This is a genomic window from Citrobacter sp. CK195 (assembly GCF_030333365.1).
GTDB lineage: Bacteria > Pseudomonadota > Gammaproteobacteria > Enterobacterales > Enterobacteriaceae > Citrobacter_B > Citrobacter_B koseri.
The window spans coordinates 1-115,343 of record NZ_JAOWGB010000024.1; the positions used below are offsets into that span (position 1 = coordinate 1).

The 115,343-nt window shown below is 55.5% G+C and carries 98 protein-coding genes, 2 rRNA genes and 2 pseudogenes (1 of these 102 running past the window's edge); 53 read left to right on the forward strand and 49 right to left on the reverse strand.

All coding sequences use genetic code 11. The annotated features are described in order from the left end of the window. Together OGX93_RS11240 and rrf are read left to right on the forward strand one after the other, a co-directional pair. Positions 1 to 1,311, forward strand: a 23S ribosomal RNA gene (locus OGX93_RS11240); the annotation flags it as partial. Between the two features lie 94 nt (positions 1,312 to 1,405). Then, positions 1,406 to 1,521 (forward strand): 5S ribosomal RNA (gene rrf / locus OGX93_RS11245). A 90-nt stretch (positions 1,522 to 1,611) separates the two neighbouring features. Here the strand turns inward: rrf and OGX93_RS11250 are convergent. After that, positions 1,612 to 2,049, reverse strand: coding sequence for an acetyltransferase (locus OGX93_RS11250; RefSeq protein ID WP_058668401.1), 438 nt, complete (start codon positions 2,047 to 2,049; stop codon positions 1,612 to 1,614). A 156-nt stretch (positions 2,050 to 2,205) separates the two neighbouring features. Here OGX93_RS11250 and metA point away from each other — a divergent pair, with 156 nt between their 5' ends. The 4 genes from metA to aceK all read left to right on the forward strand — a co-directional run bounded on the left by metA (position 2,206) and on the right by aceK (position 8,166). Further along, positions 2,206 to 3,135: a homoserine O-acetyltransferase MetA gene (gene metA, locus OGX93_RS11255; protein WP_012134677.1), complete on the forward strand. Its 930-nt coding sequence runs from the start codon at positions 2,206 to 2,208 to the stop codon at positions 3,133 to 3,135. A gap of 268 nt (positions 3,136 to 3,403) precedes the next feature. After that, entirely contained in the window at positions 3,404 to 5,005 is a 1,602-nt protein-coding gene (gene aceB / locus OGX93_RS11260; RefSeq protein WP_115182237.1) for a malate synthase A, read from the forward strand. Between the two features lie 31 nt (positions 5,006 to 5,036). Next, positions 5,037 to 6,341, forward strand: a complete 1,305-nt coding sequence (gene aceA, locus OGX93_RS11265; protein ID WP_024130843.1) for an isocitrate lyase — start codon at positions 5,037 to 5,039, stop codon at positions 6,339 to 6,341. Between the two features lie 97 nt (positions 6,342 to 6,438). Beyond that, the gene (aceK, locus tag OGX93_RS11270; RefSeq protein ID WP_286449947.1) at positions 6,439 to 8,166 is read left to right on the forward strand and encodes a bifunctional isocitrate dehydrogenase kinase/phosphatase; all 1,728 of its coding nucleotides are present in this window, start codon (positions 6,439 to 6,441) and stop codon (positions 8,164 to 8,166) included. An 82-nt stretch (positions 8,167 to 8,248) separates the two neighbouring features. On the opposite strand, the gene iclR is transcribed toward aceK, so the two are convergent. Next, positions 8,249 to 9,073, reverse strand: a complete 825-nt coding sequence (gene iclR / locus OGX93_RS11275) for a glyoxylate bypass operon transcriptional repressor IclR (RefSeq protein WP_047459716.1) — start codon at positions 9,071 to 9,073, stop codon at positions 8,249 to 8,251. Between the two features lie 197 nt (positions 9,074 to 9,270). On the opposite strand from iclR, the gene metH reads away from it, so the two are divergent. Beyond that, positions 9,271 to 12,954: a methionine synthase gene (gene metH, locus OGX93_RS11280; RefSeq protein ID WP_112001367.1), complete on the forward strand. Its 3,684-nt coding sequence runs from the start codon at positions 9,271 to 9,273 to the stop codon at positions 12,952 to 12,954. 227 nt (positions 12,955 to 13,181) lie between these two features. Then, positions 13,182 to 14,813, forward strand: coding sequence for a Na/Pi cotransporter family protein (locus tag OGX93_RS11285; RefSeq protein WP_286487804.1), 1,632 nt, complete (start codon positions 13,182 to 13,184; stop codon positions 14,811 to 14,813). Between the two features lie 116 nt (positions 14,814 to 14,929). On the opposite strand, the gene pepE is transcribed toward OGX93_RS11285, so the two are convergent. Beyond that, the gene (gene pepE / locus OGX93_RS11290; RefSeq protein ID WP_012134669.1) at positions 14,930 to 15,619 is read right to left on the reverse strand and encodes a dipeptidase PepE; all 690 of its coding nucleotides are present in this window, start codon (positions 15,617 to 15,619) and stop codon (positions 14,930 to 14,932) included. Positions 15,620 to 15,846: 227 nt separating this feature from the next. On the opposite strand from pepE, the gene rluF reads away from it, so the two are divergent. Further along, entirely contained in the window at positions 15,847 to 16,722 is an 876-nt protein-coding gene (rluF, locus tag OGX93_RS11295) for a 23S rRNA pseudouridine(2604) synthase RluF (RefSeq protein WP_058668405.1), read from the forward strand. Here the strand turns inward: rluF and OGX93_RS11300 are convergent. The 3 genes from OGX93_RS11300 to lysC form a co-directional block, all read right to left on the reverse strand. Then, positions 16,719 to 16,991, reverse strand: a complete 273-nt coding sequence (locus OGX93_RS11300; protein WP_012134667.1) for a YjbD family protein — start codon at positions 16,989 to 16,991, stop codon at positions 16,719 to 16,721. The genes rluF and OGX93_RS11300 overlap by 4 nt on opposite strands. A gap of 130 nt (positions 16,992 to 17,121) precedes the next feature. Beyond that, positions 17,122 to 18,060: a ketopantoate/pantoate/pantothenate transporter PanS gene (gene panS / locus OGX93_RS11305; RefSeq protein ID WP_047459702.1), complete on the reverse strand. Its 939-nt coding sequence runs from the start codon at positions 18,058 to 18,060 to the stop codon at positions 17,122 to 17,124. A 92-nt stretch (positions 18,061 to 18,152) separates the two neighbouring features. After that, the gene (lysC, locus tag OGX93_RS11310) at positions 18,153 to 19,514 is read right to left on the reverse strand and encodes a lysine-sensitive aspartokinase 3 (RefSeq protein ID WP_012134664.1); all 1,362 of its coding nucleotides are present in this window, start codon (positions 19,512 to 19,514) and stop codon (positions 18,153 to 18,155) included. Between the two features lie 305 nt (positions 19,515 to 19,819). Between lysC and pgi the strand changes: the two genes are divergently transcribed. The 6 genes and pseudogenes from pgi to OGX93_RS22355 all read left to right on the forward strand — a co-directional run. Continuing rightward, positions 19,820 to 21,469, forward strand: coding sequence for a glucose-6-phosphate isomerase (gene pgi / locus OGX93_RS11315; protein ID WP_012134663.1), 1,650 nt, complete (start codon positions 19,820 to 19,822; stop codon positions 21,467 to 21,469). 459 nt (positions 21,470 to 21,928) lie between these two features. After that, complete coding sequence (gene yjbE, locus OGX93_RS11320) at positions 21,929 to 22,171, forward strand: exopolysaccharide production protein YjbE (protein WP_012134661.1); 243 nt, start codon at positions 21,929 to 21,931, stop codon at positions 22,169 to 22,171. A gap of 107 nt (positions 22,172 to 22,278) precedes the next feature. Then, positions 22,279 to 22,917 (forward strand): YjbF family lipoprotein, encoded by a 639-nt coding sequence (locus tag OGX93_RS11325; RefSeq protein WP_049012005.1) that lies wholly within the window; start codon positions 22,279 to 22,281, stop codon positions 22,915 to 22,917. Beyond that, positions 22,914 to 23,651: a capsule biosynthesis GfcC family protein gene (locus OGX93_RS11330; RefSeq protein WP_286449946.1), complete on the forward strand. Its 738-nt coding sequence runs from the start codon at positions 22,914 to 22,916 to the stop codon at positions 23,649 to 23,651. The genes OGX93_RS11325 and OGX93_RS11330 overlap by 4 nt, the downstream gene beginning before the upstream one ends. Beyond that, positions 23,651 to 25,747, forward strand: coding sequence for a YjbH domain-containing protein (locus tag OGX93_RS11335; RefSeq protein ID WP_101744388.1), 2,097 nt, complete (start codon positions 23,651 to 23,653; stop codon positions 25,745 to 25,747). Before OGX93_RS11330 ends, OGX93_RS11335 begins: the two co-directional genes overlap by 1 nt. Positions 25,748 to 25,763: 16 nt before the next feature. Beyond that, positions 25,764 to 25,862 (forward strand): annotated as a pseudogene (locus OGX93_RS22355) (hypothetical protein); the annotation flags it as partial. Here the strand turns inward: OGX93_RS22355 and OGX93_RS11340 are convergent. Then, entirely contained in the window at positions 25,845 to 26,297 is a 453-nt protein-coding gene (locus OGX93_RS11340; protein ID WP_024130839.1) for an acyltransferase, read from the reverse strand. The pseudogene OGX93_RS22355 and the gene OGX93_RS11340 sit on opposite strands and share 18 nt — an antisense overlap. A gap of 141 nt (positions 26,298 to 26,438) precedes the next feature. Here OGX93_RS11340 and psiE point away from each other — a divergent pair, with 141 nt between their 5' ends. Further along, complete coding sequence (gene psiE / locus OGX93_RS11345) at positions 26,439 to 26,849, forward strand: phosphate-starvation-inducible protein PsiE (protein ID WP_012907714.1); 411 nt, start codon at positions 26,439 to 26,441, stop codon at positions 26,847 to 26,849. Positions 26,850 to 26,954: 105 nt separating this feature from the next. Here the strand turns inward: psiE and malG are convergent, their stop codons facing one another. The 3 genes from malG to malE form a co-directional block, all read right to left on the reverse strand. Continuing rightward, complete coding sequence (malG, locus tag OGX93_RS11350; RefSeq protein WP_047459689.1) at positions 26,955 to 27,845, reverse strand: maltose ABC transporter permease MalG; 891 nt, start codon at positions 27,843 to 27,845, stop codon at positions 26,955 to 26,957. Between the two features lie 14 nt (positions 27,846 to 27,859). Beyond that, positions 27,860 to 29,404 (reverse strand): maltose ABC transporter permease MalF, encoded by a 1,545-nt coding sequence (gene malF / locus OGX93_RS11355; RefSeq protein ID WP_286449945.1) that lies wholly within the window; start codon positions 29,402 to 29,404, stop codon positions 27,860 to 27,862. A gap of 128 nt (positions 29,405 to 29,532) precedes the next feature. Next, entirely contained in the window at positions 29,533 to 30,723 is a 1,191-nt protein-coding gene (gene malE / locus OGX93_RS11360; protein ID WP_024130838.1) for a maltose/maltodextrin ABC transporter substrate-binding protein MalE, read from the reverse strand. A gap of 371 nt (positions 30,724 to 31,094) precedes the next feature. Here malE and malK point away from each other — a divergent pair, with 371 nt between their 5' ends. The 5 genes from malK to ubiA all read left to right on the forward strand — a co-directional run bounded on the left by malK (position 31,095) and on the right by ubiA (position 36,347). Then, the gene (malK, locus tag OGX93_RS11365; protein ID WP_012134650.1) at positions 31,095 to 32,204 is read left to right on the forward strand and encodes a maltose/maltodextrin ABC transporter ATP-binding protein MalK; all 1,110 of its coding nucleotides are present in this window, start codon (positions 31,095 to 31,097) and stop codon (positions 32,202 to 32,204) included. 133 nt (positions 32,205 to 32,337) lie between these two features. Beyond that, positions 32,338 to 33,690, forward strand: coding sequence for a maltoporin (locus OGX93_RS11370; protein ID WP_024130837.1), 1,353 nt, complete (start codon positions 32,338 to 32,340; stop codon positions 33,688 to 33,690). A 154-nt stretch (positions 33,691 to 33,844) separates the two neighbouring features. Beyond that, the gene (gene malM, locus OGX93_RS11375; RefSeq protein ID WP_286449944.1) at positions 33,845 to 34,786 is read left to right on the forward strand and encodes a maltose operon protein MalM; all 942 of its coding nucleotides are present in this window, start codon (positions 33,845 to 33,847) and stop codon (positions 34,784 to 34,786) included. A 181-nt stretch (positions 34,787 to 34,967) separates the two neighbouring features. Then, on the forward strand, positions 34,968 to 35,465 hold the full coding sequence (gene ubiC, locus OGX93_RS11380) for a chorismate lyase (protein ID WP_012134646.1): 498 nt from the start codon (positions 34,968 to 34,970) through the stop codon (positions 35,463 to 35,465). Between the two features lie 12 nt (positions 35,466 to 35,477). Continuing rightward, entirely contained in the window at positions 35,478 to 36,347 is an 870-nt protein-coding gene (gene ubiA, locus OGX93_RS11385; RefSeq protein WP_049011994.1) for a 4-hydroxybenzoate octaprenyltransferase, read from the forward strand. Positions 36,348 to 36,439: 92 nt separating this feature from the next. Here the strand turns inward: ubiA and plsB are convergent, their stop codons facing one another. Beyond that, entirely contained in the window at positions 36,440 to 38,860 is a 2,421-nt protein-coding gene (plsB, locus tag OGX93_RS11390) for a glycerol-3-phosphate 1-O-acyltransferase PlsB (protein WP_049011993.1), read from the reverse strand. A 170-nt stretch (positions 38,861 to 39,030) separates the two neighbouring features. Between plsB and OGX93_RS11395 the strand changes: the two genes are divergently transcribed. The 4 genes from OGX93_RS11395 (at position 39,031) to OGX93_RS11410 (ending at position 42,040) form a co-directional block, all read left to right on the forward strand. Beyond that, positions 39,031 to 39,399: a diacylglycerol kinase gene (locus OGX93_RS11395; protein WP_012134643.1), complete on the forward strand. Its 369-nt coding sequence runs from the start codon at positions 39,031 to 39,033 to the stop codon at positions 39,397 to 39,399. 123 nt (positions 39,400 to 39,522) lie between these two features. Then, a complete protein-coding gene (gene lexA, locus OGX93_RS11400) occupies positions 39,523 to 40,131 on the forward strand; it encodes a transcriptional repressor LexA (protein ID WP_012134642.1) in 609 nt (202 codons plus the stop codon). A gap of 242 nt (positions 40,132 to 40,373) precedes the next feature. Then, a complete protein-coding gene (dinF, locus tag OGX93_RS11405) occupies positions 40,374 to 41,693 on the forward strand; it encodes an MATE family efflux transporter DinF (protein ID WP_071257668.1) in 1,320 nt (439 codons plus the stop codon). A 137-nt stretch (positions 41,694 to 41,830) separates the two neighbouring features. Continuing rightward, positions 41,831 to 42,040, forward strand: coding sequence for a CsbD family protein (locus OGX93_RS11410; protein ID WP_024130835.1), 210 nt, complete (start codon positions 41,831 to 41,833; stop codon positions 42,038 to 42,040). Between the two features lie 93 nt (positions 42,041 to 42,133). Here the strand turns inward: OGX93_RS11410 and zur are convergent, their stop codons facing one another. Further along, positions 42,134 to 42,649 carry a zinc uptake transcriptional repressor Zur gene (zur, locus tag OGX93_RS11415; protein ID WP_012134638.1) on the reverse strand — a complete coding sequence of 172 codons (516 nt, stop codon included), beginning with the start codon at positions 42,647 to 42,649 and terminating at the stop codon, positions 42,134 to 42,136. 155 nt (positions 42,650 to 42,804) lie between these two features. Here zur and dusA point away from each other — a divergent pair, with 155 nt between their 5' ends. Then, positions 42,805 to 43,800: a tRNA dihydrouridine(20/20a) synthase DusA gene (gene dusA / locus OGX93_RS11420; protein WP_286449943.1), complete on the forward strand. Its 996-nt coding sequence runs from the start codon at positions 42,805 to 42,807 to the stop codon at positions 43,798 to 43,800. Positions 43,801 to 43,963: 163 nt separating this feature from the next. Beyond that, the gene (gene pspG / locus OGX93_RS11425; RefSeq protein ID WP_286449942.1) at positions 43,964 to 44,206 is read left to right on the forward strand and encodes an envelope stress response protein PspG; all 243 of its coding nucleotides are present in this window, start codon (positions 43,964 to 43,966) and stop codon (positions 44,204 to 44,206) included. Positions 44,207 to 44,382: 176 nt separating this feature from the next. Here pspG and OGX93_RS11430 read toward each other — a convergent pair whose 3' ends face one another. Further along, positions 44,383 to 45,366, reverse strand: a complete 984-nt coding sequence (locus OGX93_RS11430) for a quinone oxidoreductase (RefSeq protein WP_012134630.1) — start codon at positions 45,364 to 45,366, stop codon at positions 44,383 to 44,385. An 81-nt stretch (positions 45,367 to 45,447) separates the two neighbouring features. Here OGX93_RS11430 and dnaB point away from each other — a divergent pair, with 81 nt between their 5' ends. The 5 genes from dnaB (at position 45,448) to OGX93_RS11455 (ending at position 51,056) form a co-directional block, all read left to right on the forward strand. Next, positions 45,448 to 46,863, forward strand: coding sequence for a replicative DNA helicase (gene dnaB, locus OGX93_RS11435; protein WP_012134629.1), 1,416 nt, complete (start codon positions 45,448 to 45,450; stop codon positions 46,861 to 46,863). Positions 46,864 to 47,007: 144 nt separating this feature from the next. After that, positions 47,008 to 48,087: an alanine racemase gene (alr, locus tag OGX93_RS11440; protein ID WP_049011986.1), complete on the forward strand. Its 1,080-nt coding sequence runs from the start codon at positions 47,008 to 47,010 to the stop codon at positions 48,085 to 48,087. Between the two features lie 148 nt (positions 48,088 to 48,235). Continuing rightward, on the forward strand, positions 48,236 to 49,429 hold the full coding sequence (gene tyrB / locus OGX93_RS11445; protein WP_286449941.1) for an aromatic amino acid transaminase: 1,194 nt from the start codon (positions 48,236 to 48,238) through the stop codon (positions 49,427 to 49,429). A 307-nt stretch (positions 49,430 to 49,736) separates the two neighbouring features. Then, positions 49,737 to 50,450 (forward strand): acid phosphatase AphA, encoded by a 714-nt coding sequence (aphA, locus tag OGX93_RS11450; protein WP_012134616.1) that lies wholly within the window; start codon positions 49,737 to 49,739, stop codon positions 50,448 to 50,450. A 249-nt stretch (positions 50,451 to 50,699) separates the two neighbouring features. Then, entirely contained in the window at positions 50,700 to 51,056 is a 357-nt protein-coding gene (locus tag OGX93_RS11455; RefSeq protein WP_012134615.1) for an MmcQ/YjbR family DNA-binding protein, read from the forward strand. A 95-nt stretch (positions 51,057 to 51,151) separates the two neighbouring features. On the opposite strand, the gene uvrA is transcribed toward OGX93_RS11455, so the two are convergent. Further along, a complete protein-coding gene (gene uvrA / locus OGX93_RS11460; RefSeq protein WP_286449940.1) occupies positions 51,152 to 53,974 on the reverse strand; it encodes an excinuclease ABC subunit UvrA in 2,823 nt (940 codons plus the stop codon). 250 nt (positions 53,975 to 54,224) lie between these two features. Between uvrA and ssb1 the strand changes: the two genes are divergently transcribed. Beyond that, positions 54,225 to 54,761 (forward strand): single-stranded DNA-binding protein SSB1, encoded by a 537-nt coding sequence (ssb1, locus tag OGX93_RS11465; protein WP_047459655.1) that lies wholly within the window; start codon positions 54,225 to 54,227, stop codon positions 54,759 to 54,761. Positions 54,762 to 55,021: 260 nt separating this feature from the next. Next, on the forward strand, positions 55,022 to 55,453 hold the full coding sequence (locus OGX93_RS11470; RefSeq protein WP_012134612.1) for a universal stress protein: 432 nt from the start codon (positions 55,022 to 55,024) through the stop codon (positions 55,451 to 55,453). A gap of 193 nt (positions 55,454 to 55,646) precedes the next feature. On the opposite strand, the gene OGX93_RS11475 is transcribed toward OGX93_RS11470, so the two are convergent. From OGX93_RS11475 to OGX93_RS11515, 9 genes are all read right to left on the reverse strand, one after another. Beyond that, on the reverse strand, positions 55,647 to 58,364 hold the full coding sequence (locus tag OGX93_RS11475; RefSeq protein WP_407204375.1) for a cation-transporting P-type ATPase: 2,718 nt from the start codon (positions 58,362 to 58,364) through the stop codon (positions 55,647 to 55,649). A gap of 455 nt (positions 58,365 to 58,819) precedes the next feature. Further along, positions 58,820 to 59,587: a Fe(3+) dicitrate ABC transporter ATP-binding protein FecE gene (gene fecE, locus OGX93_RS11480; RefSeq protein ID WP_049011979.1), complete on the reverse strand. Its 768-nt coding sequence runs from the start codon at positions 59,585 to 59,587 to the stop codon at positions 58,820 to 58,822. Then, positions 59,588 to 60,544, reverse strand: a complete 957-nt coding sequence (gene fecD / locus OGX93_RS11485) for a Fe(3+) dicitrate ABC transporter permease subunit FecD (protein ID WP_286449939.1) — start codon at positions 60,542 to 60,544, stop codon at positions 59,588 to 59,590. It abuts the gene before it with no gap. Then, positions 60,541 to 61,527: an iron-dicitrate ABC transporter permease FecC gene (fecC, locus tag OGX93_RS11490; RefSeq protein ID WP_286449938.1), complete on the reverse strand. Its 987-nt coding sequence runs from the start codon at positions 61,525 to 61,527 to the stop codon at positions 60,541 to 60,543. The genes fecD and fecC overlap by 4 nt, the downstream gene beginning before the upstream one ends. Beyond that, complete coding sequence (locus tag OGX93_RS11495) at positions 61,524 to 62,426, reverse strand: Fe(3+) dicitrate ABC transporter substrate-binding protein FecB (RefSeq protein ID WP_200097148.1); 903 nt, start codon at positions 62,424 to 62,426, stop codon at positions 61,524 to 61,526. Before OGX93_RS11495 ends, fecC begins: the two co-directional genes overlap by 4 nt. A gap of 100 nt (positions 62,427 to 62,526) precedes the next feature. Next, positions 62,527 to 64,842 carry a TonB-dependent Fe(3+) dicitrate receptor FecA gene (gene fecA, locus OGX93_RS11500; protein ID WP_275147849.1) on the reverse strand — a complete coding sequence of 772 codons (2,316 nt, stop codon included), beginning with the start codon at positions 64,840 to 64,842 and terminating at the stop codon, positions 62,527 to 62,529. Positions 64,843 to 64,939: 97 nt separating this feature from the next. Beyond that, a complete protein-coding gene (gene fecR / locus OGX93_RS11505; RefSeq protein WP_012134603.1) occupies positions 64,940 to 65,896 on the reverse strand; it encodes a ferric citrate uptake sigma factor regulator FecR in 957 nt (318 codons plus the stop codon). Beyond that, positions 65,893 to 66,411: a ferric citrate uptake sigma factor FecI gene (gene fecI, locus OGX93_RS11510; RefSeq protein WP_134769878.1), complete on the reverse strand. Its 519-nt coding sequence runs from the start codon at positions 66,409 to 66,411 to the stop codon at positions 65,893 to 65,895. The genes fecR and fecI overlap by 4 nt, the downstream gene beginning before the upstream one ends. A gap of 156 nt (positions 66,412 to 66,567) precedes the next feature. Continuing rightward, positions 66,568 to 66,849, reverse strand: coding sequence for a YjcB family protein (locus OGX93_RS11515; protein WP_012134601.1), 282 nt, complete (start codon positions 66,847 to 66,849; stop codon positions 66,568 to 66,570). A gap of 576 nt (positions 66,850 to 67,425) precedes the next feature. On the opposite strand from OGX93_RS11515, the gene pdeC reads away from it, so the two are divergent. Further along, positions 67,426 to 69,012 carry a cyclic di-3',5'-guanosine monophosphate phosphodiesterase PdeC gene (gene pdeC, locus OGX93_RS11520; RefSeq protein WP_012134600.1) on the forward strand — a complete coding sequence of 529 codons (1,587 nt, stop codon included), beginning with the start codon at positions 67,426 to 67,428 and terminating at the stop codon, positions 69,010 to 69,012. A 2-nt stretch (positions 69,013 to 69,014) separates the two neighbouring features. On the opposite strand, the gene soxS is transcribed toward pdeC, so the two are convergent. Next, positions 69,015 to 69,338, reverse strand: a complete 324-nt coding sequence (gene soxS / locus OGX93_RS11525; protein ID WP_012134599.1) for a superoxide response transcriptional regulator SoxS — start codon at positions 69,336 to 69,338, stop codon at positions 69,015 to 69,017. Between the two features lie 86 nt (positions 69,339 to 69,424). On the opposite strand from soxS, the gene soxR reads away from it, so the two are divergent. The 4 genes from soxR to OGX93_RS11545 all read left to right on the forward strand — a co-directional run bounded on the left by soxR (position 69,425) and on the right by OGX93_RS11545 (position 74,343). Next, positions 69,425 to 69,883: a redox-sensitive transcriptional activator SoxR gene (gene soxR, locus OGX93_RS11530; protein WP_049011570.1), complete on the forward strand. Its 459-nt coding sequence runs from the start codon at positions 69,425 to 69,427 to the stop codon at positions 69,881 to 69,883. Between the two features lie 318 nt (positions 69,884 to 70,201). Continuing rightward, the gene (locus OGX93_RS11535) at positions 70,202 to 70,870 is read left to right on the forward strand and encodes a glutathione S-transferase family protein (RefSeq protein ID WP_012134597.1); all 669 of its coding nucleotides are present in this window, start codon (positions 70,202 to 70,204) and stop codon (positions 70,868 to 70,870) included. A 324-nt stretch (positions 70,871 to 71,194) separates the two neighbouring features. After that, positions 71,195 to 72,544: a guanine/hypoxanthine transporter GhxP gene (gene ghxP, locus OGX93_RS11540; protein WP_024130830.1), complete on the forward strand. Its 1,350-nt coding sequence runs from the start codon at positions 71,195 to 71,197 to the stop codon at positions 72,542 to 72,544. 152 nt (positions 72,545 to 72,696) lie between these two features. Then, positions 72,697 to 74,343 (forward strand): Na+/H+ antiporter, encoded by a 1,647-nt coding sequence (locus OGX93_RS11545; RefSeq protein WP_049011571.1) that lies wholly within the window; start codon positions 72,697 to 72,699, stop codon positions 74,341 to 74,343. A 130-nt stretch (positions 74,344 to 74,473) separates the two neighbouring features. Here OGX93_RS11545 and OGX93_RS11550 read toward each other — a convergent pair whose 3' ends face one another. Further along, positions 74,474 to 75,361, reverse strand: a complete 888-nt coding sequence (locus OGX93_RS11550; protein WP_012134592.1) for a LysR family transcriptional regulator — start codon at positions 75,359 to 75,361, stop codon at positions 74,474 to 74,476. A 103-nt stretch (positions 75,362 to 75,464) separates the two neighbouring features. Here OGX93_RS11550 and OGX93_RS11555 point away from each other — a divergent pair, with 103 nt between their 5' ends. After that, the gene (locus OGX93_RS11555; RefSeq protein ID WP_058668419.1) at positions 75,465 to 75,875 is read left to right on the forward strand and encodes a CidA/LrgA family protein; all 411 of its coding nucleotides are present in this window, start codon (positions 75,465 to 75,467) and stop codon (positions 75,873 to 75,875) included. Beyond that, on the forward strand, positions 75,868 to 76,557 hold the full coding sequence (locus tag OGX93_RS11560; RefSeq protein ID WP_012134590.1) for an LrgB family protein: 690 nt from the start codon (positions 75,868 to 75,870) through the stop codon (positions 76,555 to 76,557). Before OGX93_RS11555 ends, OGX93_RS11560 begins: the two co-directional genes overlap by 8 nt. A gap of 39 nt (positions 76,558 to 76,596) precedes the next feature. On the opposite strand, the gene actP is transcribed toward OGX93_RS11560, so the two are convergent. The 3 genes from actP to acs form a co-directional block, all read right to left on the reverse strand. Next, the gene (gene actP, locus OGX93_RS11565) at positions 76,597 to 78,246 is read right to left on the reverse strand and encodes a cation/acetate symporter ActP (RefSeq protein ID WP_012134589.1); all 1,650 of its coding nucleotides are present in this window, start codon (positions 78,244 to 78,246) and stop codon (positions 76,597 to 76,599) included. Continuing rightward, complete coding sequence (locus tag OGX93_RS11570; protein WP_024130828.1) at positions 78,243 to 78,557, reverse strand: DUF485 domain-containing protein; 315 nt, start codon at positions 78,555 to 78,557, stop codon at positions 78,243 to 78,245. The genes actP and OGX93_RS11570 overlap by 4 nt, the downstream gene beginning before the upstream one ends. Positions 78,558 to 78,693: 136 nt before the next feature. Continuing rightward, entirely contained in the window at positions 78,694 to 80,652 is a 1,959-nt protein-coding gene (gene acs, locus OGX93_RS11575) for an acetate--CoA ligase (RefSeq protein WP_012134587.1), read from the reverse strand. 435 nt (positions 80,653 to 81,087) lie between these two features. On the opposite strand from acs, the gene nrfA reads away from it, so the two are divergent. From nrfA to gltP, 7 genes and pseudogenes are all read left to right on the forward strand, one after another. After that, positions 81,088 to 82,524, forward strand: coding sequence for an ammonia-forming nitrite reductase cytochrome c552 subunit (gene nrfA / locus OGX93_RS11580; protein WP_012134584.1), 1,437 nt, complete (start codon positions 81,088 to 81,090; stop codon positions 82,522 to 82,524). Between the two features lie 112 nt (positions 82,525 to 82,636). Continuing rightward, positions 82,637 to 83,203: a cytochrome c nitrite reductase pentaheme subunit gene (gene nrfB, locus OGX93_RS11585; RefSeq protein WP_024130827.1), complete on the forward strand. Its 567-nt coding sequence runs from the start codon at positions 82,637 to 82,639 to the stop codon at positions 83,201 to 83,203. Beyond that, a complete protein-coding gene (gene nrfC / locus OGX93_RS11590) occupies positions 83,200 to 83,871 on the forward strand; it encodes a cytochrome c nitrite reductase Fe-S protein (protein WP_012134582.1) in 672 nt (223 codons plus the stop codon). The genes nrfB and nrfC overlap by 4 nt, the downstream gene beginning before the upstream one ends. Then, entirely contained in the window at positions 83,868 to 84,824 is a 957-nt protein-coding gene (gene nrfD, locus OGX93_RS11595; protein ID WP_012134581.1) for a cytochrome c nitrite reductase subunit NrfD, read from the forward strand. The genes nrfC and nrfD overlap by 4 nt, the downstream gene beginning before the upstream one ends. Before the next feature lie 18 nt (positions 84,825 to 84,842). Then, positions 84,843 to 87,054 (forward strand): annotated as a pseudogene (gene nrfF, locus OGX93_RS11600) (heme lyase NrfEFG subunit NrfF). Next, entirely contained in the window at positions 87,055 to 87,786 is a 732-nt protein-coding gene (nrfG, locus tag OGX93_RS11605) for a heme lyase NrfEFG subunit NrfG (protein ID WP_286449937.1), read from the forward strand. Positions 87,787 to 88,132: 346 nt separating this feature from the next. Beyond that, positions 88,133 to 89,446 (forward strand): glutamate/aspartate:proton symporter GltP, encoded by a 1,314-nt coding sequence (gene gltP / locus OGX93_RS11610; RefSeq protein WP_024130825.1) that lies wholly within the window; start codon positions 88,133 to 88,135, stop codon positions 89,444 to 89,446. A 103-nt stretch (positions 89,447 to 89,549) separates the two neighbouring features. Here gltP and yjcO read toward each other — a convergent pair whose 3' ends face one another. Beyond that, the gene (gene yjcO, locus OGX93_RS11615; protein WP_286449936.1) at positions 89,550 to 90,239 is read right to left on the reverse strand and encodes a Sel1 family TPR-like repeat protein YjcO; all 690 of its coding nucleotides are present in this window, start codon (positions 90,237 to 90,239) and stop codon (positions 89,550 to 89,552) included. A 182-nt stretch (positions 90,240 to 90,421) separates the two neighbouring features. Continuing rightward, positions 90,422 to 92,569: a formate dehydrogenase subunit alpha gene (gene fdhF, locus OGX93_RS11620; protein ID WP_286449935.1), complete on the reverse strand. Its 2,148-nt coding sequence runs from the start codon at positions 92,567 to 92,569 to the stop codon at positions 90,422 to 90,424. Positions 92,570 to 92,858: 289 nt separating this feature from the next. On the opposite strand from fdhF, the gene OGX93_RS11625 reads away from it, so the two are divergent. Continuing rightward, complete coding sequence (locus OGX93_RS11625) at positions 92,859 to 93,590, forward strand: response regulator transcription factor (RefSeq protein ID WP_012134571.1); 732 nt, start codon at positions 92,859 to 92,861, stop codon at positions 93,588 to 93,590. A gap of 68 nt (positions 93,591 to 93,658) precedes the next feature. On the opposite strand, the gene OGX93_RS11630 is transcribed toward OGX93_RS11625, so the two are convergent. The 6 genes from OGX93_RS11630 to OGX93_RS11655 form a co-directional block, all read right to left on the reverse strand. Then, the gene (locus tag OGX93_RS11630; RefSeq protein ID WP_096753815.1) at positions 93,659 to 94,654 is read right to left on the reverse strand and encodes a carbohydrate kinase family protein; all 996 of its coding nucleotides are present in this window, start codon (positions 94,652 to 94,654) and stop codon (positions 93,659 to 93,661) included. Further along, positions 94,651 to 95,511, reverse strand: coding sequence for a ketose 1,6-bisphosphate aldolase (locus OGX93_RS11635; protein ID WP_115609748.1), 861 nt, complete (start codon positions 95,509 to 95,511; stop codon positions 94,651 to 94,653). Before OGX93_RS11635 ends, OGX93_RS11630 begins: the two co-directional genes overlap by 4 nt. 14 nt (positions 95,512 to 95,525) lie before the next feature. After that, entirely contained in the window at positions 95,526 to 96,206 is a 681-nt protein-coding gene (locus tag OGX93_RS11640; RefSeq protein ID WP_024130824.1) for a D-lyxose/D-mannose isomerase, read from the reverse strand. Positions 96,207 to 96,331: 125 nt separating this feature from the next. Beyond that, positions 96,332 to 97,273: an ABC transporter substrate-binding protein gene (locus OGX93_RS11645; RefSeq protein ID WP_012134567.1), complete on the reverse strand. Its 942-nt coding sequence runs from the start codon at positions 97,271 to 97,273 to the stop codon at positions 96,332 to 96,334. Between the two features lie 101 nt (positions 97,274 to 97,374). Next, complete coding sequence (locus tag OGX93_RS11650; protein WP_047459617.1) at positions 97,375 to 98,370, reverse strand: ABC transporter permease subunit; 996 nt, start codon at positions 98,368 to 98,370, stop codon at positions 97,375 to 97,377. Continuing rightward, the gene (locus OGX93_RS11655; protein WP_012134564.1) at positions 98,367 to 99,887 is read right to left on the reverse strand and encodes a sugar ABC transporter ATP-binding protein; all 1,521 of its coding nucleotides are present in this window, start codon (positions 99,885 to 99,887) and stop codon (positions 98,367 to 98,369) included. Before OGX93_RS11655 ends, OGX93_RS11650 begins: the two co-directional genes overlap by 4 nt. Positions 99,888 to 100,001: 114 nt before the next feature. Between OGX93_RS11655 and OGX93_RS11660 the strand changes: the two genes are divergently transcribed. Continuing rightward, entirely contained in the window at positions 100,002 to 102,272 is a 2,271-nt protein-coding gene (locus OGX93_RS11660; protein ID WP_047459614.1) for a hybrid sensor histidine kinase/response regulator, read from the forward strand. Positions 102,273 to 102,286: 14 nt separating this feature from the next. Here OGX93_RS11660 and alsK read toward each other — a convergent pair whose 3' ends face one another. The 6 genes from alsK to OGX93_RS11690 all read right to left on the reverse strand — a co-directional run bounded on the left by alsK (position 102,287) and on the right by OGX93_RS11690 (position 108,511). Then, positions 102,287 to 103,201 carry an allose kinase gene (gene alsK / locus OGX93_RS11665; protein ID WP_047459611.1) on the reverse strand — a complete coding sequence of 305 codons (915 nt, stop codon included), beginning with the start codon at positions 103,199 to 103,201 and terminating at the stop codon, positions 102,287 to 102,289. Beyond that, complete coding sequence (alsE, locus tag OGX93_RS11670) at positions 103,185 to 103,880, reverse strand: D-allulose-6-phosphate 3-epimerase (RefSeq protein WP_047459608.1); 696 nt, start codon at positions 103,878 to 103,880, stop codon at positions 103,185 to 103,187. Before alsE ends, alsK begins: the two co-directional genes overlap by 17 nt. Positions 103,881 to 103,889: 9 nt before the next feature. Then, positions 103,890 to 104,870 (reverse strand): D-allose ABC transporter permease, encoded by a 981-nt coding sequence (alsC, locus tag OGX93_RS11675; protein WP_286449934.1) that lies wholly within the window; start codon positions 104,868 to 104,870, stop codon positions 103,890 to 103,892. Further along, positions 104,849 to 106,381 carry a D-allose ABC transporter ATP-binding protein AlsA gene (gene alsA / locus OGX93_RS11680; protein ID WP_112001345.1) on the reverse strand — a complete coding sequence of 511 codons (1,533 nt, stop codon included), beginning with the start codon at positions 106,379 to 106,381 and terminating at the stop codon, positions 104,849 to 104,851. The genes alsC and alsA overlap by 22 nt, the downstream gene beginning before the upstream one ends. Positions 106,382 to 106,631: 250 nt before the next feature. Then, positions 106,632 to 107,567: a D-allose transporter substrate-binding protein gene (gene alsB / locus OGX93_RS11685; RefSeq protein WP_012134557.1), complete on the reverse strand. Its 936-nt coding sequence runs from the start codon at positions 107,565 to 107,567 to the stop codon at positions 106,632 to 106,634. A gap of 53 nt (positions 107,568 to 107,620) precedes the next feature. Continuing rightward, positions 107,621 to 108,511: a MurR/RpiR family transcriptional regulator gene (locus OGX93_RS11690; RefSeq protein WP_153258027.1), complete on the reverse strand. Its 891-nt coding sequence runs from the start codon at positions 108,509 to 108,511 to the stop codon at positions 107,621 to 107,623. Between the two features lie 359 nt (positions 108,512 to 108,870). On the opposite strand from OGX93_RS11690, the gene rpiB reads away from it, so the two are divergent. The 3 genes from rpiB (at position 108,871) to yjdP (ending at position 110,530) form a co-directional block, all read left to right on the forward strand. Then, positions 108,871 to 109,320, forward strand: a complete 450-nt coding sequence (gene rpiB / locus OGX93_RS11695; RefSeq protein WP_024130821.1) for a bifunctional allose-6-phosphate isomerase/ribose-5-phosphate isomerase RpiB — start codon at positions 108,871 to 108,873, stop codon at positions 109,318 to 109,320. A 175-nt stretch (positions 109,321 to 109,495) separates the two neighbouring features. After that, complete coding sequence (locus tag OGX93_RS11700; RefSeq protein ID WP_048902409.1) at positions 109,496 to 110,128, forward strand: N-acetyltransferase; 633 nt, start codon at positions 109,496 to 109,498, stop codon at positions 110,126 to 110,128. 69 nt (positions 110,129 to 110,197) lie between these two features. Further along, on the forward strand, positions 110,198 to 110,530 hold the full coding sequence (gene yjdP / locus OGX93_RS11705; protein ID WP_012134552.1) for a DDRRRQL repeat protein YjdP: 333 nt from the start codon (positions 110,198 to 110,200) through the stop codon (positions 110,528 to 110,530). A gap of 55 nt (positions 110,531 to 110,585) precedes the next feature. On the opposite strand, the gene phnP is transcribed toward yjdP, so the two are convergent. From phnP to phnJ, 7 genes are all read right to left on the reverse strand, one after another. Then, on the reverse strand, positions 110,586 to 111,344 hold the full coding sequence (phnP, locus tag OGX93_RS11710) for a phosphonate metabolism protein PhnP (RefSeq protein ID WP_115626248.1): 759 nt from the start codon (positions 111,342 to 111,344) through the stop codon (positions 110,586 to 110,588). Between the two features lie 8 nt (positions 111,345 to 111,352). Beyond that, entirely contained in the window at positions 111,353 to 111,787 is a 435-nt protein-coding gene (phnO, locus tag OGX93_RS11715) for an aminoalkylphosphonate N-acetyltransferase (RefSeq protein WP_012134549.1), read from the reverse strand. Continuing rightward, positions 111,774 to 112,328 carry a ribose 1,5-bisphosphokinase gene (gene phnN, locus OGX93_RS11720; RefSeq protein WP_012134548.1) on the reverse strand — a complete coding sequence of 185 codons (555 nt, stop codon included), beginning with the start codon at positions 112,326 to 112,328 and terminating at the stop codon, positions 111,774 to 111,776. Before phnN ends, phnO begins: the two co-directional genes overlap by 14 nt. Positions 112,329 to 112,330: 2 nt before the next feature. Beyond that, complete coding sequence (gene phnM / locus OGX93_RS11725; RefSeq protein WP_200074104.1) at positions 112,331 to 113,467, reverse strand: alpha-D-ribose 1-methylphosphonate 5-triphosphate diphosphatase; 1,137 nt, start codon at positions 113,465 to 113,467, stop codon at positions 112,331 to 112,333. Further along, positions 113,464 to 114,144 carry a phosphonate C-P lyase system protein PhnL gene (gene phnL / locus OGX93_RS11730; protein WP_047459594.1) on the reverse strand — a complete coding sequence of 227 codons (681 nt, stop codon included), beginning with the start codon at positions 114,142 to 114,144 and terminating at the stop codon, positions 113,464 to 113,466. The genes phnM and phnL overlap by 4 nt, the downstream gene beginning before the upstream one ends. A gap of 123 nt (positions 114,145 to 114,267) precedes the next feature. After that, positions 114,268 to 115,026: a phosphonate C-P lyase system protein PhnK gene (phnK, locus tag OGX93_RS11735; RefSeq protein ID WP_047459591.1), complete on the reverse strand. Its 759-nt coding sequence runs from the start codon at positions 115,024 to 115,026 to the stop codon at positions 114,268 to 114,270. Then, on the reverse strand, positions 115,023 to 115,343 hold the end of the coding sequence (phnJ, locus tag OGX93_RS11740) for an alpha-D-ribose 1-methylphosphonate 5-phosphate C-P-lyase PhnJ (protein WP_174234025.1). Its footprint extends 471 nt past the window's final position; the window shows 321 of its 792 coding nt (coding positions 472–792); its start codon lies off the right edge, out of view — the gene reads right to left on this strand; its stop codon occupies positions 115,023 to 115,025. Before phnJ ends, phnK begins: the two co-directional genes overlap by 4 nt.

A 115,343-nucleotide genomic window follows, 5' to 3' on the forward strand; every position in this document is an offset into this window, starting at 1 on the left:
AAATCGTACCCCAAACCGACACAGGTGGTCAGGTAGAGAATACCAAGGCGCTTGAGAGAACTCGGGTGAAGGAACTAGGCAAAATGGTGCCGTAACTTCGGGAGAAGGCACGCTGATATGTAGGTGAAGTGGTTTACCCATGGAGCTGAAATCAGTCGAAGATACCAGCTGGCTGCAACTGTTTATTAAAAACACAGCACTGTGCAAACACGAAAGTGGACGTATACGGTGTGACGCCTGCCCGGTGCCGGAAGGTTAATTGATGGGGTTATCCCTCGGGAGAAGCTCTTGATCGAAGCCCCGGTAAACGGCGGCCGTAACTATAACGGTCCTAAGGTAGCGAAATTCCTTGTCGGGTAAGTTCCGACCTGCACGAATGGCGTAATGATGGCCAGGCTGTCTCCACCCGAGACTCAGTGAAATTGAACTCGCTGTGAAGATGCAGTGTACCCGCGGCAAGACGGAAAGACCCCGTGAACCTTTACTATAGCTTGACACTGAACACTGGTCCTTGATGTGTAGGATAGGTGGGAGGCTTTGAAGTGTGGACGCCAGTCTGCATGGAGCCGCCCTTGAAATACCACCCTTTAATGGCTGGTGTTCTAACGTGGGCCCGTAATCCGGGTTGCGGACAGTGTCTGGTGGGTAGTTTGACTGGGGCGGTCTCCTCCTAAAGAGTAACGGAGGAGCACGAAGGTCAGCTAATCCTGGTCGGACATCAGGAGGTTAGTGCAATGGCATAAGCTGGCTTGACTGCGAGCGTGACGGCGCGAGCAGGTGCGAAAGCAGGTCATAGTGATCCGGTGGTTCTGAATGGAAGGGCCATCGCTCAACGGATAAAAGGTACTCCGGGGATAACAGGCTGATACCGCCCAAGAGTTCATATCGACGGCGGTGTTTGGCACCTCGATGTCGGCTCATCACATCCTGGGGCTGAAGTAGGTCCCAAGGGTATGGCTGTTCGCCATTTAAAGTGGTACGCGAGCTGGGTTTAGAACGTCGTGAGACAGTTCGGTCCCTATCTGCCGTGGGCGCTGGAGAACTGAGGGGGGCTGCTCCTAGTACGAGAGGACCGGAGTGGACGCATCACTGGTGTTCGGGTTGTCATGCCAATGGCACTGCCCGGTAGCTAAATGCGGAAGAGATAAGTGCTGAAAGCATCTAAGCACGAAACTTGCCCCGAGATGAGTTCTCCCTGACTCCTTGAGAGTCCTGAAGGAACGTTGAAGACGACGACGTTGATAGGCCGGGTGTGTAAGCGCAGCGATGCGTTGAGCTAACCGGTACTAATGAACCGTGAGGCTTAACCTTACAACGCCGAAGATGTTTTGGCGGACTGAGAGACGATTTTCAGCCTGATACAGATTAGAGTTTAATGCGAGAGGCATTAGACGAACAGAATTTGCCTGGCGGCCGTAGCGCGGTGGTCCCACCTGACCCCATGCCGAACTCAGAAGTGAAACGCCGTAGCGCCGATGGTAGTGTGGGGTCTCCCCATGCGAGAGTAGGGAACTGCCAGGCATTAATTAAAGTGAAGAGGCCATCCTGAGGGATGGCCTTTTTGCGTTCATGCGCCCGGGTGCAGCCGGATGACGCTGCGCCTTATCCGGCCTACGTATGAACCAGATTCAATAACGGATACGGTCTGCCAAGATCGTCTACCTCTGAACGTCCTGTCACTTTAAATCCCATCTTTTTGTAGAACCCAACCGCTTGTTCATTCTGTTCGTTAACGTTGGTTGTTAACTCGGGGGCCAGCGTAAACGCATGCTCAACCAGCAATTTCCCTACGCCGCAGCCACGAACGTCGGGATCGACAAACAGGGCATCCATGTGCTGCCCGGTCAGCAGCATAAACGCGACGGGCTCATCCTGCTCTGTCACTGCCACCCATAACGGCGCTTCTGGTAAAAAAGAACGCACCAGCTCTTCCAGCTCGCTCCGATAGGATGCAGACAGAAAATGGTGCGTAGCATCAACAGAACGACACCAGATAGCAATCAGTTTTTCCCCTTCATCCTGCCGCGATCGGCGAATGCTAATAACCATATTATCTCCTTTTCTTTGTGCTTATATTCTATCGTAAACACCGCCGTGAAACTTTCTCACCTTCAACATGCAGGCTCGACATTAGAAGAATTTCTGGGTATCTTCAGCTATCTGGATGTCTAAACGTTTAAACGTATGTAGTGAGGTTATCAGGTTATGCCAATTCGCGTGCTGGACGAGCTACCCGCCGTCAATTTCTTACGTGAGGAAAACGTCTTTGTTATGACGACATCCCGCGCTTCTGGCCAGGAAATTCGTCCGCTGAAGGTGCTTATCCTCAACCTGATGCCGAAGAAGATTGAAACGGAAAACCAGTTCCTGCGCCTGCTGTCAAACTCACCGCTTCAGGTCGATGTTCAACTCTTGCGGATTGATGCCCGTGAATCGCGTAATACACCGGCAGAGCATCTGAACAACTTCTACTGTAACTTCGAGGATATCTGCGATCAGAATTTCGATGGGCTGATTGTCACCGGCGCGCCTCTGGGTCTGGTGGAGTTTAATGATGTTGCGTATTGGCCGCAGATTAAGCAGGTGCTGGAGTGGGCAAAAGATCACGTCACCTCAACGCTGTTTGTCTGTTGGGCGGTACAGGCCGCGCTTAATATTCTCTATGGCATTCCGAAGCAAACCCGCACAGATAAACTTTCCGGCGTCTACGAACATCACATCCTTCATCCTCATGCTTTACTGACTCGTGGTTTTGATGATTCATTCCTTGCTCCGCACTCACGCTATGCCGACTTCCCGGCGGCGCTGATTCGGGACTATACCGACCTTGAGATCCTCGCAGAAACTGAAGATGGAGATGCCTACCTGTTCGCCAGCAAAGATAAACGTATCGCGTTTGTAACCGGTCACCCGGAGTACGATGCCCATACGCTGGCCAGTGAATATTTCCGGGATGTTGAAGCAGGTTTAAGTCCGAATGTACCGTACAACTATTTCCCTAAAAACGATCCGCAAAACAAACCTCGCGCGACCTGGCGCAGCCACGGTAATTTGCTGTTTACCAACTGGCTCAACTATTACGTCTACCAGATCACGCCATATGATCTGCGTCACATGAATCCAACGCTGGATTAATCTTCTGTAGCGCACGATCCTAAAGCGTTTCAGCATGTTGAAACAGGCACCTTCGGGTGCCTTTTTTATTTCTGAAACGCCGCTCATCTTGTAATTAAACTTTATTTTTATTGTTATCAATAAGTTAATTGATAATTAAATTTAAAATGGAAATTGTTTTTGATTTTGGAATTTAATTGAGTAGTCTTAGTTGTGCTGAACGAAAACCACACAACGATCCTTCGTTCGCATTGGGGATGTATTCGGATCAATGACGAGGAGCTGCATAATGAATCAACAGGCAACGACAACCGATGAACTGACCTTTACCAGGCCTTATGGTGAGCAGGAGAAGCAAATTCTGGCCGCAGAAGCGGTAGAGTTTCTGACCGAACTGGTGACGCGTTTTACGCCAAAGCGTAACAAACTCCTCGCTGCTCGTATTCAGCAACAGCAGGATATTGATGACGGTAAGTTGCCTGATTTTATTTCGGAAACCGCTTCCATTCGTGAAGGTGACTGGAAAATTCGCGGTATTCCTGACGATTTACAGGATCGTCGCGTGGAAATCACCGGCCCGGTAGAACGTAAAATGGTGATTAACGCGCTGAATGCTAACGTGAAAGTATTCATGGCCGACTTTGAGGATTCACTGGCGCCGGAGTGGAGCAAAGTGATTGATGGCCAGATCAACCTGCGTGATGCGGTGAACGGCACCATCAGCTACACCAACGAAGCCGGGAAAATCTATCAACTCAAGCCGGACCCGGCGTTACTGATTTGTCGCGTACGCGGTTTACACCTGCCGGAAAAACATGTGACCTGGCGTGGTGAAGCCATTCCTGGCAGCCTGTTTGATTTCGCTCTCTACTTTTTCCACAACTATAAAGCGTTGCTGGCAAAAGGCAGCGGCCCGTATTTCTACCTGCCGAAAACTCAGGCCTGGCAGGAGGCAGCCTGGTGGAGCGAAGTCTTCAGCTATGCCGAAGACCGTTTTAATCTGCCGCGCGGCACCATCAAAGCCACCTTGCTGATTGAAACGCTGCCTGCCGTCTTCCAGATGGATGAGATCCTGCACGCGCTGCGTGACCATATTGTTGGTCTTAACTGCGGCCGCTGGGATTACATTTTCAGCTATATCAAAACACTGAAAAATCACCCGGATCGCGTCCTGCCGGACCGTCAGGTGGTGACGATGGATAAACCGTTCCTCAGCGCCTATTCACGGCTGTTGATCAAAACCTGCCATAAGCGCGGCGCATTTGCGATGGGCGGCATGGCGGCGTTTATCCCGAGCAAAGACGCCGAGCGCAACAATCAAGTGCTCAACAAAGTGAAAGCGGACAAAGCGCTGGAAGCCAATAACGGTCATGACGGCACCTGGATCGCGCATCCGGGGCTGGCGGACACCGCGATGACGGTCTTTAACGAGGCGCTGGGCGAAAACCAGAACCAGCTGTTTGTTACCCGTGATGAAGATGCGCCCATTACTGCCGAACAGCTGCTGGCGCCCTGCGAGGGCGATCGTACCGAAGAGGGGATGCGCGCCAATATTCGCGTGGCGGTGCAGTACATCGAAGCATGGATCTCCGGCAATGGCTGCGTACCGATTTATGGCCTGATGGAAGATGCGGCAACGGCTGAAATCTCCCGCACCTCTATCTGGCAATGGATTCATCACGAGAAAACCCTGAGCAACGGCAAACCCGTCACGAAAGCGCTATTCCGCCAGATGCTGGCCGAAGAGATGCTGGTGATCCAGGACGAGCTGGGAGAGCACCGCTTCAGCAGCGGGCGCTTTGATGAAGCCGCGCGCCTGATGGAGCAGATCACTACCTCTGATGAACTGATCGATTTCTTGACCCTGCCAGGCTACCGCCTGCTGGCTTAACTCACCACATAACAATATGGAGCATCTGCACATGAAAACCCGTACCCAACAAATCGAAGAGTTACAGAAAGAATGGACGCAACCGCGCTGGGAAGGCATCCGTCGCCCGTATAGCGCGGAGGAAGTGGTGAAATTACGCGGCTCGGTCAACCCGGAATGTACGCTGGCGCAGCTTGGCGCGGCCAAAATGTGGCGTCTGCTGCATGGCGACGCGAAAAAAGGCTACATCAATAGCCTCGGCGCACTGACCGGCGGCCAGGCGCTGCAACAGGCGAAAGCGGGCATTGAGGCGGTCTATCTGTCCGGCTGGCAGGTGGCGGCGGACGCTAACCTGGCCTCCAGCATGTACCCGGATCAATCGCTGTACCCGGCAAACTCTGTTCCGGCGGTCGTGGATCGGATCAACAACACTTTCCGTCGTGCGGATCAGATCCAGTGGGCATCCGGCATTGAGCCTGGCGATCCGCGCTTTGTCGATTACTTCCTGCCGATCGTTGCCGATGCGGAGGCCGGTTTTGGCGGCGTACTGAACGCGTTTGAACTGATGAAATCGATGATCGAAGCCGGTGCAGCGGCTGTTCACTTCGAAGATCAGCTTGCGTCGGTGAAGAAGTGCGGTCATATGGGCGGCAAAGTTCTGGTGCCGACGCAGGAAGCCATTCAGAAACTGGTGGCTGCGCGTCTGGCGGCTGACGTGATGGGCGTACCGACGTTGCTGATTGCCCGTACCGATGCGGATGCGGCAGATCTGATAACCTCCGACTGCGACGCGTACGACAGTGAATTTATTACCGGCGAACGCACCAGCGAAGGCTTCTTCCGCACGCGTGCCGGTATTGAACAGGCGATCAGCCGTGGGCTGGCGTATGCGCCTTACGCAGACCTGGTGTGGTGCGAAACCTCCACGCCAGACCTTGAACTGGCGAAGCGCTTTGCCGATGCCATCCATGCGAAATACCCGGGTAAACTGCTGGCCTACAACTGCTCGCCGTCGTTCAACTGGCAGAAGAACCTGGACGATAAAACCATCGCCAGCTTCCAGCAGCAGCTGTCGGACATGGGCTACAAGTACCAGTTCATCACCCTGGCGGGCATCCACAGCATGTGGTTCAACATGTTCGACCTGGCACATTCCTATGCGCAGGGTGAAGGCATGCGCCACTATGTTGAGAAGGTTCAGCAGCCAGAATTTGCGGCGGCCAAAGACGGTTACACCTTCGTGTCCCATCAGCAGGAAGTGGGGACAGGCTACTTCGACAAAGTGACCACCATTATTCAGGGCGGTACCTCCTCAGTGACGGCATTAACGGGTTCTACTGAAGAATCGCAGTTCTGATTCATGCCGGATGGCGCTTACGCTTATCCGGCCTACCCTGAACCGTAGGCCGGATAAGGCGCTTGCACCGCCATCCGGCAACCGATGAGGACAAACCATGTCGCGTGGCCTGGAATTACTGATTGCTCAAACCATCCTGCAAGGCTTTGACGCGCAGTATGGTCGATTTCTGGAAGTGACTTCCGGCGCGCAGCAGCGCTTTGAACAGGCCGACTGGCATGCCGTGCAGCAGGCGATGAAAAACCGTATCCACCTCTACGATCATCACGTTGGTCTGGTGGTGGAACAGTTGCGCTGCATTACTGACGGCAAAAGCACCGATGCGGCCTTTTTACTGCGTGTCAAAGAGCATTACACCCGGCTGTTGCCGGATTACCCGCGCTTCGAGATTGCGGAGAGCTTTTTTAACTCCGTCTACTGTCGGTTATTTGACCACCGCTCGCTCACTCCCGAGCGGCTTTTTATCTTTAGCTCCCAGCCTGAACGCCGGTTTCGCACGATCCCGCGCCCGCTGGCGAAAGATTTCTTCCCCGATCACGGCTGGGAACCGCTGTTGACGCGTATTCTCAGCGATCTACCGCTGCGTTTGCCCTGGCAAAACAAAAGCCGTGATATTCATTACATCATTGCTCACCTGACGGAAGCGTTCGGAGCGGAGGCTTTGCACCGCAGCCATTTGCAGGTGGCGAATGAGCTGTTTTATCGCAATAAAGCCGCCTGGCTGGTGGGGAAGTTGCTGACCCCAGCCGGCACGTTGCCGTTTTTGCTGCCGATTCATCGCACCGATGAAGGCGAACTGTTTGTCGATACCTGCCTGACCACCACGGCTGAGGCCAGTATCGTGTTTGGTTTTGCCCGTTCCTACTTCATGGTGTACGCGCCGTTGCCTGCCGCGCTGGTTGAGTGGCTGCGTGAGATCCTGCCAGGTAAAACCACCGCCGAGCTGTACATGGCGATTGGCTGTCAGAAGCATGCGAAAACCGAGAGCTATCGCGAGTATTTACTGTATCTGGCGAACAGCGATGAGCAGTTTATTGAAGCGCCCGGTATTCGCGGCATGGTGATGCTGGTGTTTACGCTGCCGGGCTTTGACCGGGTGTTTAAGATCATCAAGGATACGTTTGCCCCACAAAAGGAGATGTCGGCCGCCCATGTGCGCGCCTGCTATCAACTCGTTAAAGAACACGATCGCGTCGGGCGGATGGCCGATACGCAGGAGTTCGAGAACTTTGTGCTGGAGAAGCGGCGAATCGCGCCAGCGCTGATGACGCTGTTGCGCCAGGAGGCGCCGGAGAAAATCATCGACCTTGGCGATCAGATAGTGATTCGCCATCTCTACATTGAGCGTCGTATGGTGCCGCTGAATATCTGGCTGGAGCAGGTGGAGGGCCAGCAACTGCGTGACGCGATTGAAGAGTACGGCAATGCGATTCGCCAGCTTGCCGCCGCCAACATCTTCCCCGGCGACATGCTGTTTAAAAACTTTGGCGTCACCCGCCACGGGCGCGTGGTGTTCTACGATTACGATGAAATTTGCTACATGACGGAAGTGAATTTCCGCGATATTCCGCAAGCGCGCTACCCGGAAGATGAGCTGGCCAGCGAGCCCTGGTACAGCGTTTCGCCAGGGGATGTTTTCCCGGAAGAGTTTCGCCACTGGCTGTGCGCTGACCCAAGAATTGGGCCGTTATTTGAGGAGATGCACGCCGACCTGTTCCGCGCCGACTACTGGCGGGCGTTACAGACGCGTATCCGCGAAGGACATGTGGAAGATGTTTACGCCTATCGGCGCAAACAGCGGTTTTGCTTCAGATTTGCGGCTTGACGCCCGGTGGCGCTGCGCTTACCGGGCCTACACGTGACTGTAGGCTGGATAAGGCGCTTGCGCCGCCATCCGGCAAGCCTTCTTATCTAAACCCGCCGTATGCCAGCGTGACTTCTTTCGCCGCTTTAATCACCATCGCGCCAAACTCGGTGACGCGATCGTCAGTGATGCGGGAAATCGGCCCGGAAATTGAGATCGCGGCAAACGGCTCGCGGTGCTCGTCGTAAATGCACGACGCAACGCAACGCAGGCCAAGCGCGTGCTCTTCATCATCAAAAGAATAACCGCGCTTGCGCGTCTGGGCGAGGTCGTCTTTCAGATGTACCGGCGACACCAGCGTAGCGTGGGTATAGGCATGCAGCCCTTTACGGTGCAGCAGGCCAGTCACCTGCTCTTCGCTGAGTTGCGCCAGAAACGCTTTCCCGGCGCCGGAAGCGTGCATTGGCAGTTTGCCGCCGATGGGCGCAGACATGCGCATCAGCTGTGTGCACTGTACCTGGTCGATAATAATCGCCTGGTGATCGCTCTGATCCAGTACCGCCAGATTGACCGTCTCACCGGAGTCTTCCATCAGTTTGCGCAGGATAGGGTGGACAATCGCCAGCAGGTTACGGCTCTGCAAAAAACTGCTGCCGACGATAAACGCATGGGCGCCCACGGCCCAGTGGCCCAGCTCTCCCACCTGTCGCACAAAGCCCTGCTGCTGCATGGTGGTCAACAAACGGTGAGTCGTGGAGTTCGGCAGGCCCGCCTGCTGCGCCAGTTCGGTCAGCGCGACGCTGCCGTTGGATTCGGCAATCCACTCCAGCAGCTTCAGGCCACGGGTCAGCGACTGAACCTGCCCGGTTGCGGGCGCAGTGGCAGCGGCGGGTTTTCTACCGCGTTTCGCGGGGACAGGGGCAACCATGGCGGACTCCTTTTCTGTATCGTGGAAATCATTTTCGTTTTATTAAAATATAATGCAAGAATTCCTGCACTGATCGGAGGAGTGAAGCTGAACATGTCTCATGTTACCCGTTGTTCTCTTTTCCGCCTGTCGTGTTTATGCCAGTATGGTTCGTTGGCCTTTTTTCGGTCCAGGTTGAGTGTTGTCGGGAGCAAGTCGTGAGCAGCAAAGTTGAACAACTGCGTGCGCAGTTAGATGAACGTATTCTGGTTCTGGATGGTGGCATGGGGACAATGATCCAGAGCTATCGCCTGAGTGAAGAGGATTTTCGCGGCGAGCGTTTTGCTGACTGGCCCTGCGATTTGAAAGGCAACAACGACCTGCTGGTACTCAGCAAGCCGGAGGTGATTACCGCGATTCATCACGCTTACTTTGAGGCGGGTGCGGATATCATCGAAACCAACACGTTTAACTCCACGACGATTGCGATGGCGGATTACCAGATGGAATCCCTGTCGGCGGAAATCAACTTTACCGCTGCGAAACTGGCCCGCGCCTGCGCCGATGAATGGACGGCGCGCACGCCGGAAAAACCGCGCTACGTTGCGGGCGTGCTTGGCCCAACCAACCGCACCGCGTCCATCTCGCCGGACGTGAATGACCCGGCGTTTCGCAATATCTCCTTCGATCAGCTGGTCGCGGCCTATCGCGAATCCACTAAAGCGCTGGTGGAAGGCGGGTCAGACCTGATTCTGATTGAAACCGTCTTTGACACGCTGAATGCGAAAGCCGCCGTTTTTGCGGTGAAAGAAGAATTTGAAGCGCTGGGCGTCGAGCTGCCGATTATGATCTCCGGCACGATTACCGATGCGTCCGGGCGCACGCTCTCTGGCCAGACTACCGAAGCGTTTTATAACTCGCTGCGTCACGCCGAAGCGCTCACCTTTGGTCTTAACTGCGCGCTGGGGCCGGATGAACTGCGTCAGTATGTGCAGGAACTGGCGCGCATTGCCGAATGCTATGTCACCGCGCACCCGAATGCCGGTCTGCCTAACGCCTTCGGCGAATACGATCTTGATGCTGATACGATGGCGAAGCAGATCCGCGAGTGGGCGGAGTCGGGCTTTCTCAACATTGTCGGCGGCTGCTGTGGGACGACGCCGGAACACATTGCCGCGATGAGCCGCGCGGTTGATGGTTTAGCGCCGCGTAAACTGCCCGATATTCCGGTTGCCTGTCGCCTCTCTGGCCTTGAGCCGTTGAATATTGGCGATGACAGCCTGTTTGTAAACGTGGGGGAGCGTACTAACGTCACTGGTTCCGCTAAATTTAAGCGGCTGATCAAAGAAGATAAATACAGCGAAGCGCTGGATGTCGCCCGCCAGCAGGTGGAGAGCGGCGCGCAGATTATCGATATCAACATGGATGAGGGGATGCTCGACGCCGAAGTCGCGATGGTGCGCTTCCTCAACCTGATTGCCGGTGAGCCGGATATCGCCCGCGTACCGATCATGATCGACTCCTCAAAATGGGAGGTCATCGAAAAAGGGCTGAAATGCATTCAGGGTAAAGGCATCGTTAACTCCATTTCGATGAAAGAGGGCGTGGAAACCTTTATCCACCATGCGAAGCTGCTGCGTCGCTATGGTGCGGCGGTGGTGGTGATGGCCTTTGATGAACAAGGGCAGGCCGATACCCGCGCGCGTAAGATCGAGATTTGCCGCCGGGCGTACAACATTCTCACCAAAGAGGTGGGCTTCCCGCCGGAAGACATTATCTTTGACCCGAACATTTTTGCCGTAGCGACCGGTATCGACGAGCACAACAACTACGCGCAGGACTTTATCGGCGCCTGTGAAGATATCAAACGCGAACTGCCGCACGCGCTGATCTCCGGCGGCGTCTCTAACGTCTCCTTCTCGTTTCGCGGCAACGACCCGGTGCGCGAAGCGATTCATGCGGTGTTCCTCTACTACGCCATCCGTAACGGCATGGACATGGGGATCGTCAACGCCGGGCAACTGGCGATTTATGACGACCTGCCCGCCGAGCTGCGCGACGCGGTGGAAGATGTGATCCTCAATCGCCGCGACGATAGCACCGAGCGTCTGCTGGCGCTGGCGGAAAAATACCGTGGCAGCAAAGCCGATGATTCAGCCAATGCGCAACAGGCGGAATGGCGCAGTTGGGAAGTGAAAAAACGCCTTGAGTATTCGCTGGTAAAAGGCATTACCGAGTTTATCGAACAGGATACCGAAGAAGCCCGTCAGCAGGCGACGCGTCCGATCGAGGTTATCGAAGGGCCGCTGATGGACGGTATGAACGTGGTGGGCGACCTGTTCGGCGAAGGCAAAATGTTCCTGCCGCAGGTGGTGAAATCGGCCCGCGTCATGAAGCAGGCGGTGGCGTATCTGGAACCGTTTATTGAAGCCAGCAAAGAGCAGGGCTCCAGCAACGGTAAAATGGTTATCGCCACCGTGAAGGGCGACGTGCATGACATTGGCAAAAACATTGTTGGCGTCGTTTTACAGTGCAACAACTATGAAATCATCGATCTTGGCGTTATGGTGCCGGCAGAAAAAATCCTCAAAACCGCGAAGGAAGTGAATGCGGATTTGATTGGTCTCTCCGGCCTGATTACCCCGTCGCTGGATGAAATGGTCAACGTGGCGAAGGAGATGGAACGTCAGGGCTTCACCATCCCGCTGCTGATTGGCGGCGCGACCACGTCCAAAGCGCATACGGCGGTGAAGATTGAGCAGAACTACAGCGGCCCGACGGTCTATGTCCAGAACGCCTCGCGTACCGTGGGCGTCGTGGCTGCGTTGCTGTCTGAAACCCAGCACGATGAGTTTGTCGCCCGTACCCGTAAAGAGTATGAAACCGTGCGCATCCAGCATGCGCGTAAGAAACCGCGCACGCCGCCAGTGACGCTGGCCGCCGCGCGTGATAATGACCTGGCATTTGACTGGGAAAGCTATACACCGCCTGTCGCTCATCGTCTGGGCGTGCAGGACGTTGAGGCCAGTATCGAAACGCTGCGCAACTACATCGACTGGACGCCGTTCTTTATGACCTGGTCGCTGGCCGGGAAATATCCGCGCATTCTCGAAGACGAAGTGGTGGGCGAAGAGGCGAAACGCCTGTTTAAAGACGCCAACGACATGCTGGATAAACTGAGTGCCGAGAAGACGCTCAACCCGCGTGGCGTGGTGGGGCTGTTCCCGGCAAACCGTGTGGGTGATGATATCGAAATTTACCGCGATGAGACGCGTACCCATGTGCTGGCGGTCAGCCATCATCTGCGTCAGCAAACGGAGAAGGTGGGTTTCGCCAACTATTGCCTGTCTGACTTTGTTGCGCCGAAACAGAGCGGCAAAGAGGATTACATTGGCGCCTTCGCCGTCACGGGCGGTCTGGAAGAGGATGCGCTGGCAGAGGCATTCGAGGCGCAGCATGATGATTACAACAAGATTATGGTCAAAGCGATCGCCGACCGTCTGGCGGAAGCCTTTGCGGAATACCTGCATGAGCGGGTACGTAAAGTCTACTGGGGCTATGCGGCGAATGAGAACCTCAGCAACGAGGAGCTGATCCGCGAAAACTATCAGGGGATTCGTCCGGCGCCAGGCTATCCGGCCTGCCCGGAGCACACTGAGAAGGGTACCATCTGGCAACTGCTGGACGTGGAAAAACACACCGGCATGAAGCTGACCGAATCCTACGCCATGTGGCCGGGCGCTTCCGTTTCCGGTTGGTACTTCAGCCATCCTGACAGCAAGTACTACACCGTCGCGCAAATACAGCGCGATCAGGTGGAGGATTATGCGCAGCGTAAAGGGATGACGGTCGCGGAGGTGGAGCGCTGGTTGGCTTCCAACCTGGGCTATGATGCCGACTAGTTCATAAAACTGTCATTTTTCCTTACAACAAACAGGGTGCTCATCGGGCACCCTGTCTCTTTATTGTTTTGAAACCCTTATACTGGAAGAAGGTTCACGGGGCAGCTTGCCGGATGGCGGCGTAAACGCCTATCCGGCCTACAAATATCCCCGTAAGCCGGATAAGCGCAGCGCCATCCGGTAAAAAAGGCTGAACATCATAATAATGATAAGGAGTACCTGATTCTGTGTTAACTCTGCTACACCTGCTTTCTGCTGTTGCCCTGCTGGTGTGGGGCACCCATATTGTGCGTACCGGCGTGATGCGCGTTTTCGGCGCCCGTCTGCGTACCGTTCTCAGCCGCAGTGTTGAAAAGAAACCGCTCGCCTTCTGCGCGGGTATCGGCGTTACTGCGCTGGTGCAAAGCAGTAACGCCACGACTATGCTGGTGACGTCATTTGTCGCCCAGGATCTGGTCGCCCTGACGCCTGCACTGGTGATTGTGTTGGGGGCCGACGTGGGGACCGCGCTGATGGCGCGTATCCTTACCTTTGATTTGTCATGGTTATCGCCGCTGCTGATTTTCATCGGCGTTATCTTCTTTTTGGGGCGTAAGCAGTCACGCGCCGGACAACTGGGGCGAGTGGGGATCGGTCTTGGCCTGATACTGCTGGCGCTGGAGCTGATTGTGCAGGCGGTGACGCCGATTACTCAGGCGAATGGCGTACAGGTCATCTTCGCCTCGCTGACCGGCGACATCATGCTGGATGCGCTGATTGGCGCCATGTTTGCCATCATCAGCTATTCCAGCCTGGCAGCCGTCCTGCTGACGGCCACGCTGACGGCGGCGGGCATCATATCGTTCCCGGTCGCGTTGTGCCTGGTCATCGGCGCCAACCTTGGTTCCGGCCTGCTGGCGATGCTCAACAACAGCGCAGCCAATGCCGCCGCTCGCCGCGTGGCGCTGGGCAGTCTGCTGTTTAAGCTGGTGGGCAGCCTGATTATCCTGCCGTTTGTCCATGTGCTGGCCGATACGATGGATGCGTTACCGCTGCCAAAATCCGAACTGGTTATCTACTTCCACGTTTTTTACAACCTGGCGCGGTGTCTGGTGATGATTCCGTTCGCCGAACCGATGGCACGTTTCTGTAAACGTATTATCCGCGATGAACCGGAACTGGATGCCCATCTGAAGCCTAAACATCTGGATGTCAGCGCGCTGGACACGCCAACGCTCGCGCTGGCCAATGCCGCCCGGGAAGCGCTGCGCATTGGTGATGCGATGGAGCAGATGATGGAAGGTCTGAAAAAGGTGATGCACGGCGAGCCGCGCGAAGAGAAAGAGCTGCGCAAGCTGGCGGATGATATCAACGTGCTTTACACCGCCATCAAACTCTATCTGGCGCGGATGCCGAAAGAGGAACTGGCGGAGGAAGAGTCGCGGCGCTGGGCGGAAATCATCGAGATGTCCCTGAACCTGGAGCAGGCCTCGGATATCGTCGAACGGATGGGCAGCGAGATTGCCGACAAGTCGCTGGCGGCGCGGCGGGCGTTTTCCATTGAAGGGCTGAAAGAGCTGGATGCGCTGTATGATCAGTTACTCAGCAACCTGCAACTGGCGATGTCGGTGTTTTTCTCCGGCGACGTTACCAGCGCCCGACGTTTGCGTCGCAGCAAACATCGTTTCCGTATTCTCAATCGTCGTTATTCACATGCGCATGTGGATTGCCTGCACCAGCAGAACGTACAGAGCATCGAAACCAGCTCATTGCATCTGGGACTGCTGGGCGATATGCAACGCCTGAATTCGCTGTTTTGTTCGGTGGCTTACAGCGTGCTGGAGCAGCCGGATGAAGACGACGAGCGGGATGACTATTGATTGCTGATTGCCGGATGGCGGCGTGAAACGCCTTATCCGGCCTACGTTATAAGCACTATCCTGTAGGCCTGATAAGCGTAGCGCCATCAGGCATTTTACATTCTACATGGCGACGATCAGAAGCGATGACCGGCTTCAAGAGGAACCGCTTCTTCACCCGCGTTGAACACATACGTCGTGTTCGGGCCGCCGAGCGTCGCCTGCCCCTTACTCACCTGAATCCAGTTGCCTTCCGGCAGGCCAATCACCGTTAACTCTGGCGCGACCACCAGCAGCTCGCGAATACGCTGTTCGCGGGTTTCGCCTTTGTGACCTTCCGGCAACGCGTTAGTGAAGTGCGGGTTAATCTGCAACGGGAACAGACCCAGCGCATCAAATCCTTGTGGGTCAACGATTGGCATATCGTTGGTGGTGCGAATGGTCGGACAGGCAAGGTTCGCGCCCGCGCTCCAGCCGATATACAACGCGCCACGCTTAACGGCAGCCACGATGGGCGCCAGCAGCCCACGTTCACGGCTCTCTTTTAGCAACTGGAAAGTGTTCCCACCGCCGACAATCACCACTTCCGCATCGGCAATCGCTGCGACCGGATCGGCGACGCTATGAATACCGGTCACTGAAACGCCGAGCGGCGCAAGGACTGCGGCGGTTTTCGCTGTGTAATCGTCCCAGGTTTGCGTAACGCCAGCAAACGGGAGAAACACCGCTGAACGGCGGCCATGCAGTTGTTCCGCCACCAGCGGCAGCGCGTGTTCCAGCCAGGCTTTTCCCGGCAGAGTGGAGTTACTCAATAACAGCAGTTCCATGACATCTCCAGTAATCAAAAAGTAAAAACATCCGTGATGCTACCACCGCTCATCTTACCGCTTGCTGATGTGGCTCACGATGTGGTTATCGATATTCTGGAACGCGTCTCGCAGGGGGATTTCGTGATGTCATCGACTTTATGAGCAGCGGTGAGCCGCACTCCTGTCATTCGACGCTTTTTCCCTGACCGCAAGGTGCGGTATATTTCGCTTTTACAGGAGAATTTATGCTGCCCGACTCATCTGTCCGATTAAATAAATACATCAGTGAAAGCGGAATTTGCTCGCGTCGCGAGGCGGATCGCTACATTGAACAAGGGAATGTCTTCATTAATGGCAAACGCGCCACCATTGGCGATCAGGTGATGCCTGGCGACGTGGTGAAGGTGAATGGTCGGTTGATTGAGCCGCGCGAAGCGGAAGATCTGGTCTTTATCGCGCTGAACAAGCCGGTAGGGATTGTCAGTACCACGGAAGACAGCGAACGCGATAACATCGTGGATTTCGTGAACCATAGCAAACGTATTTTCCCGATTGGCCGCCTGGATAAAGACTCCCAGGGGCTTATCTTTCTTACCAATCACGGCGATCTGGTCAACAAAATCCTCCGTGCCGGTAACGATCACGAGAAAGAGTATCTGGTCACGGTTGATAAGCCAGTAACGGATGACTTTATTCGCGGTATGGGCTCAGGCGTCCCGATCCTCGGCACGGTGACCAAAAAGTGCAAGGTGAAGAAGGAAGCGCCGTTTGTTTTCCGCATTACCCTGATTCAGGGGCTGAACCGCCAGATCCGCCGCATGTGCGAGCACTTTGGCTATGAAGTGACGAAACTCGAACGCACGCGCATTATGAACGTGAGTTTATCCGGTCTGCCGCCCGGCGAGTGGCGGGATCTGACGGATGACGAACTCATCGCTCTGTTTAAGCTGATCGAAAACTCTTCATCAGAAGCCAAACCGACGTCGAAGGCGAAAGCGAAGCCGAAAACGGCGGGCATTAAGCGTCCGGTGGTGAAAATCGAAAAAACCAATGAGAAAGCGCGCCCGGCGTCAAACGGAAAACGCTTTACCTCGCCGGGGCGGAAGAAGAAAGGGCGTTAACGTCTGCCGCGCGTCGGCGTATTGGCCGACCAGGAAAACGACGCCTCAGTATCTGGTTTATAAGCCTGCTTTTTCTTCAACTGGCGGGCTTTTTTGGCCTCTGCTTCGCGCAGCGCCATTAACTTATCAATGTACTCCTTTTTCACGCTGTTGGTTTCCGCATTCGTGAGCGGACGGCCATGTGCAATGCGCGCGCGGTCGAGCAGCGTTTTCAGTTCACGCTGCTCGCGCTCGGTCATCTCTTTTTGGGTGATGCGTGGGAGTGCCATAAATGTACCCTCGGTCAGTCAGATAACCCAGTGTACGGCAAAGTGCAGAGGCTGTGTAGGCCGGATAAGGCGTTAGCCACCATCCGGCGACGTGCACGGATTGCGCCTGATGGCGCTACGCTTATCAGGTCTACACCTTCACCCTATCACGCGGCTTCTCGGCAATCGGCTTGCCTGACCAGTAACCGGCCAGCAGTGAGCCGGAGAGGTTATGCCAGACCGAGAACAGCGCGCCGGGGAGCGCGGCCAGCGGAGAGAAGTAAATTTTACCGAGCGCCGCCGCAAGGCCGGAGTTCTGCATTCCAACTTCAATCGCCAGCGTGCGGCAGGTGGACTCATCAAAGCCAAACAGGCGACCGCCCCAGTAACCGCCGAGCAGACCAATGGTGTTGTGCAGGATCACCGCCACAATTACCACAAAACCAACGGATGCGATATGCGAGGCGGAACCGGCCACCACTGCGCTGATGATCGCCAGAATACACACCATTGAGAACGCAGGCAGATAAGGCTCCACGGTTTTTACCACGCGAGGAAACAGGTGGTGAATGACCAGCCCAAGCGCGATTGGAACCACGACGATCTGTAAAATGCTGAGCAGCATCCCCATCACATCCACCTGAATATGCGCATCCACATACAGGCGCGTCAGCAGCGGTGTCGCGACCACGCCAACCAGCGTGGAAACCGATGAGATAGTAACCGAAAGCGCCACATCCCCTTTCGCCAGATAGATCATGACGTTAGATGCCGTTCCGCTGGCGACGCTGCCCACCAGTACCATCCCGGCAGAGAGGTCCGGCGGCATGTTAAACAGTATCGCCAGTAGCCAGGCGGCGAGCGGCATCACCAGATAATGCAGGAAAATACCGGCAGCGACAGGCGCCGGGCGGGAAAGCACGCGTTTAAAGTCGTCGAGCTTAAGGTGTACACCCATGCCGAACATAATCAGCATCAGCAGCGTGGTCACCCACGAGCCAATGGGGGTGAAGGTCGATGGCGTGTAATACGCAATAACAGAGAGCAGCAGCGCCCATAACGGGAACAGCCGGGTGATAACGGATAACATAATAAATTCCTTGCAGTATTGTCGTGTTGTTTAGTTATAAAAAAGCCGGGTTCGAGCCCGGCTATAGGTATTATTTATCGCGTGAGGAAATTTTATTCAAACAAATTATGATGAAGCTTCTGCACGACCTGCTCCGCTTCGGTGCCTGGCACCAGGAAACAGAGGTTATGGCTGGATGCGCCATAGCAAATCATGCGGATATTGAACGGCTCCAGTACGCCGAACACTTCTTTACCGACGCCGCAGGCTTTAGACAGATCGTTGCCAATCAGCGCAACCAGCGCGAGATTTTCTTCCACTTCTACCCGGCATAGCGCGGAAAGCTCCATCAGCAAAGACTGCGTCAGCAGCGTGTCGCCCGTTGAAGTGGAACCGGTGGTATCCAGCGTCAGCGCCACGCTCACTTCCGAGGTGGTGATTAAATCTACGGAGATATTGTGCCGCGCCAGAATGCCGAACACTTCCGCCAGGAAACCACGCGAATGCAGCATATTCAGGCTGTGCAGCGTTAACAGCGTCTGTTTGCGACGCAGCGCCAGCGCGCGGAAGAGCGGTGGGTTTTGGGTTTTATTGCATACCAGCGTCCCGCCCGCTTTTGGATCTTTACTGGAGCCGACGAAAACCGGGATATCGCTGCGTACGGCGGGCAGCAGCGTTGCAGGATGCAGCACCTTCGCGCCAAAGGTCGCCATTTCCGCCGCTTCTTCAAAGGCGATTTCATCGATACGCTGCGCGGCAGGCACCACGCGCGGGTCGGTGGTGTAGATGCCCGGCACATCCGTCCAGATATCGACGCGCGCCGCGTGCAGCGCTTCTGCAAGCAGCGCCGCCGTGTAGTCGCTGCCGCCGCGTCCCAGCGTCGTTGTGCGGCCTTTGCTTTCGCTGCCGATAAAGCCCTGGGTGATGACCAGACCCTCTGCCAGGCGTGGGGCAAGCTGTAGCGTAGCCAGCTCCGACAGCGCTGCGATATCCGGTTCCGCGCGGCCAAAACGATCGCTGGTGCGCATCACCTTACGCACGTCAAACCACTGCGCCTGAATATTGCGCTCGCGCAGGATCTCCACAAACAGCAGGGTGGACATCAGCTCGCCGTGGCTCACCAGCTCGTCGGTCAGGGCCATTGACGTCGCCAGTGAAGCCGCTTCGGCAAGCGTGGTAATGTTTTCCAGCAGACGCTCGATCTCTTCGCGGATAACGTTCGGGTAACGCAGACGCTCCAGAATATCGAACTGAATTTTACGGATGGCGTCGAGTTTTTCGAAGCGCTCTGGCGGTTCCAGCCCTTCTGCCAGCGCTACCAGCAGATTGGTGACGCCCGCAGAGGCGGAAAGCACCACTAAGCGTGCGTTAGCATCGGAAAGCACCACGTCGGCGCTACGGTTCATGGCGTCAAAATCGGCGACGCTGGTTCCGCCAAATTTGGCGACGACGAGCGGGGAAACAGCAGTTGTCATATCAACCTCGTGTCAGGGAATGAAAAAAGCGACCATGGCACAAGGGCAGAACAGAAACCGGTGCAGGCGCAAATACCGTATTTATAAATAAAATGTGTGGCTGGGACTGTCAACGCCGGGATTATGCGGATTTTTTATGCTGTCTTAGCCCTCAGTAACAGTGCTTATAACGACTATACTTTTTGCTGCTTTTTATCCGCGTTTGATTCGCGTTCGGGCTAACGGCACTAAAACAATCACACTTTTTTGTGACTGGCGTTACAATCGATCTCAGTCACAATTCTCAAATCAGAAGAGTATTGCTAATGAAAAACATCAATCCGACGCAGACTTCTGCCTGGCAGGCACTACAAAAACACTACGACGACATGAAGGACGTTACTATCGCGGATCTTTTCGCGAAAGATAGCGACCGTTTTACCCGATTTTCCGCGACGTTTGACGATTTGATGCTGGTGGATTTCTCCAAAAACCGCATCACCGAAGAGACGCTGGCGAAATTGCAGGATCTGGCGAAAGAGACCGATCTGGCCGGTGCGATTAAGTCCATGTTCTCTGGCGAAAAAATCAACCGTACCGAAGACCGTGCCGTGCTGCACGTTGCGCTGCGTAACCGTAGCAATACCCCGATTATCGTTGACGGCAAAGATGTAATGCCGGAAGTGAATGCGGTGCTGGAGAAGATGAAAGCCTTCTCTGAAGCGATTATTTCAGGTCAATGGAAAGGTTACACCGGTAAAGCGATCACTGACGTGGTCAACATCGGTATCGGTGGTTCCGACCTGGGGCCGTTCATGGTGACTGAAGCGCTGCGCCCGTACAAAAACCATCTGAATATGCACTTTGTGTCTAACGTCGATGGCACCCACATCGCCGAAGTGCTGAAGAAAGTAAACCCGGAAACCACCCTGTTCCTGGTGGCGTCTAAAACCTTCACAACGCAGGAAACTATGACCAACGCCCACAGCGCGCGCGACTGGTTCCTGAGCACCGCGAATGATGAAAAACACGTCGCGAAACACTTTGCGGCGCTTTCCACTAATGCAAAAGCGGTGGGTGAGTTTGGTATCGACACCGCCAACATGTTCGAGTTCTGGGACTGGGTCGGCGGTCGTTACTCTCTGTGGTCGGCAATTGGCTTGTCTATCATCCTGTCTGTCGGCTTTGACAACTTCGTTGAACTGCTGTCCGGCGCGCATGCGATGGATAAACACTTCTCCACAACACCGGCTGAGAAAAACCTGCCGGTGCTGCTGGCGCTGATCGGTATCTGGTACAACAACTTCTTTGGCGCAGAAACCGAAGCGATTCTGCCGTACGACCAGTATATGCACCGTTTTGCGGCCTACTTCCAGCAGGGCAATATGGAGTCCAACGGCAAGTATGTTGACCGTAACGGCAATGCCGTAGACTACCAGACTGGCCCAATCATCTGGGGTGAACCGGGCACCAACGGCCAGCACGCGTTCTACCAGCTGATTCACCAGGGGACGAAGATGGTACCTTGCGACTTTATCGCCCCGGCGATAACCCATAACCCGTTGTCCGATCACCATCAGAAACTGCTGTCTAACTTCTTCGCTCAGACCGAAGCGCTGGCGTTCGGCAAATCCCGCGAGGTGGTTGAGCAGGAATATCGCGATCAGGGGAAAGATCCGTCTCAGCTTGAGCATGTGGTGCCGTTCAAAGTGTTCGAAGGCAACCGCCCGACGAACTCCATCCTGCTGCGTGAAATTACGCCGTTTAGCCTGGGGGCGTTGATTGCGCTGTATGAGCACAAAATCTTCACTCAGGGCGCGATCCTGAACATCTTCACCTTCGATCAGTGGGGCGTTGAGCTGGGTAAACAGCTGGCTAACCGTATCCTGCCGGAACTGGGTGATGATAAAGCGATTTCCAGCCATGACAGTTCAACTAACGGTCTGATTAACCGTTATAAAGCATGGCGTGCCTGATGGCGTAACGCCCGGTGGCGCCAGGCTTACCGGGCCTACAAACGGCGCGTCCTGTAGGCCGGATAAGGCGTTCCGCCGCCATCCGGCAGAAAAGTGATATATCTGTAATTAGAGCCGATATTATTATCGGCTTTTTTTATAAGATAATTCCGGTTGTCTGTGCTATTCCGCAAAAATTTATATTGAGCTTAATCCTAAAATAATGAATAACCCGTAAGTTACTCGGTGTTATTTTCAGAGTATACGGATAATAAATATTGCATTGTTTTATTTTAATATGATGTTTTTAAAAGATATTTAATTAGCATATAAATGCTATTCCAGCCAAAAGTTTAATTATCCTAAAACCGCCTCGCTATTTAGACCTGTCGCAATCCACATGCTTTAGTTGTGTATACTCGATCCCGCCTGAAACGTTTTTCGGGTAAATCTCCATTCATTCAATGAAGGGATATTGTGATGAAAAAAGCTCTGTATGGCATTTTTGCCATATCTGCGCTTGCGGCGACTTCTGTCTGGGCCGCCCCCGTTCAGGTGGGTGAAGCAGCAGGGTCGGCGGCGACGTCGGTATCAGCGGGAAGTTCCTCCGCGACCAGCGTCAGCACCGTAAGCTCGGCGGTGGGCGTCGCTCTGGCGGCGACCGGCGGTGGCGATGGTTCTAATACCGGAACCACTACCACCACAACCACCAGTACCCAGTAACACCGGTACGTTTAATCATAACCACACTTCGGTGTGGTTATTTTAGCTTGCCTGAGCCTGTGGGACTTCCTGGCCGGGGCCTCCCGGCAATAATGCGGAGAAGAGTCGTGAAGCGACCTGGAATTATCATCATTTGCCTGCTGTTACAGGCTTGCTCAGCCACCACTAAAGGTCTGGGTAATTCGCTGTGGGACAGTCTGTTCGGTACGCCGGGCGTACAACTGACGGACGATGACATTCAAAACATGCCTTATGCCAGCCAGTACATGCAGCTCAATGGCGGGCCGCAGCTGTTTGTGGTGCTCGCTTTCGCAGAGAACGGGCAGCAGAAATGGGTGACGCAGGATCAGGCCACCATCGTGACTCAGCATGGTCGCCTGATTAAAACCCTGCTCGGCGGCGACAATCTGATCGGTGTGAACAATCTGGCGGCTGACCCATTGGCCAGACCGGCACAAATCGTAGATGGCGCAACGTGGACGCGCACGATGGGCTGGACGGAACATAAACAGGTGCGTTACGCCACCGCCCGCTCGGTCTTCAAATGGGATGGCACTGACAGCATTAAGGTCGGTAGCGATGTAACCGCCGTTCGCGTACTGGATGAAGAGGTTACAACCGACCAGGCGCGCTGGCATAACCGCTACTGGATCGACAGCGAAGGGCAAATCCGCCAGTCGGAACAGTATCTGGGGGCGGACTACTTCCCGGTGAAAACCACGCTCATTAAGGCGGCAAAACAATGATGAAACAGACCATTGCAGCGCTGGCCCTGAGTTTGTGCGCTTCCTCATCTTTTGCCGCAGGCACCGTGAAGGTGTTTGCCGCAGACAGCACAGAACCGAAGACGCTCACCGGCGCGGAACATCTGATCGATCTGGTCGGGCAGCCGAAACTGGCGAACAGCTGGTGGCCTGGCGCGGTTATCAGCGAAGAGCGGGCTACCGCCACGGCGCAGCGCCAGCAGCAGGAATTATTGAGCCGCCTGGCTGCGTTTGGCGCAGAGAAAAGCGGCGATGACGCCGCCGCAATCAATACGCTGCGCCAGCAGGTGGAGACGTTGAAAGTGACCGGCAGACAGCTCGTTAACCTTGACCCGGATACCGTGCGCGTCAGCGAACGGGGCAATCCGCCGTTGCAGGGCCATTACACGCTGTGGGTTGGCGGGCAGCCGACAGATATTACGCTGTTTGGATTGGTTAGCCAGCCGGGTAAACGCCCCTTCAGCCCGGGGCGGGACGTGGCCAGTTACCTTGATGAGCAAAGCCTGCTCAGCGGGGCGGATCGCAGCTATGCGTGGGTTGTCTATCCCGACGGACGCACGCAGAAAGCGCCGGTCGCTTACTGGAACAAGCGTCACGTTGAGCCGATGCCTGGCAGCATCATTTTTGTCGGTCTTACGGATTCTCTATGGAGCAACACGCCGGATGCGCTTAACGCCGACATTCTTCGTACTCTGACGCAGCGGATACCCGAATAATGAAAAAAACACATCTGCTCAGCTTACTGGCGCTGGGCATCAGCGCAGCCTGCCATGCCGAAACATATCCGGCCCCCATTGGGCCGTCACAATCTGACTTCGGCGGCGTGGGGCTGCTGCAAACGCCAACGGCGCGAATGGCGCGGGAAGGGGAGATGAGCCTGAACTATCGTGATAACGATCAGTATCGCTACTACTCCGCGTCGATACAGTTGTTCCCGTGGCTGGAAACCACGCTGCGCTATACCGACGTGCGTACCAGACAATACAGCAGCGTGGAGTCGTTTTCCGGCAACCAGACCTACAAAGACAAAGCCTTCGACCTGAAACTGCGGTTATGGGAAGAGAGCTACTGGATGCCGCAGGTGGCGGTCGGCGCAAGGGATATCGGCGGGACGGGGCTGTTCGATGCGGAATACATTGTGGCGAACAAAGCCTGGGGGCCGTTTGATTTCTCGCTCGGTCTTGGCTGGGGTTATCTGGGCACCAGCGGCAACGTGAGCAATCCGTTTTGCTCATACAGCGATAAATTCTGTCACCGCGATAACAGTTATAAACAGGCCGGTTCCGTCAACGGCAGCGATATGTTCCACGGGCCAGCGTCGCTGTTTGGCGGGGTGGAGTATCAAACGCCCTGGCAGCCTCTGCGCCTGAAACTGGAGTATGAAGGCAACAATTATCAGCAGGATTTCGCGGGTAAGCTGGAGCAGAAGAGCAAGTTTAACGTCGGCGCCATTTACCGCGTCACCGATTGGGCCGACGTTAACCTCAGCTATGAACGCGGCAACACCTTCATGTTTGGCGTGACGCTGCGGACAAACTTCAACGATTTGCGCCCATCGTATAACGATAACGCGCGACCGAAATATCAGCCTGAGCCGCAGGACGCCATCCTGCAACACTCGGTCGTCGCTAACCAGTTGACGCTGCTGAAATACAACGCCGGACTGGCGGACCCTAAAATTCAGGTGAAAGGCGATACGCTGTACGTCACCGGCGAGCAGGTGAAATACCGTGACTCGCGGGAAGGGATCGAACGCGCGAATCGGATCGTCATGAACGATCTGCCAGAAGGGGTTCGCACGATCCGCGTGACGGAAAACCGTCTCAATATGCCGCAGGTCACTACGGAAACCGATGTCGCCAGCCTGAAACGCCATCTGGAAGGCGAGCCATTAGGACACGAGACCCCACTGGCACAAAAACGTGTGGAGCCGATCGTGCCGGAAGCAACCGAGCAGGGTTGGTATATCGATAAATCGCGCTTTGATTTCCATATCGATCCGGTGTTGAACCAGTCTGTCGGCGGCCCGGAAAATTTCTATATGTACCAGCTTGGCGTGATGGGGACGGCGGATCTGTGGGTAACGGATCATCTGCTTACCACCGGCAGTCTGTTTGCCAATATCGCCAACAATTACGACAAATTTAACTACACCAACCCACCGAACGATTCGCATCTTCCGCGTGTGCGTACCCATGTGCGCGAATATGTGCAGAACGATATCTATGTGAATAACCTGCAAGCCAACTACTTCCAGTATCTCGGCAACGGTTTCTACGGCCAGGTTTACGGCGGTTATCTGGAGACCATGTACGGCGGCGCAGGGGCGGAGGTGCTGTATCGCCCGGTCGACAGCAACTGGGCGTTTGGTCTTGACGCTAACTACGTGAAACAGCGTGACTGGCGTAGCGCGCAGGATATGATGAAATTCACCGATTACAGCGTGAAAACCGGCCACTTGACCGCCTACTGGACGCCGTCGTTCGCGCAGGATGTGCTGGTGAAAGCGAGCGTCGGTCAATATCTGGCTGGCGACAAGGGCGGTACGCTGGAAATTGCGAAACGCTTTGACAGCGGCGTGGTGGTTGGCGGCTATGCCACGATCACCGATGTGTCGCCGGACGAGTACGGGGAAGGGGATTTCACCAAAGGCGTGTACGTGTCGGTGCCGTTGGATCTCTTCTCGTCCAGCCCAACCCGCAGCCGCGCAGCGATTGGCTGGACGCCGCTGACGCGTGACGGCGGTCAGCAGCTTGGCCGGAAGTTTGGTCTGTACGATATGACCAGCGACCGCAACGTGAATTTCCGCTGATCGAGCCGTTTGCCAGCCGGATGGCGCTACGCTTATCCGGCCTACAAACTGCATCTATTGTAGGCCGGATAAGGCGTTTACGCCGCCATCCGGCAATTTACAGGCGACGCAATAATTTTGCCGGGTTTCCGGCATATACGCCTTTCTCGGTGATCGATTTAGTGACCACGCTTCCCGCGCCGATCACTGTGCCGTCGCAAATGCTGACGGCCAGGATGGTCGCGCCGCTGCCGATGGAAACATTGCTGCCGATCTCAATTCGCCCCCAGTTCTGCCTGTTCGGGTCAGGCTTTCCTTCACGAAACATGTCGTTAGCGAACATTACGCCGTGGCCGATAAAGCAATCGCGTCCAATCGTGACATATTCGCAAACAAACGTATGGGACTGAATTTTTGTGTTTGCGCCAATCTGTGTATTGCCCTGTATTTCGACAAAAGGTCCGATGAAAACATTGTCGCCAAGCTGGCAGTCGTACAGGTTTGCGGGCTCATAAATCACCACATTTTCACCGCAGGTGACGTTGCGGACGGTAGCGTGTTTTAACTGCATTTTCCCTTCTCTTTGAAACATGCCATGACAGAGATCATTCTCCGCTGACCTTTGCTGCACAAAACATAAACAAAAAATATAGATCTCCGTCACATTTTTGCGTTATACAGGAACCTTGCTACTGAGAAAGAGGGTGCTGCTATGACGTCACTATCTCGTCCACGCGTGGAGTTTATCTCCACGATCCTACAGACCGTGCTGAATCTTGGGCTGTTAAGTCTGGGCCTGATCCTGGTCGTTTTCCTCGGTAAAGAGACCTTACATCTGGCGGATGTGCTGTTCGCGCCGGAGCAAACCAGCAAATACGAGCTGGTGGAAGGGCTGGTGGTCTACTTTCTCTACTTTGAGTTTATTGCGTTGATTGTGAAGTATTTCCAGTCAGGTTTTCATTTCCCGCTGCGCTACTTTGTCTATATCGGGATCACCGCGATTGTGCGGCTGATCATCGTCGATCATAAATCGCCGATGGATGTGCTGATCTACTCTGCGGCGATCCTGTTATTGGTGATCACCCTGTGGTTATGTAATTCGAAACGGTTAAAACGGGAATAAAAAAAGGCGCTCCGAGGAGCGCCGAAGAACAGTCACAAGTTGGGATAATATAAGTTGAGGGTTGCAGTGGCATTGCCCGTTTCCGGGCAGGTACATCAATGAAACTTAGCCTTTCACACCGCCTGCCGTCAGGCCGTTGACCAGCCAACGCTGGGCCAGCAGGAACACCAGCGTGATCGGGATGGCGGACAACACGGCTGCGGCGGCAAAATCGCCCCACAGATAGTTTTGCGGGTTGAGGTACTGCTGCATACCTACCGCCAGGGTATAGCTGTTTACATCACGCAGTAACAGCGAGGCGACAGGAACTTCAGTGATGGCGGCAATGAACGACAGAATAAAGACCACCGCCAGAATCGGCACCGAGAGCGGCAGCAGCACCAGGCGGAAAGCCTGCCACGGCGTCGCGCCATCCAGCGCCGCCGCTTCTTCCAGCGAACCGTCGATGGTTTCGAAATAGCCTTTAATCGTCCAGACGTGCAGCGCAATCCCGCCCAGGTAAGCGAAAATCACCCCGCCGTGGGTATTCAGACCGATAAACGGAATGTACTGGCCGAGACGGTCGAACAACGCGTACAACGCCACCAGTGACAGCACCGCCGGGAACATCTGGAAAATCAGCATCCCTTTGAGCAACGTCGCTTTGCCGGGAAAGCGCATACGGGCAAACGCGTAAGCGCAGGTCGTAGAGAGCGCCACGATGCCAATAGCGGTGATCGCCGCGACTTTGATCGAGTTCCATAGCCATAACAGAACCGGGAAGGGGGGCGGCGTGACACGGCCATCAGCGTGTTCCACGCTGAAGCCCAATGCCAGCCGCCAGTGCTCCCAGGAGATGCGTTCCGGGATCAGGCTCCCGGTTGCGAAGTTGCCTTCACGCAGCGAAATGGCGATGACCATCAGCAGCGGGAACATGATTGCCGCGATAAAAATCAGCAGCCCTAAGTGCGTGATGAAGAGACGCAGCTTTTGAGATTTGGGTTGAACCATTGCCATTGTTGTTATCTCCCTTAATCAAACTTCATACGCGTGGCTTTCAGGTTCACGATGGCCAGCGCGCCAACCAGCAGGAAGATCAGCGTGGCGATCGCGGCCGCCAGACCGAAGTCCTGGCCCCCGCCGCCTTCAAAGGCGATGCGGTAGGTGTAGCTCACGAGCAGGTCGGTATAACCGGCTGGCGTAGTGGTGCCGAGGCGGTCCGGGCCGCCGTTGGTCAGAAGCTGAATCAGTACGAAGTTGTTAAAGTTAAAGGCAAAGCTGGCGATCATCAGCGGCGTCAGCGGCTTAATCAGCAGCGGGAATGTAATCTTAAAGAAGTTCTGGAACGGGCCCGCGCCGTCCATTGCCGACGCTTCGTACAGATCGTCTGGAATCGCTTTCAGCAGGCCCATGCAGAGGATCATCATGTACGGATAGCCCAGCCAGGTGTTGACGATAATGACCATCGTGCGGGCGGTGTTCGGGTCGCTGAACCAGGCCGGTTTGAGGCCAAACAGCGCGCTCAGCATCATGTTGATCTCACCAAAGCTCTGGTTGAATAAACCTTTGAAGATCAGAATCGAGATGAACGACGGCACCGCATACGGCAGAATCAGCAGCACGCGGTAAATCGCTTTACCTTTCAGCGCTTCCCACTGTACGAGGCAGGCCAGCACCATCCCAACCGCCACGGTCAGCAGCACGGTGAGAACTGAGAACACCACGGTCCAGACGAAGATCGCGAAGAACGGTTTCTGGATGCCTTCGTCAGTAAAGACGCGGGAGAAATTGTCCCAGCCGATGGTCACGGTGTAGCCTGGGCTCAGTTTTTCGTCGCCCCAGTTGCCGTCCGTGTTGATGGCCTGATAGTAGCCAATATCGTTGTTTGGCCGATACGCCACGCCGCTCTGGTTATTTGTCAGCGTGCCGTCGCTGGCAAGGGTATAGAGCGGCTGGGTGCCGGAAAACTGGCGCAGCGAGCTCATGATGACCTTGCTTTCATCGGGCAAAACGGCGGTAAGCTGGTTCAGCGCCTGACGATTTTGGGTGATGATGCGCAGGTTGGCGCGTTCACCGGTCGGCAGTGCGTCAGCCTCTTTCAGTTGCAGTTTTTGTTCGCCGCCGAATTTAAAGGCGTCGGAGAGATAATTCTTGCCGGTTTCGCCGTCGGTGAGGGCCAGTTGCCACTCGTCACCCGCCGGATACAGGCCAAAGTTATAGGTTTTGCCCGCCTGATAAGAACGATCCATCAGCACCTGCTGGGCGCGTTCAAAGGTGAGCTGGTTGGTGCTGCTGTAGTTGGTAAAGGCGATGGCGATGGTGCAGACCAGCGGGAACAGGACAAACAGCCCCATACCGGCCATGCCCGGATAAACATAGCGCCAGGCATAGGTTTTACGATTCGCGAAAATATACAGGCCAGCAGAGCTTAAAATCAGCGTCATGATGGCAAACAGGTACTCCCCTTGTGCGTACATTAAAACTACAAGGTAACCCACCAGCAGGCCCAGCAGACCAATCGCTGACCACTTCAGCGCGTCGCTTTGCCACCAATGTTTCTTTTTAATGACATCCATGGGGATCTTCCTCTACAACTTTGAAATCCTGTAGGTCAGCGTGCCTGATGGCGCTGCGCTTCTCCGGCCTACTTGTTCTGTAGGCCGGAGAAGGCATTGATGCCACCATCCGGCACACGACCTGAACATTACTTGGTGATACGTCCCTGCGCGTCTTTCAGCGCGGCGTCGACAGTCTGACGACCGCTGGCAGCGTTGATAACTGCCGTACGAACCGCATACCAGAAGGCTGACATCTGCGGAATGTTCGGCATAATTTCGCCTTTCTGGGCGTTATCCATCGTGGCGGCGATACGCGGATCTTTCGCTAACTGATCCTGGAAGGATTTCAGCGCAACCGCGCCCAGCGGTTTGTCCTTGTTCACGTCGTCCAGACCCTGATCGGTCAGCAGGTAGTTTTCGAGGAACTCTTTCGCCAGCTCTTTGTTCGGGCTGGCGGCGTTAATGCCCGCGCTCAGCACGCCAACGAACGGTTTAGACGGTTTGCCTTTGAATGTCGGCAGCAGTGTCACGCCGTAATTGATTTTGCTCTTGTCGATGTTTGACCACGCCCACGGACCGTTGATGGTCATCGCCGTTTCGCCTTTGTTAAAGGCGGCTTCCGCGATGGAGTAATCGGTATCGGCGTTCATGTGTTTGTTTTTGATCATATCGACCAGGAAGCCCAGACCGGCTTTCGCCCCTGCGCTGTCTACGCCGACATCTTTCACGTCATACTTACCGTTCTCAAACTTGAACGCGTAACCGCCATCGGCGGCAATCAGCGGCCAGGTGAAGTACGGTTCTTGCAGGTTGAACATCAGCGCGCTCTTACCTTTCGCTTTCAGCTCTTTATCCAACGCCGGGATCTCTTCCCAGGTTTTCGGCGGGTTCGGAACGAGGTCTTTGTTGTAAATCAGGGACAGCGCTTCAACGGCGATTGGGTAGGCGATCAGCTTGCCATTGTAACGCACCGCATCCCAGGTGAACGGATAGAGCTTGTCCTGGAACGCCTGGTCCGGGGTGATCTCAGCCAGCAGGCCAGACTGTGCGTAGCCGCCAAAACGGTCATGCGCCCAGAAGATGATGTCCGGGCCGTCACCGGTGGCCGCAACCTGAGGGAATTTCTCTTCCAGCTTGTCCGGGTGCTCAACGGTGACTTTAATGCCGGTGTCTTGTTCGAATTTTTTGCCCACTTCAGCGAGGCCGTTGTAGCCTTTGTCGCCGTTAATCCAGATAACCAGCTTACCTTCTTCAATCTTGGCGAGAGCCGAGGCGGAAAACATCATCGTCGTCAGTGCGGACAATGCGAGGATGCGTGCGCCAGTTTTGATTTTCATATCTCCCATCCTTTTTGGTGATGTGCTCGTGGATACACAGAGGTGGCTTAACGGTATCTAGTTTCTTTATACGACAACCTCTTTCCATCCTCCTTACCCCTACGCCCCACCCCTTCTTTATGTGATCTGTGTTGCATAAATGTGAGTAATGCGTGTTGGCGCACATAAAAACACCGCGATTTTTGCAGGTGACATCACGAAATTCCTCGGCGGGGCGCGGCACGGGTCTCAGACGCTGCTCCCTCATCCTCCCGCCTCCTCCCCCATAAAAAAGCCGGGGGGTGGAGGATTTACGCAATCAAGGGATCACGCATAGTCAGGCCATCATGAATGTTGCTGTCGATGACAGGTTGTAACGAAGGGAGAAGGGCATGGCGAGCGTACAGCTACGAAATGTAACGAAAGCCTGGGGTGACGTGGTGGTATCGAAAGATATCAATCTCGACATTCACGAAGGGGAATTCGTGGTGTTTGTCGGACCGTCAGGCTGCGGGAAATCGACCTTGCTGCGTATGATCGCCGGACTTGAAACCATCACCAGCGGAGATCTGTTCATTGGGGAAGCCCGTATGAACGACATCCCGCCCGCCGAACGCGGCGTGGGGATGGTTTTCCAGTCCTATGCGCTCTATCCCCACCTGTCCGTGGCAGAAAACATGTCTTTTGGTTTGAAGCTGGCGGGGGCCAAAAAAGAGGTGATGAATCAGCGTGTGAATCAGGTAGCGGAAGTGCTGCAACTGGCGCACCTGCTGGAGCGCAAGCCGAAAGCGCTCTCCGGCGGCCAGCGCCAGCGCGTGGCGATAGGCCGCACGCTGGTGGCGGAACCGCGCGTGTTCCTGCTTGATGAGCCGCTGTCTAACCTTGATGCCGCCCTGCGCGTGCAGATGCGTATCGAAATCTCCCGCCTGCATAAGCGTCTGGGCCGCACGATGATTTACGTCACCCACGATCAGGTCGAAGCGATGACGCTGGCCGACAAAATCGTGGTGCTGGATGCCGGCCGCGTGGCGCAGGTCGGTAAGCCGCTGGAGCTGTACCACTATCCGGCGGATCGCTTCGTCGCAGGTTTTATCGGTTCCCCGAAAATGAACTTCCTGCCGGTGAAAGTCACCGCGACCGCTATCGAGCAGGTGCAGGTTGAGCTGCCGAACCGCCAGAACGTCTGGCTGCCGGTAGAAAGCAACGGCGTTCAGGTCGGAGCAAATATGTCTTTAGGTATTCGTCCAGAGCATCTGCTGCCCAGCGACATCGCCGATGTCACCCTGGAAGGCGAGGTTCAGGTCGTCGAACAACTTGGTCACGAAACACAAATTCATATCCAGATCCCCGCCATTCGTCAAAACCTGGTTTACCGCCAGAACGACGTGGTGTTGGTAGAAGAGGGTGCCACATTCGCTATCGGTCTGCCGCCAGAGCGTTGCCATCTGTTCCGTGAAGATGGTTCCGCATGCCGTCGGCTGCATAAGGAGCCGGGCGTTTAAGGTCCCCATTAAAAAAACAAAACGCAAAACCATTCGAGGATGCATCAAGGCGGCAAGTGAAAAAACACCGCCAACAAAGAGGCAGTCCGAAGGGGGACGCGTTTAAAGAAAAGCAATGATCTCAGGAGATAGAATAATGATTACTCTGCGCAAACTTCCTCTGGCGGTTGCCGTCGCAGCAGGCGTTATGTCTGCTCAGGCAATGGCAGTGGATTTCCATGGTTATGCTCGTTCCGGTATCGGCTGGACGGGTAGTGGCGGCGAACAACAATGTTTCCAGGCAACTGGCGCTCAAAGTAAATACCGTCTTGGTAACGAATGTGAAACCTATGCGGAATTGAAACTGGGTCAGGAAGTGTGGAAAGAAGGCGACAAGAGCTTTTATTTCGACACTAACGTGGCCTACTCCGTAGCGCAACAGAATGACTGGGAAGCAACCGATCCGGCGTTCCGTGAAGCCAACGTGCAGGGTAAAAACCTGATTGACTGGCTGCCAGGCTCCACCATCTGGGCGGGTAAGCGCTTCTATCAGCGTCATGACGTTCACATGATCGACTTCTACTACTGGGATATTTCTGGTCCTGGTGCGGGTATCGAAAACATCGACCTGGGCTTCGGTAAACTGTCTCTGGCAGCGACCCGCTCTCAGGAAGCCGGTGGTTCCTACACCTTCAGCAGCCAGGATATTTACAACTCTTCTAAAGACACCGCCAACGACGTCTTCGACGTGCGTTTAGCCGGTCTGGAAACGAACCCGGACGGCGTGCTGGAACTGGGTGTCGACTATGGTCGCGCAAACACCACTGACGATTATCGTCTGGCTGACGGCGCATCTAAAGACGGCTGGATGTTCACTGCTGAACATACCCAGAGCATGCTGAAGGGCTACAACAAGTTTGTGGTTCAGTACGCCACTGACGCGATGACCACGCAGGGTAAAGGTATTCCTCAGGGTTCTTACGGCTCGACTTTTGATATCGGCGAAGGCGACGATCAGCTCCACTATGTCGATCGTTACGTCAATAACAACGGTAAGCTGTGGCGTATTCTGGACCACGGGGCGATCTCTCTGGGCGACCGTTGGGACCTGATGTACGTCGGTATGTTCCAGAAACAGGACCTGGATAACGATCTGGGTACTGACTGGTGGACCGTAGGCGTTCGTCCGATGTTCAAATGGACGCCGATCATGAGCACCCTGCTGGAAGTCGGTTACGACAACGTCAAATCTCAGCAGACTGGCGATCGCAACAACCAGTACAAAATCACCCTGGCGCAACAATGGCAGGCTGGCGACAGCATCTGGTCCCGCCCGGCCATCCGTCTCTTCGCAACCTACGCGAAGTGGGATGAGAAATGGGGTTACATCAAAGACGGCGATAACACATTGCGTTATGCCGCATCGAATAACTCCGGCTTCAACACAACCAGCCGTGGCGACAACGATGAGTGGTCCTTCGGCGCCCAGATGGAAATCTGGTGGTAATACGTGACATAACGAGGGGGGCGCAAGTCCCCCGGTAACGAGATGCAGGCCGGATAAGGCGTAGCCGCTATCCGGCATTATCTGCACCGTTTCTCGCGGTTTAGCGCGCTATTGCCTGGCCACCGCTGAACCCGTGCTATCTGAGGTGATAACAATGAAAATGAAGAAAAGTCTCGTCGCCCTTTGTTTATCGGCGGGGTTGCTGGCAAGCGCACCAGGCATCAGCCTGGCGGATGTAAACTATGTTCCGCAAAACACCAGCGCAGCGCCTGCGATTCCGACCGCCGCACTACAACAACTCACCTGGACGCCTGTCGACCAGTCCAGTACGCAGTCCACACAGCTTTCTACCGGTGGTCAGTGGCTTGACGTCGCCGGTATTACAGGCCCGGTTGCCGCGTATAGCGTACCGGCGAACATCGGTGAGCTCACGCTGACATTGAGCAGCGAAGTTAACAAACAAACCAGCGTATTTGCACCGAACGTGCTGATTCTCGACCAGAACCTGACGCCTTCAGCGTTTTTCCCCAGCCGCTACTTTACCTACCAGGCCCCCGGCGTGATGAGCGCGGATCGTCTGGAAGGGGTGATGCGCCTGACGCCTGCGCTGGGCCAGCAGAAGCTGTACGTTCTGGTGTTTACCACCAATAACGATCTCCAGCAGACCACCACGCTGCTTGACCCGGCAAAAGCGTATGCGAAAGGCGTGGGTAATGCCGTCCCGGATATTCCCGATCCGATCGCGCGCCACACGACTGATGGCCTGCTGAAACTGAAAGTGAAAACCAACAGCAGCTCCAGCGTACTGGTTGGCCCGCTGTTTGGTTCTTCCGGTCCGGGACCTGTCACCGTCGGCAACACTGCGGCACCGGCGACCGCCTATACCGCACCAGCCGTTGCCGCGCCAGCGCCTGCCCCGGCGAAGAAAAGCGAGCCAATGCTGAACGACACGGAAAGCTACTTCAACAATGCGATTAAGGACGCGGTAGCGAAAGGTGACGTTGATAAAGCTCTGAAACTGCTTGATGAAGCCGAACGCCTGGGATCGACATCTGCCCGTTCCACGTTTATCAGCAGTGTAAAAGGCAAGGGGTAAGCGTCTCCCCACATTGCTGATTTTGCAACAACTGGTGCGTCTCCTGGCGCACCTTTTTTTTAGCATTCCATGCGAGTTGTTACACTTCTGTTGCGCAACCGATCACTTAATTATGTTTACGCCTCCCGTAATCTCTTTTCTGCGATACAATGCCTTTACGTTATGAAACGGAGAGTACGGCATGTCACACCCTGCGTTAACGCAACTGCGTGCGCTGCGCTATTTTAAAGAGATTCCTGCGCTGGATTCCCGGTTGCTCGACTGGTTACTTCTGGAAGATTCCATGACCAAACGTTTTGAGCAAGAAGGGAAACGGGTAAGCGTGACATTGCTTCGGGAAGCGTTTGTTGGTCCACATGAAGTGGCTGAAGAGGTGGCGCTGCTACCGGTCGAATCCCGCTACTGGTTACGTGAAATTTTGTTATGTGCAGACGGCGAACCCTGGCTTGCCGGGCGTACCGTCGTGCCTGAATCAACGTTGTGCGGCCCTGAGCTGGCCTTACAAAATCTGGGAAAAACGCCGTTAGGGCGTTACCTGTTTACATCATCAACGTTGACCCGAGATTTTATTGAGATTGGTCGTGATGCCGCACTGTGGGGGCGTCGTTCCCGCCTGCGTCTGAGCGGTAAGCCGCTGATGCTTACCGAGCTGTTTTTGCCCGCATCACCGTTGTATTAAGAGGAAAACAAAATGGAGTGGAGTCTGACGCAGAATAAGCTGTTGGCGTTTCACCGCCTGATGCGTACGGATAAGCCAATCGGCGCCTTACTGCTGCTCTGGCCGACATTATGGGCGCTGTGGGTAGCGACGCCGGGAGTACCGCAACTGTGGATTCTGGCGGTGTTTGTCGCCGGGGTCTGGTTAATGCGCGCCGCCGGTTGCGTGGTCAACGATTATGCCGATCGTAAGTTTGATGGACATGTGAAACGCACGGCCAACCGACCGTTGCCCAGCGGGGCGGTCACGGAGAAAGAGGCGCGCACGCTGTTTGTCGTACTGGTAGCGCTCTCCTTCCTGCTGGTATTAACGCTGAATACGATGACCATTCTGCTGTCGATTGCTGCGCTGGCGCTGGCGTGGGTCTATCCCTTCATGAAGCGTTACACCCATTTGCCGCAGGTTGTGCTGGGCGCGGCGTTCGGCTGGTCTATTCCTATGGCGTTTGCGGCGGTGAGTGAGTCCGTGCCGCTGAGCTGCTGGCTGATGTTCCTGGCCAATATCCTCTGGGCGGTGGCCTACGACACGCAGTACGCGATGGTTGACCGGGACGACGATCTGAAAATCGGCATTAAATCGACGGCCATTCTGTTCGGGCGACATGACAAACTTATTATCGGGATTTTGCAGATTGCGGTGCTGGCGCTAATGGCGCTGATTGGCTGGCTGAACGGGCTGGGCTGGGGGTATTACTGGTCGGTGCTGGTGGCCGGCGCGCTGTTTGTGTATCAGCAGAAACTGATTATCGGGCGCGAACGTGAAGCCTGTTTTAAAGCGTTTATGAACAATAACTACGTCGGGCTGGTGCTGTTTTTAGGGCTGGCGATGAGTTACGTTGGTTGAAAAAAAGCCCGGTAGCGCTTACCGGGCCTACATAACATATTGTGCAGAACCGTAGGCCGGGTAGGGCGAAGCCGCCACCCGGCTTTTTATTGTCACTCGCCCTGCGTTGCGCTCTCAATGGTCAGACGCACATCCGACGTGATCAAATCGGCCAACATCTGATACACCTTCATCGTCTGCTCAGGCTCGGCGTCTCCGGTATCGCTGATGTATTTCTCATCACGCAGAGTCAGCACCAGGGAACTGAACACCGCTTTATCGAAGAACTCCGGCGCGTTAATGCCGTGCAGAACGGAAAGACGTTGCGCGACCGTGCGGCTCTCTTTTTCCAGCGTACCGCGGTTGATCGACGGATTCGCGCTCAGCAGCCAGAAGGTGATGGCATAGCGTTGCAGCGTTTCGCGCGCGCCAGCCGCCAGCAGTTGCAGCGTGCGAGAATGTGCCGGATTGATATGCAGCTCATCGTTCTGTACGGCGATCAGCCCCTGACGTTGCATCTCACTGCTCAGCGCGTCAATCACGCTGGCAAGCTCATCGTGTTCCCAACGCAGGAACAGTTCCGCTTTCAGCATCGGATAGAGCACGTCAACATGCTGCATCAGCGCGTCACGCGAGATGTGGCGGTGCTGGGTAATGATGGCCGCCATCAGGGAAGGCAGAACCAGCATATGCGCGATGTTGTTGCGATAGTAGGTCATCAACACGGCCTGCTCGCGCGGCAGAATGATGATATCGCCGATGGTGTCTTTCTCGACCTCAAACTTGTTCATTTGCAAGGCGTGGTCGATCAGTTCACTGGCGCTCTGCGCAGGAACCGTAGAATCTGCCGCGTACGGCACGTTGCGCAGCAGACTCAGATAGCAGTCGAGCTGTTCAGTCAGTTGCTCACGGGTCAGAGAGCGCTGGCGGGAAGCCAGCAGCGCGGTGCAGCACAGGTTCATGGCGTTGGCTGCACCGGCGTTGTTAATGCGCACCATCAGATCGGCGGCAATGTTATTCACCGTCGGCGTCAGCCAGGCCGGGCGGATAGACTCGATAGGATCGATGGATTCACGCCACTCCGGCACATGCTGGTTGAGGTAAGTCATCAATGGCATCGGTTCGCCAAAGTTGACGTAACCCTGGCCCAGATTACGCAGCTTGCTTAAGCCACGCAGCATTTGCGGCAGGCTCTCTTTCTCTTTCGTCGCGCCGCGCAACTCTTTGGCGTAAGTGCCCACTTCCATCACATGCTCATAGCCGATGTAGATCGGCACCAGCGTGATAGGACGCGTGCCGCCGCGCAACATCGCCTGAATGGTCATCGACAGCGTGCCGGTTTTCGGGTCGAGCAGACGACCGGTACGCGAGCGACCGCCTTCGACGAAATACTCAACCGAGTAACCACGGCTGAACAACTCGCCCAGGTATTCACGGAATACGGTGGAGTAGAGCTTGTTGCCCTTGAAGGTACGACGAATAAAGAACGCGCCCAGACGGCGGAAAATCGGACCCGCCGGCCAGAAGTTCAGGTTGATGCCCGCAGCGATATGCGGCGGCACCAGCCCCTGGTGATACAGCACGTAGGAAAGCAGCATATAGTCCATATGGCTGCGGTGGCAGGGCACATAGACAATTTCATGCCCGTCGTGCGCCAACTGGCGAACGCGCTCGGCGTTATGGACGTTAATCCCCTGATAAAGACGGTTCCAGGTAAAGCCCAGAATACGGTCGGTCAGACGGATCATCTCGTAGGAGAAGTTGGCGGCAATCTCTTCCATCAGCGCAATGGCGTTTTGCTGCGCCTTTTCATGGGAGATTTTTTTGCTGCGCGCTTCATCTTCCACGGCGCGAGCGATGGCTTTTGAAGCCAGCAGCTTGTTAAACAGATCCTGACGGGCAGGCAGACGCGGCCCGACCGCCGCCAGACGTTGACGGGCGAAGTGCATACGCGCCACGCGTGCCAGTTTCTGCGCTATCGTCTTGTCAGTGCCGTGTTCGTCAGCCATCCGACGCAAAGACACGGACGGCGAGAAACGAACAAAGCTGTCGCGTCCCAGCCAGGAGACGGCAAAGAATTTCTGCACGCCGTTCAGCATACGTAAAGGCGGGTTCTCTTCTCCTTTTTCGCGCCCCGGAGAGCGGCCAAACATCACCGATACCGGCACCATTTGCACATCCAGATCGGGATTGCTGCGGTGGAGATCGAGATAGTTGTGGAAAAGCTTAATGGACTCTTCTTTTGGCGTGTAATAGGTGAAGACACGCGGCCCGCCGTGAATAAAGACATAACGCGGCAGCAGCGTTCCGTCGATCTCCAGCGGCTCCAGCGGGTCGGGAAGATCGTGCGCCAGACACTGGGCGCGTAGCGTCAGCAGGTCTGCTTTGGAGTTGTACGGCAATACGTACATAATAGGGCGCGATGTATCAAGCCCCAACTCCGGGGCAGGATCTGCCGGAATAGACTTGCTTTTTACCAGCACGCTTAATGGTAAATTCAGTAATTTGTAGTAAATTCGTGGCCAGCCGGACATAAACGATGTAAAGCCTCTGGTTAATAATGCAAATGCGCTGCAAGGATATCAGAAAGTCTGGTGAATTTCTGGTGTATCCCGTCATACTTCGCGCTGCGTTGCCGTCGCCCGAATCATACGGGCCAACGATATAATTTCATTGACGCTAATAATGCAAAAAGGTTCTTTTAATGGCCAATAATACCACTGGATTCACCCGAATCATTAAAGCCGCAGGCTATTCCTGGAAAGGTTTTCGCGCCGCATGGGTCAACGAAGCGGCGTTTCGCCAGGAAAGCATCGCCGTGCTGGCAGGTGTGCTGATTGCCTGCTGGCTGGATGTGGATGCCATTACTCGCGTATTGCTGATTGGTTCCGTGATGCTGGTGATGATTGTTGAAATCCTTAACAGCGCCATTGAAGCTGTTGTTGACCGTATTGGCTCTGAATACCATGAACTCTCCGGCCGCGCGAAGGACATGGGGTCTGCGGCGGTGCTGCTGTCTATTTTCGTCGCGCTGATGACCTGGGGTCTCCTGCTATGGTCACATTTCCGCTAAGGTTTTTTCGATAAAGATTCCATAACGGTATAAAACTCCTGTTTTCTGCGCAGTTTATGGTTCCAAAATCACCTTTAGCTGTATATACTCACAGCATAACTGTATATACACCCAGGGGGCGGAATGAAAGCGTTAACGGCCAGGCAGCAAGAGGTGTTTGATCTCATTCGGGATCACATCAGCCAGACAGGTATGCCACCAACGCGTGCGGAGATCGCGCAGCGTTTGGGGTTCCGTTCCCCAAACGCCGCTGAAGAACACCTGAAAGCGCTGGCGCGTAAAGGGGTGATTGAAATTGTTTCCGGCGCATCGCGCGGTATTCGCCTGCTTCTGGACGAAGAAGAAGGGTTGCCGTTGGTCGGTCGTGTTGCCGCCGGTGAACCGCTGCTGGCGCAGCAGCATATCGAAGGCCATTATCAGGTCGATCCCTCGCTGTTTAAACCCAATGCTGATTTTCTGCTGCGCGTTAGCGGCATGTCGATGAAAGATATCGGAATTATGGACGGCGATCTGCTGGCGGTGCATAAAACTCAGGATGTCCGTAACGGCCAGGTGGTTGTGGCGCGTATTGACGATGAAGTCACGGTAAAACGCCTGAAAAAACAGGGCAATAAAGTTGAACTCTTGCCAGAAAATAGCGAATTTAAACCGATTGTGGTTGACCTGCGTGAGCAGAGCTTCACCATCGAAGGACTGGCGGTAGGCGTTATCCGTAACGGTGAATGGCTGTAATCAGGCGCTGGCACAATGCCTGATGGCGCTGCGCTTATCAGGCCTACAAATATCCCCGTAGGCCGGATAAAGCGTTTACGCCTCCATCCGGCAAATGTGCCCATAGTACCGTAGGCCGGATAAGGCGTTTACGCCGCCATCCGGCAAATGTACTAGTAGTACCGTAGGCCGGATAAGGCATTTATGCCGCCATCCGGCGATTAATCGATTGGTTTATTTGACTTTTTCTCAGGCTCATCTGCATGCCTTTCTTCACATCCTCTGATAAAGCACTCTGGCGCCTCGCCTTACCCATGATTTTTTCCAACATCACTGTCCCCTTACTGGGTCTGGTGGATACGGCTGTTATTGGTCATCTCGATAGCCCCGTCTATCTGGGTGGTGTTGCCATTGGCGCAACCGCAACCAGCTTCCTTTTCATGCTGTTGCTCTTCTTACGCATGAGCACTACCGGGTTAACGGCGCAGGCCTTTGGCGCGAAAAATCCGCAAGCGCTGGCGAGAGCGTTGGTGCAACCACTCATCCTGGCGCTGAGCGCGGGGGCGCTGATTGCGCTGCTGCGCACGCCGATTATCGATCTGGCATTGCATATCGTTGGCGGTAGCGAAGCGGTGCTGGAGCAGGCAAGACGCTTTCTGGCGATCCGCTGGCTGAGCGCCCCGGCATCTCTGGCGAATCTGGTTTTGCTTGGTTGGCTGCTTGGCGTTCAGTACGCCCGTGCACCGGTTATACTGCTGATTGTCGGGAATATCCTGAACATCGTTCTCGACCTGTGGCTGGTTATGGGGCTGCACATGAACGTGCAGGGGGCTGCGCTGGCGACGGTCATCGCTGAATATGCCACGCTGTTAATTGGTCTGCTGATGGTACGCAAAGTCCTTCGTTTGCGCGGTGTCTCTTCCGGTATGTTGAAACAGGCCTGGCGTGGGAACTTCCGTCGTTTGCTGGCGCTTAATCGCGACATCATGCTGCGTTCGCTGCTGCTGCAACTCTGTTTTGGCGCAATCACGGTACTGGGCGCCCGTATGGGAAGCGATATCATTGCGGTGAATGCCGTTCTTATGACGTTGCTGACCTTTACTGCCTATGCGCTGGACGGCTTCGCCTATGCGGTAGAAGCCCATTCGGGTCAGGCTTATGGCGCGCGGGACGGCAGCCAGCTACTGGATGTATGGCGGGCGGCGTGTCGCCAGTCGGGAATTGTGGCGCTGCTGTTTGCGCTGGTTTATGTGCTGGCGGGGGAGTATATCATCGCACTGCTGACTTCGCTGCCGCAGATTCAGCTTCTGGCCGATCGCTATCTTATCTGGCAGGTGATTCTGCCGTTGGTGGGCGTCTGGTGCTATTTGCTGGACGGTATGTTTATCGGGGCGACGCGGGCGGCTGAAATGCGTAACAGCATGGCTGTCGCCGCAGCCGGGTTTGCGCTCACCCTACTGACGATACCGCTGCTGGGGAACCACGGACTGTGGCTTGCGCTAACCGTTTTTCTGGCGCTTCGTGGGCTTTCTCTGGCATTTATCTGGCGGCGACACTGGCGAAAAGGGACCTGGTTTGCCTGAGTCCGGTGGTTAAAAACTCTGAATTAAAAAACGAAGGCCGAATCACTGACTACAATTAATCTCACGTTCAGCAGAAAACGTAATGCGTTTGAGCGACGTTCTCCCGCTATTCACAACCGAACGATGAGGACTTGATGATGAATAAAGACGAAATCGGCGGCAACTGGAAACAGTTTAAAGGTAAAGTGAAAGAGCAATGGGGCAAACTGACCGATGATGATATGACAGTCATCGAAGGTAAGCGTGATCAACTGGTGGGTAAAGTCCAGGAACGCTATGGTTACGCAAAAGATGAGGCGGAAAAAGAAGTGAAAGAATGGGAAAACCGTAACGACTACCGCTGGTAATCAACTTCTCCTGCCCGTGAGTACAAGGACGTACTCCCCTCTGTTCAACATACTTGCTTTGGGCGGCGTCTGCGGATTAGCCGCCCGATTCATTTAACGTGGTTTCTTCTTCACCAGAATAGAATGGTCATGCTGGCACTCGCCGGGGTGGCGACAGGCTTCGACTTCCACACACGCCGGGCATAACCCGTGTGCTTCAATCACGTTATGGCGCAGAGCGAACCCCATTTTTGCCGCCAGCGTATGCATAATGTCTTCCACGCCTTCAGCACACTCCTCTTTTACCACACCACAACGGTCGCAGATAAACATGGCCGAGCTATGGGTCGGCTGATCGAACAGGTGACAGAGCACGTAGCTGTTGGTGGATTCGACCTTGTGAACAAAACCCTGCTCAAGCAGAAAATCGAGCGCACGATACACCGTCGGCGGTTTGGCCTGCGGCTCCGTTTCACGCAGCAGATCCAGCAGGTCATAGGCGCTGATCGCGCCTTCCTGCAGGCTCATTAGACGCAACACTTCGAGGCGCTGGGGTGTCAGCCGCACATTGCGTTGCGCACAGAGCTTTTCAGCTTGCGCTAAAAGCTCTTGCGTGGTGGTCTTTTCCATGTGGCACCTCGGATTGCGTGAAAGGTTAATCTTCTACTTTACCATGTTCTGCGTAAAACGCCGAGAAGCAGCCCTAACGATATATCGTCAGCTAATCTTTCAGTGGGCTGTGCTATAGTAGCGCCCCAAATTCACCAGATGCTTAAAATTTCGCCATGTCTACAGAATCACAGTTCGCTTTTCCTGCTCATCGTTTTTCTATCGCGCCGATGCTCGACTGGACGGACAGACATTGTCGCTACTTCCTGCGTCTGCTGTCTCGCCAGACGTTGCTCTATACCGAGATGGTAACAACCGGGGCGATCATTCATGGTAAAGGCGACTATCTGGCATACAGCGAGGAAGAACATCCGGTGGCGTTGCAGCTTGGCGGCAGCGATCCGTCGGCGCTGGCGCAATGTGCGAAACTGGCGCAGGCGCGAGGATATGACGAAATTAACCTCAACGTAGGCTGCCCGTCTGACCGTGTACAAAACGGCATGTTTGGCGCCTGTCTGATGGGAAATGCGCAACTGGTGGCGGATTGCGTGAAGGCGATGCGGGATGTAGTGTCGATCCCGGTAACGGTCAAAACCCGTATCGGTATTGACGATCAGGATAGCTACGAATTTCTCTGTGACTTCATCAATACGGTCGCCGGTAAAGGCGAATGCGAGATGTTTATTATCCACGCGCGTAAGGCCTGGCTCTCCGGGCTCAGCCCGAAGGAAAACCGCGAGATCCCGCCGCTGGATTACCCGCGCGTTTACCAGTTAAAGCGTGACTTCCCGCATCTGACCATGTCCATCAACGGTGGTATTACGTCGCTGGAAGAGGCGAAAGCGCATCTGGAGCATATGGATGGCGTGATGATCGGGCGCGAAGCCTATCAAAACCCGGGCATTCTGGCCTCCGTTGACCGTGAGATCTTTGGCGCGACCACGGCGGATACCGATCCTGTGGCTGTCGTTCGCGCCATGTATCCGTACATTGAGCGTGAACTGAGCCAGGGGACATACCTCGGGCATGTTACCCGTCATATGCTGGGGCTGTTTCAGGGGATTCCTGGCGCGCGCCAGTGGCGCCGTTATCTGAGCGAAAATGCCCATAAAGCAGGCGCCGACATTGACGTGCTGGAACATGCGCTGAAACGGGTGGCGGATAAGCGTTAAGTTCTCACTAAAAGTTAGTCAATTTCACCACGCCCTGCGCACTGCCGCGGGGCGTTTTGTTTGCAAATCAATAGATTAATTTTGGCATGTTTCTTGTAATGGTCTGAATATGTCGGCCCGCAAAGCGCTACGCCACCGGGCATTCCAATATTCAGGGGGAATCATGCTGGAACTACTTTTTGTGATGGGCTTTTTTATCATGCTGATGGCCACCGGCGTGTCATTGTTGGGAATTCTGGCCGCGCTGATGGTGGCGACCGCCGTGATGTCCCTGGGCGGGATGTTTGCGTTGGTGATCAAACTGCTGCCGTGGTTGCTGTTGGCTGTTGCCGTGGTGTGGGTCATCAAAGCGGTAAAAACGCCAAAAATCCCACAGTATCAGCGCAATAACCGTCGGTTTTACTAAGGTATTGTGCAGAGGATCACAACCTGTAACTTTCTTCTTAGAAGCAAATAGGAATTGATTATCAAATCTGTCACTATTGCGCGGCTAATGAATTCATCGAGCTGTACCCTACATACAGCCGAACTAAAAAAGAAAGGGCTTCCCATGTGGAAGCCCTAATTCTTTTCCCCGTCATACTACGGAATGAGCAGGCTCGATCCCTGCGTTGCCCGGCTTTCCAGCACCTCATGCGCGCGCTGCGCATCTTTCAACGCGTATTTCTGATTCTCCGCGACCTCGACTTTTATCACGCCGCTGGCAATCAGTGAAAACAGCTCGTTGCTGGCTTCGGTCAATTCATCGCGACTGGTGATGTAACCCTGAAGAGAAGGGCGAGTGACGTACAGCGAGCCTTTTTGGTTCAGGATGCCTAAGTTAACGCCGGTCACCGGGCCGGAAGCGTTACCAAAACTCACCATCAGCCCCCGGCGTTGCAGGCAATCCAGCGACGCTTCCCAGGTATCTTTCCCGACTGAATCGTAAACCACCCGTACTTTTTTGCCGCCGGTAATCTCTTTCACCCGTTCAGCGATATTTTCTTCACGATAGTTAATCACTTTCCATGCGCCAGCCTGTAAGGCAATTTGCGCTTTCTGCGCGCTGCCTACCGTGCCGATAAGTTTCGCGCCCAGCGCTTTAGCCCACTGGCAGGCGATAAGGCCCACGCCCCCGGCGGCGGCATGGAACAAAAACGGTTCGTCGGGTTTAACCTCATAGGTTTTGCGCAGCAGATAAAAGACCGTTAATCCTTTCAGAAAAGAGGCGGCAGCCTGCTCGAAAGAGATCGCTTTAGGGAGAATGGCGGCCTTATCGGCGGGAACATTGTGTACCGAACTGTAAGCCCCGAGCGCAGACTGGGCATAAACGACGCGGTCGCCCGCTTTAATATGTTTAACGTTGCTGCCGACTTTACTCACCACGCCCGCCGCTTCGGTGCCCAACCCGCTGGGCAGGGATGGCGGTGGATAGAGCCCGCTGCGAATGTAGGTATCAATGTAGTTGATGCCAATCGCTTTATTTTCGACCTGGATTTCGTTTTCCGCCGGGTCTACAGGGGTAAAGTCCACTGCTTTCAGGACGTCAGGGCCACCGTGCTTGTGAAATTCAATTCGTGTTGCCATGCTTCCTCCAGAACGTATCGTAAGGGTCCACTTATATGGTAAAGTTTCGACCCATTCTTTATCTCGGTAACTCCATTCACTATGGCAGGAAATAAACCCTTCAACAAACAACAGACTGATGCGCGTGACCGTGATTTGCAGGTTGACGGGCTGAAAGTGCCGCCGCACTCGATTGAAGCGGAACAGTCGGTGTTGGGCGGTTTAATGCTGGATAACGAACGCTGGGACGATGTCGCCGAACGCGTAGTGGCGGATGACTTTTATACCCGGCCGCACCGGCATATTTTTACCGAAATGCACCGTTTGCAGGAGATGGGGAAGCCCATTGACCTGATCACGCTGGCGGAGTCGCTGGAAATTCAGGGGCAACTGGACAGCGTTGGCGGTTTTGCTTACCTGGCGGAGTTATCCAAAAATACGCCAAGTGCGGCGAACATCAGCGCTTATGCGGATATTGTCCGCGAACGTGCCGTTGTTCGCGATATGATTTCCGTCGCCCATGAAATTGCCGATGCGGGTTACGATCCGCAGGGGCGCAACAGCGACGAGCTGCTGGATCTCGCGGAATCTCGCGTTTTCCAGATTGCGGAAAACCGCGCCAATAAAGACGAAGGCCCGAAAAGCATCGATCAAATCCTCGATGCGACCGTGGCGCGCATTGAAACCCTTTTCCAGCAGCCGCATGACGGTGTGACAGGGGTCGATACCGGTTATCAGGACTTAAACAAAAAAACCGCCGGTTTGCAGCGCTCGGATCTGATCATCGTAGCGGCGCGTCCGTCGATGGGTAAAACGACATTTGCGATGAACCTCTGCGAAAACGCCGCGATGTTGCAGGAGAAACCGGTACTGATCTTCAGTCTGGAGATGCCCGGCGAACAGATTATGATGCGTATGCTGGCGTCGCTGTCGCGCGTGGATCAGACGCGCATTCGTACGGGTCAACTGGATGACGAAGACTGGGCGCGTATTTCCGGTACGATGGGCATCCTGCTGGAGAAGCGCAATATGTATATTGACGATTCATCCGGCCTGACGCCGACGGAAGTTCGCTCGCGCGCCCGTCGTATCTACCGTGAACATGGCGGGTTAAGCCTGATCATGATCGACTACCTGCAACTGATGCGCGTGCCGTCGCTCTCCGATAACCGTACGCTGGAAATCGCGGAAATCTCTCGCTCGCTGAAAGCGCTGGCAAAAGAGCTACAGGTGCCGGTGGTGGCGCTGTCGCAGCTTAACCGCTCTCTGGAACAACGCGCCGATAAACGTCCGGTCAACTCGGATCTGCGTGAATCCGGCTCCATCGAGCAGGATGCCGACTTGATCATGTTTATCTATCGTGACGAGGTTTATCACGAAAACAGCGACTTAAAAGGCATCGCAGAAATTATTATTGGTAAACAACGTAACGGCCCAATCGGTACGGTACGTCTGACGTTTAACGGGCAATGGTCGCGTTTCGATAACTATGCGGGACCGCAATACGACGACGAGTAAATCTCCTTCATCATTCACGCCGCAGATGCGTTGACTGCGCCCGCTTATCCCTTCGGGAACAGCGCCGGCGCTGTTCAAAAACGCCAGAGCGTTTTTGTCCTGCAACGCGAATGATTTTGGCGATTCTTTTTATAAGGAATTCAAATGCAAGCGGCAACTGTAGTCATTAACCGCCGCGCTCTGCGACACAATCTGCAACGTCTGCGTGAACTGGCGCCTGCCAGCAAGCTGGTTGCGGTCGTGAAAGCGAACGCTTACGGACACGGTCTTCTGGAGACCGCGCGAACGCTCCCTGATGCCGACGCTTTCGGCGTCGCCCGCCTTGAAGAAGCCCTGCGCCTGCGGGCGGGTGGGATCACGCAGCCCATTCTGTTGCTGGAAGGTTTTTTTGAAGCCACCGATCTGCCAGTCATCTCTGCACAGCATCTGCATACCGCCGTGCATAACGAAGAACAGCTTGCCGCGCTGGAAGCCGCCGGGCTGGATGAACCGGTAACGGTGTGGATGAAACTGGATACGGGAATGCATCGTCTGGGCGTGCGTCCTGAAAAAGCCGAAGCGTTTTATCAACGGCTTACGCAGTGTAAAAATGTGCGCCAGCCGGTAAATATCGTCAGCCATTTCGCCCGCGCCGATGAGCCGGAATGCGGTGCGACCGAGCAGCAACTCGATATTTTTAATACCTTCTGCGAAGGTAAACCGGGGCAACGTTCCATCGCCGCTTCCGGCGGCATCCTGTTGTGGCCGCAGTCTCATTTTGACTGGGCGCGACCGGGCATCATCCTCTACGGCGTCTCGCCGCTGGAAAATCAGTCCACTGGCGAAGATTTTGGCTGTCAGCCGGTCATGTCGCTAATCTCCAGCCTCATTGCCGTTCGCGAGCATAAAGCGGGCGAACCGGTGGGTTACGGCGGCACATGGATCAGCGAGCGTGATACGTGTCTGGGCGTGGTTGCTATGGGCTATGGCGATGGTTATCCGCGTGCGGCGCCATCCGGTACGCCGGTGCTGGTTAACGGTCGGGAAGTGACGATTGTCGGTCGCGTGGCGATGGACATGATCTGCGTCGATTTAGGCCCTCAGGCGCAGGACAAAGCAGGCGATCCGGTCATTTTGTGGGGGGAAGGCCTGCCCGTTGAGCGCATTGCGGAAATAACAAAAGTGAGTGCTTACGAACTTATCACGCGCCTGACATCAAGGGTTGCGATGAAGTACATCGATTAAATGCGTGCCGGGTGGCGCATTGATCCCAGGCCGGATAAGGCGGATACCCCGCCATCCGGCGATATTCACATCAACATCCTCTCGATCTTCTCTCGCTTCCGGTTTATTGTGTTTTAACCCCCTGCCTGTAAACCTGGAGAACCACAGCGTGTTTCAAAAAGTTGACGCCTACGCTGGCGACCCGATTCTTTCGCTTATGGAGCGTTTCAAAGAGGATTCGCGTAGCGACAAAGTGAATCTCAGCATCGGTCTGTATTACAACGAAGAGGGCATCATTCCTCAGCTTAAAGCCGTTGCCGAAGCGGAAGCCCGGATTAATGCGCAGCCGCACGGCGCGTCACTGTACCTGCCAATGGAAGGTCTCAATACCTATCGCCATACCATTGCGCCGTTGCTGTTTGGCGCCGATCATCCGGTTCTTCAGCAGCAACGCGTGGCGACAATCCAGACGCTGGGCGGTTCTGGCGCGCTGAAGGTAGGGGCGGATTTCCTGAAGCGTTATTTTCCTGAATCCGCCGTGTGGGTCAGTGACCCGACCTGGGAAAACCACATCGCAATTTTTGAAGGCGCTGGTTTCGAAGTAAGTACTTACCCCTGGTATGACAACGCCACTAACGGCGTGCGTTTCAAAGACTTGCTGACGACCCTCAACACCTTGCCTGCTCGCAGCATTGTGCTGCTGCATCCGTGCTGCCATAACCCGACCGGTGCTGATTTAACCCATTCGCAGTGGGATGCGGTTATTGAGATCCTGAAAGCGCGTGAGTTGATTCCATTCCTCGACATTGCCTATCAGGGATTTGGCGCAGGTATGGAAGATGATGCCTACGCGATTCGCGCCATTGCCAGCGCCGGATTGCCCGCGCTGGTCAGTAACTCTTTCTCGAAGATCTTCTCGCTGTATGGCGAACGTGTGGGCGGGCTTTCGGTGGTCTGTGAAGACGCTGAGGCCGCAGGCCGCGTGTTGGGTCAGCTCAAAGCCACCGTGCGCCGTAACTACTCCAGCCCGCCGAATTTTGGCGCGCAGGTGGTTGCCGCCGTACTGAACGATGAGGCGCTCAAAGCCAGCTGGCTGGCGGAAGTGGAAGCAATGCGCACGCGTATCCTGGCGATGCGTCAGGAACTGGTGAATGTCCTGAACGCCGAGATACCGGGCCGTAACTTTGATTATCTGCTGCAACAGCGCGGCATGTTCAGCTATACCGGCCTGAGCGCTGCACAGGTGGACCGTCTGCGTGATGAGTTCGGCGTCTACCTGATCGCCAGCGGACGCATGTGCGTGGCGGGTCTGAATTCCGGCAATGTCCAGCGCGTGGCGAAGGCGTTTGCTGCGGTGATGTAAGTGATTGTGTTGCCGGATGGCGGCGTTGCCTTATCCGGCCTACAAAGCAGCCCGTAGACCCGGTAAGCGGCAGCGCCACCGGGCGACCTGCCGGATGGCGGCGTTGCCTTATCCGGCCTACAAAGCAACTCGTAGGCCCGGTAAGCGGTAGCGCTGCCCCCTCCATTCATATGTGATCATCCTCTTTTTCTGTAACAAAACCGCAGAAAATTCTTCCTTTCACCTGCCGCTGGGGTTATGGTCAGAGAGTTTTTTGACCAGTCAATATAATTAAAAATCATAACTAACTGACTATTTAGGGAAAAATATGCGCAAGATAACCCTGGCCTTGAGCGCCTTTTGTTTACTTTTCACGTTAAATAATTCAGCAATCGCCCTGGCGTCCTCGCCGTCGCCGCTAAATCCTGGCACCAATGTTGCGAAACTCGCCGAGCAGTCTCCCATCCATTGGGTTTCTGTCGCGCAGATCGAAAATAGCCTGGCGGGTCGTCCTCCCATTGCTGTCGGGTTTGATATTGATGACACCGTGCTGTTTTCCAGCCCTGGCTTCTGGCGCGGCAAAAAAGTCTATTCGCCAGAAAGCGAGGATTATCTGAAAAATCCGGCATTCTGGGAGAAGATGAACAACGGCTGGGATGAGTTCAGCATTCCGAAAGAGGTGGCGCGTCTGCTTATTGATATGCACGTCCGGCGTGGCGACAGCATCTTTTTTGTCACGGGGCGGAGCCAGACGAAAACCGAAACCGTCTCGAAAACGCTGGCTGATGATTTCCACATTCCCGCAGCCAATATGAATCCTGTGATTTTTGCAGGCGACAAGCCGGGCCAGAACACCAAAACGCAGTGGCTACAGGAGAAAAATATCCGCATCTTCTACGGCGACTCCGACAATGACATTACGGCAGCCCGTGACGCGGGCATTCGTGGCATCCGCATCCTGCGCGCCTCCAACTCTACCTATAAACCGTTGCCGCAGGCCGGCGCGTTTGGGGAAGAGGTGATTGTGAACTCGGAATATTAAAACCGGCGGAACCTTTTGCCCCAGGACTGATAAAACGCATTAGCGTCGCCATCAGGCAATAAGCGGCACGGGTGCCGGATGGCGGTGCAGGCACCTTATCCGGCCTACAGTGGCATCATCCGGTAAGATTCTCAATCGCTGTTTTTTTGAACAAAATTGAGCTGCTGGCTTTTACCTTTGGCGGACTTGCTGCAAACTGAGTAAGAGACGTTCTCAGTGGGGCAATATGCTTAAAAGGGGAATAAGAAGATGACCAATTCGGAGTTACTGCAATATTGCATGGCAAAAACAGGCGCGGAACAGAGCGTTCACAGTGACTGGAAAGCCACACAAATCAAGGTTGAAGATGTGCTTTTTGCCATGGTGAAAGAGGTGGAAAATCGCCCGGCGGTATCTTTGAAAACCAGCCCTGAACTGGCGGAGTTGCTGCGCCAGCAACACAGCGATGTGCGACCAAGCCGACATCTTAATAAAGCGCACTGGAGCACCGTCTACCTGGACGGTTCGCTACCTGATTCGCAAATCTATTATCTGGTGGATGCCTCTTATCAACTGGCGGTAAGTACTCTGCCGGAGGACAAGCGTAAGCTGTTGGTGCAGCCGTGAGCCGTTTTGCCGGATGCGGCGCAAGCGCCTTATCGAGCCTACAAACTATTACGCATATTCTGTAGGCCCGATAAGCGCAGCGCCATCGGGCATTATTACAGCATTGGCTTGAGGAAACGGGCAGTATGTGACGCTTCACACTCTGCGACCGTCTCCGGCGTCCCGGAAACAAGAATTTCGCCGCCGCCGCTGCCGCCTTCCGGGCCGAGATCGACAATCCAGTCCGCCGTCTTAATGACGTCCAGGTTGTGCTCAATCACCACAATGGTGTTGCCCTGATCGCGCAACTGGTGCAGCACGTCCAGCAGTTGCTGAATATCGGCAAAATGCAGACCGGTGGTCGGTTCATCCAGAATGTACAGCGTCTGCCCGGTGCCGCGTTTCGACAATTCACGCGCCAGCTTCACGCGCTGTGCTTCACCGCCGGAGAGCGTGGTGGCGGACTGACCGAGACGGATGTAGGTCAGACCCACGTCCATCAACGTTTGCAGCTTACGCGCCAGCGCCGGAACGGCGTCAAAAAATTCGCGCGCTTCTTCGATGGTCATATCCAGCACTTCGTGGATAGTCTTGCCCTTGTACTTAATCTCCAGCGTTTCGCGGTTATAGCGCTTGCCTTTGCACTGGTCGCACGGTACGTAAATATCCGGCAGGAAGTGCATTTCAACCTTGATGACGCCGTCGCCCTGACAGGCTTCGCAGCGCCCGCCGCGCACGTTAAAGCTGAAACGTCCCGGCGTATAGCCGCGTGAGCGTGATTCCGGCACGCCAGCGAACAGCTCACGTACGGGCGTAAACACGCCGGTATACGTTGCCGGGTTAGAGCGCGGCGTACGGCCAATCGGACTCTGGTCGATGTCGATGACTTTGTCGAAATGCTCCAGCCCCTGAATATCACGATACGGCGCAGGTTCCGCAATGGTCGCCCCGTTTAACTGGCGCTGGGCAATCGGGAACAGCGTGTCGTTGATAAGCGTAGACTTACCCGACCCGGATACGCCGGTAATACAGGTAAACAGGCCAACCGGCAGCGTCAGGGTGACGTCTTTCAGGTTGTTGCCGCGCGCGCCGGTCAGCTTCAGCACTTTCTCCGGGTTCGCGGGAACGCGCTGTTTCGGCACTTCAATCTTGCGTTTGCCGCTCATGTACTGGCCGGTGAGGGATTCCGGCACCGCCATAATCGCCTCCAACGGCCCTTCGGCTACGACCTGACCGCCGTGTACGCCAGCGCCGGGGCCGATATCGATCACATGGTCGGCGGCGCGGATGGCGTCTTCGTCATGCTCCACCACAATCACGGTATTGCCGAGGTTACGCAGGTGAATCAGCGTTCCCAGCAAACGTTCGTTATCGCGCTGATGGAGACCGATAGACGGTTCATCCAGCACATACATCACGCCTACCAGCCCCGCGCCAATCTGGCTGGCCAGACGGATACGCTGGGCTTCGCCGCCGGACAAGGTCTCTGCCGAGCGGGACAGCGTCAGGTAGTTGAGGCCGACGTTTACCAGGAACTTGAGGCGGTCGCCAATCTCCTTGAGGATCTTCTCCGCAATCTTTGCTCGCTGGCCTGCGAGCTTGAGATTGTTGAAGAAGTCCATCGCATGGCCGATGCTCATGTCGGAGATCGCAGGCAGCGGAGTATTCTCGACGAAGACATGACGTGCTTCACGGCGCAGACGCGTGCCTTCACAGCTGGCGCACGGACGGTTGCTGATGAATTTAGCTAACTCTTCACGTACCGCGCTGGACTCCGTCTCTTTGTAACGGCGCTCCATGTTGTGCAGCACGCCTTCGAACGGATGGCGACGCACGGAGGTGTCGCCACGATCGTTGATGTATTTGAACCCGATGCTCTCTTTGCCGGAACCGTACAGAACGACTTTATGCACGTTCTGACTCAGACTTCCCCACGGCGCTTCCACGTCGAACTTATAGTGTTCCGCCAGTGATTTCAGCATCTGGAAATAATAGAAGTTACGGCGATCCCAGCCGCGAATCGCGCCGCCAGCCAGAGAAAGCTCCGGGTTCTGGATCACGCGATCGGGATCGAAATATTGCTGTACGCCGAGGCCGTCGCAGGTCGGGCAGGCTCCCGCCGGGTTGTTAAACGAGAACAGACGCGGTTCCAGCTCGCGCATACTGTAGCCGCAAATTGGGCAGGCGAAGTTGGCGGAGAAGAGCAGCTCTTCCGCTTTCGTATCGTCCATATCCGCGACGATCGCGGTGCCGCCGGAGAGTTCCAGCGCGGTTTCAAAAGATTCCGCCAGGCGCTGGGACAGATCGCTACGGACTTTGAAACGATCGATCACGACCTCAATGGTGTGTTTCTTTTGCAGCTCCAGCTTCGGCGGATCGGAGAGATCGCAGACCTCGCCATCAATACGGGCGCGGATGTAGCCCTGGCTGGCCAGGTTTTCCAGCGTTTTAGCGTGCTCGCCTTTGCGCTCTTTAATAATGGGCGCCAGCAGCATCAGGCGTTTGCCTTCCGGCTGAGACAGCACATTATCCACCATCTGGCTGACGGTTTGCGCCGCCAGTGGGACGTCATGATCCGGGCAGCGCGGTTCACCCACGCGGGCGAACAGAAGACGCAGATAGTCATGTATTTCGGTAATTGTACCTACCGTAGAGCGCGGGTTATGGGATGTCGATTTCTGCTCAATTGAGATAGCGGGCGACAGCCCCTCAATATGGTCGACATCTGGTTTTTCCATCAAAGACAGAAACTGACGCGCATACGCGGAAAGGGATTCAACGTAGCGACGCTGCCCTTCGGCATACAAGGTGTCAAAAGCGAGCGAGGATTTGCCAGAACCCGAAAGCCCGGTGACGACAATCAGTTTGTCGCGCGGGATGACGAGGTTGATGTTTTTGAGATTATGGGTGCGGGCGCCCCGAACTTCGATCTTATCCATTCACCTTTCCCGGATTAAAACGCTTTTTCCCGGCCGCATGGCGCTACCGGCGATCACAAACGGTTAATTATGACACAACTCAACCTGAATGGATATACAGTATTGGAATGCAAAACACAGGCTACTGTGTAACAATGTCCGCCCAAGGTTGTTTACTGGAATCAGCCTCGCATCGTAGTAAAAACGCTATTGGTAATGCTACAATCGCGCGTTTACACTTATTCAGAAACGTTTTTCAGGAGACTCGATCATGGCCAGCAGAGGCGTAAACAAGGTGATTCTCGTCGGTAATCTGGGCCAGGACCCGGAAGTACGCTACATGCCAAATGGTGGCGCAGTTGCCAACATTACGCTGGCTACTTCCGAATCCTGGCGTGATAAGCAGACCGGTGAGATGAAAGAGCAGACGGAATGGCACCGCGTTGTGCTGTTCGGCAAACTGGCGGAAGTGGCCAGCGAATATCTGCGTAAAGGTTCTCAGGTTTACATTGAAGGTCAGTTGCGTACCCGTAAATGGACCGATCAGTCCGGTCAGGACAAATACACCACTGAAGTGGTGGTCAACGTTGGCGGCACCATGCAGATGCTGGGTGGCCGTCAGGGCGGTGGCGCTCCGGCTGGCGGCAATATGGGCGGCGGTCAGCAGCAGGGCGGTTGGGGTCAGCCTCAGCAACCGCAGGGCGGCAACCAGTTCAGCGGCGGCGCGCAGTCCCGTCCACAGCAACAATCCGCTCCGGCACCGTCTAACGAACCGCCAATGGATTTCGACGACGACATCCCGTTCTGATGAATTAAAAAGGCTCCCTTCACGGGAGCTTTTTTTTGGCTGAAATAGCGTGCAATTAAATAGCAAGCTTGTCAGTTTTGTCACCGGACGTAAATATATCTACAGACTTTATGGGTTATTTCCTTTCTTGCTTATGATCAAAAAAGACAGGGTATTATTGATTATTATTCCCCCGTTATTTTGGTCAAATGAATGCTGAATCTTGCCAGGTCTTTTCAGGGATATGTGATTGGCCTGTCAGCTAACTTAAGGAAATCATCATGAATAAAGTCATTTTAATGCCCGTTGATATTCTGGCGATGGATCTCTCTGACAAAGCCATTGCCTACGCTGATCATATGGTGGACAAAGAAAACGGCGTGATCCATCTGCTGCATGTGTTCCCTAAACTGGGTACCTCCCCAATGCGTGGTTTTGCCTCGGATATCAGAAAATACGAGGAATACATGACGAATGACGCGCAAGAAAAAATGCTTAACCTTGCGAGAAAATTCAAAACGCCGTTGGAGAATATTCGTTTTGAAGTCCGTCATGGCAATATTCGTGATGAAGTAAATAACGCGGTAGAAGCGCATAACGCCGAGATGATTATCATCGGTTCGCGCAAGCCGGGTATTGCAACGCATTTGCTCGGTTCGGCTGCGGCGAATATTTTGCGATACGCGAAAATTCCGGTGATGGTCATTCGTTAATCTGCCTGCCCGGTGGCGCTTCGCTTACCGGGCCGACAAAACCCCTCTCCCGTAGGCCGGGTAAGGCGCTTGTGCCGCCATCCGTCGCCATGCCCGGTGGCGCTTCGCTTACCGGGCCTACAAAACCCTTCCCCCATCGGCAAAAAAAAAGCCTCCGCTACGGGAGGCTTTTTGCTTCGCGGTGAACCGCCGGCTATTTCCGGCGGAATTTACGGGTGAGCGGTTTCTCTGTCTCCACAATGCAGAACAGCACTGCGCCGATAGCGAAGGTTATGCCCCAGTAACGCAGCGGCAGCGCTTCTGTGCCAAACAGCATCTGCATGAAAGGCATATAGATAATCGCTAGCTGTAACAGCAACAGAATGCCGCTGACCATCCAGATGCCTTTATTCATCAGCAGCCCGCGTCCCAGCGAGAAACCATCCGAAACCCGGCAGTTGAGCATATATACCCACTGTGCGGTGACCAGCGTCTGCAACAGCACGGTACGGATAAACTCCGGGCTGTGGCCGCGAGGCTGCAACCAGGCTTCCAGCGCAAAGGCGCAGGCCGCAATTAACGTTCCGACAAAACCGACGCGCCAGATAGCAAAGGCATCCATGACGTTCTCATTACTCTGGCGTGGCGGGCGTCGCATGATGTTGCGCTCACCGGCTTCAAATGCTAGCCCGAACGACAGCGTGGCGGAGGTCGCCATGTTCATCCACAGAATCAGTACCGGCGTGAGCGGGATCAGGTTCCCAGCCAACAGGGCAATGATGATCAGCAGACCCTGTGCCAGGTTGGTGGGCATGATGAACAGAATCGTTTTCTTCAGGTTGTCGTAAACGCGACGCCCCTCCTGCACGGCGCTGGCGATGGTGGCGAAGTTGTCGTCCGTCAGTACCATGTCAGCGGCTTCTTTTGTCACTTCCGTGCCTTTGATGCCCATCGCGATGCCGACGTCCGCCTGCTTCAGCGCGGGGGCGTCGTTGACTCCGTCGCCGGTCATACCGACAATCTCGCCTTTGTTTTGCAGTGCCTTCACCAGACGCAGTTTATGTTCGGGGCTGGTGCGGGCAAAGATGTCGTAGGTGACAGCGGCTTCGGCTAATGCCGCATCGTCCATCTGCTCCAGTTCGTAGCCCGTTACCGCGTGGGTGCTGTTATGAATCCCCAGCATGCCACCGATACTCATGGCCGTTTGCGGGTGATCGCCGGTGATCATCTTCACGCGAATCCCCGCCTGCTGGCAGGCCTGGATTGCGTCAATGGCCTCTGGACGCGGCGGGTCCATCATGCCTGCGATGCCCAGGAAGATCAGGCCGTCATTCAGGCACTCATGGGTGAGAGAGGCGGCTTCTGCACGCCCTGGCTTCCAGGCTGCCGCAACCATGCGCAGACCTTCTTTCGCATAGCGCGCGATCTCCGCTTCCCAGTGATTTTGCGTAAAGGCTTCAGTACCGGTAGCGGTTTGCTGTAGCTGGCACAGTTTAAACAACACATCTGGCGCGCCGGTCACCAGTACGCGCTCTTCATTTCCAATGCGATGGTGCGTCGCCATGTATTTGTACTGCGAATCGAACGGGATTTTGCTGCGCAGTTCAGTTTCAATGGCGGGAAGGCGCGCTTTTGCCGCCAGCACTTTTAAAGCCCCTTCCGTTGGCCCGCCGGTGATGCCCCAGTGACCGTTTTCGTCCTGAATCAATTGGCTGTCATTACACAGGTCGATAGTGCGAAGGTAGTTCTCCAGCAGGCTGCCGGGCAGGATCTCTACCGCAGCGTCGCTCTCCTCAGTATGGATCTCGCCCATTGGCTCATAGCTGTTGCCCTGAACGCGGTAATTTTTGTCCGCCGTAATAATGGCTTTTACCGTCATCTCATTCATGGTCAGGGTGCCCGTTTTATCGGAACAGATCACGGACATCGCACCCAGCGTCTCGACCGTCGGCAGCTTGCGGATAATGGCGCGTTTGCGGGCCATCGTCTGTACGCCGAGCGACAGAATAATCGAGATGATCGCGGGTAGCCCTTCCGGTACGGCCGCGACGGCAAGGCTAATCAGAGAAAGCAGCAGTTCGCCCATCGGCATATCGCGCAGCAGCAGACTGAACACAAATAGTCCTGCCATCATGGCGACGATAATGGCGAAAATGGCTTTGCCGAGTTTATCCATCTGAACCAGCAGCGGGGTACGGTGCTTCTCAATGCCCGTCATCATCTGGTTGATGTGGCCGAGTTCAGTCTCTTCACCGGTGGCGATAACCACGCCCAGCCCGGCGCCTGCGCTGATGGTGGTGCCGGAGAACAGCAGATTTTTACGATCGCCTAACGGCAGTTCGCCGGTAAGGGTGTCGGCTGTTTTATCGACAACGGTGGACTCGCCCGTCAGGATGGCCTCTTCAACCCGCAGGTTATGGGCTTCCATAACGCGAAGATCTGCCGGGATGCGATCGCCTGCGCGCAGCACGACGATATCGCCCACCACCAGTTCGGTTGTGGGGACGGTTTCATGTTGACCGTTGCGGATAGCGACCGCTGAGTTCGACAGCATATTGCGGATGCTTTTCAGCGACTTTTCCGCGTTATTTTCCTGAATGTGGCCAATCAGCGCGTTGATAACGGCAACACCCAAAATGACGGCCGTATCCACCCAATGACCCATTACCGCAGTCAGCACCGCCGCAGCGATCAGGACATAAATCAGAACATCGTGGAAATGCGCCAGGAAGCGTAACCATGCCGGTTTGCCTGCTTTTTCTGGCAGCGCGTTAGGCCCATGCTGCGCGAGGCGCGCGCTGGCTTCATTTTGCGTCAGCCCGGAAGGCTGACTCTGCTTTTTTTCAAGTACCTCGTTAACAGATTGCTGGTACGGTTTTTTTTCAACGCATGGCGCAGAATGGAGACGATTTTTATTCGGCATTCTGGTCAATTTAAAATTCCTCGAAGTATAAAATGCATAATGTTTTGAATCGCGCTTATACTATTAAAATAAAGAGTCTGAACTATTGACATTAATCAATGGTGTTTCGTTAAAGATTATTTTATCTTGATGGTTAGATAACGCTTGTAGCGTATATTTTCAGTGTTTTGATGGAAGTGTAAATTTAGTAAAGGAGGTAATTATGTTAGGAATATATAGCGGTAGGCGATTGATGTTACTGGTTATTTTTGCAATCATCATCGCGGTAATTAGCGGGATTTCAACCTACGCCTTCGTTAAATATCTGGGTTGAAAAACACTAAATATAGTGTTCCTTACATAACTTTTAAATATTTAAAGTTAATGACAGAGAATAAAAATAAAGGGCATAAGAATATATTTTTGATGAGCAGTCTGACAGGATGAACAGACTGCTCTGGACAGGTAAAAATATGGCTAGCAGACTAACGAATAATACACATTGGTTTTCCTGTCAGCGGTTCAGGGTGAATTTCCGCATCAACCTGAAATACCTTGCGTAATAATTCTGGTTGCATCACATCAACAGGTTGCCCTTGCGCAATCACATTCCCCTGCGCCAGCACGACAAGATGATCGCAATAGCGACTTGCCTGATTCAGATCGTGCAGTACCGTCACGACCGTTTTTCCCGCCTGTTTTAGCATCTGCATGAGCGCCATCAACTCCACCTGATGATTAATGTCGAGCCAGGTGGTGGGTTCGTCCAGTAATACAATGGGCGTATCCTGCGCTAACACCATCGCCAGAAACACGCGCTGCCGCTGACCGCCGGACAGCTCCGTCAGCCGCCTGTCTGCCAGCGCGTCAGTGTGCGTCTGCGCCATTGCCCGGTTGACATGCTGATGGTCGTCGCGAGAAAGCCGCCCCCACAGCGGCAGCCACGGGCTGCGGCCATAGCTGACCAGTTCCCGCACGGTGATCCCTTCCGGCGTCATGTGCTGTTGCGGCAGTAGCGCCAGGTGACGCGAAAGCGCGCGGGGTGAGAAGGCCGACAGCGGCTTACCCGCAATGTGCAAGGTGCCGGATTGCGGTATGAGCAGGCGGGCAAGGCATTTCAGCAGCGTCGATTTGCCGCAGCCATTAGGCCCCAGTAATGCGGTGATCTGCCCGGCGGGTAGCGTAACCGACAGGCCGTCAAGAATGCGTTTATCACCGTATCCGGCAGTCAGGTTTTCACATCTGATATCCATTTAGCGCATCCTCACAAGCAACCAGATAAACCACGGCGCGCCGATAATGGCGGTGAGCATGCCTGCCGGAAGCTCCGTGGGAGGGTTAATGATCCTTGCCAGCAAATCGGCCAGCGTTAAGACAAATGCGCCGATTAGCGCAGCGCCGGGCAGTAGCCAGTGATGGCGCCCTCCCAGCAGGCGTCGGGTCAGGTGGGGCACGACCAGGCTGACGAAAGCTATCGGCCCGCAAACAGCCACACTGGTGGCTGCCAGCGCGACGGCGAGGAGCAATCCCTGGCGCTGCATCCGACTGACCGGGACGCCGAGCGTGCTGGCGCTATCATCGCCCAGCGCCAGCAGATCCAGATCGCGGCAAAACCAGGCGCTGAGTGGAATAAGCGCCAGCATTACCGGCAGCGCCACATACACAAACGACCAGCCGCGTCCCCATAAACTGCCGGTCAGCCACAGCAGCGCGTTGTTAACGTCCTGCGGGCGGGAGAGCATCAGGTAATCCGTCAGGCTGGCCCAGGTTGCCGACAACGCCACGCCGATTAACGCCAGACGCAGGGGGGAGGAGCGACCCGCAATCGCACGCAGCAAGATCAGCGCACAAAGCCCGCCTACAAATGCCAGCAGCGGCAGCCAGACGACCGACAGCGATGGCAGCAGCATGAGTGCGCTTACCGTCGCCAGACTGGCGGCATGGTTCACCCCTAAAATATCCGGCGAGGCCAGCGGATTACGCACGATGCCTTGCACCAGTACGCCGGAAATCGCCAGGGCGGCGCCGACGAATATCGCCAGCAGCAGTCGCGGCAGACGATACTGGGTCAGAACATAGTGGTGCTCGTGATCGGTATGCCAGCCATCGATCAGCGCGGACCAGGGCAGGGGAACCACGCCCAGACGCAATGACAGCAGCGCGGTGATACTCAGCAGGAGCAACGTGATGAGCAGAATAAAGGCTTTCATCCACGCCTCCTTGCCAGCCAGACAAAACACGGCGCGCCAATCAGCGCCAGCACTGCGCCTGCCGGAAGCTCGCCCGGCCAGGCCAGCGCTCGCGCCAGAATATCCGCCAGCAGCATAAACGTTGCGCCCATCAGCAGGCTCATCGGCAGCAACTTACGCTGGTCGTGACCTGACCACGCCCTGGCCAGATGCGGCATTAACAGGCCGATAAACGCCACCGGCCCCGCCACGCTGACGCAGGCGCCGACCAGCACCAGCACGCCGATATTGACGGTAAGCCGCAGCCGAAACAGGTTTACGCCGAGCGTGTGTGCGGCGACATCGCTGACGTTGAGCAGATTAAGGGCGTTCGCCAGCAGCAGCATGACGGGAATAATCACCAGAACAAAAGGAAAGAGCTGCCAGAACTCAGCCCAGCGCACATGGGCAATACCGCCCGCCAGCCATGAAAAAATGCCGTAAGCGTGGTCTTCCGCCAATAACAGCGTGATGCGGGTCAGCGCCATACACAGCGCGGAGAGCGCGATTCCGGCGAGAATCAGTTTGTTGCGGTCTGGCTCCTGTCGCCAGCCGCCGCCAGCCAGCATCACCAGAAGCCAGGCGAGGCCTCCGCCTGCGGCGGCGATAAACGCGATGGAATACCCGCTGAGCAGCATGGGGCTGAATGCGCTGGTTAACGCTATCGCCAGTGCCGCACCGCTGTTAATGCCGGTCAGAGAAGGGGAGGTCAGCGGGTTATGGGTCAGGGTTTGCAGCAATGTTCCCGCCAGGGCAAGGCTGGCGCCAATCAGCAATGCCACCAGGCTGCGCGGCAGACGTAAATTACGCACCAACGCCTCCGAAAGCGGAGGCGTTGAAGAAGGAAACAGGGCATGCAGAGCACTGACGGGTGAAATCGGGATCGCCGAGTAGCAGAACAGGCTCAGCCAGAACGCTGCCAGGAGCGCCAGTACGGGCGCTCCCCAAATGATCAATGTCCTCATTGCGTGGTATCAGGCGTCTGGTGATGAAAGATTTTCACCGTATCGCCGGCAATGCGTTCCGCAGCGAAAATCCCGCGCATCCGCGCCCAGCTATTGCTATCGACAGCGGCAACCTGGTGGTGTTGCGACGCCTGGAGCATGGACCACAACGTATCCTGCTGCCAGCGTTTAACGATGCTCTCCTGGCGGTAGTGCGCGACAATCAGCCACTGCGGATCGAGCGCCAGTAGCCGCTCCAGATTAATCGTGGTCATTGGCGCAGAGCTGATTGCCTCCGGCACGCGCAGACCCAGCGCAGCGAGCACGCCGCCCGTATACGATTCGCGGCTGTGCAGATTAAACTGCTGTTCGCGTGAGGTGCCGAATACCACGCTGGCCCCTTTCGGCAAGTGGGCGGCAAATGCGCGCATACGTTCCCGATGCAACGTCAGTCGTTTTTGCATTTCGGCATCTTTACCTGATACTTTCCCGATGATCGCAGCGGATTGCAGATTTTCGGCGTACGTTTCATTACGGGATTTGAGCAACAACACGGGGGCGATCTCTTGCAGCGCGGCGTAAATCCCTGCGTGGCGGCTGCTGTCAGCGATAATCAGGTCAGGCTTTAGCGCGCCGATCGCCTCAAGGCTCGGCTGAGCGCGGGTGCCGACGGGCTGCCATTGCCCAATAATCTGGCGCACTTCCGGCAGCAGACGCGTGGGATCGTTGTCATCGGCGATCCCCACCGGACTGACGTTCACCGCCGCCAGCGCATCGGCAAACGACAGTTCCAGTACGACAATCCGTTGCGGCGTTTTATTCAGGGTAAAGGCGCCGTGTTCATCCTGCACCGTCACAGCAAAAACCGGCGCAGCCAGGACGATCAGGCTGAAAAAATAAACGCGAATAAAAGCAAACATAGTCAACTCCGGTTGCCGGATGGCGCTGCGCTTACCTGGCCTACGTCACTCTGTAGGCCGGGTAAGGCATTTACGCCGCCACCCGGCAACAAATGAACAATCAGAACTTCAGTGACCCTTGCAGATACAGCGTTCGCGGCTGTCCGGCATAGATGCCTTTGTTGTTGTCATCATACGAGCGGGTGTAATACTCGTGGTCGAAGATATTCTTCACGCCAAACGCGAGGTTCAGGTTGGCCATCTCGGGGCCGAAGTCATACGCCACGCGCGCGCCCCACAGCATGTAACCCGGAATACGCCCGGTGCTGCCGTCCGCGCTCTCTTTCACAGTATTGGCGTTGTCGGCAAACTGGCTGGACTGGAAATCGCTGTTCAGGTTGAACGTCCAGTTGCCGGGTTTGTAATCCACGCCCAGCGTCCCTTTATGCTTCGGTGAGAACGGCACCTGATTGCCGTAAGTGTCGCCTTTTTCGCGAATTTCGGCGTTAACGTACGCGTAGTTAGCGTAAACGGCGACATTTTCCAGCGTGGGCGTCATATCGCCGAGATCGTAACGTACCTGCGTTTCCAGCCCGGTATGACGGGTTTTGCCACGGGCGGTGACCGTATCGTTAGTCTGGTTGGAGTCGTACTGATTATTAAAGTTAATCAGGAACAGCCCCATTTCCGCCGTCAGCGCGCCGTTGTCGAATCGGGTTCCGACTTCCCAGGTTCGCGCTTTTTCCGGTTCCACATTGCCGCTTTGCACAGCCTTGCCAATTTGACTGTACTGTACGGTGCCGAACGAGCCTTCAGTGTTGGCATAAAGATTCCAGCTGTCAGTGAGGTGGTAGAGGACGTTAAGCGCCGGAAGCGGAGCGTTGTAGCTCACCTCTTCGTGCGTACCTTTAACGTTGTTGTCCTGGTAGGATTCAATGTGCTCAAAACGCATACCTGGCGTAATGGTCCAGTTGCCGATATCAATTTTGTCATCGAGATACCAGGCGTGAGCTTCGGTCCCTGAACGCGTATCACGGTCATAAGGGCTGGATGTTGACGGCAACTGACCGCTGGTGGTTGCGGTGTAGTAACGCATTTCATGCGTGGATTCATTGACATAGCGATAGCCTACGCCGACTTCATGCGCAGACGGGCCAATCATAAAACTCTGGCTGTAGCGCGGTTCAATGCCGCGAACCCAGTAGTAGCGCGGTGAGAGCGTAATGCGTTTTCCTTGCTCTAAATAACCGCTGCGCAGGGTGCGGGTGTAGAAACCCTGAACATTGAATTTGTGCTGGCTGTCGGGTTGGTATTGATATCCCAGACTGGCAAGCTGGCGGCGGCCCCAGAAGCTGTCATACGGGCGCGTGGACTGCCAGCGATCTGCGTCGTAGTCGGCGCGGGACAGGCCGCCGGGCATATCGGCGTGACCGTCATAGTATTGCAGCAGGCTATTGAAGGTGTGTACCTCGTCAGGCGCATATTTGCTTTTCAGCATCACGTCGTCGATACGGGTGTTGCTGTGTTCGCGCCAGTCGCTGCCGCGCGTGCCGGAGTAGAGCAGGGCCGTGCCGAAACCGTTATCCGCCGTTCCGCCTACCATCAGGTTGTGCGTCTCTTTTGGATTGTTTTGCGACGAGGTGGGGCTGAGTTGCCCTTCAACGCCGGCTTCAATACCGAAATCCTGCGGAATCGCGCGGGTCACGAAGTTCACCACACCACCCACGCTTTGCGGCCCATAGCGCACCGCGCCGCCGCCGCGCACCACGTCAACGGCATCCATATTGCCCAGAGAGACCGGCGCGAGCGACAGCTGCGGCTGACCGTATGGCGCAAAAGGTACGGGGATGCCGTCCATCAATACCGTCGAGCGGCTGGCCAGGCGTGGGTTAAGGCCGCGAATACCGAAGTTCATCGCCAGGTCATGGCTGCCGGTGCCGTTGTTTTCCGGGGCGTTGACGCCGGGGATACGGTTCAGCGCTTCGCGCATGGTCGTCGCGCCGGTTTTGGTGAAATCATCCCGACGGATAACGTCACGCGCGCCGGCATGTTCGAACACGTCGTTTTCCCGGGCTTCACCCAGCCAGTCGCCGACTACGGTCAACGAGTCCTCGCTGGCAACCGGGGCGGCTTCCAGCGTCCAGGTGTTATCGCCTAACGATTTTTCCTGTAGGCCGCTCCCCTTTAGCAGCGTGCGCAGGCCATCTTCAAGCGCGTAGTCGCCGTGCAGTCCGTCGCTGTGTTTGCCCCGCGTGAGCGAAGCATCCACTGACATAATAATGCCGCTGCGGGCAGCGTATTGATTAAGTGCTTTGTCTAAGTCTCCGGCGGCAATATCGAACTGCGTGGCAAATGCAGGCAGTGAAGCCAGTCCGGCAAGCGGAAGCAGGCTTAAACGAATCGCCATCACCAGAGGTGCTGTGTTATGAAAGGCCATCACGTCTCCATCATCATTTCTTTATTTGTATTCAGTTATGAAGTCGAACGAGCGGGGCAAAAGGGACAATAAAAATGATAATTTTTTTCGTTATCGTTTAAATGGCGGGAGACAGCGTGACCCAGTAGCGCGTAACAAACTGAATTTTCACAGGAAGCGTTTTCGCGATCGCATTCAGTACGGCATCGGTGTTGCCGAGCGGGAACGTCCCTGTCAGGCGTAATCCGGCAACGGCCGGGTCACAACGCAGTATGCCGTGCCGGTAGCGCGAGAGCGTGGCGATGACGTCGCCCAGAGGTTTGTCGCTGAAACTTAACACGCCCTGCGTCCAGCTTGCAGACTCGTCATTCAATGATGCGACGTCGCCAAACTGCGAGGCGCTGAAGCGCACCGTTTCACCTTGCTGAATAACCCGTTTTTGTTGCGGATCTCCGGCGAGAATCGCTTCGACTGCATGTTGGCGGACGCTAAGGACGGTTTCATCGCCGTCCTGGCGCACGGTAAATTCCGTACCCAATGCGGTGAGCTGGCCCTGGCGCGTCTGTACACGAAACGGGCGTTGCAGCGCGTCTTTACCGGTGGTAATGGCGATCTCGCCGTACCAGAGCTGGATCTGGCGCTGGCTACCGTCAAATCGCACGTTAACCGCGCTGTCGGTATTCAGCGAAAGCAACGTGCCATCCTCCAGCGTCTGCTGGCGAGTCTGCCCCCGGGCGGTACGATAATCAGCACGCAGGCCTTCGCCCAACTCCGATCGCCAGAGCTGCCAGCTGCCGCCCGCGCAGACCAGCAACAGCAACCCTTTCAGTACGTGGCGGCGCGTCAGGCGGCTGTCTTTCAGCGTGTGGCTGGCGAGTTTGCCGGGGACGCTGCTCATCTGGCAGCGCAGGTTTTCGACCTGCTGCCAGGCCCATTGATTATCCTGATCTTGTTCATACCACTGCTGCCAGCGCGCTTCCTGCTGGGGGCTTACGCGCTCCCCGCTTAAAACGGCATACCAGTGTGAGGCTGAACGTAGCGCCTGGCGGCGGGCATCGGTGAGGGAGGTTTTCACAGATCATGCTCCAGGCGGAACAGCAGGCAGTGTTCCGTGGCTTTCGCGACGTACTTTTTCACCGAACTGACGGAAACATTCAGACGTTGCGCGATGGCGCTGTAGGTCAGCCCGTCAAGCTGAGAAAGCAGGAAGGCCGTTCTCGCTTTGGCGCTCAACCCGTCCAGCATCCTGTCGACAAGTTGCAGCGTTTCGAGATGCGACTGCTTTTCTTCAGCGGAAGGCGCCAGCGTTTCGGGTAACTGCGCAAGCATCTCCAGATACGCTTTTTCCAGCGCATTGCGGCGGAAAAGGTCGATCATCACCCGTTTGGCGACGGTGCAGAGAAACGACTTTGGGTCGCGAATCGCCGTCAGAGATTCACCGTTAATAATACGCAGGAAGGTGTCCTGGGCGACGTCGTCGGCGTCGAACGCCGACTGTAACTTTCGCGCCAGCCAGTGCGTCAGCCAGCCGTGATGCGCGCGATACAGCGATTCAAACGTTAAAGGAGCGCACTGAACTGGAGTCGGCATAGCGGAAAAGTATCAAAAGTTAATCATCACGGCGGGGATGTTAATATGAGAATAGTTCTCATTACAATAAATGATACGGCGATTTTAGCGGGATAAAGGTTAACTGGCTGTTTTTGAGAGAATAAAAAAGCCTCCGGGCGGAGGCTTATATCAGCATCAGGTCAACACCATCGGCCACTCTGGCGGGGTATGGCTCATAGCTTCTACCATCACGGCTTCGATATTGTTCCAGATTGCGGAGACATCCATCAGAGTGATGCCGAGTAACCCGGTTGCAAACCAGCAGGCCGACACGACGCCAAGGCCGCTACTGATCACCGCGAGTCCGATATAGTCGGATTTACGAAAGCGAATATTGAGCGTGCTGGCTAAAAACATGAGCACAGCGCTCAGCAGTTGCCAGCGGAGAAGAACCACGCCAGTGGTTATGGTAGCCATGAAACATTTCCTCTGAGAATAGCAGGTGCCCTGGACAGCGCGGCGTTGCTCACGGAAGGCGTGGTACACTCTGGCTATCGACGGGCATGACATCGACACTGAATGAAACAACGTTTCTGTTTCATTATTTTTGTGAACTATATCACAATAAATTGTTTGTTAGCCAGTGCAGGGCACCCTTTTTTGTGCGCTTTATAACCACAAATTAAGTGTGGGTATCTGAAGGGGGCTATACCGGAAGATTATGGAGCTGGTTATTGAAGATGTATTTTTATTACCATTTTATTAGCGCCGGAAAATTAACCAGCCTGGAAATTTAACTTAATTTTTCTGCATTAATCGGGAAAAACCCTGGAAAATTCTTACTCCTTTTGGATTAGAATATTCCCTAATAAAAATAAGCATAACTTTAAGTTTGCCTTACGGGAAAATATTATCGTCATCCGTCAATATCAGACTTTTACCAGGAAAAGTCTGTTGCTAATGTCGCTTAATTCATGCAACGTAATCACCTGTTTGTTATAGCATCCGCCTTGATGATGACAGGCACAGACAATTCAGGGATACAGGGCCGAAATGAATCATAGCGCGCAACGAAAGTTGCTGAGATTCCTTGGAACAATCATGGTGGTATTACTCCCCGTGATGCTGGCGCTATGGTTTGCCCACATGCGGGCGGTGTCTGAAACCCGTAATCAACTGCACTCTTTTGCCGAGCTGGCATTAGAAAAAACGGAACTGGTTGTCCAGCAGGTGGAGCTGGCCCGCGACGCGATACAGCAGTATCAGGGAAAAGCCTGTACTCCTGCGCATCAAAAACGAATGCAGGATATTATTCGTGGTCGTCTGTATATCAGCGAGTTAATTTATGCGCAAGACGATCATTTTTTATGCTCTACGGTAATGGCGCCTGCCAGTCCTTATATTATCCCTGCCGCAGATTATAAACGAGAACCAGACGTTTCTATTTATTACTATCGTGATACGCCGTTCTTTGCTGGCTACAAAATGACGTATATGCAAAGAGGACACTATGTCGCGGTAATAAATCCGTTGTCTTACAGCGAGGTGATGTCAGACGATCCCACTCTGGCCTGGGGCGTATATGATACGGTGACGAACTCCTTTTTCTCCGTGAGCGAGCAGGCAAACGTCGAACAATTATTACCGTTGCTGCACCGTGATGAATCTACCTTTCAGCAAAATAATCGCTTCTATACCATTGCCCATTCAGAAAAACGTCCGATCGCGATAATTGTTTCCACTGATAACGCGCGTTTCTATCAGAACCTGTACCATCAGGCGACGTTAACGCTGCCGTTAGGCATTATCTGTAGCATCATTGTGTTATTGATGTGGTCGCGTACGCGCGAGGAATATCATTCACCGCGCCGTTTGTTGCAGCGAGCGATCGATAAACGTCAACTGCGTCTTTATTATCAGCCTATTATTGATATTCAAAATGAAAAATGCGTGGGGGCGGAGGCGCTATTGCGCTGGCCTGGTTTTGAAGGGCAGGTGATGAGCCCGGCAGAGTTTATCCCGCTGGCTGAAAAAGAGGGGATGATTGCGCAGATTACCGATTACGTGGTGGAAGAAGTATTCAACGATCTGGGACATTTTCTCGCCTCGCAACCTCATCTTTATATCTCTATTAATCTCTCCGCTTCTGATTTCCACTCCTCCCGGCTTATCGCGTTAATTGCGGAGAAAGCCCGCCAGCATTCCGTTCTTGCGCAACAAATTAAGGTGGAAGTGACGGAGCGCGGCTTTATTGACGTGCCGAAAACCACGCCGGTTATTCAGGCATTTCGTCAGGCGGGTTTTGAAGTGGCGATTGATGATTTTGGAACAGGGTATTCAAACCTGCACAACCTGTATTCATTGAATGTCGATATTCTGAAGATTGATAAATCCTTTATCGACACGCTGACCACCAATAGCACCAGCCATCTGATCGCGGAACATATCATCGAAATGGCGCAAAGCTTACACCTGAAGGCCATTGCTGAAGGCGTGGAAACGGCAGATCAGGTGAACTGGCTGTTCAAGCGCGGCGTTCAGTATTGTCAGGGATGGTATTTTGCGAAGGCGATGCCGCCGCAGGCGTTTATTCAGTGGTTGCAACAGTCGCCCGCACTCCTGATGCAGCGCGGGCAGTAAGGTTACAGGCGATGACGGTAGTCGCTGGGCGTGCGGTCAAACTCGCGGCGGAAGACGCGCGAAAATGTCTGTTGCGACACATATCCCAGATCCATCGCGATATCAAAAATGGGGCGCTCGGTCGTTCGTAGCTCTACGGCGGCCAGCAGGAGTCGGCGCTGACGAATATAGTCGCCCAGCGTCTGATGCATCACCGTGCGGAACATCCGCTGTAAATACCACTTCGAGTAACCTGATTTTTTTGCGACCACATCAATGTTCAGCGGTTGGTCGATATGTTCATCAATCCATTCAATAAGGGTCTGAATTATCTGCTGATGGGACATATTGCTGCCTCTTTCTCAGTGTTCGATTCGTCGTTTTGTCTGCGGGCGAGTATAATTCCTCAAGTTAACTTGAGGTAAAGCGATTTATGGAAAAGAAATTACCGCGTATAAAGTCCCTGCTTACGCCGGGTGAGGTGGCGAAACGTAGCGGTGTGGCGGTATCGGCGCTGCACTTTTATGAGAGCAAAGGGCTTATCAGCAGTGTCCGTAATGGCGGCAATCAGCGGCGATATAAGCGCGATGTGCTGCGCTATGTGGCGATCATCAAGATTGCTCAACGTATTGGCATTCCTCTGGCGACCATTGGCGAAGCGTTTGGCGTATTGCCTGAGGGGCATACGTTGAGCGCAAAGGAGTGGAAGCAGCTTTCTTCGCAATGGCGCGAGGAGCTGGACAGACGTATTCATACTCTGGTGGCGTTGCGTGATGAGCTGGACGGCTGCATCGGCTGCGGCTGTTTGTCGCGTAGCGATTGCCCGCTGCGCAACCCCGGCGATCAGCTCGGTACGCAGGGAACAGGGGCGCGATTGCTGGAAGATGATTAAATGTCGTTTCGCCGGGACGCGCGTAGGCCGGATAAGCGAGCGCCATATCGCCGCGCATAAAACTAAAGCGCCGCAAGGGCGCTTTAGTTTGTTTCCGGTCTTTGTCTTTCGCTCTATCCCGTTGGTTCACGGGAGGGTTTCCCCCGACATCAACACCCCTCAGTCGAGCACGTGGTGGAGGTTCCGGTTTGTGTTGATACTGTAATTGTATGCCATGCCCGCCCGTTTGCCAGTGCATTGTCTGTTTTTTAGCCGAAATTTTTACGCCATCTCTCGCTCTTTTCTATAGTTAATTTGAATGAAAAACAGGAGACAGCCATGCTGACGGTGCATCATTTGAATCAATCTCGTTCCCAGCGCGTGCTCTGGGCGCTGGAGGAGCTGTCGCTGCCCTACCAGATTGTTCGCTACCAGCGTGAAAAAACCATGCTTGCGCCACCGGCGCTGAAAAAAATCCACCCGCTTGGAAAATCGCCCGTTATTGAAGATAACGGTGAGATCCTCGCCGAATCCGGCGCCATCCTGGAGTATTTGCAGGAAACCTATGACCACGCAGGGCAGTTTAAACCTGCCGATGCCCGGCAAAAACGGCAGTATCGGTTCTGGCTGCATTATGCGGAAGGCTCGTTAATGCCAATGCTGTTAATGAAACTGGTGTTTGTCAGCCTGGGTAAACCGCCGGTGCCATTTGGGTTACGCACGCTGGGCGGCATTCTGGGGCAGGGCGTGCAAAAAGCGTATCTCAACCCGCAACTGGAGACGCATGCGCGCTACATTGATGCGCATCTTGCCGCGCAGCCCTGGTTTGCCGGGGAACATATCAGCATGGCGGATATCCAGATGAGTTTTCCTCTGTTTGCGTTACTGAGCCGAGGCGGAATTAACGACCTGACGCACATTAGTGCCTGGAAGAAGCGCGTAGAGATGCGTCCGGCGTGGCAAAGGGCTATCCAGCAAGGCGGTCCTTTTGAGATCCCTGGCGGATAGACGGATGTGTCAGTCGTCCGCCCGAGAAAAAATGTTATCAGATTGCGCATTGACGATAACGTTTGCGCATCGACTGGCGATTTATTGAGCGTGATGAAAAGAAATAAGCAAAAAGCCGCAAAGTTTAGTTGAAAAGCCCCGTATTATCGCTGGATAATCGTTTGCTTTTTTTACTACCCGTTTTGTATGCGCGGAGTTAAACGTTTGCTTTTTTGCGACACCCCTTATTGTTGCAAACGTAGCACAAGGAGATGACGTTTCGCTGGCAGTGGATTGTCCACCACGCATACTCGACGAAAAATAAACTCTCAGGGGATGTTTTCTATGTCTACGCCTTCAGCGCGTACCGGCGGTTCACTCGACGCCTGGTTTAAAATTTCACACCGTGGAAGCACCGTCCGTCAGGAAGTGGTTGCCGGATTAACGACTTTCCTGGCGATGGTCTACTCCGTTATCGTGGTTCCGGGGATGCTGGGTAAAGCCGGATTCCCGCCTGCCGCCGTATTTGTGGCGACCTGCCTGGTGGCTGGCGTCGGTTCTATTGTTATGGGTCTGTGGGCGAACCTGCCGTTGGCTATCGGTTGCGCCATCTCGTTGACCGCCTTCACCGCGTTTAGCCTGGTGCTAGGGCAGCACATTAGTGTTCCGGTTGCGCTGGGTGCGGTATTCCTGATGGGCGTGCTGTTTACCATCATCTCGGCGACCGGTATCCGTAGCTGGATCCTGCGCAACCTGCCGCATGGCGTGGCGCACGGCACCGGCATCGGTATCGGCCTGTTCCTGTTGCTGATTGCCGCGAATGGCGTGGGTCTGGTGATTAAGAACCCGCTGGACGGTCTGCCGGTCGCGCTGGGTAACTTTGATTCTTTCCCGGTTATCATGTCGCTGATTGGTCTGGCGGTCATTATCGGCCTGGAAAAACTGAAGGTGCCGGGCGGCATTCTGCTGACCATTATTGGTATTTCGGTTGTGGGTTTGATCTTCGATCCATCCGTCCATTTCTCCGGCTTTTTTGCTATGCCGTCTTTAAGTGATGAACACGGCAACTCGCTGATTGGCAGCCTGGATATTATGGGCGCGCTGAACCCGATCGTCCTGCCGAGCGTGCTGGCGCTGGTGATGACCGCTGTTTTCGACGCCACCGGCACGATTCGCGCGGTCGCTGGCCAGGCGAACCTGCTGGATAAAGACGGGCAGATTATCGATGGCGGCAAAGCGCTGACCACCGACTCCCTGAGCAGCGTGTTCTCTGGTCTGGTTGGCGCAGCGCCTGCGGCGGTATACATTGAATCGGCGGCGGGTACGGCGGCAGGCGGTAAAACGGGTCTGACGGCGATCACCGTCGGCGTCCTGTTCCTGCTGATCCTGTTCCTCTCTCCGCTCTCTTATCTGGTTCCGGTCTACGCGACCGCGCCCGCGCTGATGTACGTCGGCCTGCTGATGCTGAGCAACGTGGCGAAAATCGACTTCGCTGACTTTGTGGATGCGATGGCAGGTCTGATCACGGCGGTGTTTATCGTCCTGACCTGCAACATCGTAACCGGCATTATGATTGGTTTTGCTACGCTGGTGATCGGCCGCATTGTGTCGGGCGAATGGCGTAAGCTGAACGTCGGCACCGTGGTGATTGCCGTAGCGCTGGTCGCCTTCTATGCGGGCGGCTGGGCTATCTGATTCCTGGCGTCCTCTAAAAACGGGTGGCTTTTGCCGCCCGTTTTTATTTTCAGGACACATCCCGTTGTCTTTTGCGTTACTCTGAGGAAGATAGAATTGAGGCACGACGCCTCACGTTTTAAAACATAAGAAATATCGCAAACAGGGAACGCATGGAAATCTTCTTCACAATACTCATCATGACCCTTGTGGTCTCGCTGTCGGGGGTATTTACTCGTGTATTGCCCTTCCAGCTTCCTTTACCCCTCATGCAAATCGCCATTGGCGCGCTGCTGGCATGGCCGACGTTTGGTTTGCATGTGGAATTTGACCCTGAACTGTTCCTGGTGCTGTTTATTCCGCCGCTGTTGTTCGCAGATGGCTGGAAAACGCCGACCCGGGAGTTTCTCGAACATGGGCGAGAGATTTTCGGTCTGGCGCTGGCGCTGGTGCTGGTCACGGTGGTCGGAATTGGCTTTATGATTTACTGGCTGGTGCCGGGCATTCCGCTGATACCGGCCTTCGCGCTGGCTGCCGTGCTGTCGCCGACCGATGCGGTTGCGCTTTCCGGCATTGTCGGCGAGGGGCGCATTCCGAAGAAAATTATGGGCATCCTGCAAGGCGAGGCGTTGATGAACGACGCGTCCGGCCTGGTGTCGTTGAAATTTGCCGTCGCAGTGGCGATGGGGACGATGGTGTTTACCGTCGGCGGGGCGACGGTGGAGTTCTTCAAAGTCGCAGTGGGCGGTATTCTGGCGGGCTTTGTCGTCAGTTGGTTATACGGTCGCTCCCTGCGTTTCCTGAGTCGTTGGGGCGGGGATGAGCCAGCGACGCAAATCGTCCTGCTGTTCCTGCTGCCGTTCGCCTCCTACCTGATTGCGGAACATATCGGCGTATCCGGCATTCTTGCCGCTGTGGCGGCCGGGATGACCATCACCCGCTCCGGCGTTATGCGTCGCGCGCCGCTGGCGATGCGTCTGCGCGCCAACAGCACCTGGGCGATGCTGGAGTTTGTCTTTAACGGCATGGTCTTTCTGCTGTTGGGTCTGCAACTGCCAGGGATTCTGGAGTCGTCGCTGGTGGCGGCGGAAGCCGATCCCAACGTTGAAACCTGGATGCTGTTCACCGATATCGTGCTGATTTATGCCGCGCTGATGCTGGTGCGCTTTGGCTGGCTGTGGACGATGAAGAACTTCAGTAATCGCTTCCTGAAGAAAAAGCCGATGGAGTTTGGCGCCTGGACGATGCGTGAAATCCTCATCGCCTCCTTTGCGGGGGTACGCGGGGCGATTACGCTGGCCGGTGTGCTCTCTATCCCGCTATTGTTGCCGGATGGTAACGGCTTCCCGGCGCGCTATGAGCTGGTATTCCTTGCGGCGGGCGTGATTTTGTTCTCGCTGTTTGTGGGGGTCGTGATGCTGCCGATTCTGCTGCAACATCTGGAAGTGGGCGATCACTCACAGCAGCAGAAAGAGGAGCGAATCGCCCGCGCCGCCACGGCGGAAGTGGCGATTGTCGCGATTCAGAAGATGGAAGAGCGTCTGGCGGCGGATACCGAAGAGAACATCGATAACCAGTTGCTCACCGAGGTCAGCTCCCGTGTGATTGGTAATTTGCGTCGCCGTGCCGATGGGCGTAACGATGTGGAAAGCTCAATGCAGGAAGAGAACCTCGAACGGCGCTTCCGCCTGGCGGCGCTACGCTCGGAACGTGCAGAATTGTACCACCTGCGCGCGACGCGTGAGATCAGTAACGAAACCCTGCAAAAACTGCTGCATGACCTGGATTTGCTGGAAGCATTGTTGATCGAAAATCAGTAAGCACCCGTATCGCCCGGTGGCGCTTTGCTTACCGGGCCTACAGGGGTGGAAATTGCCCGGTGGCGGGCCTACAAAATGCACTCCCGTAGGCCGGATAAGGCGCTTGCGCCGCCATCCGGCGAGCGAGGCGTTATTCCTGCGTTAACCAAAACCCTTCGCAACACGTCAACCACGCCCTGGCGCTGTGGGACAAATAAACGCCTTCGCGCCAGATCATGCCCAACTGCCAGCGTAAATCACTCTCCAGCGGGAGCCAACGCAGGGTTTGTTTATCCAGCCGTTGGCAAATCGGCTCCGGCAAAATCGCAATTCCGACGCCGGCCTGCACCATAGCGGCCAGGAAATCCCACTGACCGCTGCGTACCGCAATACGCGGCTTCACATCATGCTGCTTAAAAAGCCGCATCAGTTGGCGATTCAACGCAAAATCTTCGTTGTAGATAAGCAGAGGATGCTCCGCCAGCGCTTCGGGGGAAATCGACTCGCACGCCATCCACTTACCGGAACGCGGCACCAGCACGCATAGCGGGTGGCTGAACAGCGGCAAGGTCGTCAGTCCGCTCTCTTCCTCCACCGGCAGCGCGGTCATCGCCACATCCAGCTCGCCGTTCATTACCGCCTGCTGTACCGTCAAACCGCCAAATTCTGCAATCTTCAGTTCCACACCCGGATAACGCTGGCGAAACAGGCTAATCGGCCCGGCCATCAGCATGCCGACCATCGGCGGGATGCCAAGCCGCAGCAGCCCTTTATTGAGATGGTTAATATCACCCAGCTCTGCTTCCAGCTGGCGAAATTCAGCAAGGATCGCCAGGCCGCGCTCGAACACCACGCGCCCGGTATCCGTCAGCAGCAGACGTCGCCCATCGCGGATCAGCAGCGTGCAATTAAGCTCATCTTCCAGATTCTTCAGCATCTTGCTGATGGTGGGCTGAGTGACAAATAACTTCTCCGCTGCGCGGGTGAAACTCTGCTGGCGCACCACCTCGACAAAATAACGCAGCGTTCTGATATCCATGATTATTCCTTAAGACTATGCCTGCAATGAGTTTAATTCATTTCAGTAGCGGACGGGCGCTCTCTATACTGGCGTTCCGTTTTATTTTTCAGGACATTCCCTCATGGCTGTGGCGATAAGCCGCGTTACGCCTGCTGTTATGCAACGACTCCAGATACCGGTTCAGGTACTGCTGTATGCAGGTTTATTTATTTTTGCTCAATATCTTGTTTCATGGCTGCATCTGCCGCTTCCCGCCAATCTGGTTGGGATGGCGTTGATGCTGGCGCTGATTGTCTGTCGGGTGATCCCGCTTAACTGGGTTCGTGCGGGCGCACGCTGGCTGCTGGCGGAAATGCTGCTGTTCTTTGTCCCCGCCGTGGTGGCGGTCGTTAATTATGCGCAACTGCTGTTGATGGACGGCTGGCGCATCTTCGCCGTGATTGCGATCAGCACGCTGATGGTGCTTGGCGCAACCGCATGGGTGGTGGATAACGTATACCGCTATGAGATGAGCAGGGTAAACCGTGAGTAATTTTCAGCTAAGCGTACTGTGCCTGGTCATCACGCTGGGGATCTATTTCGTCAATAAGCGGCTGTATCGTCGCTTTCGTAAGCTGCCGTTGATGCCGCTGGTGCTCACGCCCGCGCTGTTGGTATTGATACTGGTGTTTGGCCATATCTCCTGGCAGAACTACATTGGCGAATCGCACTGGCTGCTGTGGTTGTTAGGCCCGGCGACCATCGCGTTTGCCGTTCCGGTTTACGATAATCTCGCCATCATTAAACGCCACTGGATGTCGCTGACGGCGGGCGTGGTAACGGCAACCGTGGTGGCGGTCACCAGTTCCGTCTGGCTGGCGCGCCTGTTTACGCTGCCGGATGAGATTCAGCGCAGCCTGGCCGTGCGTTCCGTCACCACGCCATTTGCGCTGGCGGCGGCAGAGCCGCTGGGCGGTCAGCCGGATTTAGTGGCGCTCTTTGTGGTGGTGACCGGCGTGTTCGGGATGGCGGTTGGCGATGCGCTGTTTTTGCGACTGTCTATTCGTGAAGGAATGGCGAAAGGGGCCGGGTTTGGCGCGGCATCACATGGGGCCGGTACGGCGCGTTCGTATGAACTGGGTCAGCAGGAGGGCGTCGTCGCCAGTCTGGTGATGATGCTGTCCGGTGTGATGATGGTGCTGGCGGCGCCGCTGGTCGCAAAAGTGATGTTCTGATGTTGTCCTCCGACCCGTAGGCCGGAGGAGTGCGCTGAATTAATGCGCGCGGCCTTGCTCAACGCCGTACCCGGTCTGGGAACGGATGAACTGGGCGCGGAACTGCTCACGCTCGCGATTACCTTCCGCAGAATTATCGGTAGCGGAGAAGAACCAGATCCCGATAAAGGCAACGCTGATGGAGAACAGCGCCGGATACTCATACGGGAAGATGGCTTTTTCGTGGCCGAGGATTTGCACCCAAATCGTTGGGCCGAGAACCATCAGCACGACAGCCGTCACCAGACCTAACCAGCCGCCCATCATCGCGCCGCGCGTGGTCAGCTTCGACCAGTACATGGAGAGCAGGATGATTGGGAAGTTGCAGCTCGCCGCGATGGCAAACGCCAGGCCGACCATGAAGGCGATATTCTGGTTTTCAAACAGCACGCCCAGAATGATGGCGATCACGCCCAGCACCAGTACGGTAATTTTCGATACCCGCAATTCTTCGCGTTCGGTCGCGCCTTTACGAAACACGTTCGCGTACAGGTCGTGAGATACCGCCGATGCGCCTGCCAGCGTCAGACCGGCCACGACCGCCAGGATCGTTGCGAAGGCCACCGCAGAGATAAAGCCGAGGAACAGGTTGCCGCCTACCGCGTTCGCCAGATGAACCGCCGCCATGTTGTTGCCGCCGATTAACGCGCCTGCGGCATCTTTATACTCCGGGTTAGCGCCGACCAGCATGATCGCGCCGAAGCCGATAATAAAGGTCAGGATGTAGAAATAGCCCATAAAGCCAGTGGCGTAAAACACGCTCTTACGCGCTTCGCGGGCATCGCTGACGGTAAAGAAACGCATCAGAATGTGCGGTAAGCCTGCCGTACCGAACATCAGCCCCAGGCCTAATGACAGCGCGGAGATCGGGTCGTTGACCAGACCGCCAGGGCTCATAATGGCTGAACCTTTCGGGTGTACCGCCATCGCTTCGGTGAACAGGTTGTTGAAGCTGAAGCCGACGTGCTTCATCACCATGAACGCCATAAAGCTGGCGCCGAACAGCAGCAGTACGGCTTTGATAATCTGTACCCATGTCGTTGCCAGCATGCCGCCGAACAGGACGTACATCATCATCAGAACGCCCACCAGCACGACCGCAATGTGGTAGTTCAGACCGAACAACAGTTCGATCAGTTTACCTGCCCCCACCATCTGGGCGATGAGGTAAAGCGCCACGACCACCAGCGAACCACAGGCAGACAGAATGCGGATCGGCCCCTGTTTCAGTCGGTAAGAGGCGACGTCGGCAAAGGTATAGCGACCCAGGTTACGCAAGCGCTCGGCGATCAGGAACAGAATGATAGGCCAGCCCACCAGGAAGCCGAGTGAATAGATCAGCCCGTCGTAGCCGGAGGTGAACACCAGAGCGGAAATCCCGAGGAACGACGCGGCGGACATATAGTCGCCGGCGATCGCCAGCCCATTCTGGAAGCCGGTAATATTCCCGCCTGCCGTGTAATAGTCGCTGCGTGAACGGACGCGTTTAGAGGCCCAGTAGGTGATGCCGAGCGTAAACACCACGAAAATCAGGAACATGACGATTGCCTGCCAGTTGGTTGGCTGGCGTTCTACTGCACCGCTAATGGCATCCGCTGCGTTTGCAGCGAAGGGTAGTGTGGCGGCAAGCGCCGTCAGGACTCTCTTCATGATGCTTTAACCTCGTGCAGTACGGCGTTGTTAAGACGGTCGAATTCACCATTCGCCCGCCAGATGTAAATACCGGTCAGGATGAAGGAGATCAGAATGACGCCCACCCCAATTGGAATACCCCGGGTGACATTGGTGCCGGCGTGTAGCGGGGTGCCCAGCCAGCCCGGCGCGAAGGCGATCAGTAAAATAAAGCTGATATAAACCGCCAGCATGATGACCGACAGGATGGTGGCAAACCGTTGCCGTTTTTCGACTAACTCCCTGAAACGCGCACTGTCTTCTATCCGTTGATAAATATTGTCATTCATCACAGAGTCTCCAGAGATAAGGTAGGGGGATTTTTTTATTTTGCCGGATGGCGGCTGAAGCCTTATCGAGCCTACAAGCGATGTTGAACCTGTAGGCCCGATAAGCAGCGCGCCATCGGGCATTTCACGGTTAGGGTTATGAAGGCATTGCGATGGCCTGCTTCTCTTCGAGCAGTTTCTCGACCACGCCAGGATCGGCGAGAGTTGAGGTATCGCCCAGATTGCTGGTATCGCCCGCTGCGATTTTGCGCAAAATACGGCGCATGATTTTGCCGGAACGCGTTTTCGGCAGTGAGTCTGTCCAGTGCAGCACGTCCGGTGTTGCCAGCGGGCCAATTTCTTTACGTACCCAGTTGCGTACTTCGGTATACAGCTCCGGCGACGGATCTTCGCCGTGATTCAGCGTGACATAGGCGTAGATGGCCTGGCCTTTGATGTTGTGTGGAATACCGACCACCGCGGCTTCGGCAATCTTCGGATGCGACACCAGCGCGGATTCAATCTCCGCCGTGCCCAGACGATGGCCGGAAACGTTCAGTACGTCATCGACGCGCCCGGTGATCCAGTAGTAACCATCTTCGTCACGACGCGCGCCGTCGCCGCTGAAATACATGTTTTTGAAGGTAGAGAAGTAGGTCTGCTCAAAACGCTCGTGATCGCCGAACAGGGTACGCGCCTGACCCGGCCAGGAGTCGGTAATCACCAGATTGCCTTCGGTCGCCCCTTCCTGCGGGTGGCCTTCGTTATCCACCAGCGCGGGCTGTACGCCAAAGAACGGACGCGTGGCGGAACCGGCTTTCAGTTCAGTCGCGCCGGGCAGCGGCGTGATCATGAATCCACCGGTTTCGGTCTGCCACCAGGTGTCCACTACCGGGCATTTTTCGTTACCGATCTTCTTCCAGTACCATTCCCACGCTTCCGGGTTGATTGGTTCGCCGACGGAACCGAGGATGCGCAGCGAAGAGCGATCGGTGCCTTCAATCGCCTTATCGCCTTCCGCCATCAGAGCGCGAATAGCGGTTGGGGCGGTGTAGAGAATAGTAACCTGGTGCTTATCCACCACCTGCGCCATCCGCGCAGGCGTCGGCCAGTTTGGCACGCCTTCAAACATCAGGGTGGTTGCGCCGCAGGCCAGCGGCCCATACAGCAGGTAGCTGTGCCCGGTCACCCAGCCTACGTCTGCGGTGCACCAGTAGATATCGTCCGGGTGATAGTCAAAGACATACTTAAAGGTGGTGGCGGCATAGACCAGATAGCCGCCGGTGGTATGCAGCACGCCTTTTGGCTTGCCGGTTGAACCGGAGGTGTAGAGGATAAACAGCGGGTCTTCCGCATTCATCTCTTCCGGCTGATGGTCAGCGCTGGATTTCTCAATCACGTCGCTCCACCACAGATCGCGGCCTTCATGCCAGTCGACCTTCCCGCCAGTACGTTTTAAAACCACCACATGTTCAACGCTGTTCACATTCGGGTTTTTCAGCGCATCATCGACGTTCTTTTTCAGCGGGATGCCGCGCCCGGCACGCACGCCTTCATCGGCGGTGATCACCAGACGTGAGCTGGAGTCGATGATTCGCCCGGCAACCGCTTCCGGCGAGAAGCCGCCGAAGATCACCGAATGTACCGCGCCAATGCGCGCGCAGGCCAGCATCGCCACCGCCGCTTCCGGCACCATCGGCATATAAATAGCCACGACGTCGCCTTTCTTAATGCCCAGCTCCAGCAGCGTATTGGCGAAACGACAAACATCACGATGCAATTCGCGATATGAAATGTGTTTGCTCTGGGTGGCGTCATCGCCCTCCCAGATGATGGCGGTACGGTCGCCGTTTTCTTGCAGATGGCGGTCAAGGCAGTTTGCCGCCAGGTTCAGCGTGCCATCTTCATACCATTTAATCGACACGTTGCCGGGCGCAAAGGAGGTGTTCTTCACTTTTTTATACGGTGTAATCCAGTCGAGAATCTTTCCCTGTTCACCCCAAAAGGTATCTGGCTCGTTAATAGATTGTTGATATTTCGCCTCATACTGCTCCGGGTTTATCAGGCAACGATCCGCAATGTTTGCGGGAATAGCGTGTTTATGTATTTGGCTCATGGCTTTTGTTCTCCTTGTAAGATGTTAATAATATGTCTCACAAAAGTTAAATGTAGGGGCTTTGGCAGTTTTGTTTAGTATTTGCGCGGCAGATCACGCAATAACGGAACTGTGCAAATAAACGGCAAAGTGATTTTTGAAGGAATCTCGCAAAAATGGATTAATACCCGCGATAACATGCAGTTACAGGCGGGTTGTTGAAAAAGTGATCCGCGTCGAATGCTAACGAAAGGAGTAGGTTTAAGGAGGGAGGTGTAACTCTAAAGTGGTATTTTACATGCACTTACAATTGATTAAAGACAACATTTTTAATGGGGTTTTTTGTTACACATAGAGGGGAGCAATGTCATGACAGTATTCGTGCGGTTGCTGTTGTGGAAAAACAAAATAAAGAACCGCCATTGAAGGCAATGGCGCAATCTGGATGAGACCTCTATGGCAAGGACAATATTACGCGCACGCCGTTTCTTCAGCCTGATATTACCGTTTTTTTTCATTTCCTCTGTATACGCTGAACAAACGTCCGTTCCCGCAAAGACCGTCACCGTTGAAGCGAAGAATGAAACCTTCGCCCCTCAGCATCCCGATCAATATCTCTCATGGAAAGCGACGTCAGAACAGTCAACGCGTGAAGATGCGCTGGCAGAAGACCCGCGTCTGGTGATCCTGTGGGCGGGATACCCCTTCTCGCGTGACTACAATAAGCCGCGCGGGCACGCTTATGCGGTTACCGATGTGCGTGAAACCCTGCGTACCGGCGCACCGAAAAATGCCGAAGATGGCCCATTGCCGATGGCCTGCTGGAGCTGTAAAAGCCCGGATGTGGCGCGTCTGATCCAGAAAGATGGCGAAGACGGCTACTTCCACGGTAAATGGGCGCGCGGTGGCCCGGAAATCGTCAATGCCCTGGGCTGCGCCGACTGCCATAACACCGCCTCAGACGATTTCGCCAAAGGCAAACCGGCGTTAACGCTCTCCCGTCCTTATGCCGAGCGCGCGATGGAAACCATCGGCAAACCGTTTGATAAAGCCAGCCGTTTTGACCAGCAATCTATGGTGTGCGGGCAGTGCCATGTGGAGTACTACTTTGACGGTAAAAACAAAGCCGTCAAATTCCCGTGGGATGAGGGAACAAAAGTCGAGGATATGGAGAAATATTACGACGCCATCGCCTTCTCTGACTGGACAAACCCGCTGTCGAAAACGCCAATGCTGAAAGCGCAGCACCCGGAATATGAAACCTGGAGCGTGGGCATTCACGGCAAGAACAACGTGACCTGTATTGATTGTCACATGCCGAAAGTGCAAAACGCCGAAGGCAAACTCTACACCGACCATAAGATTGGCAACCCGTTTGATAACTTTGCCCAGACCTGCGCCAACTGCCACACCCAGGATAAAGCCTCCCTGCAAAAAGTGGTTGCTGAGCGTAAACAGGCGATTCATGACCTGAAAATCAAGGTTGAAGATCAGTTAGTACACGCGCATTTCGAAGCGAAAGCAGCGTGGGATGCGGGCGCGACAGAAGCGGAAATGAAACCGATTCTGGACGATATTCGTCATGCGCAGTGGCGCTGGGATCTGGCGATTGCCTCGCACGGCATCCATATGCATGCCCCGGATGAAGGTCTGCGTATGCTGGGCGGCGCGATGGATAAAGCGGCGGATGCCCGTACCAAACTGGTGCGTCTGCTGGGGAGTAAAGGCATCACTCATGAAATCCCGCTGCCGGATATCTCCACCAAAGAGAAAGCCCAGAAAGCGATTGGTTTGAACATGCAGCAAATCAACGCCGAGAAGCAGGACTTCATCAAGACGGTGATTCCTCAATGGGAAGATCAGGCGCGTAAAAACGGTCTGTTAAGCCAATAACCTCACATGTGACAAATTTGCCGGATGGCAGCGCAAGCGCTTTATCCGGCCTACGGAAGTCTTGTAGGCCTGATAAGCGTAGCGCCATCAGGCATTATGCAACGGAGTGAATATGAGCGTATTACGTTCGTTATTAACTGCTGGGGTGCTGGCGTCAGGTCTGTTCTGGAGCCTGTGTGGGATAACCGCTACCCCAACGCCGCAGGACTCAGAGCAACGCTGGACGGTCACCCAGCAGCGTAATCCAGATGCTGCTTGTCTGGATTGCCACAAGCCGGATACCGAGGGTATGCACGGTAAGCACGCTTCTGTCGTTAACCCGAACAACAAGCTGCCGGTTACGTGCACCAACTGTCACGGTCAGCCATCGCCTAAACACCGCGAAGGGGTGAAAGATGTGATGCGCTTTAACGACCCGATGTATACGGTAGAGCAGCAGAACAGCGTCTGTATGTCCTGCCACCTGCCTGAGCAGCTGCAAAAAGCGTTCTGGCCGCATGATGTCCATGTGACCAAAGTGGCGTGCGCCAGCTGTCATTCGCTGCATCCACAGCAAGACACGATGCAGACGCTCAATGAGAAAGGACGGATTAAGATTTGCGTCGATTGCCACAGCGATCAGCGCACCAATCCGCACTTTAACCCGGCGTCCGTTCCCTTGCTTAAGGAGCATCCATGAGTTGCTCTCGTCGCCAGTTTATCACCCGCGTCGGCGCGCTGGTGGCGGTCAGCGGAACAGCAGGACGCGTGGTGGCGAAAACGTTGAATATCAACGGCGTGCGTTATGGCATGGTGCATGATGAGTCATTATGCATCGGCTGTACCGCCTGTATGGATGCCTGTCGGGAAGTGAACCAGGTGCCGGAGGGCGTGTCGCGTCTGACGATTATCCGCAGCGAGCCGCAGGGGACGTTTCCTGACGTGAAGTATCAATTCTTCCGTCATTCGTGCCAGCACTGCGACCATGCGCCCTGCGTCGATGTTTGCCCGACCGGGGCCTCATTCCGCGATGCCGCCAGCGGTATCGTTGATGTGAACCCGGATCTGTGCGTCGGCTGCCAATATTGCATTGCGGCGTGTCCTTACCGCGTACGCTTTATCCATCCGGTCAGCAAGACGGCGGATAAGTGCGATTTCTGCCGGAAAACCAACCTGAAAGCGGGTAAGTTGCCCGCCTGCGTCGAGTCCTGCCCGACAAAGGCGCTGACGTTTGGCAACCTGGACGATCCCAACAGCGACATCTCTCGTCTGCTGCGGCAGAAAACCACCTACCGCTACAAGCTGGCGCTGGGTACGAAACCGAAGGTCTACCGCGTTCCCTTTAAATTTGGGGAGGTGAGCCAATGACGCACGCTTCTGCTTTCCATTTTGAATCGCTGGTGTGGGACTGGCCCATCGCCATCTATCTGTTTCTGATTGGTATTTCTGCCGGGTTAGTGACGCTGGCTATTTTGCTGCGCCGCATTCACCCGGAAGCGGGCGGGGCGGACAGCACGCTGCTGCGTACGACGCTGGTGGTGGGGCCGGGGGCAATTATTCTTGGCCTGCTGATCCTGATCTTTCACCTGACGCGCCCGTGGACCTTCTGGAAACTGATGTTCCACTACAGCTTCACGTCGGTGATGTCGATGGGCGTCATGCTGTTCCAGCTCTATATGGTGGTGCTGGTTCTGTGGCTGGCGAAAATCTTTGAAAAAGAGGTGCTTGCCCTGCAACAGCGCTGGTTGCCGCGTCTGGGGATGGTGCAAAAAGCGTTGACGTTGCTGACGCCGTTCCATCGCCTGCTTGAGACGGTAATGCTGGTGCTGGCGGTACTGCTGGGGGCGTATACCGGCTTCCTGCTATCGGCGCTGAAGTCCTATCCGTTCCTTAATAACCCGATCCTGCCGGTGCTGTTCCTGTTCTCGGGGATCTCTTCCGGGGCGGCGGTGGCGCTGATTGCGATGGCCTTGCGTCATCGCAGCAATCCGCACAGCACTGAAGCGCATTTTGTGCATCGCATGGAAACGCCGGTCGTCTGGCTGGAAATCTTCTTGCTGGCGGCGTTCTTCGTTGGGCTGGCGTTGGGCGATGACGGTAAAATGCGCGCGCTGACTGCGGCGCTGGGCGGCGGATTCTGGACATGGTGGTTCTGGCTTGGCGTCGCGGGGCTGGGGCTGATTGTGCCAATGCTGCTGAAGCCCTGGGCGAATCGCGGTTCGACGTTTCACGGCGTGCTGGCGGTATGTGGCGCCAGCCTGACCGGTGTCCTGCTGCTGCGCTTTTTCATTCTTTATGCGGGACAGCTAACGGTCGCGTGAGCTTAGGCAGGGTGATCTCTGGACGTATTCCTTCCTGAAGCCGGTTTTCTGGCATTACTGCTGAGTCTTGGGGTCAACGTGTTGACCCCACTTGCCACGCTGGTGGGGTTGCGCCAGCGCTGGCAGGGCATCAGACGTCTGGCGATAATCGGCGTCCTGGCGCAATTCGCGCTGTTATTACTGGCGTTCGCTATTCTGGTTTTCTGCTTTCTTACCAGCGATTTTTCGGTTGTCTACGTTGCACAGCATAGCTACAGCCTGCTGCCGTGGGGATTAAAACTGGCGGCGGTGTGGGGCGGTCATGAAGGATCGCTGTTGCTGTGGGTGCTGTTCCTTTCCGGCTGGAGCGCGCTGTTCGCCTGGCGGTGCAAAGGCGAGCGCGATGCGCTCTTTCCGCTAACGCTCTGTATTCTGTCGATGATGACCGCCCTGCTGCTGCTGTTTGTCGTGGTCTGGTCGGACCCGTTTGTGCGTATCTTTCCGCCCGCGATTGAGGGGCGCGATCTCAATCCGATGCTGCAACACCTGGGGCTGATTCTCCATCCACCGCTGCTTTATCTGGGCTATGGCGGCCTGATGGTCGCAGCGGGCGTTGCGCTGGCGTCATTGCTGCGTGGCGGCTTTAGCGCGGCCACCGCCTGGGTCTGCTGGCGCTGGGCGCTCCCCGGCTGGTGCGCGCTGACGCTGGGCATCATTCTCGGGTCGTGGTGGGCGTACTGCGAACTGGGCTGGGGCGGCTGGTGGTTCTGGGACCCGGTGGAAAACGCTTCTTTATTACCCTGGCTTTCCGCCAGCGCGCTACTGCACAGCCTGTTCGTTTCCCGCCAGCGCGGCATCTTTCGCCACTGGTCTTTGCTGCTGGCGATTCTGACGCTGATTTTATCCCTGCTGGGCACGCTGATTGTGCGCTCCGGCATTCTGGTCTCTGTCCATGCCTTTGCGCTGGACAACGTGCGTGCGGTGCCGCTGTTCGCGCTGTTTACCGTGTTGAGCCTGGCGTCGCTCGGGTTGTACGCGTGGCGAGGCCAGCAAGTCCGCCAGAATGCGCGTTTTGGCAGTTGGTCGCGTGAGATGATGATTCTGGCCGCGCTGCTGCTTTTTAGCGCCGTGCTGCTGATTGTGCTTATCGGGACGCTCTATCCGATGATTTACGGCCTGTTCGGCTGGGGGCGACTCTCCGTCGGCGCGCCCTATTTTAATCGCGCCACGCTGCCGTTTGGGCTGCTGATGCTGTTAGTTATCGTACTGGCGACAATCAGAAGCCGGAAAGTGTCTGTGCGTTGTCAGCTTCCGGCGCTGCTGGCGCACACTGGCGTACTGATTATCGCCGCCGGGATTATTTTCTCCAGCGGCAGTCGGCACGAAATCAGCCTTAATCTGCGCCCCGGAGAGCAGGTGGAACTGGCAGGCTACACGTTTCGTTTTGAACGTCTCGATCTGGAGGCGAAAGGCAATTACACCACCGAGAAAGCGCAGATCGCCATTGAGCAGGATAAACGGCACATCGGGCGCGTCACGCCAGAGCGGCGTTTTTACGCGGCGCGCCGTCAGCAGATGATGGAGCCGGGGATTCGCTGGAATCTGCTGCATGACTGGTATGCGGTAATGGGCGAAAAAACCGGGCAGGATCGCTATGCCATGCGCCTGTATGTCCAGACCGGCGTGCGCTGGATCTGGGGCGGAGGGCTGTTGATGATTGCAGGCGCGGCGCTCAGCGGCTGGCGTGGGAGGAAGCGTGATGAGTAAATTAATCAACGCGTTGCCGGATGGCGGCGTACGGGGTGCGCAACACATTGTAGGCCGGATAAGCGCAGCGCCATCCGGCAGAATAGGTTTACTCTTGGCTATCATTTTGTTTTTCATCACTTTCGCAACGCATGCCCAGGTTGTGGACACCTGGCGCTTTGAAAACGCGCAACAGCAGGAAAAATCACTATTTATTGCCAGCCAGCTGCGCTGCCCGCAGTGCCAGAATCAAAACTTGCTGGAATCCAACGCGCCGGTAGCGGTCAGTATGCGCCATCAGGTCTATACCATGGTGGCGGAAGGTAAAAGCGAAGAGGAAATCACCGCCTGGATGACCGAACGCTACGGTGAGTTTGTCCTCTACAACCCGGCGCTAACCGGGCAAACGTTGCTGCTGTGGGCGCTGCCTTTCCTGCTGTTGCTGCTGGTGGGCGTGGCGCTGTGGCGAGTGATAGCGCGTCAGCGTAAAGAGGAGGGGGAGTGAATGAGTCTGCATCAGGTGAGCGTACTTCTGCTGCGTCACAGCCAGCGCCAGGCGCAGCAGGCGCTGGCGGGTCAGGACGCGGCGCAGCTACAACAGGAATTGCATCATGATTTGGCGGAGCCTGTGGCTTCGGACGTGCCGTCGCGCCCGCTGCCGGTGAAAGCGCTGCTGGCCGTTGCGATCGTCATGGTGATGGCTTGCGTCGGCGGCTATCTGGCGTCGTCAAAATGGCAGGCCGTTCGCCAGGAACAGCAGCGTCTGGCCGATCCGCTGCGGGCGTTTACCGATGAACCGACGGCGGAAAAGCAGTTGCTGACGTTGCAGGCGGCGATTCGCGCAAACCCGCAGGACAGCGCGCAGTGGGCGACGCTGGGCGAGTACTACCTCTGGCGTAATGCCTATGACAATGCTCTGCTGGCGTATCAGCAGGCGCTGCGCCTGCGGGGAGAGAACGCGGAGCTCTATTCGGCGCTGGCGACGGTGCGCTATTACCAGTCCGGGCAGCATATGACGCCGGAAACGCGTGAAATGATCGATAAAGCGCTGGCGCTTGATGCTTCGGAAGTCACCGCGTTAATGCTGCTGGCCGCTGATGCGTTTATGCAGGCTGATTATGTGCAGGCCATCGCATTCTGGCAAAAATTACTGGATTTAAACTCGCCAAGGGTTAATCGCGTGCAACTCATTGACGCTATTAATATGGCGAAGTTGTTGCAGAATCGTCAGAAATAATTTTGTTTTTTTGTGATTTGTGTCGTTTTTACTGTTTAAAAAGTAAGCGAATGAACGGTGGCGTTAAAATAATTCCAGAAAGGTATTATTCGTTTTTGAGGAAATAAAAATCTTTCCATAACAAATAGTTATTCATGATGATCGCGATAAACTCGCGTTATTATGCAGAAAATCAGTTAGATGCCCTGTTCTGAAAGGGTTGCGCAGTATGCCATGCAAATGGTACTGATTATGCGCGTTAAAAAACTCCACAAACGAACGCAACACAATTCATACCCTTTCAGTATGTACTGTTCTCATCCTTTTTTGAATGCAGAACGGCGCTTCATTGAGGAAGTCTGTTGTTATGAAAAACTTGAAAATCAGCCTGGCCTGGCAGATTTTGCTGGCCATGGTGCTGGGTATTCTTCTGGGCAGTTATCTGCATTATCACAGCGACAGCCGCGAATGGCTGGTTGCCAACCTGCTGTCACCGGCGGGTGATATCTTTATCCATCTGATCAAAATGATCGTCGTTCCGATTGTTATTTCCACCCTGATTGTCGGTATTGCCGGTGTCGGCGATGCGAAACAGCTAGGGCGTATCGGTGCCAAAACCATTATCTATTTCGAAGTGATCACGACCGTCGCCATTATCCTCGGTATTACACTGGCGAACGTGTTTCAACCCGGTTCCGGGATTGATATGTCGCAACTGGCGACCGTGGATATTTCGAAATACCAAAGCACGACGGCGGAAGTACAAAGCCATGCGCACGGTTTGATGGGCACGATTTTGTCACTGGTTCCGACCAACATTGTCGCGTCGATGGCGAAGGGCGACATGCTGCCGATTATCTTCTTCTCGGTGCTGTTTGGCCTGGGCCTGTCTTCCCTGCCTGCGACTCACCGTGAACCGCTGGTCACCGTGTTCCGCTCCATCTCAGAAACCATGTTTAAAGTGACCCACATGGTGATGCGTTACGCGCCGGTTGGGGTGTTTGCGCTGATCGCCGTGACCGTGGCGAACTTTGGTTTTGCGTCGCTGTGGCCGCTGGCGAAACTGGTGCTGCTGGTACACTTCGCGATTCTGTTCTTCGCGCTGGTGGTGTTGGGCATCGTGGCGCGTCTGTGCGGTCTGAGCGTCTGGATTCTGATTCGTATCCTGAAAGATGAACTGATTCTGGCTTACTCCACGGCCAGCTCTGAGAGCGTGCTGCCGCGCATTATCGAGAAGATGGAGGCCTATGGCGCTCCGGCGTCGATCACCAGCTTTGTGGTGCCGACCGGGTATTCCTTCAACCTTGATGGCTCAACGCTGTACCAGAGTATCGCGGCGATCTTTATCGCGCAGTTGTACGGTATCGACCTGTCGCTGTGGCAGGAAATCATACTGGTGCTGACGCTGATGGTCACCTCGAAAGGGATTGCGGGCGTGCCGGGCGTTTCCTTCGTGGTGCTGCTGGCGACGCTGGGTAGCGTGGGCATTCCGCTGGAAGGGCTGGCGTTTATCGCCGGTGTTGACCGTATCCTCGATATGGCGCGTACCGCGCTGAACGTGGTGGGTAATGCGCTGGCGGTGCTGGTTATCGCCAAGTGGGAACACAAGTTTGACCGTAAGAAAGCGCTGGCGTATGAGCGCGAGGTATTGGGCAAATTTGATAAAACCGCGAATCAGTAATTCATGACAGATTGCCGGATGGCGCTACGCTTATCCGGCCTACGGGAAGCTGTGGTCTGTAGGCCGGATAAGGCGCTTGCGCCGCCATCCGGCAATATTACATTCACCCGTTGGTTAATTTATCAAACTCTTCGCAGCCGGTATCAAACCCTTCCGTACAGCTCAGATTCAACCAGTGCAGCGCCTTCTGTTTATTCTTCTCAATAAAGCCCTGTTCGCCGTTTAAGAACAACATTCCGGCCCAGTATTCGGAGTAGCCGGTACGGGAAATGGCGGAACTGCGTTTGAAATACCAGGTCGCCTTATCGTCATCGGCAGGAATGCCCACGCCGTTGGCATAAATCAGCCCGAGCAGCATCTGCGCATCGGCGGCAGAATCGCTCTCCAGGTTTTCTGAGGCGTTTTGCAGCAGTGAAATAGCTTTTGGATAGTCAGGCGTCCCCGCCTGGGTGTTGACCAGAATGCGCGCCAGAGTGATTTCTCCGGCTTTGCTGCCCGCTTGTGCCGCCTTTTCGGCCAGCGTTTTAGCCTGCGGATAATCCAGACTGACGGGGTTGGTGATTTTGATTTGCGCCAGCAATGCGCAGGCATCCGCATCACCGTTGTCTGCGGCTTTTTGCGCCCAGTATTCCGCTTTGCTGAGATCGCCGGAACTGAACCAGGTATCGGCAAGAAAATACTGTGCGCGTCGGTCTCCGCCCTCCGCCGCCTTCAGATACTGGCTGCCAGGCTCAGTATCGGTGGCATGGGCAAAGAATGTCATTAAGAACATCAATGCAAGAAGTGATTTCATTTTGAGTTTTATTTAGGGTACGGAGTAGACAGTATAAAGAGATCGTATGGATAAAAAAACAGCCTCCGGCGGAGGCTGTTGCAAGGAAAATGCCTGATGGCGATGCTCACGCATCTTATCAGGCCGACGGTGGAAACAGGTCGTAGGCCGGATAAGGCATTCTCATGCCGCCATCCGGCAGATTACCCCATTGCGCTTTCGCGCAGACGGGTTTTCAGCTTGCTGTACTCATCAATCACATACTGCTCGGCGGCGCGCTGATCGGCGATCGGCTCGACGCGCACGGCGCAGTACTTGTACTCCGGCGTTTTGGTAATCGGGCTTAAGTTCTCCGTCACCAGCTCGTTACAGGCGCCAATCCACCACTGGTAGGTCATGTAAATCGCCCCTTTGTTCGGACGTTCGCTGACCTGCGCACGGGTGATAATTTTGCCTTTACGTGAATGAACCCAGACCAGCGCTTCATCTTCAATGCCCAGACGCGCGGCGTCGGCCGTGTTGATTTGCGCATAGCCTGGCTCATCCGCCAGCGCTGCCAGCGCGGCACAGTTCCCGGTCATCGAGCGACATGAATAGTGGCCGACTTCACGCACCGTAGACAGCACCATCGGGTACTCTTCGGTGAGTTTGTCGATCGGCGCGACCCAGTCGCAGGTGAAGAACTGCGCCAGACCGTTCGGGGTGTCGAATTTCTCTTTGAAGAGATAAGACGTCCCCTGATCGGCATCCGACGTGTCGCGGCAAGGCCACTGAATGAAGCCCAGCTCGCCCATCTTCTCGTAAGTCGCCCCATAGAAATCCGGGCACAGATGACGCAACTCATCCCAGATCTCCTGGGTGTTGTTGTAGTGCATCGGATAGCCCATGCGGGTGGCGATTTCACTGATGATTTGCCAGTCCGTTTTCAGATCCCACTTCGGTTCAACGGCTTTAAAGAAGCGCTGGAAACCACGGTCAGCAGCGGTAAACACCCCTTCATGCTCGCCCCACGACGTAGACGGTAAAATAACATCCGCCGCCGACGCGGTTTTGGTCATAAAGATGTCCTGTACGATGACCAGTTCCAGGTCTTCAAACCCTTTGCGCACCGCAGAGAGTTCCGCATCGGTTTGCAGCGGATCTTCACCCATAATGTACGCCGCGCGAACTTCGCCATGCGCAGCACGGTGTGGCAGTTCGCTGATGCGATAGCCGGTATGCGCTGGCAGGCTTTCCACGCCCCAGGCTTTGGCGAATTTTTCGCGGTTAGCCGGGTCTTTCACGTACTGATAGCCCGGATAGGTATCCGGCAGCGCGCCCATGTCGCATGCGCCCTGAACGTTGTTCTGGCCGCGAACCGGGTTCACGCCCACGCTTGGCTTACCAAGGTTGCCGGTCAGCATGGCGAGACTGGTCAGTGAACGCACGGTTTCCACGCCCTGATAGAACTGGGTCACGCCCATGCCCCACAGGATTGCGGCGCTTTTCGCTTCGGCGTACATACGCGCCGCTTTGCGAATATCGTGCGCGCTCACGCCGGTGATATCCTCAACGGATTCCGGCGTGTAGCCTTCGACAATCTTACGGTACTCTTCAAAGCCTTCAGTACGGGAGGCGACGAACGCCTGGTCGTACAGATTTTCTTCAATAATGACATGACCCATAGCGTTGAGTAGCGCGATATTCGAGCCGTTTCTCAACGCGATGTGGATGTCGGCAATGCGCGCGGTTTCAATTTTGCGCGGATCGCAGACGATAATTTTCGCGCCGTTGCGTTTAGCGTTAATCACATGATTCGCCACGATAGGGTGGGAATCCGCCGGGTTGTAGCCGAAGATAAACACTAAATCGGTGTTATCAATTTCGTTAATCGCATTACTCATTGCGCCGTTACCGACCGACTGGTGCAGACCTGCAACCGATGGGCCGTGTCAGACGCGAGCGCAGCAGTCAACGTTATTGGTACCAATAACGGCGCGCGCGAATTTTTGCATTACATAGTTGGTTTCGTTACCTGTGCCGCGAGACGAACCGGTCGTCTGGATGGCGTCCGGGCCATACTTCGCTTTGATGGCGCTCAGGCGATCGGCGACGTAGTTCAGCGCTTCATCCCAGGAAACGGATTCCAGTTTGCCGCCACGCTGGCGACGGATCATAGGGGTTTTCAGGCGCGGGGTCAGGATCTGGGTATCGTTAATAAAATCCCAGCCATAGTAGCCCTTCAGACACAGAGTACCCTGATTGGTTTTCCCCTGCGCCGCCTCTGCCCGGACGATTTTTCCGTTATCGACCACCAGGTTGATTTTGCAACCTGATGCGCAATACGGGCAAACCGTGACGACTTTTTTCATCGGTCTCGCTCCAGTTAATCAAATCGCGCATACGCGCTGTCGGCCTCATTATGCATCTTTTATGCCATGTTTTTATTGGGGTCTTTCCCTGATATTACGGGTAAAATTTGGTCAAAACCCTGACGAAAAACAGGCTGTCGTCAGTTTTGACGTGACGAACAGGAAAAGCAGTGACGGCCCGGCAGTGTGACCAGGGTTATGTTTCCTGCATCTCCTGCTGCGCAATATCTGTCACTCCGGGCAGAATCAATCACACTCATCTGTAGGGGATGTGAAATGGGGAAGGGTGATGAAACCAGCCATACTGGTCGTGGATGATGACGCGGCAGTCTGCGCATTGTTGCAGGATGTCCTGAACGAGCACGTTTTTGCGGTGACGGTCTGCCATACCGGGCAGGCTGCGCTGGCGTGCGTCGAAACCCAGCCGGAGATTGCGCTGGTGTTGCTGGATATGATGCTGCCCGACACGAACGGTTTGATGGTGTTGCAGCAGGTACAGAAGATCAGGCCTACGCTGCCGGTGGTGATGCTCACGGGGCTGGGGAGCGAGTCGGATGTGGTGGTCGGGCTGGAGATGGGCGCTGATGACTACATCAGCAAACCGTTTAACCCGCGCGTGGTGGTGGCGCGGATGAAAGCCGTACTCCGTCGGGTTGGCGTGCTGATCGCCGAAGGCGGAAGCGTGCAGACGTCTGGCCTCTCTTTCAATGGCTGGCATCTGGATACCGCGCGCTGTCAGTTGCACAATCCGCAGCAGCAGGCGGTGGATCTCACCCAGGGGGAATACAGTTTGCTGCTGGCGCTGGCGCAAAACGCCCGTCGGGTGCTCAGCCGTGAGCAGTTGCTGGAATTAACGCACAGCGACAGCGTTGAGGTGTTTGATCGCACCATTGATGTGTTGATTATGCGTCTGCGCCGCAAAATTGAAATCAATCCGCATCAGCCGACGTTGATCAAAACCCTGCGCGGCCTCGGGTATGTTTTTGCCGCCGATGTGCAGCACCACGATAAAGCCGCGTAATCAGGCGCAGTTGCCGGATGGCGGCGTATTTGTAGGCCTGATAAGCGCAGCGCCATCAGGCGAACTGGCTACAAAAGCGTTCGCAACTCCTCAAGCGTTTTCGCGCCATCAATCGCATTGGCGCACAGCAGGCTGACCCGCGCGCAGGCGTGCGCCAGCTTAATGCTCTCGGCCAGCGGCCATACTTCGTGGCAGCCATACAAAAAACCGGCGCAGAACGCATCTCCCGCGCCAACGCTACCGACAATCTCCCTCTGCTCCAGCTTTTGCGACGGTATCCAGACGCCAGGCTGATCCGGCGTTTCGCCCCAGGCGCCTTCCGGGCAATGAATCACCACCCGCTGGCGGACGCCTGCATCCAGCAATTCGCGGGCGGCTGCGGCGATGTGCGGAATATGCGGTTCGCCGTTGGGCTGGCGGATCTCCAGGCCGCTGAACTCCCCGGCCTCCAGCTCGTTGATCACCAGATAATCCAGATGGCGTAGCGCGGGCAAAACCAGCGGCTGATAGCGCGGATCGCCTTTGCGGGACACCAGATCCAGCGAAGTCTCAAAGCCCTCCTCATGCATCTGCGCCATCAGCCGTGCGCTGCGGGTGCCGTAGTCATCATCCGGCATATCCAGACTGTCGAGCAGCAGCAGATAGCCCAGGTGGAAAATCTTCATCGAGGCATCAAGCTCATCGAACGCGGGCAGATCCAACAGACGGTTAGCGCCGGGGGAGTGGAAAAAGGTGCGCTGCCCGCTGGGATCGGTCATCACCTGCGACATCGACGTGGGGGCAAACGTGGTGCGCTGGACATGCTGGCGATTGACGTGATACTGCTCCAGCATCGCCATAATGTAGTCTCCGTCGGCATCCTGGCCGATTAATCCCACAGCCTGCAACGGCAGCCCGGTGTGCATCTTTGCCAGCGTCAGCAGGACATTAAGCGGCGCGCCGCCCGTCGAACGTTCGCTATGGGTGATCTCCGCCAGCCAGCCGCGCTCCGGCCACTGTACGATTTGGTGCACATGGTCGACCAGCATATTGCCCGCCGCGATAATGCCTTTGCGTTCCATCAGATCTGCCCCGCGCTGCCAAAAATGCGCATCTGTTCCGATACCGTATCGGTGATCGCCTCTTCAATGCCCAGCAGCAGTTCGGCGAACTCATCATACAGCGGCTGGCGGTTAGCCATCCGTGATTCCACCGCCGCCAGCGCGGCCTGCGACATGCCGGTGTAGAAATTGATTTTGTGAATGCCCAGCGTAATGGCGCGACGAAAATCCTCATTGCTGATGCCGGAACCGCCGTGCAGCACCAGCGGCAGCGCCGTTTGTTGGCGAATGGCGTCCAGACGCGGGAAATCGAGTTTGGGCTCGCCTTTATATTTGCCGTGAGCGTTGCCGATGGCGACGGCCAGGGCATCAATACCGGTGCGGTCAACAAAATCGCGCGCCAGCTGCGGATCGGTAAACAGCGATTCGTCGGCATGACCATACAGCGCGCCGCCCTCATCGCCGCCAACCGCGCCAAGTTCCGCCTCTACCGACACGCCAACGGCGTGGCACATCTTCACCACTTCCCGGGTCTGGCGGATGTTTTCCTCATACTCCAGCGTGGAACCATCAAACATTACCGAGCTGAAGCCCAGACGTAACGCCCGCACCACGGATTCAAAATGCAGCCCGTGGTCGAGGTTAAGCACCACCGGAATATCGTGTCTGGCGGCTTCGAATTTTACCGCTTCGACCAGCGAGTCCAGCGAAACATACTTAAAATGGACTTCGGCAATGTTAATGATAAACGGCGAGCGTTCCTGCCTGGCGGCGGCGAACAGCGCGCGTAAAAAGTGGGAATCCAGAACGTTAAACGCCCCCAGCGCATAGCGATGCTTGCGGGCATGGTCGAGTCCATCGGCAAGAGAAATCAACGGCATAATGTGCTCCTTGTTCAGCAGAACAGGCGGTACTCGTTACACAACACCAGTTGCGCCGGTTCATCTTCTTCAATGTCGTTATAGCGGGCGATCGGCTGGAGAAAATGGTTGTCATGGTCATCGTCATTGACGGAAGAAACTTCGCCGACCAGCACGTCGCCAAACCCTTTTTCCGCCCAGAAGCTGTGATACAGGCCCGGCGTCAGGCAAATGCTTTCTCCTGGCGAAAGGCGCAGCTGGCTGCCTGCCGCATGGGTCTGCCGACAGCCGTCTATCACAATGGTGACGTCGGTATTGTCGGTCTGGTCCCGGGAGTCGGCGTTCCACAGTTCAACGATTAAATTACCGCCGCCGCGATTGATAATGTCTTCACGCTTGCGCCAGTGGAAATGCATCGGCGTAACCTGCGCGTCGCGCACATGCATGATTTTTTCCGCGTAGCATTTCTCATAAGGCATACCTTTGGGCGAGCCGTTGCGCAGGGTAAACAGCGTCAGTCCCTGAGCGGCAAAATCTGTCCCGCCGAACGCGGTAACATCCCAGCCGAGCCTGAGATCGAATACTTCGCTCCAGGCGGCATCAAGCTGACGCCATTGCGATGGGGCAAAGCTGGCGAAAGGCGGCAGGTGGACGTCATGCATGGAAAAGAATTGCCGCGTGTGGCCGAGAATTTCGTTTATTTCGGAGCGTTTCATTGAAAGAATTCTCCTTATTGTGATGTAGCCTTGTAGGCCGGATAAGGCATTTTTGCCGCCATCCGGCATGGGTTTACTGCCTGATGGCGCTGCGCTTATCGGGCCTACGCAGAGGCCGCTTTCCGTTATTTCACCGTCCAGCCCTTGTAGCTGCCGATGTTGTTTTTATCGATCATCGTCACCGGAATCAGCACAGGTTCACCAGGCGCCGGTTTGCCCTGTAGAATGTCATAGCCGATCTCCACCGCTTTTGCCGCCATCACCTGCGGATCTTGTGCGGGGGTCGCCACAAACAGGGAATTTTCACGCTTCAGCGCCTCTTCGCCATCGGGCGAACCATCCACACCGACGATAAAGAACTCATTGCGCTGTGCCTGTTTTGCCGCCAGATCGGCGCCGATCGCCGTCGGATCGTTGATCGCAAATACGCCGTCGATCTTCGGATTCGCAGCCAGCAGGGCGGTCATCACTTCCAGCCCGCCTTCGCGACTGCCTTTGGCGTTCTGGTTCCAGGAGAGCACCTTGATATCCGGGTGGCGTTTGAACTCGGTCTGGCAGCCCTCGACACGGTTCTGCACGGCGGAAACCGGCGGCCCGTTGATGATCACCACATTGCCTTTGCCTTTCAGACGATCGGTAATGTATTTACAGGCCATTTCGCCCGCCTGGGTGTTATCAGAGGTGATGGTGGCGTCTGCGCCTTCGGCAGCCACGTCAACCGCGACCACCACGATCCCGGCGTCTTTCGCCCGTTTCACCGCCGGGCCGATCCCTTTTGAATCTGCGGCGTTAAGGATGATCATATCCACCTTCGCGGCAATAAAGTTGTCGATCTGCGAAACCTGCTGACCCAGATCGTAGCCGCTGGAGACCAGCGTCACTTTTACGCCATCACCGGCCAGTTTGCGCGCTTCCAGCTCCGCCCCTTTTGTTATCTGCACGAAGAACGGGTTGGCAAGGTCGCCCACCGTCACGCCGATGGATTTCAGTTCTTTGGCCTGTACAAACGGCGATGCGGCCAGTAACGCGCCAGCACAGAGCGCGGTCACTAATGGTTTCAAACGCATACTCTTTTCCTCACGTAGGGTATTGTTGTTATAAGCCTGATGGCGCTGCGCTTATCCGGCCTGCGAACGGGTAGGCCTGCGCCGCCATCCGGCAAGTTTGTCTATGCACTTTGATGGTGTCGGGTACGGTATTTGTCGATCAGCACTGCTATGATGATCACCGCCCCTTTGATCACCAGTTGCCAGAAGTAAGAGACGCCCATCAGCGTCATGCCGTTATTCAGGGTGGCGATGATCAGCGCGCCCACCAGCGTGCCGGTGATCGTGCCGATCCCGCCGACAAAACTGGTGCCGCCGAGGATCACCGCCGCGATGGCGTCCAGCTCATACCCCATGCCTAAGTTGCCGTTGGCGCTGTAGAGACGCGAGGCGCTCATCACTCCGCCCAGCCCCGACAGCAGACCGCTCATGCCGTACACAAACAGCAGCACCAGCCACACTTTGATGCCGGTTAAACGCGCCGCCTGCATGTTGCCGCCCACGGCATAAATATGTACGCCCAGCGTGGTGCGCCGCAGAATGAACCAGCACAGTACGATCACCGCGAGGGCGATAACCACCAGCCACGGAATCGGGCCAAGATAGTTATTGCCGATCCACTCGAAGCTGATATTGGAGTTGATCACCGTGGTGCCGTCCGCCAGCAGGTAGGCCGCGCCGCGCAGCGCCGTATAGGTGCCGAGCGTGACAATAAAGGGCGGCAGCCCGGCGAAGGCCACCAGCGCGCCGTTAATCAGCCCCAGCCCCAGGCCGAGCATCAGCGCCGCCGGAATCGACAGCATGGCGAACTCCGGTATCAGAGAGACCACCATCGCCGCCACGGCGGTGGTGCCGAGAATCGACCCCACGGAGAGGTCGATGCCGCCGGTCAGAATGATGAACGTCATCCCCGCCGCCAGCACGATGTTGATCGACGCCTGGCGGGTGATGTTCAGCAGGTTGCTTTCAGTGAAAAAGTTAGGTGCGATAAAGCCAAATACCGCCACGATCAGCACTAAAATCGGTAAAATACCGACCGTTTGCATCAGATCGCTCATCAACATCTTTTTTGCGGAGGCGGACTTCGCCACCTGCTGGGGAGTGGTTGGGTTATTCATGATTTCACCGCCTCAAGGTGGGAGTCGTTTACGCCGGTCGCCAGCCGCATGATGTTTTCCTGTGTAATGTCCTGGCTGTGCAATTCCCCGGCAATGCTGCCTTCATGCATGACGTAGACGCGATCGCTCATGCCGACGATTTCCGGCAATTCGCTGGAGATCATCAGGATCGCCACGCCCTTACGCGCCATTTCGTTCATGATGCGATAGATCTCGCTTTTCGCGCCGACATCCACGCCGCGCGTTGGTTCGTCCAGAATCAGAATGCGCGGGCCGATGGCGACCCAGCGTGAGATCAGAAGCTTTTGCTGATTGCCGCCGGACAAACCTCCGGCGCGGACCTGGGCATGCGGCACGCGAATGTTGAGCAACTGAATGGCGTCATCGGAGATGCTTTGGGCTTTTTTACGGTTCAGCATCCCCCAGTTGGCGTCGCGCTCCAGCGTCGCCATCGTAATGTTCTCCGCCGCCGCCAGTTCTAAAAACAACCCTTGTTCTTTGCGGTTTTCGGTGAGGTAGCCAATACCGTGCTCAATGGCCTCACGCGGGGAGTGGATCACCACCGGCTCGCCATCCACCTCGATCATCCCGCCGGTGGCTTTACGCACGCCGAAAATCAGGTGCGCCAGTTCGGAACGCCCGGCGCCGACCAGCCCGGCCAGGCCGACGATTTCGCCGGAACGTACCAGCAGGCTGCACGGCTGCACTTTACCGCCGTCGGTAAGGTGATGAACGTTCAGGCGCGGTTTACCGAGCGGGATGTCGCGTTCTTTGTTGAACAGGTCGCTTAACGGACGCCCCACCATCATGCGCACCAGTTCGGACGCGTTGAGTTTGTCGCGGGTGAGGCTGCCGACGTACTGTCCGTCGCGCAGGACGCTGACGCGATCGGACAGCTCATACACCTCCGCCATACGGTGGCTGATATAGATAACCGCCATCCCTTCATCGCGAAGGCGCATGATCAGCTCAAACAGACGGTGGGTTTCACGAGATGAGAGGGCGGCGGTAGGTTCATCCATCACCAGGATACGGCTGTTGCGATGCAGGGCGCGGGCGATCTCCACCTGCTGCTGTTCGGCGATGGTCAGCCGCATTACCCGATCGCTGGCTTTAAACTGCGCGCCGAGTCGGTCGATGACCTTTTGCGCCTGCAACACCATCTCTTTACGCTGCACGATGCCGCCACGCGACAGCTCGCTGCCGAGGAAAATATTTTCGGCGACGGTAAGGTTAGGCGCAAGCTGCATCTCCTGATAAATCAGAGTGATGCCTGCGCTCAGGGCATCTTTCGGCCCACGAATATGAAAGGGCTGACCGTCGATCAGAATCTCGCCGCTGGTGGCGGTATATGCACCGGCGAGAATCTTCATCAGGGTGCTTTTACCGGCGCCGTTTTCGCCCATCAGCGCGTGGATTTCACCGGGATATACCGTCAGATCGACCCCTTTCAGCGCGTAAAATTTGCCAAACGCTTTGGCAATATTGCGCATCTCCAGAACCGGTGTCCTGCTCATGGCGGATCTCCTGCGGGGTTAGCGATATCAGCACTCCATCACAGGAAAGTAAATGCAAAATGTCAGAAGCCGTTCATATTTGTCATATTGCGATTTTTCTTCATGGAGCGTGATATGCCGCAGCACAGACGTCACTTTTTCGCCAGTGCGCGCGGGCGACTGCTGTTTTTTAATCTGCTGGTAGTGGCGGTGACGCTGATGGTGAGCGGCGTGGCGGTGCTGGGTTTTCAGCATGCGAGTCAAATACAGGAGCAGGTGCAGCAGCAAACCGTCGATGACATGACCGGCAGTATGAACCTGGCGCGCGATACGGCGAACGTGGCGACGGCGGCGGTGCGGCTGTCGCAGGTGGTCGGCGCGCTGGAGTACAAGGGCGAAGCGGAGCGGTTGCAGGAGACTCAGCGGGCGCTCAGGCATTCACTCGAACAGCTGGCGACCGCCCCGCTGGCACAGCAGGAACCGGGGCTGGTGGCCCGCATTATTCAACGCAGCAACGAGTTGCAGACCAGCGTGGCGGGCATGTTGCAGCGCGGGCAGCGGCGGCATCTGGAACGTAATACGCTGCTGAGTTCGCTGTATCAGAATCAGAGTTACCTGCGGCATCTGCAACAGCTTGATGCGGCGCAGGATGCGGCGTTGTTCAGTCAAATGGATCGCCTGATTCGCGCCGCCATCGAAACGCCGACGCCGCGCGCCGTCATTAAACAGCTGGATGGCGTGATGCGCGCTCTGCCTGAGCAACATGCCGATCCGCTGGTGAACGTGATTCTGTCTGACTTTAACCAGGAGTTACGCAAACTTGAACCGCTCTCGGCGGCGCTGGAGCAAAGCGACCTGGCCATCAGTTGGTACATGTTCCACATCAAAGCGCTGGTGGCGATTTTAAACAGCGACATCAATCAGTATGCGGCGCAGGTGGCGATCATCTCAGAACAGCGGGTGGCGCAAAGCCATCAGGAATTGCGCTCCGGCGCGTTGTTTATCATGACCTTCGCCCTGCTGGCGGTGGTGATTACCGGTTTTGCCGGGTGGTATATCTACCGCAACCTTGGTTCTAACCTGACGGCGATTTCGCGCGCCATGACCCGGCTGGCGCATGGCGAATCGGATGTCAGCGTCCCTGCCTTGCAGCGGCGGGACGAACTGGGGGAACTGGCGCGCGCGTTTAACGTTTTTGCCCGCAATACGGCGTCGCTGGAGCGCACCTCCCGCCTGCTGAAAGAAAAGACCTCCCAGATGGAGATCGACCGAACGGAGCGTCAGGGGCTGGAAGAGGCGCTGCTGCACAGCCAGAAACTGAAAGCGGTAGGGCAACTGACGGGCGGGCTGGCGCATGATTTTAACAACCTGCTGGCGGTGATTATCGGCAGCCTGGAGCTGGTCAGCCCCGACTCGCCGGATGCGCCGCGCATTACCCGCGCGCTGAAGGCCGCCGAGCGCGGGGCGCTGCTGACGCAACGCCTGCTGGCGTTCTCCCGTAAACAGTCGCTGCACCCGCACTCGGTGGAACTGAAAACGCTGCTGGAAAACCTGAGCGAACTGATGCGTCACTCGCTACCGGCCACGCTGACGCTGGAGATAGAAGCCCAGTCGCCCGCCTGGGCCGCGTGGATAGACGTCAGCCAACTGGAGAACGCGATCATCAACCTGGTGATGAACGCCCGCGATGCGATGGAAGGGCAGACAGGGACGATCAAAATCCGCACCTGGAACCAGCGGGTTACGCGCAGTGACGGACGTCGTCAGGATATGGTGGCGCTGGAGGTGATCGATCACGGCTGCGGTATGTCGCAGGAGGTGAAAGCGCAGGTGTTCGAGCCGTTCTTCACCACCAAACAGACCGGCAGCGGCAGCGGGCTTGGGTTATCGATGGTTTACGGCTTTGTGCGCCAGTCGGGCGGCCGTGTCGAAATTGAGAGCGCGCCGGGGCAGGGGACGACGGTCAGATTGCAGCTTCCCCGCGCCATCGCGCCTGCGGTGGCAAACCTGGAGCCGGTTGCGGTGCAAAGTACCGCCAGCGACGAGAAACTGGTGCTGGTACTGGAAGATGAGGCGGATGTTCGTCAGACGTTGTGCGAGCAACTGCATCTGCTGGGGTATCTGACGCTGGAGGCCGCCAACGGCGAGCAGGCGATGCAGATGCTGGCGTCATCCGGCGAGATTGATGTTCTTATCAGCGACTTAATGCTGCCAGGCAGTCTGAGCGGCGTGGAGGTGATCAACCATGCCCGCAAGCATTATCCCCGCCTGACGCTGCTGCTTATCAGCGGGCAGGATTTACGCCCGGCGCATAACCCCGCTCTGCCGGATGTGGCGCTGCTGCGTAAACCGTTTACCCGGGCGCAGCTCGCGCAGGCGCTGCGGGCGGCGCATGTGCAGGCCTGATAAGCGTCGCGATATCACCGCGACGACAGAAAACGGCAGCGCGCCAGCGTTGCCGCGCCCTGCGCGCCGTTAAACGCGGAGGACGAGGCGGCAATAAAACGTACGGCCTGATACGGCAACGGTCGGCGCAGGTATTTTTGGATCAGGGTAATTAATTGTTCGCGCGGGAAAGCCTGCATATCCATCACGCCGCCGCCCAAAATCACCGCATCGGGATCGAACAGATTTATGCTGGTGGCAATCGCGCGGGCGGCGCTTTCCAGCAGCGCCTGGACGAATGGCGCTTCTCCGGCGTGGACAAACAGTGCGTCCAGCGCGAAATCCCGTGGCTGTTGTTCGTACCAGCGTTTCAGCGCCAGCCCGGAACAGACCGTTTCGAGGCAACCTGGATTGCCGCAGGCACAGGTTTGCGTCATGTCGCCCTGGGGAATATGCCCCAGTTCGCCCGCCACGCCATGCGCTCCGGTCCAGGGCGCGCCGTTCATCCACACCGCGAAGCCCATTCCCGTGCCGAGGTAGGCGGCCAGCACCTGCTGCTGTGTGAGATGGTTTTCCACGACGTCATACGACAGCTGTAAGTTCACGTCGCGGGAAAACGCGACCGGGCAGCCCAGCGCATCCTCCAGTTTTCCCGCGAGGTCATGCACTTCTTCAGGTTGCAGCGGCAAATTGGGTGTCGAAATGATGGTGCGGTTGTCTTTGCCGACCAGCGCCGGAAATCCCATCACCAGACCACGGCAACGCGCCCCGTAGCGTGCGATCTGTTCGCTAATCATCTGCGCAATACCGGCCACCACGCCGGGCGCGATCACCTCCGCCGTACGCTGTTTCTCACAGTGCAGAGTCTCACCGCTTGCCGTTTGCAGGCAAAAACGGATATGGGTTGCCCCCATATCCACACCCGCCACAACGCTATGCTGTTTTTGCATGAGGCAGTACCTCGTTTTTCGCCGTCAGGATCTGCGCCGTCATCACTTGCCATGCGTCGTCGATATTCTCCGCGTGGTTAAACAGCCCGGAGGTGCCGACGATAAAGACATCCGCGCCTGCCGCCATCAATTTTTCGTAGGTGGCCTGATTGCAGGAGCCATCCACTTCAATTTCGTAATGCAGCCCTTCACGCTCGCGCCAGGCTTTCAGCTCGGCGATTTTATCCAGCATTTCCGGGATGAACGGCTGCCCGGCAAAGCCGGGATCGACGGTCATCACCGTCACTTTATCAGCCTTATGGATATAGTATTTCATCGCCTCAACCGGTGTTTCCGGGTTGAGAATGAGGCCCACTTTCATACCGTGGCGGCGGATTTCGTCAATCAGACGGAATGCCTGACCGTTGATGGTTTCCGGGTGCAGCGTGATGAAATCCGCACCGGCGCGCGCCAGTTGACCAATATAATCCTGCGGACGCGTCACCATCAGATGACAATCAAGAGGTTTGCTCGCCAGTTTCTTGACCTGGCTGACGAAGAAGGGGGACAGCGTCAGATTCGGCACAAAGTGGCCATCCATAATATCAATATGAAAATAGTCTGCATGGCTGTCGATAAATTCGATCTGTTCTTTAAACTTCAGCAGATCCATACACATTAAAGAGGGAGAGATTTTCATGATCATTCCTTACTTACTGATAAGACGGTCAAGGGCGACAGCCGCGATAATTAATCCGCCCATCACCACCAGTTGGTAATAGGTTTGTACCTGCAAAATATTCAGACCGTTGTTGATGGTGCCGATGATTAAGCCGCCAATTACCACCGAGAAGATGCGCCCCTTGCCGCCGAAGAAGCTGGTGCCGCCAATGATGGCGCTGGCGATGGCGTAGGTTTCAAAACCCATTCCGGCTAAGGGTTCTGCGGCGCCGAGTCGCGCAGTAGAAACCACGCCCGCCAGTCCCGCGCAAATGCCGGAGATGATAAACACCACCAGGATGTGAAACTTCACGTCAATCCCGGAATAGAACGCCGAGTTTTTGTTGCCGCCGAGCGCGTAGATGTTGCGCCCAAGCCGCATGCGGGTAGTGAGGAACCAGAGGATCACCGCGACAATCAGCGAGAAGATGACCGGCACGGGAACACCTAACACGCTGGCGGCGAAGAAGTTCACGAAGTCGAATGAGAAGCCGTATACCGAGTTGGCGTCGGAAATCACCAGCGTGATACCACGGAAAATCGCGTTAGTGCCAAGGGTGATAATGAACGGATGCAGGCCAGTCCAGTTCACCAGGCAGCCGTTAATCGCTCCCAGCGCACCGCCGACCAGCACGCCGCCAATCAGCGCCGCAAATAACGGATCGACGCCTGCCAGCATCAGTTTGGCCGTCACCATCCCGGACAGCGCCAGAATCGCCCCGACGGACAGGTCGATACCGGCGACCAGGATGGCAAAAAATTCACCCATGCCGATCAGCACCGTTACCGAACTCTGGACAAAAATCTGGGTGATGTTGTTGGTGGTCAGAAAATATTCTGACGACAGCGAACCGAAGATGGCGACGATAATCGCCAGGATGAAGAAGGTGCCGTATTTATCCCAGAACAGCGCAAAGTTGAACGGTTTCTTCCCGTTCACGTCACCTTTTACTCTTGTGGTAATGCCCATGCCATAATCTCCTCTTCGCTCATGTCATCGCGATTGGTCAGGATTTGCGTCAGTCGTCCTTCGCAGAACACGGCGATGCGGTCGCAGACGGCGATAATTTCAGGAAGTTCAGATGACACCATCAGGATGACTTTTCCGTCGTCCGCCAACTGGCGCATCACTTTATAAATTTCGGCTTTCGCACCGACGTCGATACCACGGGTCGGCTCGTCGAAAATGATCACCTCCGGGCTACAGCACAACCATTTGGAAATCAGCACTTTCTGCTGGTTTCCGCCGGAGAGTTCGGTGATGTTCTGGTTAACGGAATGACACTTCAGCGCCAGCAGTTCGCGCTGCGCTTCGGCGGTACGCTGCTCGTCGCCTTCGTGGAACAGGCCCATCGCCCCCTTAAAGCCGCCGCTTTTCAGGCTGCGGCCGATCGCCATGTTCTGGGCGATAGAGAAATTGGGGAAGAAGCCGTTATCCCGGCGGCTTTCGGTGATGTAAGCCATCCCTTTTTTCACCGCATCCAGGGGGGAGCGCGGGGAGATGGTTTTCCCGTTCAGACGGATCTCGCCGCTTGCGCGTTTATCGACGCCGAACAGGCAATCCATCAGCTCGGTGCGCCCGGAGCCGACCAGTCCGGCGAAACCTAAAATTTCGCCCCGGCTGACGCTAAAGGAGATATCGCGAACCTTTTTCTTGTCGCGGCTGGTGACGTTTTTCACCTCGAATACCGTATCGCGCTCGATGTTGCCGGTGCTCTCTTTCATGGCGTTAAAGCGGTTTTGCAGTTCGCGGCCAACCATCAGGCGGACGATATCGTCGTTGCTGACGTCGCTCACCATCCCGCTGCAAACGCTGCTGCCGTCTTTCATCACCGTATAGCGGTCGCAGATGCGGCGAATTTCCGCCAGCTTATGCGAGATGTAGACGATGGCGGTGCCCTCTTTGCGTAGCTGGTTCATGATCAGAAACAGGTAGTCCACCTCTTTATTGGTGAGCGAGGAGGTGGGTTCGTCCATGATGATCACTTTGGCGTTGAGCATCAGCGTCTTGGCGATTTCCAGCATTTGCTTATGGCTGATGGATAAATTCGCCACCTTTTCGTCTAAATCGACTTTTAAACCGACGCGCAGCAACATCATGGCGGCCCGTACGCGCATCTCTTTCCAGTCAATAATATTGACGCCACAGACTTTTTTCGTCAGATGACGACCAATATATAAATTCTCCAGCACGGTTAATTCATCAATCACGCTGAGTTCCTGATAAATAATGCCAATGCCGAGTTGTGCCGCTAATTTGTGATCCAGCTTGTCGTAATTAACGTTATTAATCGTAATGGTGCCTTTGGTCGGTTCATGTATTCCCGACAGAACCTTCATCAACGTTGATTTACCGGCGCCATTTTCTCCTAATAATGCGTGTATTTCATAAGGATAAACCGTTAAATCAACCGATTTTAATGCGTGAACCGGACCAAAGGATTTGCCGATCCCCGCCATCGAGATATATGGCGTGACCATAATTAACCTCTTTTACACTTCATCCTTCAAGCTGCCTCTTTGTTGGCTACCTTCGCTCACCCCAGTCACTTACTTATGTAAGCTCCTGGGGATTTACTCAGTTGCCGCCTCGATGCATCTCGAATGATTTTGTGTAAGAAAAATATTGACTAAATCAGTGCCATTGCCTGATGGTGCTACGCTTATCAGGCCTACGTTCGGGTCGGCCGGATAAGAGGTTTTCGCGTCGCCATCCGGCCTATTTACGGACTTACTTTGCGACCAGGATGGAATCGACCAGCTTAAATTCCGGCGCTTTATCCAGCGGGATCACGTTGCCTGATTTCGCGGCATCAACCATCAGCCTGAGCCCTGTCGCGCCGATATCCGCAGGGTTCTGAGCGATTGTCGCCGTCATCTGTCCGGCCTCCACCATTTTGCGGGCTTCCGGGATACCGTCTGTACCCACTACCAGCACTTTTCCGCTTTTCCCGGCGTTAGCCACGGCCTGGGCGACGCCCATCGCCATGGTGTCGTTAGCGCAATAAATCGCTTTGATATTCGGGTTGCGTTGCAGCACGTTGGTGGCAACGTCTAACGCTTTGATTCGGTCCCAGTCTGCGGGTTGGCTGGCGACCAACTTGATTTGGCTTGCCTTTTTGAAAGCCTCGGTTGCGCCATTGCGGCGCGCCTCGCCGGAGGCGTTACCGGCTTTACCTTCAATAATGGCGACTTCACCGCCCTCGGCGCCCAGTTTCTCAATAATGAACTCCGCGCCTTTGGCGCCCACGGCGACGTTATCGGTGGTGACAAACCCTTCGACGTTACCGCCCGCTTTTTTCAGGTTATCCATATCGATTTTTTCATCGAGATTGACCAGATAAATCCCTTTCTTCCACGCGCGGGCGACGGGCATCACCAGGTTTACTGAGGATAATGGCGCAAAGGCGATACCTTTGTAATTTTTATTGCTGAGATCTTCGAATAGCTGCAACTGAGACTGAAAGTCGCCTTCCGAAGGCGAGGCAAAAATATCGACGCTGACACCCAGCGTTTTTGCTTCATCTTCAATACCTTTTTTCATATCCACCCAGAATGGATTGGATAATGTTTTTAATACTACGGCATATTCGGCGGCGGCAAATGCGCTGGTGGACAACATTAAGCCCATAGCCGCACCGCTGAAATATTTCAGATATTTATTCATAGCAGTATTCTCAGTGTAGGGTGTTGCTCCCGAAAATGAGAGCAACGAGCATTTTATTTCAGCGCGCCTGGTGAAAAGAAATCAACAATTGCGCCAGTTTTTTGCATATTAATGGTTGCCTGTTCGATATTCAGTTGGGCGACGGAAACAAAAAATGCATCCAGTAGAGTGAGTTGTAATATGCGTGCGGAAGCATTACGCCCTAATAACGGTGTTTCTGGTGCTGGCGAACAAATAATATAGTCAGCCAATTTGGCGATAGGTGAATGGTAGCTGTGGGTGATACAGATAATTTTGGCACCATTCTTTTTCGCCAGTTCAACCGCGGCTTTTACATCACTGGTGCGCCCGGAATGGGTCACTACCAACACGACATCGCCTTCTTTTAATAGCGATGCGGACATCATCATGATGTGCGCGTCCGGGTAAGTCTGGCAGCGCACGCCGATGCGTAAGAACTTATGCTGTACGTCCGCGCAGATGGCATTCGACCCGCCAGCGCCATACAAATCACGCTGCTTCGCCTGATAAAAGAAGCGTGCGGCGCGATGAATCTCATCCACGTTGATGATTGACTGACCTTCCATAATGGTGCGTAAGGTAATGTTGAATACCTTATTCACCACATCCTGCGGCGCTTCATCAAAGGCCAGTTCGGCAGGCAATACCTGCTCAGACTGAGAAAAATAGTCTTCCAGCGCGCTGCGTAAGTTGCGAAACCCGCTGAATCCCAGCAGTTTCGATACCTTAACAATCATGGCTTCAGATACCGCCAGCGCCTCTGCGACATCTTTAATGGCTGGCGCGCTGCTGAGATTACCCGGCTTGAGTAACCACTCGACGATACGGCTCTCGTTCTCCGTCATGCCTTCCTGCTTCATGCGCAGGTAAGGCGCAAGCCCGATGCCGTTTGGAAGCCCTGAATCAAATTCTGACTGACTCATTACGTTCTCTTGTCCTTGAAATGAAGACGCCACTATATCACCACAGCAGGAACAGAAAAGATGCTGACCACTTCACAAAATAGTTAAATTTATAAAGTTTGTCATTTCGTGAATTTAATAGCGTTGATAAAAATACGGAATGAAAATAAGTCAATATAAAACAATGAATTATAGTTTTCGCTTGTTCAGGTGCAGCCTGTGTAAGCATCAAGGTAGGGTATTTGTCGCTCTTGCTTTGCCGAACGGAGGTGTGTAGAACAGGCCCATACAGCGTCTTTCTGTCGATTTATTGTTCTTTTAAATTCATTTAAATCACAAATATTTTTTATTCGTAAAGTTTGACCGGGGCGAGAATGAGTATGAAAAAGATAGCATTTGGCTGTGATCACGTTGGTTTTATCCTGAAACAGGATATTTTGACGCACTTAACCCAGCGCGGTATTACGGTGATTGATAAGGGAACCTGGTCGCCGGAGCGCACGGATTACCCGCATTATGCCAGCGAGGTGGCACAAGCCGTTGTCTCTGGCGAGGTTGATGGCGGTATTCTGGTGTGTGGCACCGGTGTGGGGATTTCGATAACGGCAAACAAGTTTGCCGGAGTCCGCGCCGTCGTTTGCAGCGAACCCTATTCGGCACAGCTTTCGCGCCAGCATAATGATACCAACGTGCTGGCTTTTGGCTCGCGGGTTGTTGGGCTGGAGCTGGCAAAAATGATCGTGGATGCCTGGCTGGATGCGGGGTTTGAAGGGGGGCGCCATCAAAAGCGCGTGGAGGCGATTATGGCGATAGAACAGCAGGGCAAATGAGATTTTTCATGTTCTCTCATTTGATTTGCGAGCGAGTATCAGAAAATCAACGCCCCTGAAGGGTTTAGGAATTCATCAAGAGCGAAGGCAAAACCGGTGATGCTAATCTGCGCAAATACTGCCTGATTAGGATATAAAGGGAATTATGCCGGTACTGACAAGAGGTGACTCACAGATGATTGTGATGCCGACAACTTACAGCCCAATGACCGTCGCCCGCGCTTTTAATGTCGTGGAAGAATTTGCGCTTTCAGGGCGCGTTTTGCATGTTATTTATGATAGACAGACTCCGCGAGCAGCGATTATTGAAGCGGATGTTGAGATGTTTGAAGGCGTGCCTCGCCATCGCGTTATTGCTGCGCTTGATTTGCAGTATAAATCCGCTTTAGGCAGAGATATCGTTGCCGTAGAACGATGCTGGGAAGATACACATGTTCTTCAGGCTGAAGGGGTATGTGTTGATCCGGCTGAGCGTGATAAGGGATTAGCCACGCGCTTGTACGAAGCGCTGATCCTGAAGTGTGGCATCACCTTGATCAGTGATTTTGAACAGTATGACGGTGGAAAAATGCTCTGGCAGAAGATCGCTCGCGAGTCCGATCAGATCGCGGTTTTCGTATTAGATACGGAACTGGGCGCATTCTGGCCATATGACGGTACAAAGGTAATTTATGATGGCGGTTGTATCCCTGAGGAGCGTATCTGGAGCATCTCGCCGGATCAAAAATGTCATGGCGTTGTTTTGGTTGCAGAGGACAAACAGCGCGCAAACCAGCTAATGGAAACAACCGCGCCTTACCGGGTTTGAGATTCCTCCGCTACACGTCGAACAGGCCATTCGCTACCGTGAGGGGAAGATCTCTGCGAGGCTGGTTTTATGAAACGCTATTCTACGCTCATTGCTCTGGGCCTGTTGTCGCTGACGACGCTTCCTGCGCATGCCGATATTGTTGATGACACCATCGGTAATATTCAGCAGGCGATCAATGACGCGTATAAATCTGACAACGGGCGGGATTATGAGGATGACCGCCGTGATGAAGAGTGGCAGCGCCAGATGAGCGACGATCGCCGCAGACAATATGACGACAGACGCCGTCAGTTTGAAGATCGGCGTCGCCAGTTGGACGATCGCCAACGCCAGCTCGATCAGGAACGTCGTCAGCTGGAAGATGAAGAGCGCAGAATGGAAGACGAGTACGATCGTTAACCGCGCGACAATCGTAGGCCGGATAAGGCGCAATGCGCCGCCATCCGGCGTAAGGCTACTCCAGCACAATCTCCATCCCGTCATATCCGGCTTCAATGCCGCCCGGCAGGGGGTTATCCATCAGCCATACGTCGAACGAGTGGCTGATGTGGGTGAGAATGACCCGTGGGCAGTGAATCACCTCATTGAGCGCGATAACCGTGTTTACATCGCAGTGATTACGCGGCGCTTCCGCGCGTGGCGCGTGACTACAGTCGATGACGATCGTCTGCGGCTGGTTATTCAGCAGAAATTTTACTGTCTTATCCGGCAGCGCTGCGGTGTCCGACAGCCACGCGACGCGGCTGTGCGCAGATTCCAGCAGATAGCCAAACGTCAGTTTTGAATGGTTAAGCGGCAGCGGCGTTACCTGTAATCCCTGGAGCTCGAAGACCACAAACGGTTCGACGGTATGGCTGAAATCAAGGATGCCGGGGTGTTTAAACAGATCGTCGCAGCCCTGTTCATCCGGCGGGCCATAAACCGGAATCGCGGCGCCCACGCCCCAGCGCAGGGGGAACAGCCCCTGAACATGATCCATATGATAATGCGTGAGCAGAAACTGCTGAAAAGATCCGGCGGGCCAGCGATCGGTAAGATCGTGCAGACCCGCATCAAGCAGCGTTACCGCGTCATTGAATTTGACGACGCCGCTACAGGGGCGGCGGCGATACTGCTCCTGTAAGCGTGCCCGACGGCAGGCGAGACAATCGCAGCCGTATGCTGGCACGCCCTGTGCGCCGCCGGTTCCTGTTAGCGTAATCGTCAGGCTCATTAGTCACCTCAAAGCGCTTTGGTAAAACGAAAATGGCTTTGCGCATACCCTTCACGCAGATAAAACCGGTGCGCATCATGGCGTTTCACGCTGGTGGACAGCTCCGTCATCTCCGCGCCGGCCTGGCGGGCTTCTTCTTCCGCCCATGCCAGCAACCGGCTGCCGACTTTCAGACCTCGCGCCTGTGGCATCACCACCAGTTCCTGGATCTCCCCGATCCAGTTAGCGTGATGCAGGTGGTACTGCATATGCAGGCCGATCATCCCGACAACCTGCCCGTCGCGCAGCGCCAGCTGGTAGCGTATCGTGCGATCCTGTAAATTTGAGGCAAACCCGGCGCGAAAGGCCTGGCGATCGAACTCCGCTTGTTTCAGTTCGCAGATCAGTTGATACACCGCGTCGGTATCGTCCGGCGTGGCCCGGCGTAGTTCACAGACAGGCATGGCTTTTCTCCTGGCGGCCCATTAACGTTAATAAGGTATCGACTGACTGTAGCAAACTTCCGTCATTATTGAGGATATGACAGTTAAAAGGGGCGTAACGGGCCGCGCGCGCCAGGCGAGCGGCAATCTCGGTTTCGCTTTCACGCCCGCGCGCCTGTAGGCGCTGGCGCAAAATATCGGGAGAGACCTGCAAACAGATGGGCAGCAGCGCTTTGCCGTAGCGGGCCTGCGCCTGCGGCAGATGGGCGCGTGAGCCGTTAACCACCACGTCAAAACCGGCGTGCAGCCACAGATCGATCTCCACGCCAACGCCGTAGTACAGGCCATTAGCGTGCCAGCTCAGCGCCAGTAAATTTTGCCCTGCCCGAGTGAAAAACTCCTGCTCGCTCAGCGCAATATGGTTCTCGTTGCCCGCGTTAGCCGCACGCGTGATATAGCGGTGCGCAACCAGCAACTGCGTATGTTCCCGCTGGCGGAGCGCCGCCAGCAAACTGTCCTTACCGGAGCCGGACGGCCCCATCAGCCAGATCAGTTTTCCCATAGTCAGAACACCCTTTTACCCTGACGCCAGACGTGGTCGATATGAATGTGATCGCCTTTACGGTGCGCCAGCACCAGGTCGGCGCGCCTGCCTTCGGCGATGATGCCGCGATCGTCGAGATTCAGCGCGCGCGCCGGGTTGCGTGTCACCAGGCGCATTGCCTGCGGCAGCGTAAATGTGTTGGCCTCGTCGTCCGCCACGCGGAATGCCGCGTCGAGCAGGCTGGCGGGGTAATAGTCGGAGGAGAGGATATCCAGCAACCCCAGTTCTGCCAGCTTATGCGCCGCCACGTTGCCGGAGTGCGAACCGCCGCGCACGATGTTGGGCGCGCCCATCAGTACGTTCATCCCATGCTTGCGTGACGCCTCTGCCGCCTCGAACGTGGTGGGAAATTCGGCGATCACGCTGCCAAGCTGATGCGATTCCAGCACATGATCGGGCGTTGCGTCATCGTGGCTTGCCAGCGCGAGATGACGTTCGCGGCACATCTGCGCGATGGCGGCGCGGTTCGGCTGCGACCAGCGCGCCGCAAGCTGAAGCTGTTCCTCTTCGTAGCGGGCCATCTGCTCATCATTGAGTGAATATTTGCCCTGATAGTATTCACGGTACTTCTCGCGGTTAGCGAACTGGCGCTGACCCGGCGAGTGATCCATCAGCGAGACCAGCGTTACCGGCTCACGATCCACCAGCTTTTCGAACAGCGGCAGGGTGGTGTGATGGGGCAATTCACAGCGCAGATGCAGGCGGTGTTCGGCACGGTTAACGCCGCGTTTCTGCGTCTCTTCGACGGCATTGATCATCTTTTCCAGATTTTCCAGGCGATCGCCGCCGTCGCGGACATCGCCAATCGCAACGGCATCCAGCACGGTGGTGATACCGCTGGCGACCATCAGCGCGTCGTGGCTGCTCATGGCGGAATGGGCGGGCCAGTCCACCTTCGGGCGTGGGGTGAAGAATTTGTCGAGATTATCGGTATGCAGCTCAATTAAACCCGGCAGCAGCCAGCCGCCTTCGCCATCCAGCGCCTCGGGGTGACGGCTCTGACTTTCCGCAAAGGCGCGGATAATCCCATCCTGCATTTCCAGCGATCCCTGCACCACTTCGTCTTCCAGCACCAGCTTTACGTTGTTGATAATCATGATGTGGTTCCCATCAGATGCAAACGATCCGCTACGCGATCGCGTACGGTTTGATCGTGAAAAATGCCGACAATCGCCGCGCCGCGCGCTTTGGCTTCTTCAATCAGCGCGACCACGGCGGCGCTGTTTTTGGCGTCCAGTGAGGCGGTGGGTTCATCAAGCAGCAGGATCGGGTAATCGACGATAAACCCGCGCGCGATATTCACGCGCTGCTGCTCGCCGCCGGAAAAGGTGGAGGGCGCGAGATGCCATAGCCGTTCCGGGACGTTCAGGCGCGTCAGCAGATTCGCGGCTTTCGCGGCGCACGTTTCGCGGGCGACGCCCAGATCCAGCAGCGGCTGCATCACCACATCCAGCGCGGAGATCCGGGGGATCACGCGCAGAAACTGGCTCACCCAGCCGATCGTCGAGCGACGCACTTCCAGCACCTTGCGCGCCGGGGCCTGCACCAGATCGATCCACTCATCGCTATGACGAATGTGGATGTGCCCTTCGTCCGGCAGATAGTTGGCATATAGCGAGCGCAACAGCGTCGATTTACCGCTCCCGGAGTGGCCGTGCAGCACCACGCATTCACCGTTTTGTACCTCCAGAGAGGCGTTTTGCAGCACCGGCAGGCGCACGCCATTTTGCTGGTGCAGCACAAAGGTTTTACTGACGTTTTCTACGCGAATCATTTTGGCCTCTTAATTCTGATTGCCGGATGGCGGCTTCGCCTTATCCGGCCTACAGGTGCGCTTTTTGTAGGACGGGTAAGCAAAGCGCCACCCGGCAAAACAAAAAATCAGCAAAACAAAAAATCAGTTCTGCAATACCGACGACACCAGCAACTGGGTATAAGGGTGGTGTGGATCGTCGAGCACGCGGTCGGTTAATCCACTTTCCACCACCTGACCCTGCTTCATTACCAGCAGACGGTCCGCTAACAGGCGCGCCACGCCCAAATCGTGGGTGACAATCACCACAGCCAGATCCAGTTCCACCACCAGGCCGCGCAGCAGGTCCAGCAGCTTTGCCTGTACGGAAACGTCCAGCCCGCCGGTGGGTTCGTCCATAAACACCAGCTTCGGGTGAGTGACCAGGTTGCGGGCGATCTGCAAACGCTGCTGCATCCCGCCGGAAAAAGTGGTCGGCAGGTCGTCGATGCGCGAAGCCGGAATTTCCACCTCCTCCAGCCAGCGCTTCGCCGTGGCGCGGATTTCACCATAGTGACGCGCGCCGGTGGCCATCAGGCGTTCGCCGATATTGCCGCCCGCCGAGACCTGGCGGCGCAGTCCGTCCATCGGATGCTGATGCACCACGCCCCATTCCGTGCGTAGCAGGCGGCGGCGGTCGGCTTCGCTCATGCCGTACAGTGAACGGTTCTGGTACAAAATGTCGCCGGACTGCGGCGTCAGGCGCGAGGAGATCGATTTCAGCAGGGTGGTTTTGCCGGAACCGGACTCCCCGACAATGCCCAGCACTTCACCAGGCCACAGGTCAAAAGAAACATCGCTGAAGCCTTTGCCCGGCGCGTAGAGATGGGTCAGGTTATTGACTGAAAGCAGCGGTTGCGTCATTTGCTGAGTGCCTCGCTCTGTTGGCGGCAATAATCGGTGTCGGAGCAGACAAACATCCGTTTGCCGGTGTCATCCAGCACCACTTCGTCGAGATAGCTGTGCGTCGAACCGCAGATGGCGCAGGGCTCATCCCAGGTTTGTACGGTGAACGGGTGATCGTCGAAATCGAGGCTTTCCACGCGGGTCCAGGGCGGCACGGCATAGATGCGTTTTTCGCGTCCCGCGCCGAACAGTTGCAGCGCGGGCATCATATTCATCTTCGGGTTGTCGAATTTCGGGATCGGCGACGGGTCCATGACGTAGCGGTCATTGACCTT

What these genes read in the sequence shown, in the direction of transcription:
- ubiC (WP_012134646.1), top strand. Translation starts at nt 34,968, where the DNA reads ATGTCACACCCTGCGTTAACGCAACTGCGTGCGCTGCGCTATTTTAAA.
- soxR (WP_049011570.1), top strand. Translation starts at nt 69,425, where the DNA reads ATGGAAAAGAAATTACCGCGTATAAAGTCCCTGCTTACGCCGGGTGAG.
- soxS (WP_012134599.1), bottom strand. Translation starts at nt 69,338, where the DNA reads ATGTCCCATCAGCAGATAATTCAGACCCTTATTGAATGGATTGATGAA.
- OGX93_RS11555 (WP_058668419.1), top strand. Translation starts at nt 75,465, where the DNA reads ATGGCTGTGGCGATAAGCCGCGTTACGCCTGCTGTTATGCAACGACTC.
- malG (WP_047459689.1), bottom strand. Translation starts at nt 27,845, where the DNA reads ATGGCAATGGTTCAACCCAAATCTCAAAAGCTGCGTCTCTTCATCACG.
- malE (WP_024130838.1), bottom strand. Translation starts at nt 30,723, where the DNA reads ATGAAAATCAAAACTGGCGCACGCATCCTCGCATTGTCCGCACTGACG.
- pdeC (WP_012134600.1), top strand. Translation starts at nt 67,426, where the DNA reads ATGAATCATAGCGCGCAACGAAAGTTGCTGAGATTCCTTGGAACAATC.
- nrfD (WP_012134581.1), top strand. Translation starts at nt 83,868, where the DNA reads ATGACGCACGCTTCTGCTTTCCATTTTGAATCGCTGGTGTGGGACTGG.
- OGX93_RS11625 (WP_012134571.1), top strand. Translation starts at nt 92,859, where the DNA reads ATGAAACCAGCCATACTGGTCGTGGATGATGACGCGGCAGTCTGCGCA.
- nrfB (WP_024130827.1), top strand. Translation starts at nt 82,637, where the DNA reads ATGAGCGTATTACGTTCGTTATTAACTGCTGGGGTGCTGGCGTCAGGT.
- OGX93_RS11550 (WP_012134592.1), bottom strand. Translation starts at nt 75,361, where the DNA reads ATGGATATCAGAACGCTGCGTTATTTTGTCGAGGTGGTGCGCCAGCAG.
- ghxP (WP_024130830.1), top strand. Translation starts at nt 71,195, where the DNA reads ATGTCTACGCCTTCAGCGCGTACCGGCGGTTCACTCGACGCCTGGTTT.
- metA (WP_012134677.1), top strand. Translation starts at nt 2,206, where the DNA reads ATGCCAATTCGCGTGCTGGACGAGCTACCCGCCGTCAATTTCTTACGT.
- psiE (WP_012907714.1), top strand. Translation starts at nt 26,439, where the DNA reads ATGACGTCACTATCTCGTCCACGCGTGGAGTTTATCTCCACGATCCTA.
- alsK (WP_047459611.1), bottom strand. Translation starts at nt 103,201, where the DNA reads ATGCAAAAACAGCATAGCGTTGTGGCGGGTGTGGATATGGGGGCAACC.
- alsB (WP_012134557.1), bottom strand. Translation starts at nt 107,567, where the DNA reads ATGAATAAATATCTGAAATATTTCAGCGGTGCGGCTATGGGCTTAATG.
- alr (WP_049011986.1), top strand. Translation starts at nt 47,008, where the DNA reads ATGCAAGCGGCAACTGTAGTCATTAACCGCCGCGCTCTGCGACACAAT.
- OGX93_RS11340 (WP_024130839.1), bottom strand. Translation starts at nt 26,297, where the DNA reads ATGCAGTTAAAACACGCTACCGTCCGCAACGTCACCTGCGGTGAAAAT.
- OGX93_RS11495 (WP_200097148.1), bottom strand. Translation starts at nt 62,426, where the DNA reads ATGTTTGCTTTTATTCGCGTTTATTTTTTCAGCCTGATCGTCCTGGCT.
- OGX93_RS11395 (WP_012134643.1), top strand. Translation starts at nt 39,031, where the DNA reads ATGGCCAATAATACCACTGGATTCACCCGAATCATTAAAGCCGCAGGC.
- acs (WP_012134587.1), bottom strand. Translation starts at nt 80,652, where the DNA reads ATGAGCCAAATACATAAACACGCTATTCCCGCAAACATTGCGGATCGT.
- phnK (WP_047459591.1), bottom strand. Translation starts at nt 115,026, where the DNA reads ATGACGCAACCGCTGCTTTCAGTCAATAACCTGACCCATCTCTACGCG.
- dnaB (WP_012134629.1), top strand. Translation starts at nt 45,448, where the DNA reads ATGGCAGGAAATAAACCCTTCAACAAACAACAGACTGATGCGCGTGAC.
- malK (WP_012134650.1), top strand. Translation starts at nt 31,095, where the DNA reads ATGGCGAGCGTACAGCTACGAAATGTAACGAAAGCCTGGGGTGACGTG.
- pepE (WP_012134669.1), bottom strand. Translation starts at nt 15,619, where the DNA reads ATGGAACTGCTGTTATTGAGTAACTCCACTCTGCCGGGAAAAGCCTGG.
- OGX93_RS11515 (WP_012134601.1), bottom strand. Translation starts at nt 66,849, where the DNA reads ATGGCTACCATAACCACTGGCGTGGTTCTTCTCCGCTGGCAACTGCTG.
- OGX93_RS11645 (WP_012134567.1), bottom strand. Translation starts at nt 97,273, where the DNA reads ATGCGTTTGAAACCATTAGTGACCGCGCTCTGTGCTGGCGCGTTACTG.
- OGX93_RS11300 (WP_012134667.1), bottom strand. Translation starts at nt 16,991, where the DNA reads ATGGCACTCCCACGCATCACCCAAAAAGAGATGACCGAGCGCGAGCAG.
- OGX93_RS11410 (WP_024130835.1), top strand. Translation starts at nt 41,831, where the DNA reads ATGAATAAAGACGAAATCGGCGGCAACTGGAAACAGTTTAAAGGTAAA.
- yjbE (WP_012134661.1), top strand. Translation starts at nt 21,929, where the DNA reads ATGAAAAAAGCTCTGTATGGCATTTTTGCCATATCTGCGCTTGCGGCG.
- aphA (WP_012134616.1), top strand. Translation starts at nt 49,737, where the DNA reads ATGCGCAAGATAACCCTGGCCTTGAGCGCCTTTTGTTTACTTTTCACG.
- OGX93_RS11650 (WP_047459617.1), bottom strand. Translation starts at nt 98,370, where the DNA reads ATGAATAACCCAACCACTCCCCAGCAGGTGGCGAAGTCCGCCTCCGCA.
- OGX93_RS11250 (WP_058668401.1), bottom strand. Translation starts at nt 2,049, where the DNA reads ATGGTTATTAGCATTCGCCGATCGCGGCAGGATGAAGGGGAAAAACTG.
- phnL (WP_047459594.1), bottom strand. Translation starts at nt 114,144, where the DNA reads ATGATTCGCGTAGAAAACGTCAGTAAAACCTTTGTGCTGCACCAGCAA.
- alsE (WP_047459608.1), bottom strand. Translation starts at nt 103,880, where the DNA reads ATGAAAATCTCTCCCTCTTTAATGTGTATGGATCTGCTGAAGTTTAAA.
- fecE (WP_049011979.1), bottom strand. Translation starts at nt 59,587, where the DNA reads ATGGATATCAGATGTGAAAACCTGACTGCCGGATACGGTGATAAACGC.
- phnP (WP_115626248.1), bottom strand. Translation starts at nt 111,344, where the DNA reads ATGAGCCTGACGATTACGCTAACAGGAACCGGCGGCGCACAGGGCGTG.
- phnM (WP_200074104.1), bottom strand. Translation starts at nt 113,467, where the DNA reads ATGATTATCAACAACGTAAAGCTGGTGCTGGAAGACGAAGTGGTGCAG.
- actP (WP_012134589.1), bottom strand. Translation starts at nt 78,246, where the DNA reads ATGAAGAGAGTCCTGACGGCGCTTGCCGCCACACTACCCTTCGCTGCA.
- aceA (WP_024130843.1), top strand. Translation starts at nt 5,037, where the DNA reads ATGAAAACCCGTACCCAACAAATCGAAGAGTTACAGAAAGAATGGACG.
- OGX93_RS11470 (WP_012134612.1), top strand. Translation starts at nt 55,022, where the DNA reads ATGAATAAAGTCATTTTAATGCCCGTTGATATTCTGGCGATGGATCTC.
- fecI (WP_134769878.1), bottom strand. Translation starts at nt 66,411, where the DNA reads ATGCCGACTCCAGTTCAGTGCGCTCCTTTAACGTTTGAATCGCTGTAT.
- yjdP (WP_012134552.1), top strand. Translation starts at nt 110,198, where the DNA reads ATGAAACGCTATTCTACGCTCATTGCTCTGGGCCTGTTGTCGCTGACG.
- fecA (WP_275147849.1), bottom strand. Translation starts at nt 64,842, where the DNA reads ATGGCCTTTCATAACACAGCACCTCTGGTGATGGCGATTCGTTTAAGC.
- OGX93_RS11455 (WP_012134615.1), top strand. Translation starts at nt 50,700, where the DNA reads ATGACCAATTCGGAGTTACTGCAATATTGCATGGCAAAAACAGGCGCG.
- rpiB (WP_024130821.1), top strand. Translation starts at nt 108,871, where the DNA reads ATGAAAAAGATAGCATTTGGCTGTGATCACGTTGGTTTTATCCTGAAA.
- nrfA (WP_012134584.1), top strand. Translation starts at nt 81,088, where the DNA reads ATGGCAAGGACAATATTACGCGCACGCCGTTTCTTCAGCCTGATATTA.
- OGX93_RS11330 (WP_286449946.1), top strand. Translation starts at nt 22,914, where the DNA reads ATGATGAAACAGACCATTGCAGCGCTGGCCCTGAGTTTGTGCGCTTCC.
- dinF (WP_071257668.1), top strand. Translation starts at nt 40,374, where the DNA reads ATGCCTTTCTTCACATCCTCTGATAAAGCACTCTGGCGCCTCGCCTTA.
- aceB (WP_115182237.1), top strand. Translation starts at nt 3,404, where the DNA reads ATGAATCAACAGGCAACGACAACCGATGAACTGACCTTTACCAGGCCT.
- OGX93_RS11545 (WP_049011571.1), top strand. Translation starts at nt 72,697, where the DNA reads ATGGAAATCTTCTTCACAATACTCATCATGACCCTTGTGGTCTCGCTG.
- ssb1 (WP_047459655.1), top strand. Translation starts at nt 54,225, where the DNA reads ATGGCCAGCAGAGGCGTAAACAAGGTGATTCTCGTCGGTAATCTGGGC.
- OGX93_RS11535 (WP_012134597.1), top strand. Translation starts at nt 70,202, where the DNA reads ATGCTGACGGTGCATCATTTGAATCAATCTCGTTCCCAGCGCGTGCTC.
- OGX93_RS11655 (WP_012134564.1), bottom strand. Translation starts at nt 99,887, where the DNA reads ATGAGCAGGACACCGGTTCTGGAGATGCGCAATATTGCCAAAGCGTTT.
- phnN (WP_012134548.1), bottom strand. Translation starts at nt 112,328, where the DNA reads ATGGGAAAACTGATCTGGCTGATGGGGCCGTCCGGCTCCGGTAAGGAC.
- pspG (WP_286449942.1), top strand. Translation starts at nt 43,964, where the DNA reads ATGCTGGAACTACTTTTTGTGATGGGCTTTTTTATCATGCTGATGGCC.
- malF (WP_286449945.1), bottom strand. Translation starts at nt 29,404, where the DNA reads ATGGATGTCATTAAAAAGAAACATTGGTGGCAAAGCGACGCGCTGAAG.
- OGX93_RS11430 (WP_012134630.1), bottom strand. Translation starts at nt 45,366, where the DNA reads ATGGCAACACGAATTGAATTTCACAAGCACGGTGGCCCTGACGTCCTG.
- panS (WP_047459702.1), bottom strand. Translation starts at nt 18,060, where the DNA reads ATGTTATCCGTTATCACCCGGCTGTTCCCGTTATGGGCGCTGCTGCTC.
- nrfC (WP_012134582.1), top strand. Translation starts at nt 83,200, where the DNA reads ATGAGTTGCTCTCGTCGCCAGTTTATCACCCGCGTCGGCGCGCTGGTG.
- malM (WP_286449944.1), top strand. Translation starts at nt 33,845, where the DNA reads ATGAAAATGAAGAAAAGTCTCGTCGCCCTTTGTTTATCGGCGGGGTTG.
- phnO (WP_012134549.1), bottom strand. Translation starts at nt 111,787, where the DNA reads ATGCCTGTCTGTGAACTACGCCGGGCCACGCCGGACGATACCGACGCG.
- yjcO (WP_286449936.1), bottom strand. Translation starts at nt 90,239, where the DNA reads ATGAAATCACTTCTTGCATTGATGTTCTTAATGACATTCTTTGCCCAT.
- iclR (WP_047459716.1), bottom strand. Translation starts at nt 9,073, where the DNA reads ATGGTTGCCCCTGTCCCCGCGAAACGCGGTAGAAAACCCGCCGCTGCC.
- fecC (WP_286449938.1), bottom strand. Translation starts at nt 61,527, where the DNA reads ATGAGGACATTGATCATTTGGGGAGCGCCCGTACTGGCGCTCCTGGCA.
- plsB (WP_049011993.1), bottom strand. Translation starts at nt 38,860, where the DNA reads ATGTCCGGCTGGCCACGAATTTACTACAAATTACTGAATTTACCATTA.
- gltP (WP_024130825.1), top strand. Translation starts at nt 88,133, where the DNA reads ATGAAAAACTTGAAAATCAGCCTGGCCTGGCAGATTTTGCTGGCCATG.
- rluF (WP_058668405.1), top strand. Translation starts at nt 15,847, where the DNA reads ATGCTGCCCGACTCATCTGTCCGATTAAATAAATACATCAGTGAAAGC.
- OGX93_RS11690 (WP_153258027.1), bottom strand. Translation starts at nt 108,511, where the DNA reads ATGAGTCAGTCAGAATTTGATTCAGGGCTTCCAAACGGCATCGGGCTT.
- ubiA (WP_049011994.1), top strand. Translation starts at nt 35,478, where the DNA reads ATGGAGTGGAGTCTGACGCAGAATAAGCTGTTGGCGTTTCACCGCCTG.
- nrfG (WP_286449937.1), top strand. Translation starts at nt 87,055, where the DNA reads ATGAGTCTGCATCAGGTGAGCGTACTTCTGCTGCGTCACAGCCAGCGC.
- lysC (WP_012134664.1), bottom strand. Translation starts at nt 19,514, where the DNA reads ATGACAACTGCTGTTTCCCCGCTCGTCGTCGCCAAATTTGGCGGAACC.
- OGX93_RS11640 (WP_024130824.1), bottom strand. Translation starts at nt 96,206, where the DNA reads ATGAAACGCTCCGAAATAAACGAAATTCTCGGCCACACGCGGCAATTC.
- fecD (WP_286449939.1), bottom strand. Translation starts at nt 60,544, where the DNA reads ATGAAAGCCTTTATTCTGCTCATCACGTTGCTCCTGCTGAGTATCACC.
- OGX93_RS11335 (WP_101744388.1), top strand. Translation starts at nt 23,651, where the DNA reads ATGAAAAAAACACATCTGCTCAGCTTACTGGCGCTGGGCATCAGCGCA.
- OGX93_RS11635 (WP_115609748.1), bottom strand. Translation starts at nt 95,511, where the DNA reads ATGCCGTTGATTTCTCTTGCCGATGGACTCGACCATGCCCGCAAGCAT.
- alsA (WP_112001345.1), bottom strand. Translation starts at nt 106,381, where the DNA reads ATGGTCACGCCATATATCTCGATGGCGGGGATCGGCAAATCCTTTGGT.
- OGX93_RS11700 (WP_048902409.1), top strand. Translation starts at nt 109,496, where the DNA reads ATGATTGTGATGCCGACAACTTACAGCCCAATGACCGTCGCCCGCGCT.
- dusA (WP_286449943.1), top strand. Translation starts at nt 42,805, where the DNA reads ATGTCTACAGAATCACAGTTCGCTTTTCCTGCTCATCGTTTTTCTATC.
- OGX93_RS11570 (WP_024130828.1), bottom strand. Translation starts at nt 78,557, where the DNA reads ATGAATGACAATATTTATCAACGGATAGAAGACAGTGCGCGTTTCAGG.
- aceK (WP_286449947.1), top strand. Translation starts at nt 6,439, where the DNA reads ATGTCGCGTGGCCTGGAATTACTGATTGCTCAAACCATCCTGCAAGGC.
- alsC (WP_286449934.1), bottom strand. Translation starts at nt 104,870, where the DNA reads ATGGGCATTACCACAAGAGTAAAAGGTGACGTGAACGGGAAGAAACCG.
- zur (WP_012134638.1), bottom strand. Translation starts at nt 42,649, where the DNA reads ATGGAAAAGACCACCACGCAAGAGCTTTTAGCGCAAGCTGAAAAGCTC.
- pgi (WP_012134663.1), top strand. Translation starts at nt 19,820, where the DNA reads ATGAAAAACATCAATCCGACGCAGACTTCTGCCTGGCAGGCACTACAA.
- uvrA (WP_286449940.1), bottom strand. Translation starts at nt 53,974, where the DNA reads ATGGATAAGATCGAAGTTCGGGGCGCCCGCACCCATAATCTCAAAAAC.
- OGX93_RS11660 (WP_047459614.1), top strand. Translation starts at nt 100,002, where the DNA reads ATGCCGCAGCACAGACGTCACTTTTTCGCCAGTGCGCGCGGGCGACTG.
- lexA (WP_012134642.1), top strand. Translation starts at nt 39,523, where the DNA reads ATGAAAGCGTTAACGGCCAGGCAGCAAGAGGTGTTTGATCTCATTCGG.